The following is a 112622-nucleotide window of genomic DNA, read 5'->3' on the forward strand; positions in this document are numbered from 1 at the left end:
GCGCCCCCGGCGATCGGCAGAGATATCCGGACCTTTGTTCGCTCACCTGCCAAGACGAAACGTGAATGTGTCAGCGTGGTCCCGCTGGTGTACGCGATCGTCTGATAAATGTAGTGCAGTCCACTCGTCGCGCTTTCAACGATCTTGTCCATGGTGGTGTTTCCGTCCGGCGCATCTTCGCCATCGACTGAAACTGTCGCATTCGTCTTCGACCAGCTATTCGCATCCTCGGAATAGGTGAACTGGTTGGTCGCCGCTGGTTCGACCACCAGACCCTCAGCGTTGCCGCTCGCATCGTGCGACGTGCGCAGGGTCGTGCCGGGGACCAGAAGTCCGGAGGCATTGCGCACATATTTGGTGCTTGGGCTGGTGTAGGTTACGAGATCGTTCGGATCGCCGCTGAAATTCGTGGTATGGCCCTTGACCACCGCCCTTGGCGTCGTGTCCTCGAACGAGATCCCAAGGCCCGCATATTTGTTGACCAGAATTCCGCCGGCAATCAGGTGCTCGATGCCGCCCCAGCGATCGGCGTCCGGCTGGAAGCCCGGACTACGGTAGACCCTCCGCCTGACCTCATTGCGAACTACCATGTGAACCTCGTCTAAGTTCGGCAGGGGCCGGGCGTGTGGGGTCAGGATGGGAGGTCGGTCGGCTTGAGAGGCCGATGCACCCAGGTTCGCCGCATCGCTAGCTTAGCGGCTCACTCCCTCGCCTCCATCTCGATAACAGTAGCGTTTGCCATCCTGATTAGTCTCAAGGCGCTCCGACCAATGGTCGTGCTACGGCCGGCAGAATGTCACCGTGTCGCACCCGATCTGAATGGATTGCCCGATACCCTCGGCGCCGGGGAGTGCGGAGAGCGGCCTGTTCGACGCCCGGGGAATTAAGCGGTTGTTCGCCTGGTCTCACGCAATAGGGTCGATTTGATCAACCCGACGACCTTTTTTGACGTTATCTGTGACATTGCTCAAGCCGCGCCTTCGCGCAACAATATTGCGCTGTTGCGCAGCTTACCACTAATTTCTTGCAATGATTGATCATTCCAGCGATAGGATTTTCTTCTAGCGACGCAATATTCTTTCGGTTTGCGCCGATTTCGGGCTTGAAGCCACCTCGCCCACTGCCCGTTTTTTGCCTTGCAGGCCACATACAGCATCAGGATCTCACGCTTGACGGGGTTCTCGACGAGGCTCGGCCAGATCATCGCTTCCTCGGCTTCCGATATCTGCCGGGCCGACCAGTGAGAGCGGGCCGTTCGCACGAAATCGCGAAGGCGGTCATCCTGCATCTGCCGAAAGCTGGCGCCATGATCGTCCTTCAAGCTCTCCATATGGGTTCGCCAGACATCAGAACCTGACGGGAATCGGATGATATCCGGCATGGCCGAGCCATAGGCCTTGGGCCGGGGGCTGTTGACGGTGCTCTCGATGACCTGATGTGCTTCCACCAGGCGTGCAAGAATAATATCAGGCGACATCGGCATCCCCTTCCAGATGGTCAATTCGATCGGCAATAAGGATAAGGGCGGCGTCCCGGCGCTTCACTCTGCCAGACGAGAGCGCCAGAGCGCGTGCGCGTATCGCGGCAAGGTCTATGCCCCGAAAAACCTTTATCGCGTCTGTGCGGTCTGCTGTGGGCATATGAGCGCCAATATAATCGTAGACCGCGAGCACCATGTCTGCGTGGAGCATCCGGCTATTGCTCGCCTGAATGCAGCGCAGGGCCGTTGTCAGCCGTTCCTGATCCTCGCTCATCAACCGTCCGACCATCCGGGCCCGACCATAGAGCGTGTTCGGCGGGCGAATGAGCGTTCTTGATGCTGGGCATGGCAAAACCCGAATGCCCAAACCCTCGAGATAGACCCGGACATTATGGCCCCTTGGGCTGCGCTTCGCCCTTCCGCGTGTCTTTCTGATCTTCATCCCGCCCTCCGAAACAGTTGCTCGGCTGCATCTCGCGTTGCCGATAGTGTTTCCCCGTCGCGAACAAGATGCCCGTTGAAATAGGCCAGAACAGCCTGTGTGGCCGCTCGCATGGCGGAATAGGCATCATGGAACCGAACCGGGCGTCCGCCCTTGCCCAGGATCGGCATTGCCTTGGCGTGCCTTGGAAGGCGGACCATGGCGTAATAGGCCCCGCCCGGTGTCTCATGGACATAGGCATCGGTCTTGTTCATGCGCCTGCCGCCTTGTTCCGATCCTCTTGCCGGCACCACGCAACCAGGTAGCGGGCTTCTTCCACGCTGATATGTCCGGCAAAGGACGATGCCGCTGGCGAGCCGTCCGGTGCCTTGTGAGACACAGAGGTGTAGGCGGCCCCGTCGAGGGTTTCACGGTGCCAGACCTTCATGCAAAGCCCCTCCCATGGATATAAGCCAGCCGATCAGGGGGCGGGTCTCCGAACATGGCCGCGGTCAGAGTTGAGGGATAATCCTTGAACACGATCGGGTTCTTCTCCCCTCCAGTTTCCCTCTCGGTATTCCTGTAGGGACGGCGGTTTTGATCGCGATAGTGCGGGTCGCATGCTCTGCGCACCGTCATGTGATGAACGCCGAATTTCTCGGCGATCTTCGAATAGGTGAAACCCTGCGCGAGCAGCTGCTTGATTTCCTGAACCTGAGATTCGCTCAGCCGGGGTTGTCTCGGGTCAGCCATGGTTGGGTCTCCTTTCAGAACAGGTTGCGTTGAACATCGGACTGGAAAGCGAAGTGATGGCGGACCCCTGACCAGTGGACGGTTCGCCGTGCCGGCCATTGGGCTGACCGGGATAGGGAAAGAAGGATCTCGGCCCTGTCCTTGACACTGGACAGAACGTCCTCCCAGAACACGTATTCGTCGGTCCCCTCGGCAGGCTCCATGTCCTTGAGCACCACTTCCGGGTTGAAGACGATGACCACATGATCGGCGTGCTTTTCGACCGACCCGTAAAGATCAGAGGCACGCGGGCGGCGTGAGATCGCCTGCTTGAAATAGGCCACGTCCCGCTTGATCGCGTAGCGCCGGTCTTTCTCGATGGTGTTCTTCTTCAACTGCGCCAGGACGATCACCGGAAGGTTCAGGCTCCGCGCCGTCGCCTTGAACTTGTCCATCACGTAATCGGCGAACTCGTACTCGTTCATCCGGCGCTCGAAGCGGTTGCGATCGAGCAGCAGCATGGAATCGACCACCACCACCGGCATGACCCCGCGCGACGCCTTCTTGAGCGCCCGCACCTGAGCGATCAGCTGGTCAACGGTGCAGCGCCGGTCCTGAACCGTGATCGGCAGTTTCCCGACCTTCTGGCTTGCATGGAACAGGGTCTCTGCTTCCGTATCGGTCAAGGCCCCCTCTGACTGGCGCTTGACGCTGATTCCGGTGTCCCTTGCCTTCTCCCGCATGGCCAGTTCTTCGGCGCTCATCTCCCCGGAATAGTAGAAAACAGGATGCCCCTCGTCGGCTGCGCCGCGGGAAATCTGCTGGGCAAGGGCTGATTTGCCGTGCTTGGTCAGACCGCCGACCACGATGGCGGTGCCGCCCATCAGAGGGCCGATCAACTGCTTCAAAGGTGGAATATGGTAGTCGATGCCAAATGCCTTCTCCCCGGACTTGGCCTTGAGAGTGGCGTCGAGGCTGGAAGGTGCGACCTTGGCAAAGCTCTTGCCGTCTGCATCCTCTCCCGCAAGACGGGCTCGAGCCGCTTGCAGGCGGGCGTCGATCTCCTCGATCTGGTCGGCAAGCTCGAGATCATCGCGCATCTGTGCAGCCTGCGCATACAATTGGCTGCACTGTGAGAACTCATTCCGAACCCATTCCTTGATGATGGCATCGGCATAATCAGGGACATTCACAATGGAGACGGCCTCGACCGCAAGCCTGGCGAGATATTGCGAAATGCTCAGGTTTGGGGCGATGTCGACATCTGGGAGCGCTGTCTTGAGCGTGACCGGGTTAACCACCCGTTCGCCCTCGATCAGCCGGCCCGCGGCCCGGAATATCTCGGCATGGGCCATCTCGGTGAAATCATCCTCGCGAAGCCCTGCCTTGATGGCGATGTCATACGCCTCGTTGTTGAGCATGATGGCCCCGAGAAGGGCCTGCTCGGCGTCGAGATTGGAACTGCGCTGGGGGATGGGGACGACGTTCATGCGCGCCTCGCCTGGCGCCGGGCCATTTGCCTTGCCACCATTCGCGGGGGGATTGTTCCTCTCGACTTCGGCTCCGGTGCCGGGGGCGCCTTCTCTATGCTTGCCATGAGGTCGAGTGCGGCATTCAGGTCGGCGCGCAGTTGCTCGATCTCGTCGGCGGGGGGCTGAGATTGGAGCGCAGCGGCCATCCGGTCGAAGGCGGATATATAGGCCACCTTCCAGCGCATGGCCGCCTTGCCGGTAAAGCCCATCACCACAAGCGAGAAACCATCCCGGCTCATCTCATAGGCCCGATAGGTCCGGCCCTTCCCGTCCCGGTATTCAATCGGCGCAAAATTGCGCTGGTCAAATTCCTCGCCGCAGTTCTCCCGGCAGCCATCGATCGCGCGCAGCACGTCCTTGTGCGCCTTGTCGAAGTTCTTTGCCACGTCGATGGAGGTGCAGCGCGCCTCATGGTCACGAACGATGATCAGCGGTTCGTCGATGATCGCCGGTTCGTCGCTTTGCAGATACCCCTGCCGCTTGAGATCGCGCCGGATTGCCGCCCGCTCGTTCTTGTGGGCGCGGCAGTCGCTTGGCGTCTTGGCTACGACATGCAGATGCTCCCTGTTCTCTCCGTAGCGGATGTGAACGTGCTTTGAGGTCCAGTCGATATCATAGGGCACCCCGAGGGCGTCCAGTTCGGTTGTGGCTGCGTCGAGGCAATCGTTTTTCACAGAACCACCCCCCTTGAGACGACTGGCCCGGCGCTCGGATTCGGTGCCGATACCCACGCCAAGATCGGCATGGAACGGGCAGTAGGGAGAAAGCGGATCGTCTGCCTCTGCCCCGCAAAAGAGGAAGGGAGAGCCGTCATTGACCGGCCAGCGGCATGTGCGGGCTGTCAGATCCATCAGCGTGAGATTGAGCGGCTCCGGCGCTTCGGTCGGAACGGGCCTTTTCTTGCGTCGCTTGCGCTGGGCCGGCGCGCTGGTCGCCTTGCCTGTTCGACCATTTGCCGGGCGCAACGACACCTCGCCCATCTTGTCGCGATGGCGGGTGAACATGCCGACGACAGCGCCCTTGGACACATAGCCATGCCGGTTCAGCAGGGCCTTGGATATCTGGTCGGCGCTCATGCCTTCTTGCCAGATGTCCTTGATAGCCTTGATGCGCTGACTGGTGGAAAGGAAACTCCAGTGGATCATTCTGCCGCCTCCCCGAATAGTTCGCTCTGCCGAGAGTCCACGCGGTCAAGCATCCGAAGGACCGTTTCGCCTTCGTGCGCCCGGTCCCAAACGAACCAGCCATTCAGCATTGGCGGCGCGCCCTGCCCGGTGAAATCAATTTTCCAGCGCATGAGGTAGACGCGGGCCGGCGGGTATTGCGCCCATAGGGTCCCGAGGCCCCCGGCACCGGGAAAGCTCCAACTCAGCAACAGGGCCATGTACTCGACGCCAAGCACTTCAAGAGCATGTCGAATCCAGCGCCCGCGACCGTCGCGCCAGTTGCATTCCTGAAAGGGCGGATTGGTCAGAATGGCCTTTGCAGGGGCTTCCGGAAAATCATAGAAGCTGCGGATCTCGGCACCGCATCCCCGATCGATCAGATCCGACGCATGGGCTGAAAACCCCAGAGCGGCCATTTCCCGCACCATCGCGCCATCCCCGGCAGCAGGTTCCCATATCAGCGGAAAGTCTCGCAGGCGCGGCCCTTCGGCTGAAAGAATGGCCCGCGTCGGCTCGGGCGGCGTCGGGTAGAAGTCGTCCCGCTCACGCGGAAGCGCGTCGGCTGCGACAATCCCATCTTCGGTCTGGATTTTGACAGGACGAGCCTTGTTCCCGGTTGCTCGGAAAAGACCGCGTGCGGATGTGGCTTTGCTCATCACGCCGCCTCCCGTTCGTTTCGCTTCTGCAACAATCGCATCAGCGGCTCGTGGTAGCGCCCCGCATGCACCTTGGCCTCACGCCAGCAGACAGCCACAGCACAGGCCTCGGCGGCATTGTGCTTGCTCGCCCCGGTCGGAAGGGTGATTCCCTCCATCTCGCATTGGGCGATGGCAGCTGCCTTCCAAGCATTCTTGCCATTGCAGTCCTTGGGAGGCTTGAACCCCTTGCCGAAAAACATCGTCCGCCAGGTGCCCGACGGAAGGGTGCCATATGGTATCTGAAACGCCGCCAGCTGACCCACGACAGCCGTTGTCGACACCCATGGATAGATGATGCCCGCAGCATTCGATCGACCAATCTGGGCCAACGCCTGTTCTTCAAGAACGGCAAAGTCGATGCGCTTGAACCCGACCTGCCGGAGCAGTTCGGTGGTGCGCAGGGCGATCTGCTCTCCGGCAAAGTACGGGTCGGCCTTCTTGGGAATGTCGAGAATGCCGCATTCCATCGCCGAGAGATGCCGGTCAGTGTCGTAGACCGCCCATCCGGTATACTTCGATGGGTCGAAGCCGAGGATGATCAAGGCTTGACCTCCCCGATCTTGTCGAGCATTTCCCGACGGCCCGGCGGCGGGTCTCCCATAAGGTCCGACGTGACGGACCGGCGCGCCCTCTCCACTGGCTTGGCCGGGGCCGGCGGCGGAACGGGACGGGAGCGCCCGGGACCAGTCTCGTCAGCCCACTTGGGCAGCACGATCTCGAACCAGCCATCCTCGACCTTCTCCCACTGGCACCACTGCGCGGGCTCGGAGCGGTCGACGAATGCCGGCTGATGCCCAAGGGCAATGGTCTGGTATTTGCCGCCATGAGGCGATCCGCGTTCCACCACGGTTGCCTGTCCGGTGCTGTTATTCTTGCGCAGGCGGATCAGGCCATGGTGTGCCCCTTCGCCGATCATCACCTCAATCTTGTCGCCGGCCGAGAACTCGGTACGCTTCTTCGCTTCCCCGGTGATCGTCACCGCCATCTTCGCCGAGGCGCTGCGCACTCTTTTCAGTGACACCTTGATACCGGTGCCAATGTGCGCAGGGCGGATTTCGATTGTCGCTTTTGCCCAGCCCATCAGGATTCCTCCGTGTCCACGTCTGCATAGGGATCATCGGAATCCGTCGCCGGCTGCGGGGTCGCTTCCGAAGAATTCATCTGCTCGATGCGCTTCCAGATGTCGGGCAGCTTGGTGTCGTATTCCTCGCGTCCTCGATCATAGGCCTCGAGCCATGTGCGATCATCGACGCTGCCGGCGTCATATCCCGATACCCGATCCATGGCCGTGAGCCCGGCATGAAAGCCCTTGGCGTCGACCATCTGCTCGTCGGTCGCCCGGTCTGCGAGAAGGTCGCCCTTCGGATCATCGGGGATCAGCCCAAGCCAGGCGAGGTTTTCCCGGTCGCTTTTCAGCTTGTCGACGGGGGCCTGCTTGTCTTCGGCAAGGAAGGCCTTGAGATAGTGATCCAGCTTGGCCGATGAGAACCCGGACGCTTTGGCGTTCTGCCGGTTGGATTTCTTTTTCTCGTTCAAGGAACGGATTTCCGCCGCGATCTGGCGATCCTTGCGGTGGTAATAGGCGAACAGGATGCGCCGTTCTGCTTCGTCGATCTGATTGTGTCCGATGGTCATGCATTTCCCTCCGTGTGTGCATCTGCAAGGTCGAGTTGGCGGCTGATCGCATCGAGGGCCCGCTCTGCCTTCATGAAGACTTCCGGCGGGTGACCGTTGCGGGTTTGGCGTTCAATCTCAGCGATGTTCTCAACCTCGTCCGCAACCAGTCGGACAAACGAAGCGAGATCGCGATTTTCGATCGACAGGCGATTCATGCGGGTGCAGGCGATCACGATGATCATCCGCAACGTCGATGGATCGTCTTGTTCCAAGCAGACATTGATCGCATCGAGGGCCCCCGAGATGGTGATCCACGCACGATCTGCCATCTCCTTAGCTTCAGCTGTCATTTCCATCGCCCGGCCCCCGCATTGTCATCCGGTCGCGCCGTCGCATCAGATGCCGGATCGCCGCGTCGAGAAGGCCGATAACAAAGACAAGCGCCGCGACCCCCAGCAGGGACGCCACGGCCATCAGAAGCGTGACAGCCGCGCTCATCATGCCCCTGCCCTCGCCTTGCGAATGCGTTCGCGAAGCGCTTCAAGCTCACCTGCCAGATCCTCAACAGCAGCATCCCCGAACCTCTCCCTGTCGATTTCAATTTCGTGAGAGAGCCGGCGGATTTCGCTTTCGCAAAGGTCGTAGTAGGCCGCCCTCACCCTGCCGAAAACCGTGATCCCCGGCTCCTTGGTCTTGCCCCGCATCAGCCGCTTGTACGCGACCTCCGACATGCCGCAGCGCCGTGCCAGGTCAGAGATGGTCCGGGCTTCATCGCCCCAACCCCGGACCTTCATCCGAAACATCTTCGCGGCATATTCCGCCGCCATCGCTGGGCTGAACGCTGTTACTGTCATCGTCGTTTTCCCCGGTTCTTTCCTGAACTCCGAATGTCGAGTTTCTGAACACTTCATGTCCGCGCCTCCTGCTACGTTGACCGTGCTGGAGGTGGGGACCGTTACCCGCCCGAAAGCGAGACGAGAGAGTAGCGATCGTTCGGGGTTCCGCCGGTTCGCGTGACCTGCCAGCCATAGGCCGGCAGAACCCGGTTGATCGTGGAGAAGCTTCGACACAGCGAAGCAAACGAAATGATGGGATGGCGGCGATGATCGAAACCCATATGGGTCATCAGGGACACCGCACCGATGTCGTCCGCGCCTGTCTCAAGGAAGAATTGCGGAATGCGCCATGCGGGATAAAACCGCGCCCGCATCCGGCAACGATCTGCCAGCCTCTCGCGCGACATGAGAAATTCGATCTCAGGCGCCTCGCGTCGGCGAAGGATGGCATCGACCAGCGCAGGATCTTCTCGCGCCATGTCGGAGGCGATCGTTTCAAGATCAGCCATTCAAGCCGCCTCCAACAGATGATCGGGAAACTCCGGCTCGCGGCCGTTGGGGTAGACGACCGTGCCGTCTTCCAATTCCACCTCGGGGAACTCTCCCTCGATGAAGGGGCGCCAGGCGATCGGCCGTTCATGGGTGGCGAACATGCACCAGCGCGGGACCGAGGAGCAGGTGCCAAAGCGCCCGCGGCGGATCGGCCAGACCCAATAGGACTTGGTGACGATGCCGCACTTGGACGCCAGCCAGACAAATTCCCGCTCGATGTGGCGGCGGCCCTTCTTGGCGCCATTCACGATCTTGACGATGCGCACCTCGCGGCCTCGCGGGGCGTTTTCGATGTCCGTGCGCCATTGCCTCATTCCGCCGCCTCCGGCAAACACGAAACGCCATGAAGTTCGAACCAGAACTTGTGATGCGGGAGATCCGGAAGGGTAATGCCGACGCTGACCAGCCAATCCAACACGTCGCGAGGAATGTGCGGCCGGCCGGAAAGCTTCCGGGCCTGCTGATGACGATAAGCCTCAAGGCACTTTCGCCCTTTGCTCGCATTGCAGGATGAGCAGGAAGGGAGAAGATTGGACATCTCTTCCCCGCCGCCATCCTTCGGGGAGGTGATGTGGTCGATCTCCATCCACGATTGAGCGCCCCCCGATATGCTCTCCACATTGTCTGGGCAGAGGGCCAGCCCGCAGTAGGCGCAATGGCCGGCTGTCATCTTCCAAACAGAAAGCCTGCGGAGCGAAGTCATCATCATTCCGCTGCCTCGGTCGGGGCAGCAAGGAAGTCCTGCAGATCGATGTCGATACCCACTTCCCGGCTCGCATCGATCAGCGGAAGCCAGTATTCCTGCGGGATCTTCCCCCGCACCTTCCAGCCCTGCACCGTCGTGATCGGAAACGGCTTCTCGTCAGTCGAGAGCATCCGCGCCGTTTTGGTCAGACCGCCAAGCTTGTCGATGATCATTTCAGAGGGTGTCTTCATTTCCACGGGGGTCATCCATGCAGTGATTTACGCACTTATACGCGCTATGCGTAACTAATGTCAACGTGGAAAACGTAAAAGATTTACGCGCAGGGTGATCGAATGAAAACATCTCAGATCCCGATGCGGCTCAAATCGCTGATGCAGCGCGCCGAAATGACCATGGACCAACTGGCGAAATCCATGGGCTACAAGGGTGCGTCGAGTATTCAGAGGTATCTCACAGAAGGCGAGTACAAGAAGGACACGATCAACCCCGACTTCGCTAAGCGGCTTGAGAAGGCGCTTTCCGGCAAAGGCGCACCGGTCATTTCAAAATCGGAAATTTGGGAATTGACCGGAATCAGCGGCGGCCTAATTGATAGTTTCGATCCGGATGACGCCGACACCAGTTCGCCAGATGACTGGAACGAGACCGGCGTCGGTGTGATTGACGGCCGCTTGTCGTACAAACCGGAAGTGTCCGGCGGCATGCCCGAAATATCCGCGTCGGCGGGAATGGGGCTAGGCCGGATTGAGGATGACCGCCCTGCCCGCCTGGTAACCAACGGCATCGCTTCGGGCCATGTGGTGATGGGTGAATGGCTCATACCACCTGACTACATTCGAAACGCTCTGGGGGCCGCTCCGTCTCAGGTTGTGGTCATGCCGGTGATTGGCGCATCCATGGCGCCTATGCTCGAATCAAACGATCGAGTCCTCGTCGATATAAGCCAGAATGTTTGGGTTGGCGATGCCGTCTACATCATCGATGACGGCGATTCTGTCCTGCGCGCTAAAACGGTTCGGAAGGTAACTGCATCAGATCCGCCGGCCTTCAAGATCATCTCTGAGGCCGCGCCACATGATATCGAGACACTGACCGCCGACAGGTTTCGGATAGTCGGGCGCGTGGTCGGGCGATTCTCAAAGTTGTAGGGGGATCAAATGATCGGATTTTTCTGGGGGATACTGGCTTCGTTGACGCTCGCAGTTGTCGGTCTGGCTTTCAAGAATGCATACGGATACGCGAAAGTTTCCAACGCCATCACCTTCATCCTGGGTGTGCTTTTTATGATGTTCTGCGCTGGGATTGTGGGATTTGGGTATGGTGCGGCTGCCGCTTTCCGAACCAGATTGGGTGATCCCCGAATCGATGAGCTCCTGCCCTTGCCAAGCGGCACTCTAATTCTCGCGGCCACCGGAATCGTATGCGGTGCGACTTTCATCCTCTGGGTGATTGGAAGACTGCCGCATTTCCTTCGCGACCCTAATAAAAAAGATCATTGAGCCACCCATTGAGGGCCGCGGCGGCGAGCATGGCCGTCAGTGAATAGACCAGCAATAAACTTACCGCAGGACGATTCCACAAGGGACGCTGCGCCCGATTATCATTTGAACGGTGATGCTCCATTCTCACACTCCTTTGATCAGGGCATAGCCCGTCTAAATGATGGTCCTGAGGAGGAGCATCATCCTTGCCGCAATCTTGTCGCGGCCAAGCATCCGTGAAGCCGATATTCCCTGACAGCTAGTTTTGTTTTCCCGGACCCTACCGGGCTGTGGTTGGCATCCTCCCGCTGGTCAGGCGGTAAATCGGAACTCTGCCGAAACTGTCTGAATCCGCTTTCGCGGACCTCCTCGTGAGTGCTGTCAGTTATCCCGTGGATTGCAAATCCGTTCTCGGGCGGGCCATCAACCCCGTCTGGCTTCGTCCGGTGAGCCTGGCGCCGGAACCGCTTGGGATATTCATGCACCGGATTGGTCGGCGCGGCGGGTCAATACCCAGAAAAGACCGTCGCTTTTGCGCGTTTCACGAGGGAAAATCGCCGGGAGCCTCCGAGCAGACACGATTTTCTTCACGATTCGCGCCGCAAAGCGATCATTCCGGTTGCGAAATCATCCTCGATCCGCTAGGTTTCCGGTCTTCATTGTGATTGCTTTGCGCCCCGGCCGGACCATCCCGCCGGGGCTTCTTTTTGCCACCTCACATACGCATTATCAAGAATTTTTACGCAGTCAGCGTATTTTCTGCTTGCATTTACGCGTCATGCGTATAATGATCCTCCCATCAAGTGGCCGTCTACGGCTCACAAAATGAGAGAGGCCCGCAATGAAAACCCTCGACACAGCCGCATGGACTGATTTCCACGTTCAGCCCGTCACGCTCGGCTATCACGCACGAGCCATCGCCGCACAGCAGCGCACCACGGACAAGCTTTGTGTCCCGTTTCCGGCCTTCAACGTGATTGACGAAAGGGCGTCCTACGACGCTCACAAGGCGCAGGCCGAGAAGGTCATTGAAGCGGCCATGGATCTGATCATCGATCAAATCGAAATCGTCCGCGACATGGCCGAGCAGAAGACCGATCGCAAGGAGCTTCGCGAGCAGATCGAGGAAACCGTGAGCGAAGCGCTTTTCGACGCTGACGACTATTACGAGCAGGAGGACTCCTGATGACCGAGAGCAAGCACACGCCGGGGCCATGGGCCTTCGAAGTGAATGTATGGGGTTCTATCCTTAGCACCGATTACGGCGAAGCCGAGAACTTGAAAGCGGGGCGCGCTTGGGACGAGGACATCAGCATTGCGGCAAACGTCGATTGGGATGTCATCGGGGAGGAGGAGATTGCAGCCAACGCTCGCCTGATCGCCGCCGCTCCTGAACTGCTGGAAGCGCTGGAGGAAACGCTGATTGTCGCCACCCGCAACGAGGACGGTGACTTTGCAGACCGCGCCCGCGCCGCCATTGCCAAAGCCAAGGGAGACGCCTGATGGACAACATCGACCCCCGCACCACCCACCTGATCGGCCAGCGTCTTTCAGAGGAGACCGCACAGCCCAGCCGCAAGCCCAACATCGTGGGCGCGGTGCTGATTATCGCAATCCTGACGCTTGGTTTTCTCGCATGCGTGCAGGTCGGGCTCTCCCGAGCCGAAGCCGCCTATCAGACAGACAGGAGAGTGTAGCCATGAACCGCATCGACTTTCACCGCGTCACCAAGATCGAACTGGCCCGCGAATCCCTGCACGTATCCGGGTGTCGCGCAGTGCTGGTCACATGGACTGACTGGCGGGGCAATGAGCAAACAGCCGAACTCACCTTTTTCGGCAACACCGAGGCGCTTGCTCCACTGCCGAGATCCGAGGACTTCCGCGAGACCTTCCCACGGACAGCGGAGGCCGCAGAATGACCATTGCCCCCGGAACGATCAGGACGCTCAAGCAGAAGTACGTTCGCCGCGGATGCGACTGCGGGAACCCTGCCACCAAGTGCCACACCTATCTTCTGCCGAATGCGCGGAGAAACCCGGCATCAAAAGGATACGGCAAGGACAACATCAGCTGGTGCTCTGATGAGAAGGCCTTCACCTGCTCCGACTGCCCCCTCCCGACCATTGACGGCCACGAGTGGTGCGCGACGTTCGACGGGGACAGGTTCCCTCACATGGTCCACACCTTCATCACGATTTCGCAAGAAGACCGGGTGCCGGCGGAGGCCGCAGAATGAACACCGTCATTGAACGCGGCAAGAAGCAAAAGCTCTCTCTCCGTGACGCGGATCACATCGCAGCCCGCGATGACATCGGGGCCTGCGCCACATGCACAGACCTCGCGCTGGATGGAGAACGGTTCTGCCGAGCCTGCAAGGACTATTGGGAGGAAGACGCCCCCGCCTTTGCAAATTTCGATGATTGGGGATTTTAGCCATGAACACCCCCGATCAGGAATACCGCGCCGCCCTCAAGGCGCTCAACGAAGCGGCCTATCGAGCCCTGCGCGCCTGTCCATCCCGTGAATTGGCGAACGCGAGGAAGAAGGATCTGCTCGCGATGGCCCTCGAGACCGACAAGATGGTCGACGAGACCGCCCCCACCATCCAGATGGAAAGGATGCACCCATGAACATCGACATCGACAAGGATCATTTCCAATCGGTCGGCGCCATCGCAGAAGGCATTGTCGATCGCTTCCGCACTGAGCGGGCATGGGATGGCAATCCGATCACAGAGCCGGGGATATATTCGGGCATCAGCCTGGACGAGTACCATCATAACCGGAGCCTGCTGGACGCGCCCTCTGTCTCCAAGTCATCTCTGAAATGGATATTTCCGCATCGCGGCGGCTCGCCCAAGGCGTTCTGGGGAAGGTGGTCGTACAATCCCGACTGCATCCCTCAGAAGACGACTGGAGCGCTTGATTTCGGTCGGGCTGCTCACTCGCTGATGCTTGGGGATGAAGACTTCTCACAGGCGTTCGAGATCCGGCCCGCTCAGTACAAAGATTACAAGAGCGGGGCAGCGCGTGAGTGGCGCGATAAGGTCTATGCCGAGGGGAAGTCACCGCTCACCGCAGAGGAATACAGCCTTATCGAAAAAATGGCGCTGGACGCCTCCAAGAATCCGGTTGTGAAGGCTGGCCTGCTGAACGGTCGCATCGAGCGGTCGATGTTCGCCAAAGACGAAGCATCTGGCATCTGGCTGCGGTCAAGGCCAGACGCTATTGCGGCCGACGGCATCTTCGCGGACCTCAAGACGACAGCAAGCCTCAGTGAGGATTTTCTCGAGCGGGAGGCGTACCGGAACGGCTATTTCCTCCAAGCCGCGATCACGCGAATGGTGTGCCGGATGACCGGGCATCCGTTCGACACCTTCGCGCTTGTCTACACTCTCAAGGATGAAGTCCCTGATACGGCGCATGTGGAAATCGATCCATTCGAGATCGACAGGGCCGAAAAGGAAGTGTCCTGGGCTCTTGCGAAAATCAGGGAATGCCTCGATTCCGGCGAGTGGCCCGGCTCCCAGCCCTTCAATGATGGCACCCGCCGGATGCAGGCAAAGCCGTGGGAAAAAGAGCAAGTCGACGACTTCCTGAGACGTGAGGAAGCGGCATGAGATTTAACCCCGCCATCCAATTCGACAGCACTTCGCCGCCGACTGCCCACAACTTCATTGATCGTACCGGTGAAAAATACGGCAAGCTCGAGTTCATTAGCTTTGCCGGGAGAAAGTGCGGGCAAATTTATTGGAACATGAAATGCGATTGCGGGACAGAGTTCGCAGCATACGGCCAGAACGTCATCCGCGGGCTGACGACATCATGTGGATGTGTGCACTCGGTCAAGTCGAGTGCCACTGCCACCTGCCACGGTGAAACCAGGGGACTGTCCAAGTCACCGGAATACTCTTGCTGGGTCCAGATCAAAACCCGCTGTCACAACCCGAATTATCGAGAGTTTCACTACTACGGCGACCGCGGGATCACGGTCTGCGATCGGTGGCGCAACAGCTTTGAAGCATTTCTCGAAGACATGGGGCGGAAACCGAGCCCCCATCACTCAATTGATCGGATCGACCCAGACGGGAACTACGAGCCCGGGAACTGTCGATGGGTCACGGCAAAGCAGCAACGCAAGAATCAGAGAAAGAGAGCGTCATGAACGACATCGTTGAACAGCAGAACCGCAAGCCGGCCCTTTCGATGGGTGGAACGGTGTCGGCCATCGTGCCGCAGGACATCAATCAGGCGTTCCGGCTCGCCGATGCGATCCATCAGGGCGGTATGTCTCCTTATGGCATGGAGACGCCGCAGAAGATCATGATCGCCATGCTGGCTGGCATGGAAGTTGGTCTCCCGCCGATGGCAGCGGTGCAGTCCGTGGCGGTTATCAATAACCGTCCTTGCATGTGGGGAGATGCGCTGATCGGCGTCGTTCGCAGCAGCAATGTCTGTGAGTACGTCCGAGAGTGGATCGATGGCGAAGGCGACGAGATGATCGCCTACTGCGAAACCAAACGGAAAAGCGAGACAGAGCCGGTCAAGCGATCCTTCTCGGTCGACGACGCAAAGCGTGCCGGGCTGTGGCAGACCGAAGCGCGGGTGCAAAAGCGCGCAAGGGGCGGCGGCACCTACGAGGCGGCCAATGACAGCCCTTGGTACAAGTACCCGAAGCGGATGCTGGGAATGCGTGCCCGAGCGTGGTGCCTGCGCGATACATATGCGGACATCCTGAAGGGCATGCAGGTCCGCGAGGAAGTCGAAGATTACCCGGAGCGCCACCGCGGCCCCGACAATGCCCGAGACATCACCCCGACCATCGCCGATCGCCTGCAAGCGGCCTCCAGCGGGCCACAGCAGAGCGGAGACGCGCAAGAAGGGTTTTCGGCAGGGTTTGCCTTGGAACAGACGGAATCGCTCTCTGTGGACAGCGTAAATGTCGAGACGGGGGAAATCGAGACGGTTGAAGTTGAGGCCAAGGACGAGCCCCCCGAATCCGAACCCACCGATGATCAGGCAGAGACCAAGGATTCCGAACCAGACGAGCCTCAGGGCATCAACAAGGATCTCCTGAAAGAGGTGTTTCGGCGCCTTTATGCCTCGGTCGGGGAAGACCCGCAGGTAGTGGTCGATACCGCGAACGGGATGCGGGACCAGATCATGGGCGAGAACGAGATCACCCGGAAGAAAGCCAACACGATCAAGACGCAGTGCAAGCTGCTGTGCCTCGGCGACGTGAGTGACTACGACATGATCGAGTATCTGGCCGGGGTGATTGGAGTGGAGCCGCAGGATCTCGATACGTCCGGCCGCGTTGGGGCGGGCCAATGACCCCCCGCCGGATTATCGCCCGGGCGATCAATGCCTGGTGTGCGCACAGGCTGGCCGTGCGGTGCAGGCGCAACCGGGACCGGCTGGTGAGGATGTGCCCTGAGATCGGCGCCGGGCTGGAGAAGCATGGCAGGGCACGCAAGGGGCATCGCCCGGTGCGGCCCATCGAGAAGCGGCAGCAAGCGGCGATGAATGCCCTGCTGCAAGCAGAAAATAGGGTGGTGTGATGCCGAAACGCATCCAGCGGAAACGCACGAAGGGCTGGAAGATGCCCGAAGGCGCGGTCTATGTCGGGCGTCCGACAAAATGGGGCAACCCTTTTGAGGGGGCCAGGGATTACCCGAGCCGCGAACTCGCGGTGGCGCGGTTCCGCGCTGGCCTCGATGGCTGCGCACACCCCGATAGTTTCATGGGAACGATACTATCCGACGTGAAGGACTTACGCGGCAAAGACCTCGCCTGCTGGTGCCCGCTCGACCAGCCATGCCATGCGGACGTGCTGCTAGAACTTGCGAACCGGGAGGATTGACCCATGGCCTTCCGCATCGCCCCCGCCGAGCCCGTCGCCTATTCCAAGGCAACAAGGGCTGTTAAGGCAAAGCCCTATCTCGAATGGCTGCACGGTCTGCCCTGTGTCGTTACGGGGAGAATGGGTGTTGAGGCGGCGCATGTGAGCTTTGCCAATCCCGCTCTGGGGGCGCCGGGCCGCGGCAAGGGCCAAAAAGTCTCGGATCGTTGGGCAGTGCCGCTGCACCCCGATGAGCACAGGCGCCAGCACGGCATGAACGAACAGGAATACTGGCGATCGGTCGGCATCAACCCGCACATGGTCGGGCTGGTCCTGTGGGGGCTTTACAGCGAGCGCAAGTCCGACGGGACAGATGCAGCGAAAATGCTGATTGCGTCCGGGCTTGGTCGGGTTGAACCGCTTTTCGAGGAAAGGAAGAACGCATGAGCAATGCACCCGAGTTGCGCGTCTGCCCGAGTTTTGGCGGACACTGCACCTGCAACACCGATCTTTGCCCGGCTCAACAAAGGTTCGTAGCGCGGGAGGGATGGGGCGATGCACGAACGAAGGCACGCCGCTGGCTGAAAGAGAACGGCTTGGAGAACCCCAATGACAGATCGAGATGAAGTTTGGGACGCGCTCAAAGCTCACTGCAAAGCAAAATTTGACGCTGACCGCAGTCGCTTTATGCAGGCCGCAATCTCAGGTGATGACGGAGAATGGATTAAACACTCTGAGTATCATTGGTCGCGAGACCTTGCGGGCCATCGGCTTGACTACTGGCCCTCTCGGAAGAGATTTCAATATCGCGGCAAGGTGAGGCGCGGGGACGTTTACGCATTCATGCGCAGGACACACAATGAAGGATGGGGCGGCGGCAACGCACGAGGAGATTCCCAATGACAGAGCATGAAGGAAAGAAGGCGCTGGACCGGCTGTCCTCCTACATCGCTGCGACGGACCCAGGCACTTTCTTCGAAGAAAGAGTTGGAGCTTTCGCCGCCTTGGCCGAAGTTGAAGCCATCGCCGCCTATGTAGCGGAACTGGAAGCCGAAGTAGCGCGGTGCCATACCCGGTTGGAAGTCGACCATCACTACGTCCTAGGAGATGGCGAGGAACTGCAACGGGTCGAAATTCCACCGAGCGAGCGCAAGGGCGAGGTCGACGGGATTGAGGCGCGAGACGCGACCATCCACGAGCAGGATAGGCAGATCGACAAACTGCGGGCTTTAATAGCCGGGCTGGGAACTGCCCAACCCCCGGAGGACAATGGATGAGCGCTCTCAATCACGATGAGCCGATGCCGCTCCGCGAAGCCTGCCGCCGGTTCTTCAACAATGCAATCACCCCATCGGCATTGCGCACCGAGGCCCGTAAGGGCAATCTCGAAATCATCCAGATCGCCCGGAAGGATTTTGTGACGGGCAGAGCCATCAAGGAGATGTTGGAGAGATGTCGAACCCGCGCAAGCCGCCCCGCCTCTGGCAAAGACCGGGCAGAGAACAACTCTATATCAAGGACGGAGGCAAGCGTATCGCCACAGGATGCGCTCCGGGCGATCCTCAAGCAGAAATCATCCTTGCCGAATACATCGCCAGAAAATACGAGGCACCGCGCGGAGGTCGTGCGCATCAGGTGACGATTGCCGATGTGCTCTTAGTCTACACCAGCGAGCGCGTTGATAGCCTGTCGCGGCCCGGCGAGGCCCGCGCGATGATCATCCGTCTCAACGAATTCATGGGCGACAAGCCCGTCTCAGAAATCAAGGGGCGGCTGTGCCGCGCCTATGCCAAACACCGAATCTCTGCATCTGGCGCGCGCCGCGATCTGGAAACCCTGCGCGCCGCCCTGCGCTACTACCACCGCGAATATGGACTGGACGTGCTGCCGGTCGTCACCCTCCCTGACAAATCACTGCCTCGCGAGCGATGGCTGACCCGAAAAGAAGTTGCCGCTTTGATCCGCGCGGCCCGTCGCCAGGACAAATGCGAGCATATGGTACGCTTGATCCTGATCGGGCTTTATACCGGAACCCGCCTTACAGCCATGCTGAACCTGCAATGGATGGCGAACACGGAAGGCGGATGGATCGACCTCGATGCCGGCATTCTCTACCGCAAGGCCACAGGCGAGCGTGTCGCACACAACAAGCGCAAGACCCCGGTGCGAATACCGCCGCGCCTGATGCGGTTTCTGAAATCTTGGAAGGCCAGCGACAAAGGCCTGCGCCACGTCATCCACTTCCGAGGGGCACCCATCGCCAAACCGCACAAAGCGTTTCGCACGGTGCGCAGATCAGCCGGGCTGGGAGAAGATGTTACGCCGCATATTCTGAGACATACGCGCGGAACGTGGCTGGCGCAGAAGGGAGTCCCAGCCGGGGAGGCGGCCGCATCGTTGGGCCTGACCGTTGCTGAGTATGAACGCACCTACCTGCACAATGACCCTGCCTATCAGGAGGGTGCCGCCAATGCGTTTTGAACCCCAACCCGTCCCCAACCCGTACCAGACAGGGAAGAGGGTGAAGGGAAAAAGGGTTTAAGTCTTTGAAAAGGCTGGTCGGAGCGAGAGGATTTGAACCTCCGACCCCCTCGTCCCGAACGAGGTGCGCTACCAGGCTGCGCTACGCTCCGATCCAGCGGCGGCTATATAGCCCCGCTGGCGCCCGGCAGCAAGCCCCGTTCGCGCATTTGTCGCCGACGCTCCGGCGGATCGGAGAGGGCATTTTTTCCCGCGCCGGATAAAGCGGCGCCGGCGGGAGGTCCGATCTGATCACGCAACTGTGCTCTGGCGATCAAGCCGGCGTGTACGAAACGGCCGGTTTCGTGATCGGCGGCGCTGCTTCTCACGCCGCCTCACGTGGCATGTGATCGGACAAGCCATTGAAATTGCTCGCGTTCCAGAACCCTATTTGTCGGCACCCGCATTTTCAATGCCACAAAAACGTTAGCCGGCCACACATTATCGTGGTTTGAAACGCGCCTTTTTCGGGCGCATCTCTTCGTCATCGAACACGGGCCAAGCGGCTCGGACGATCAGGGAACGAAAGAAGTTTTCCTGCATCTGAAACTTAAAGAACCGACGGCCCGTAACACCACAAGAGGCCAAAACGGTTTCGAACAAAGGAGAGAAAAAATGAACAAGCTGATTATCGCCCTGGGCGTTGCCGCCCTCACCTCCACCGCCGCCTTCGCCGATGGCTCGACGGCACTCGATGCAAATTTCCTGCCGCAGGAGACCGCCGCCTTCACCACCGCAGCGCCGATGGCTCAGAACAACGAGCAGTCCAACCTGCAGCGTGGCGTGTCGCCGCGGGCCAGCGGTCCGAGCTTCGACGGCACGATCGATTACACGGCCACCGCCTCGATCGGTGACGACGCTTCGGTCTCCGGCAATGGCTATGTGCAGCTCTGGACGCAGCCGCGCCTCGGCGATGGTGTGCGCGCCTACTAAGGGTGCATGCCAAATCGTCCGGCGCAGCGCGCCCCCGACCCCTCAACATCTGAATCATCAAAGAAGGATAAGACCATGAAAACTCTCGCAATCGCACTCGGCCTGACCCTGGCCGCCTCGACCGCCGCCCTTGCCGACGGCTCGACCGCCCGTGACGCCGTGTTGCTGCCGCAGGATACTGCAGCTGTCACCGCGCAGGCGCCGATCGCCGAAACCGGCGTGCCGTCCAACCTGCAGCTCGGCATCTCGCCGCGCGCTTCCGGCCCGAGCTTCGACGGCGGCATCGACTACACGGCAACCGCCTCGATCGGCGCAACGGCGGATGTATCCAGCAACGGATATGTCAACCTGTCGCAGCAGCCGCGCCTCGGAGACGGTGTGCGCGCCTACTAACCCAGCCGAACTCCTCATGGGCCGTCCGGCCCATCTGCAAGGCCACCATCAGCGGGATGAATGCACAAGGCATCATTCTCTGGTGGTGGCCGCATCTGTTTTTGGGAGCGGCCATGCGAGGCCGCGTCAGCGCGGCGGCGGCAGCGATCCCGCCCCCGGTCATATTCTCGACATCTACGGCGGCTTTGATGCTGGAGGCTGCAGGATCCACTTGAACGGGTGCGGCCTTTCGTTAAGATCACACCCTGTCCCGCCATAACAAGCACAACAGCGGGGGGAACATCGGCAGCACTATCGTCAGCCCCGCCTGGTTTTCGTCGCGGCTGCGACCTTGAGGAGCGAACCGCATGAAGCCAGGCCGTATTCTTATCTCCGCGACACTCGCTGCCGCGGCTTTTCTCGTTGCGCCGATGGCACAGGCCTCGGTGTGGCTGAAGACCGGGGGGCAAACCTCCCGCCCCTACGGACATGTGCAGTATTGCAGCAAGAACAGAAGCGATTGCCGCGCCAGCGCGCGCGCCAAGGATCTGCCGGCGGCGCGGCTGTCGACGCTGCGTTCGGTCAATACGGCCGTCAACCGCGCCATCAAGCCGGTCTCGGACATCCGCCAGTTCGGCAAGCGCGAGCACTGGACGGCCAATACCAAGGCCGGGGACTGCGAAGATTATGCCCTGGCCAAGCGGCGGGCGCTGCTGCGCCGCGGTTTTTCCGCCTCGCAGCTGTTGCTGACCATGGCACGGCGGCGCGGCGAACCGCATACGGTGCTGGTGGTGCGCACGCGCGAGGGGGATTTCGTCCTCGACAATATGCGCCAGGACGTGCTGCCGGTGAACCGCACCGGACTGGCCTATCTGAAAATGCAGTCGCAGGACAATGCGGCCCGCTGGGTGCGCGTCACCGGCAAGACTTCGCAGGCTGCCGCGGCGCGCTAAGCCAATTGCCACCGCGAATGCAACACAGAAAAAGCCGGGCCTTACGAGACCCGGCTTTTTGATGCAATGTTGTCTTTACGCGGTTCTGGCGGCTCAGGCGGCCTGTGGCGCAAAGCGCAGGGCAACACCATTCAGGCAATGGCGCAGGCCGGTGGGCGCCGGGCCATCGTCAAAGATATGGCCGAAATGGCCGCCGCAGCGACGGCAGTGCACCTCGGTGCGCAGCGCGAACAGGGAGCGGTCGTCCTTGGTGCCGATGGCATCGGGCAGCGACTGGTAAAAGCTCGGCCAGCCGGTGCCGCTGTCATATTTCGCTTCCGAGGAATAGACCGGCAGATCGCAGCCGGCGCAATGATAGATGCCCGGCTTGTAATTCTTGTCGAGCGGGCTGGAAAAGGCGCGCTCGGTGCCTTCCTCACGCAGGATGCGAAACTCTTCCGCGGTCAGTCGCTGGCGCCATTCGGCCTCGCTGAGCGAGATTTCGAAGTCGCCGGCGGTTTCGGCGCGGGCGCGGTGGCCGTCCGGCCGCAGCATGGCGGCAATGCCGACCGTGGCGACACCGGCCATGGTGGCGGCCCCGGCGAGAAGCAGTTTTCTGCGGTTGAATGAGGGGTTCGTCATGAGAATTCTCCTCTTTCTTTCCTGGTAATACCACAGCGGCGGCATGACAAAACGAAATTGCTCAAATGGGCGTGATGACAGCGTGAGTGCAATCGGCCCCCGCGCATTGGCGCACGGGAGCCGACCGTTGCAGCGGATTCTCCGGCGGAGCCGGTTCTCCGTCGGTGCCGATTACATCTTCGGCAGCAGCACCGTGTCGATCACGTGGATCACACCGTTCGACTGGTCGACATCGGCGATGGTGACGTTGGCAACATTGCCGTTCTCGTCTTCGATCATCACCTTGTCGCCTTCATAGGTGACCTGCAGCTCGCAGCCGCCAACCGTCGTCACAGGGTGCGTGCCGCCATCATCATCAACCATCTTCATGATGGCCGAGGAATCCGCATCGGCGCCGACCACGTGGCAGGTCAGGACCTTGGTGAGCATGTCCTTGTTTTCCGGCTTCAGCAGATCTTCGACCGTGCCAGCCGGCAGGGCTTCAAATGCAGCGTTGGTCGGCGCGAAGACGGTGAAGGGGCCTTCGCCGCTCAGCGTTTCAACCAGACCGGCAGCCTTGACGGCGGCAACCAGGGTGGTGTGGTCCTTCGAGTTGACGGCGTTTTCGACGATGGTCTTGTCGGCGAACATTTCAGCACCGCCGACCATCGGGTTCTTGGCGTGGTCGTCGGCCTGGGCGGCAGTCAGGCCAGCGGCGATCACGGCACCGGCGGCGAGTGTGCGAAGCAAAGTCTTCATGTCTGATCCTCCTGGATTGTTGTTCTCGATGGTCGGGCGGGGCCAAACTCATCTCGGCCGCCAGATGGTTCCGGCGGTTGCAGGGAGGTAGACGAGGGCGCGTGCAAAATAGTTTCAGCTTTTTTCACCGAGGGCTGAAAGCCCGGAGCGGCGGGGTTGCGGGCGCCCTGCCCTTTCAGGCCAGCATGTCTCCTGTTGCGGCCATCAGGCGGCGCACCATCGAGGCGAATTTCTCCACCTCCTCGTCGTCCCACCGGTCATCGAACAGGTCGCCTGCCCGCTTCGAGAAGGTCGCAAGCGCCTGAAACAATTTTTCCCGCCCGGCATCCGTGGTCACCACGAAAACCAGCCGCGCATCCCGCGCATCGATCTCCCGATCCACAAGGCCGATCTTCTCCATCGGTGCGGCCATGCGCGTGATGGTGGACGCACTGACGTGCATCCGCTTTGCCAGATCGACGCGGGACAGCCGCTTTGCCGCAGAGCGTTCAAGATGAAGCATCAGCAGGAACTCGTTGACAGAGATTCCGTGAACGGCTGCGAACTCGCCGCTCAGCCCGGCGCGGAAATCGTCAGCGGCCTGGAGCAGGCGCAGCGCATTGGTGGTGTGCAAATCGGTCATGCGACATATCTATTGCAAATTAATTGCGTTTGCAAGCATATTGCAATAGACCGGGTACTTCCGCAACCGGAAGGTCCCTCCCGCCATGAACTTTGAAACTCTGTTCTCGACCGCCAGTATCATTGCCATGACAGGCTGGCTGTTCCTGTTGGCCTCACCGCTCATTCCGGTATGGTCAGACCGGATCGCCGGGACGCTACTGCCAGCCGTGCTATCGCTGGGCTACCTTGCGCTGCTGATCGTGCCCTCCTCTGCCAGCGGTGGCGGCTTCGGCACGCTGGCGGAGGTAATGGCGCTGTTTTCCTACCGTCAAGCCGCGCTTGCGGGCTGGATTCACTTTCTGGCTTTTGATCTTTTCCTCGGCGCCTGGGTCTGTCGCAAGGCCCGCTCAGAAGATGTTCGCTTCTGGCTGGTTGCACCATGCCTGCCGTTGATCTTTCTGTTCGGACCTGCGGGGCTGCTCGCCTTCCAGGCAATCCGTGCCATCCGCAACCGAATGTCACAGACACGCGCCCCAGTGGCCGGCGTTCAGGGGCCGGCGATCAAGGAGGACTGATCACTGTTTGGCGAGCGGGCCGGCGACGAGCACGGGACCAGTGGCAACACCGGTCGGCGAGCCGCCCGCCGGCTCGAGCGACACGGCGAGGGTAACGCCCTCGCCCAATTGTTCGGCTTGCTGCTCGGTCAGCGTCAGAGTTCCACCATCGGCCGGGATGAGGCCGAGGGAGCGGGGCACGCCGTCGCCCGGCACGGCCCACAATTCCAGGGATTTCTCCGCCCCGCCGAGCGCGGCCGGCACGATGTTGAGCGTGGCACTCTCCGGATCGTAGCGGGCGACCATCGCCATCGGCGCATCATCACCGGCCAGATCGGCGATCAGCGGCGCCGTGGGGAGGCCGTCAGGCGCGCCGTCCGGGCCGGGCAGAAGGCCGGTGTTCACGGCGGCAAAAGCAACGGCGACGGCAAGCGAGGCGACGGCAAGGCCGCGCCAGAAATTGAGAGATCCCCAGATCCGCGCCGAGGCGCCGGCCTCGCTGCCGAACAGGCGCTTGTCGAGGCGCTGGCGGACGATTGGCGGAATGTTGGCCGGTTCATAGGCCTTGTCGAGTTCGGACAGGTCCGTCTGCCAGCCCGCGACAAGTCCGGCAAACCGGGGATCGGTGGCAATGCGCCGCTCGGCTTCCCGGCGCTCGGCATCGGGCAGCACGCCGACGACATATTCGCCGGCAAGAGCGATATCGTCCTGCGGTCCGTGTCCGGATGGTCCTTGGTGACCTGTGCTCATCGCTCCATACACTCCTTCAGGCTGATCAGGCTGCGGCGAAGCCAGGTGCGCATGGTGTTCAGCGGCACGCTGTATTGGCCGGCCAGCTCCTGATAGCTGTAGCCTTCGACATAGGCACTGACCACGGCCTGCGCCCGGTCGGCATCCAGTTGACCAAGGCAATTGTCGATGCGGCGGCCCTCGCTGGTGTTGACAGCAACGGCTTCCGGATCGGGCGCCTCGTCGGCCACAAACGGCGCATCGTCCAGTTCGACCGGATCGGGGCGGCGGGCGCGCAGCATGTCGATGCAATGATTGCGCGCGATCGTCACCAGCCACGCCATGGGCGCAGCCTGTCCGGCCGAAAAGCTTTGCGATCGCTGCCAGATCTTGACGTAAATCTCCTGCAGCGCGTCTTCCGCCTGGGCCTGTTGCCTGAGTATACGCAGGCAGACGCCGAAAAGTTTCGGCCCGGTCCTGCCATAGAGATCGGAAAAGGCCTTTCTGTCGCCCAGCGCAACGCGCGAGATCAACTGGCCAACGGCATCGTCATTTCGCTGATCGGTCATGTTCGCCTTTGCGTGTCACCTTGCAAGCGGCGTCCCCGACAGCCACTCCTCGTCATTATAGGGCGAAGTGGCAGCGGTGTCAGGCGCAAGCGCGGTTATATTCGGCCCTGCTCATCGGGAACGGAAGCGCGCGTGACCGCGCACCGGGCGTTGTCAAAGCATTTACCACTTAACCAGTGTTACCAGCCGGCTGGCCCGCAAGCGGCAGCATCGAGCCGCATCCATGCTCTGCTTTCCGTTTTGAAAACAGAGGCTTGAGGAAGGCGCAGCGGTGCAAATGCGCTCGCGCACCAACTCCGGCGAAACTGTCGCCTGATTGCTTCGGATTCAATCTTTCTTGGCAATTGTTCATTAAGCTTGGCGACTTGATCAGCTTCATCCCCTCCTGTTCCGCTTAGGGATTTTTTATGCGCACGCCGCTCATTTCACTGTCCGTCCTGACCCTTCTGGTGCCGATCGTGGCCGGCTGCAATTCGTCCGGCGTCGATGCGCTCAAGATCAGCAAGTCAGCGGCGATCGACAAGACGACGACAGCCTCCGTGCGGCCGATCGTGCCGCCCGGAACGCTGAACGAAACTGCCAAGGAAGGCGGTCGCGACGAGGCACGCGGTCTCGGATATGCCAACACGGCGCGTCCGGTCGAAATGGCAGTGCTGCGCGCCAACAAGCCTGCCTTGCAAGGCCGTTCGGATGCGCCGACCATCTACAAGGCGCGGTTCAGCGATGCCAAGCCGATCGATTTCGGCCAGTTGTCGCCTGCAGGGTTTGCCGTGCACGGTGTCGATGTGTCGCGCTGGCAGGGAAAGATCGACTGGACGGCATTGCGTCAGCGCGGCGCCAATTTCGCGTTCATCAAGGCGACCGATGGCGGCGATCATCTCGATCCGAATTTTCACCGCAACTGGACCGCCGCCCGCGAGGCCGGCGTGGCGCGCGGCGCCTACCACTTCTTCTACTGGTGCCGCACCGCCAGTTCGCAAGCCGACTGGTTCATCCGCAACGTGCCGAAGGAAAAGGGCGCGCTGCCGCCGGTGATCGATGTCGAATGGAATCACACCTCGAAGACCTGCCGGAAATACCCCTCGCCGGAAATGGTGCGCAAGAAGATGCAGGTGTTCATGGACCGGCTGGAAGCGCATTACGGGCAGCGGCCGATCATCTACACGGCGCCGGACTTTTATGACGACAATCTGAAAGGCGCCTTTCCGAACCATCCGTTCTGGCTGCGGGCGGTTGCCGAGCATCCGTCCAAGGTCTATCCGGGCCGCGACTTCCTGTTCTGGCAATATTCCGGCACGGGCCTTGCGGCAGACCATCCGACGCAGATCGATCTGAACGTCTTCAATGGCAGTGCCGCCGGCTGGCACAAATGGCTGCAAGCAAACCGCCTCTGAGTGCGACAGCGCCTCTGAATCGCGAGAAAAGGCTGGATGGCGCCGCAGAGGCGCCGATTCTCACCGCTTTTTCTTTGCAACGCCGGCATCCGGCGATTATGCAAGCGCAAAGGAGGTCGCGGCGATGCTTGGAAATTCAAAACAAGGAAGCGCGCAGGCACCGGCAGCGAATACCGCAGGCGCAGGCACCGAGCCAACGCCCGAGGCGGCCGTTGCCGAGGAGATCCTGTCGCATGGCCGCGATGTGGTGGCGATGGAAGCGGCCGGCGTGGCCGCCCTGGCGCAGGCGCTGGACGAGCATTTCGTTGCCGCGGTGAAGGCCTTGCTGGCGGTCAAGGGACGGGTGGTGATTTCCGGTCTTGGTAAATCCGGCCATGTCGCCAAGAAGATCGCGGCGACCCTGGCTTCGACCGGCACGCCGTCCAATTTCGTGCATTCGGCGGAAGCGGCGCATGGCGACATGGGCATGATTTCCGGCGAGGACGTGCTGATCCTGTTGTCCAATTCCGGCGAGACCGCCGAACTGGTGCCGGTGCTCAACCACGCCACGGCGCTTGGCATTCCCGTCATCGGCATCACCTCGGGCAGCGAATCGACGCTGGTGCGCGCGGCAACGATCCCGCTCGTCTTGCCGGTGGCGCAGGAAGCCTGCCCGATCCGCATGGCGCCGACGACGTCGACCACGATGATGCTGGCGCTGGGCGACGCCATGGCGATGGCAGCGATGCGCCTGCGCGGGTTCTCGCGCCATGATTTCCAGCGGCTGCATCCGGGCGGCAGTCTCGGCCTGAAGCTGATGCGGGTCGAGCAGTTCATGCACCAGGGCGAGCGGCTGCCGCTGATTTCTCCCGACATGCCGATGGCGGAAGCCGTGATGGTGATGACATCGAAAAGCTTCGGCCTGGCCGGCGTGATCGATGAAGACGGCAACCTGATCGGTATCGTCTCGGACGGCGATCTGCGGCGCCACATGCATGAATTGACCACGGCCCGCGCCGGCGACGTGATGAGCACACGGCCGCGGGTGATCAACGGAGCGATGTTCGCCGAAGATGCGCTGCGCTATCTCAACGAGGAAAAGATCACCGCCTTGTTCGTCATCGATGGCACGGCCGGCGCGGAACGGGTCGGCAAGCCGATCGGCCTCGTGCATGTTCACGACTTCATCCATCTCGGGCTGGCGTGATCGCGGCGCAACCCTGATCGCACGCTGGCGCCCGAGGTCCTGCTGAAGCCGATGGACGGCACCGGCGGGGATGTGAAAAAGGACGATCCGCGTGGGCGACGCGACAAACCGTTTGCTTGCACCGATCCCGTTTGCCGAGGATCCGCAGCTCGTTGCTCTGCTTGGCCTCGGTATCGTGACGACGGCAATTGTCTGCGCGGCGCTGCTTGCCGTGTTGCGGGCCGTGCTGCCGGCGCGATTCCTGCAGGCGGGCGTTTCGGCGCGCTCGGCGCACGCGTCGCCCACACGTCAGCTGGGCGGACTGGCGGTCATACCGCTCGGTGTCCTTGCCAGCCTGGGTTTGATGCAGCCGGCCGGAATCATTGCGCATCTGCCGCTGTTCATCGGCCTGGCGCTGGTGTTCGGCCTCGGGCTGATCGACGATCTGCGCGGGCTCGGGGCGCCCACCAAACTCCTTGTCCAGCTCATCGCCGCGGCCATTGCCGCGCAGGGGCTCGGTCTGGAAGCCGGCATCCTTTCGGTCCTGCCGCCGCTTGTCGCGCTGGCAATCGCAACGGTGATCCTCACCGCGTTCATCAACCTCGTCAATTTCATGGACGGCATCGACCTGATGAGCGTCGCGGGCGTCGGCACGGGGCTGTTTTTCCTTGCCCTCCTGGCCGCGTTGAGCAGCGCCGGCGGCTCCCAGGTGCTTGTCTTGGGCCTTGGTCTGGTCGGCGCGCTGATCGGCTTTGGCTGGCACAATCGCCCGAAGGCGCGCATCTTTCTCGGTGATAGCGGCAGCCTTCCGCTCGGGCTTGCCGCCGGCTACCTGGCGCTGACCGCCAGTGAAGCCGTTCATCCGGCCATCGCCCTGTTGCCTTTCTCCTATTATCTCGTCGACGCAAGCCTGACCGTCGCAAAGCGCCTGCGCGCCGGCGAGAACATCTTTCGCGCCCACGCCGCGCACGCCTATCAGCACGCGCATCGCAACGGCGTTGGCACCTGGCGGCTGGTGACGGAGGTGGCGCTTATCGGTGCGGCAACGGGTATGGCGGCGCTTTATGGCTCCACGCTTTCCGGGCCATCGACATTTTTTGTCGCCGCGGGTGCTTGGCTTGCCGCGCTGGTGTTCTATCTGCGCTTACGGGCCGTCTGACGGCAACGTCCGGTTCGGCTCGGCCGCGGCTTGACATGCTGCGCTTCGTTTCCGGTGGCCATGGCCACAAACGACCGAGGGCGAAACATTGGCTATATCGCGACGATATTTTCTCACCGGCGCCTCCGTTCTGGCTCTGACCGGCGGCGCCTTGGCGCGCTCGTATCGCGGCAGCGTGCCATGGTCCAGCAAGACAGCGCGCCCACCCTCCCCGGCCGGTTTGCACCAGACCTTTTTCAGCGCCGAGGAACGCTCGGTCATCGTGGCGATGGTCGACAGGCTGATCCCGAAGGACGAGTTCCCCTCGGCTTCCGAAGCGGGCGTGGTGACTTTCCTTGAAGATCAGCTGGCCGGCCCTTACGGGCGCGGCGACATCTACTATCTGCAGGGTCCGTTCCAGCAGGGCACCGAAAGCCAGGGCTATCAGGCGGAAGCGCCGGCGATTCTCTACCGGCAGGCGATCGCAGACCTCGAGACGGCCATCCGCAAGGAGGGGACCGACGGTTTCACGGCCCTCGATGCAGAGGCGCAGGACGATTTTCTGACCGCCCTGTCCGAGGGCGAGCAGGAGCTGGAGCATGTCGACGCGAAAACCTTCTTCGACCGGCTGTGGGAAGACACCCAGCTCGGCTATTTCGGCGATCCGGTACATGGCGGCAACCGGGACATGGTCGGCTGGAAGATGATCGGCTTCCCGGGCGCCCGCTATGACTACCGGCCATATATCGATCACAATGGCAAGGCGCTCGACCTGCCGCCGGTGTCGGTTGCCGGCAACTACCAGCGGGAGGCCAACTGATGGCGCGCAAACTTCCCAAGCGCGAGGTGGTGATTGTCGGGTTCGGATGGACCGGCGCGATCATGGCCGAGCAACTGACTGCCGAGGGCCTCGATGTGTTGGCTCTCGAGCGCGGCGTGTGGCGCAACACCTCGACCGATTACGCGGTCACCAACGCCCAGGACGAGGTGCGCTACCGCTTTCGCCACGACCTTTTCGAGCAATTGTCGCGCGAGACAATGACCTTTCGCAATTCCTCCGACCAGACCGCCCTGCCGATGCGCATGCTCGGCTCGTTTCTGCCGGGCACCAATGTCGGCGGATCGGGGGTGCACTGGAACGGCATTACCTGGCGTTTCCTGCCCTCCGACTTCGTGGCACGCAGCCACAATGAAGAGCGTTACGGGCCGCTGCCCGAGGATATGACCATCCAGGACTGGGGCGTGAGCTACGAGGAGCTGGAACCGCATTACACCACCTTCGAGGAGCTTTGCGGGATCTCGGGCAAGGCCGGCAATCTCAACGGTCGCTTGCAGCAGGGCGGCAACCCGTTCGAGGGCCCGCGCTCGAAAGAGTATCCGAACCCGCCGATGGATATGGTGCTGGCACCGAAACTGTTCGCCGAGGCCGCGAGCGGATTGGGCTATAAACCGTTCCCCTTCCCTTCCGCCAATATGAGCCGCGCCTACACCAACCCGCTTGGCGTGTCGCTGGCGCCCTGCACCTATTGCGGTTTCTGCGAGAAATTCGCCTGCGGGAACTATTCCAAGGCCAGTGCTCCGACGACCATTTTGCCGGTCTTGATGCGGCGGCAGAATTTCGAATTGCAAACGCAGGCCATGGTGCTGCGGGTGTTGAAGGCGGCCGATGGCAAGAGCGTCACCGGGGTGGAATACATCACGCCGGAGGGCGAGATCATCGAGCAGCCGGCCGACATGGTCATCCTGTCCACCTACATCAACCACAATGTGCATCTCTTGATGGTCTCGGGGATCGGGCAGATTTACGATCCGCGCTCGCAGCAAGGTCTGGTGGGCAAGAACTACGCCTATCAGATCACCTCAGGCGTGACCGTGTTCTACGATGAGGAGACCCATATCAATCCATTCATCGGCGCGGGCGCGCTGGGCATGGTAATCGACGAGTTCAACGGCGACAATTTCGACCATTCGGGCCTTGGCTTCATCGGCGGCGGCTTTATCGGCCAGACGCAGACCAACGGGCGCCCGGTGGAAAGCCTTGCGGTGCCGGATGGCACGCCGAAATTCGGCGCCGGCTGGAAGAAAGCGATGCGCGAGAATTACGGACATTCGGTCGGAATCGGCACGCATGGCGCGGTGATGAGCTATCGCGGCAACTATCTCGATCTCGATCCGACCTACAAGGATGCCTATGGACGGCCCCTGATGCGCATGACCTTCGACTTCACCGAGAACGAGTTGCGCATGAGCGATTATCTGACCGACCGCGCTGTCGAGATCGCCGAAGCGATGGGCGGGCGCGAGATGACCGTGAGCCGCCGCAAGGGACCCTATTCCATCGTGCCCTACCAGACGACACACAATACCGGCGGCCACATCATGGGCGCCAGCCCCGCCGACAGCGTCACCAACAAATATCTGCAGCACTGGCAAATGCCGAACCTGTTCCTCACCGGCGCCGGGGCTTTTCCGCAAAATCCCGGCTACAACCCGACCGGCACGGTGGCCGCGCTGGCCTATCACAGCGCAGCGGCGATCCGGCGTTCCTATCTGAGAGCGCCGGGCCAGCCCATGGTGCAGGCATAGGAGGGCATCATGCGCTATCTTTCTCTCGCGCAATCGCTGACCCGCTCCTCCCGGCGCATCCGGATCGCAGGGCTGGTGGCACTCAGCGCCTGCCTGTTCGCAGCGGCGACACATCCCGCCCTGGCCCAGGGCACCAACGACTGGTCGGAGCTGCAGCGCGGCCTCTATCTCAGCCGTGTCGGCGACTGCGCCGCCTGTCATACGGCGGATCCGGAAAAACCGATGGCCGGCAAATACGCGCTGGATACGCCGTTCGGCACCATCTGGACAGCCAATCTGACGCCGGACGAGGAGACCGGGCTGGGCGAATGGAGCGCCGATGATTTCTGGCGGGCGATGAATGAGGGCATACGGCGCGATGGCGCGCATCTCTATCCGGCCTTCCCCTATACGCATTTCACGCTGATCAGCCGCGCCGATTCCGATGCGATCTACGCCTATCTGCAATCGCTCGAACCGATATCACAAGACGTCATGGAGCCCGACTTCCCCTTTCCGCTGAATATCCGCTTCGTGCTCAATGGCTGGAACCTCATCAATTTCGAGGATCGCAGCTTTACCCCCGATCCGGAAAGGAGCGCGGCCTGGAACCGCGGCTATTACATTGCCGAGGGACTGGGGCACTGCTCGATGTGCCATTCGCCGAAAAATTTCACCGGCGCGGTGAAAGATGGCGATGCGGCCTATTCCGGCGGCATGGCAGAGGGCTGGCTGGCGCCGGCTCTCCGGCCGGGCAGCGGCGGGCCGGGCCTGTCGGACTGGTCGAAAGACGATCTGATGGCGTTTCTGCGCCATGGCCGCAATTCACGGACGGCGGCGTTCGGGCCGATGGCGGAAGTGATCGACAAGTCGACACGGCATCTCACCGACAGCGATCTCGATGCGCTGGCCACCTATATTCTCGATCTTCCGGAGTCTGGCGAGGCGCCGGCTGACAGCGAGGCGATCGACACTGACGATCCGGCGATGCAGACCGGCGCGCTGGTCTATGCGACGCAATGCAGCGCCTGCCACGGGCCGGACGGCGAAGGAATCCCAGGTCAGTTCGCCCGCCTCAAGGGATCATCCCTGACCCAGAGCAGCGATCCGACAACCGTGGTGCGGCTGGTGCTTGAAGGCGTGCGCTCGGTGCCGACCGAGAAATATCCGACGCCGCACGCCATGCCGGCTTTCGACTGGAAGCTGAATGATGCGGAAGTCGCGGCGGTGGCCACTTATGTGCGCAACGCCTTCGGCAACAGCGCCCCGGCCGTGACCGCCGATGCGGTTGCCGAGATCAGGGAGGCGCAGTGAGGGTGCGGCGCGCGGCACGCCGCTCCTGACGGTTGCCGGACGGGCGATGAGGCTTTCAATGGCGCCGTGTTTGTGATTTGAGACCTTTCGACATTGCAGCGCCGGCCTCGGCGCCCGTGACGAAGGATTGTTTCAATGACCGAAAAAAAGGCTTTCATCACCGGCATTACCGGGCAGGATGGCGCTTATCTTTCCCAGCTTCTGTTGAATGAGGGTTACGAGGTACACGGCCTGATGCGGCGCAGCGCCTCGGCGCATGTGGCCACCAACCGGCTCGACTGGCTGGGCATCACCAGGGACGTTCATCTGCATGACGGCAACCTGACCGATCTTTCGGCGCTGATCCGGACGCTGCAGGAGCTCCAACCCACCGAGATCTACAATCTGGCCGCCCAGTCCTTCGTCAAATCCTCGTGGCAGCAGCCGCTGCTGACCGGGTCGGTGACCGGTATGGGCGCGGCGAATGTGCTCGAAGCGGTGCGCATCGTCTGCCCCGAAGCGCGCTACTACCAGGCCTCATCCTCGGAAATGTACGGGCTGATCCAGGAACCGGTGCAATCGGAGACGACGCCCTTCTATCCCCGGTCGCCCTATGCGGCAGCGAAGCTTTATGCGCACTGGATGACGGTGAATTACCGCGAAAGTTTTGGCATGCACGCCTCCAGCGGCATCCTGTTCAATCATGAATCGCCGCTGCGCGGACCGGAATTTGTCACCCGCAAGGTGACCGATGGCGTGGCGCGCATCAAACTCGGCCTGGAAAGCGAGTTGCGGCTGGGCAATATCGACGCCAAGCGCGACTGGGGGCATGCACGCGACTATGTGCGCGCCATGTGGCTGATGCTGCAACAGGACGAGCCTGACGACTATGTGGTGGCGACCGGCCGCACGACGACCGTGCGCGACATGTGCCGCATCGCCTTCGAGCATGTGGGTCTGACCCCGGACGCGCATCTGGTGATTGATCCGGAGCTGTTCCGGCCGGCGGAAGTCGATGTGCTGCTTGGCGACGCGAGCAAGGCCAAGGACCGGCTCGGCTGGCAGGCGGAGATCACACTGGAAGACATGATCGCCGAGATGGTCGATGCGGATCTGGCGCGCCTGCGCCAATAACCGTCCGTCGTAACCGGGAGCGCCGCCCATGAAGCGGAAAATTCTGATCACCGGTGCAAGTGGCTTTGTCGGCCGGCATGTTCGCACGGCCCTTGAGACCATGCCGGGAGATGCTGAGATCCTGGATCTTAACGCGGCGGAAGCCGGCGATGGCCCGGACATTGCCGATCAGGCCGCCGTGGAAGCGGCGATCGCGCGGCTGCAGCCCGACGCGGTTATCCACCTGGCGGCTGTCGCCCTGCCGGCTGAGGCGCGTGACGCCCCGGCGCGTGCCTGGGCGGTGAATTTCCAGGGCACGCTGAACATCGCCGCCGCCCTGCGCGCGCATTGCCCCCAGGCGCGGCTGATCTTTGCCGGCAGTTCGGAAAGTTATGGCGCGGCCTTCGCGCTCAACGAGGGGCCGACCGACGAATTGACGCCGCTGATGCCGCAATCGGTTTACGCGGCCACCAAGGCCTGCGCCGATATTGCGCTCGGCCAGTTGGCGGCCGAAGGGTTCGACTGTATCCGCTTTCGCCCTTTCAACCACAGTGGGCCCGGCCAGGCGCCGCTTTACGTGGTGGCCGATTTCGCACGCCAGATCGCCGAAATCGAGGCGGAGCGGCGCGCCCCGGTCATACGTGTCGGCAATCTCGATGCGGAACGGGACTTTCTCGATGTGCGCGATGTGGCGCGCGCCTATGCGCTGGCCGCCATGGCTGGCGCTCCGCAGCCTTCGAAGCCCCCAGCGCAGCCCCTGCCCCACTCAACCGCCTACAATCTGGCATCCGGGCGCGCGGTGCGGATCGGCGCCATTCTGGACGCGCTGATCGGCATGAGCCGCGTCAGTATCTCGATCGAGACGGATCCCGACCGCTTGCGTCCCGCCGACATCCCCCGCACCATCGGCGATGCCGGGCGCGCCGCAGCCGCGTTTGGCTGGCGGGCCGAGATTGCGCTTAACACCACTCTTGCGGACGTTCTGGACGACCAGCGGCGCCAGGTGGCGGGCCGTTCCGACTGATAGGGTGCGACGGGCGGCATCCGGCGCGGCTAAGGGCTTCTTTACCCGGCACTGCTAGATTGTCGGTGGGGCGGAAACAGGCCGAGGGAGGCCGATCGATCCATGGCGCAACGCATCCTGGTCACCGGAGGAGCCGGCTATATCGGGTCGCACACCTGCGTGGCCCTGCGGCAAGCCGGCTACGAGCCGGTCATTTACGACAATTTCAGCAATGCAAGCCGCCAGGTGCTGAAGCGTCTCGCCGCCATCTGCGGCAGCGCACCGGAGGTTATCGAGGGCGATGTGCGCGACCGCGCCGCGATCGAGACGGCATTGCGCAGCCATGACATCCGCGCGGTCATCCATTTTGCGGCCCTGAAATCAGCGAGCGAATCCATCGAGATGCCGCTGGCCTATTACGACAACAATGTGCACGGCACGGTGCAATTGCTCAGCGCGATGCGCGCCTGCAATGTCGCATCGCTGGTGTTTTCCTCCTCGGCGGCGGTATATGGCGACGCAGAAAGGATGCCGGTGCGCGAGGACTCCCAGCGTGCCGCGCAGTCGCCCTATGGGCGAACGAAGATCATCTGCGAAGACCTGTTGAGCGATATAAGCCGCGCCGAGCCGGGCTGGTCGATTGCCCGGTTGCGCTATTTCAACCCGTTCGGAGCGCATGAAAGCGGACTGATCGGCGAGGATACACGCGGCGTACCCCCCAATCTCGGGCCGTATCTGACGCAGGTGGCGGCCGGGCAGCGGGTGCAGCTTTCAGTCTTCGGGGGCGATTATGACACCCGCGACGGCACCGGGGTGCGCGATTTCATTCATGTCGTGGACCTTGCCGAGGGGCACATCGCGGCGCTGCGAAAGCTCGAAGGCGATGCCGGGCTGCTGACCGTCAATCTCGGCACCGGCACCGGCTATACGGTGCTGGAGATGATCGCTGCCTTCGCCAAGGCGAGCGGACGGCCGGTGCCCTATGTGATCGCCCCGCGCCGCAAGGGCGATATCGCCGAATGCTACGCCGATGTCAGCCGGGCGCGCGAAATGCTCGACTGGCGGGCGCGGCGCGGCCTGGCCGAGATGTGTGCGGATGCCTGGCGCTGGCAGATACGCAACCCGGAGGGCTATGCTTCGGACCCGCATCGCGAAAAAGCGATGCTGTGATCCCGAGCGGCGGTGTGCGCTGAGCTTCGGCGCCCGCGTATCTTTCGGACTGCTATATTTTTCGCTTTCCGCTGTGATTTATGCATCTTCGGCACTGGCCTAAACTTGGCACAGAGGCCATAAGTAGCCTGAATTCGATGGGGGGCCAGATGATCAAAGACTTGCCGGGACGGATCGCGGTGATCATCCCGTGCTACAAGGTCATCCCGCACATCCTTGCGGTGCTGGAGGCGATTCCGCCGACGGTGGAAGCCATCTACATTGTCGATGATGCCTGCCCGGATGGATCGGCCGCGCACGTCGAAGCTCAAAGTCCAGACACACGGATCAAGATCATTCGCCACGAGGTCAACCTCGGCGTGGGCGGCGCAATGATAACCGGCTATCGCGCCGCGATCGCCGATGGCATGGACATTCTCGTCAAGATTGACGGGGACGGGCAGATGGACCCGGAACTGATCGAACAGTTTGTCGCACCGATCCTGAAAGGTGATGCGGACTATACCAAGGGAAACCGGTTCTTCGAATTCGAGCGGGTCAGCGCGATGCCGAAGGTTCGCCTCTTTGGCAATGCCGCCCTGTCCTTCATGACAAAATTTTCATCGGGCTATTGGGATATATTCGACCCGACCAATGGCTTTACCGCCATTCACGCAAAGGTTGCCAAGGAGCTGCCGCTCGACAAGCTCAACCGCCGCTTCTTCTTTGAAAGCGATATGCTTTTCAGGTTGAACACGCTGCGTGCGGTGGTGGTCGATATCCCGATGACAGCACTCTACGAGGACGAAGTCAGCAATCTGAAAATCTCGAGGATCGCCGGCAGTTTTCTCTATAAGCATATCGGCAACACGCTCAAACGGATTTTCTACAGCTACTATCTCCGTGATTTCTCGGTCGCCTCTCTCGAATTGCCGCTGGGGTTTTTCATGTTGGTGTTCGGCGCCTTGTACGGAACACTGCAGTGGGCGCATTATGCCGGACTGGGGTTACCGGCGCCCGGCGGGACGATCATGCTTACGGCCGTGACCATGATCATGGGCTTGCAACTGCTGCTGGCCTTTCTCGCCTATGATGCGGGTTCGGTGCCGAAACGTCCACTTCACCCGCGACTGCACTCCCCTTCGCAACGCGGCAGCTCCTAGCCGGGCCGCATGCTCTGGCGTCGTGACACACCGAAAACCAACCTTAGAAAGCCCGTCGATGTCACACTATCCGCGCCATGACGCAAGCACTTTCCGGGGCGCCGCACTGTTGTCCGCGCTGGCGGCACTGATCACGATCTCTTTCATCTCGATCGGCTTTTATGCGCTCTTTCAGAAGCTGGATCTCCGGGAATATTTTTACGTCAAGGACGTCTACATCTATGGATCGCTGATCTCCTTAGCGACAACTTTTCTGTATCTGATCTTTCCCCGCTTGATATTTTTCCTTCTGCTTCTGGCGATGATCCTGCCGCTGTCCCTGATGGGTCATCTGGGAGAGATCATCATCATTCTGGCGCAGTGGGCCGCGATATTTGCCATCGGCGTCTGCGTTGATCGAAGGCCCATCCATTGCGGTATGGAGTTCGTACGCACCCTCGCTCTGGGCTATGCGCTTTATTCCCTGCTGCTCATTGCCGCCGTGCATTCGGGCTGGTTTTCACCATCCGTCATTGCCGGGATTATCGCCCTTCCCATTCTGGCGGCCGCCGCCATTTTTCACGCCGGCAAACTGACGATCTCGCTGCCCGCTGCGCCCTCCGTCGAACGGTCATGGCTCTCTGCCATCACCGTCCTCCTCGCCACCATGGTGATCGTCACCCTGTCCTTCTTTGCCGCCGTGCCGGAAAATGGGAGTGACGCCATTGCGGCCTACCGACCCATGATCGCAGAACTGATGAGGACCGGCAGTCTGACCACCGATCCCGAATGGATCTCGATCGGTTTCATCTCTCTGCCGCAGATCTGGGCGCAGGCCGCAACGGCCATGCTGACCGGCAGCGAGATGGCCGCCAAGCTGTGGAACTATTCGCTGTTGTGCGTCTCGCTCATCGTCCTGGCGGTCCTTTCGAAGTCGGCTCTCGAGCGCTATGGCGCGCGCGGCAGCGGGAGGGGGGCCTGGCTGCTGCCCGGCGCCGTGATCGCCTCGATGCCTATCGTCGAACGGGTAAGCCTGAGCGCGTTTCCCGATCTCGGAGCTTTGCTCAGCAGCGTCATTCTAATCTTCTGGGTGTTTTATCTCTATGAGCAAGTCCGGCTGAATAGGTTGCTCCAACCGATCGATGGTGTGATTTCGGGCCTTCTTGTCGCCCTGGCGGTGCTGACCAAGCTGTCGCTCCTGCCGATGCTCGCTCTCTGCGCAGTTCCCCTTGGCATCTATCTGCTGATCAGGTGTTCCCCCCGCAACTTTCTCGTCTTCGCAACGATTGCTTCCGTGGTCTTTGCCGGGACGGCGCTTGCCTATTTCGGATATGTCTACAGCCAGACGGGAAATCCGCTCTTTCCCTATTACAACGAGATTTTTGGCAGTCCCTATTTCGGCGTCTTCCGCTCGCCGCATACGGGGTTCTTCAGCTACCTGCTTCCCTGGGACATGAGCGTCAGCACGACCGCATACAACCAGGGTGGAGGAAGCAAAGACGGCGACCTCGGGCTGAGCTTCCTGTTGCTGTTCGGCGCCGCTTTGACCGTGCTGGCGCTGCAGTTCGCGCGAAAAGGGCATCATTCGCCATCGGCATGGATCACCGCGGCCGGCTTCATCAGCGCCGTCTACCTGCTGTCGTACCTGCAAAACAATTCCCGTTACGTGTTCGTGCTGGCTGTCATCGCGACGCCGGCCTTTTGCGTGCTGGTCAGCGCGCGTTACGGCCGGCTCTGGGAAATGGCGGCAGTGCTCACCGTGACCCTTAACCTCGCATTGATGCCGCGGTTCGGACATGGCGGCGGGATGTTCCTGTTCGCCGAGACGCAAAAATCGATGCACGCAGAGGCCTACAGGTCGCGTCTGGACCGGCAGCGTATCGCCGACAACCTGTCGTCGCGCTATGGTCCGCAGGGGCGGTATGTGGCTCTCGGGAATCCGATTCGACCCATCGGACGCTTGTGGGCAACCAGCTGGTATTACGACCAACCTGCCAAGGCACTGAACGAGGCACTCAAGGGGGGGGCGGACGGGCTGGAAAATTTCCTTCGAAGCAAGAACATCGATACCGTGATCTTCGGCAGCAATTCGCAACAAAAAATGCGTCGCTTCTCCGATCAGAATTTCCTGAACAAGCTTAGTGAGCTATCCGCGGAGATCGAACATGAGGGCATGTTTATTCTCTTTCACTTGAATAACGACGTGCGGTTCGAAGAATTTCTCCCTCTTGGAGAGGGAGTTCCAGTGGCTAACCGACTTGAATGGATGAAACGGGTTGAGGCCGGCGCATTCCAATGGCATTTCGAATATATCTGTCGAACGCCCGGCGCGTTTTTCCTGGAACGGCCTCTTGATCATGACCCCCGGCCTAGCGCGCGGTCCTATACGACGCTTTGCACAGGAACGCCTGAGATTCTCACCACACCGCTAACCTCCGTCAACCAGCCTCGCCGCGTGCTGATGGATATGCGAAAATCTAACGCGGATCTACGGATCATCAACGCTGGGATATGGCATCGCCAACCCAATGAGTGAGGCATATTGTTGATTTGAGTTGTATAAAACATCCTGTACAGAATGAGAATTTTGGAAAGTAAGCACATTAAAATTGGAGGATTTTGAAGACAATGGAATTTCAGGAAACGCGGCTCAATCCTCATCTGATCGACGATCATCTACATCTTTTGCAGACATGCTTTCCCCATTCATCAATCTTTAGCAAGGCCTATCTCACATGGCTTTATCTCGACAATCCAGCCGGCGAAGTTGTCGGTTATGACGCCTTTCACGAAGGTCAGTTGGCGGCGACGTACGTCTGTATTCCAACTCGTGCCGTGCTGCGGGGACGCCCCGTGCGGGCGCTGTTGTCACTGAATACCGCAACGGCTCCGAACCATCGTGGAAAGGGCCTGTTCACGAAACTCGCCGAACGATGTTATGCGCATGCTGAGAATACAGGATATGAGGTGGTGTTCGGGGTGGCGAACGCCAGCAGCATCGGCGGCTTTTCAAGAAAGTTGGGTTTTCAGGATGTTATCAGCCTGGAGGCAAGGGTCGGTATCGGTCCCTTTCCACGGATCGATTTCGATCAAGCCTACAGCCAAGCAGAGTTTCGGTGTGACTGGGACCTGGAGCGACTGACCTGGCGCGCTGGAAATCCGGCTGGCAAGTTGTCGCTCTCCCGGCAGTCTGAGCGCATTCAAATCTGCGGCGCAACCGACTTCCGCCTCGTGAATGTTCAGGGCGAACTACCGCTTTCCTCCACGGTTGCCTCGACCGCGTCATTGCGCCCGGCCCCATTCCGATTGCACCTTGGCCTGGCACCTCGCGGGACATCTAGAGGCGGACTGTCGATCGCTATCCCTGACAAAATGAAGCCCTCGCCGCTCCGACTCATCTATCGCAACCTCTCGGCGTCGGACGACCGCATCAATTCCGATTCTGTCTTCTTCCAATTTATCGACTTCGATGCCTACTGATCAGCGCTCCCCCGTTATTGCGGTCCTGCTCGCCCACCAGGACGACGAACTGGGAATATGCGAGACGCTCTTTCAGGCCACCCGATCCGGAAAGCGCTGTCTGATATTCTACCTGACAAGCGGGGTTGCCCAATCTGAAACCGCGGAGCGACGCAACAGGGAGTCTCAGGCTGTTCTCGAACAACTTGGCGTGCCTCAAGATCAGGTGTTCTTCTGTGGCGATCAATTGGGGATTTCCGATGGCACCCTGCCCGCTCATATGGACATCGCTTACCAAGCGGTGCATCGCCGCTTGTCCGAGGAAGATGGGCCGTTGGAACAAATCGTCTGCCACGCATGGGAAGGTGGACACCAGGATCACGACGCCGTTCACGTGATCTCGGTGCTGCTGGCAGAGCGGTTCAACATCGTCGAGACGAGCCGCCAGTTCTCCCTTTATCGAGCGGCGCGGTCGCCGCTCATTCCTTATCTTGCGCTCAGCCCCCTTCGGATGAACGGTCCCGCTCTAAGCCTGACCGTTCCCCGGCGACGGGGTTTGTCCCACCTCGCGAAAATGTTCACCTATCGGTCGCAGATCAAGGTGATGCTTCTCCTTTTTCCCTCTTTTGCACACAGATATTTGTGGCAGGGGCGAGAACAATTGCAGCCGCTTCAGCGACAGAGAATTAACGAGCCGCCCACCCCATGGCCGGCACTCTATGAGAGGCGCAGGAGCTGTCGGTATGAAGAGCTCGCTGCATTTACGCGCCAGCTCGTGATGAAGCAGCGAATTTGAAGCTCGGAATGGCAAGCCAGAAGGCATTTTCTCAATCCTAGGAACAGAAATAGTTTCTATTTCTTAGAAGAAGTTGCGCCGTCCCTGCCGACCTGTTGCGTCCAACTGAGCATAAGTCAGAAAAAAACTGATTTCAGCTTCCTGTCGACTTCGAGCTCTAACAAAGCGTCTAACTGCGACTTGTTTTTTCAGAAGTTAATTCTGCTACCAGATTACGCCCGATGCGGTCTGCGTTAGCCATGATGGTAAGAGTATGCGATTTCTCAGTCAGAATTGGCAGACATGCACCATCGGCAATGCGTATTTTCTCTGCTCCATATAGCTCCCCGTGAGGGCCCGTGTTGCCGACTGTTTTCTTTAATTTCATGGGCAATGTGCCGCAATAATGTATATCGCTTCCTGGAGCGCCTATTGTAAAACTCTGCGGAACGACCACGGAGCCAAGACGACGAAAACTCTTGTTCAACATGCGCCGTGCCTTATCCATCAAAGGAATGACGGTATCAGAATATCTCCCAGATACCTCCAGATGATGATCTGCGGTTAAACGAACCGACGATTTTGTCAGATTGCCTGGAAGAAACAAATTTCCCACAGCGCAGGATGAAAGAAGCACCGCCATTGTATCTATCGCATAGCGCGGGGCTATCGGGATATTGCGTACGAACTCCGGAACTGGGATATTGCTCGCATCGGTAAGTGAGCCGAATCCGCTAATACTGGCTGTTATTGGAAAAGTGTAAGATAGTTGACTGAGGCCAAAAGCTGGGGAGCGGTTTCTCCCGAAAATACCAGGCACAAAAAGCAGAAAAGCTGCCGTTGGACTCGATAGCATCGGTCGAACGGATTTGTGTTCAAGCCTCTGCAGTGCCAAGCGCGATGTTGCCAGCGTTCCCGCAGCAAGTACCACTCGTCTGGCTTTTAGGGTCGAGGGGCCCGCGGCTGAGGTGGTGGACGCAACCGGAAGTCCGTTCGCCTGTCCCAGTTGCTCCACCCGTCGACCGGGTTCATAGGAGAAGTTTCGAAACGATCGGAGCGTCCTCAGATCTTCAAGCGCTGAATACATTGCGCGGCGGTTGCATCCCCACATGCATGTACCCAAAGAGTCACAAGCGTGACGCTGGCCTTTCTGTTCAGTAAGGACGGCAAGGCGAGATCTTCCTAATGCAATTCCGATCTCTGCTCCCCGCTCCTTCCTGGCATCGTAACGCCTCTTTAATTGCTCCTGCAGTGGGTCAAGAGCCACCGGATTGGTAGCAAAGGCATCGACCCTGAAATAGTCGGCCAGATCGTCATCTTCCGCTCCGCTGAGACCGATCCTAGCGCTAACGGCGTCATAGGACCTCTCCATATCCATGGGATCACAAGGGAAAGCGGAAAGCTCCCGCAAACTGAGACGAGAGACACCGCAACCCCACGCATTCGACAAGCCGCCGGGGGCCAAAGAACCGATAGCCACAAAATCCTTCGAAATGATCCTATTGCAGCTGGAGAAGTCTTCAAAAACTCCTGCGTGGGTCGGGATGCGAAGTTTAGGCGAACGATTGTCGGCGTCAGAGAGCGAGGTTTCATCAATACCAGTTTTCCAGCGCCACTGCTCTCTATCCTGAAGACAAAGCTCTTCGTAGTTTCCGCCTGGCAGGGGCTGGGTAGTCGGCTTTCCACCATCGACCATCAACACCTTGAGACCGGCCTCGACGAGCGGAAAAGCAACTGAAACGCCTGCTGGGCCACTCCCCACTACAAGGACGTCCGCAATCTCGCTCATTTGCGGGAAGTTCCCGAGGGGTTGGTGATCTGCAACAGTGGCGAAAGAAAAGGTCGACAAATGCGGGCGACAAGCTCACCGCTAGCAGCATTCAACAGGATTAACAAACGTCGGGCAAAGGAGATGTCCCGTTCCAGAAGCATGAACCTTCTGGCCCCAGCGGGACTTGCATCTGCAATCGAAATAGCAGCTTTTAATCGCAATCTGATCTGATGTGGAATGCTATGAGGGACGGGTTGTACGTTGCGGAGAAAGGAAACCAGAAAAGGGAACTGCAAGCATAGTTTCGGTAAACCGATAGCCTCGGTTGCGGTCTTGAATTGCTGGACGTAGCGAACGTAGCGTCTCGTCAAGCTAACTGGAGGCGGAGATCGCATGATATAGGTGAGGAGACAGTGCCCTTCTTCAAGAAGATTTCTGAGTGACGCATTGCCGGAGCGGCTCATTCCGTCCTCAAGCCGCCGGAGATTGACTCCCAACCGCCGTAAGTCATCTGCAGTTTGCATCGCAGGCAAACTCGTCAAGGATAGCAACCTGTCAAGGCCAAAGCGGATAGACAGTCTTTCTCCAAGTACTGCTCTCGACATTCTAAGCACCACAATGGGGCAAGGAACAACTACAGCACGCCGTCTCACCCATTTTACAGCGATGACCGACAAATAGCGTGAGAAATCAACTAGCTCTGGCTCCGCGACCTCATAGATCGCGAAATTATCGCGGACCCGGCAGGCTGCCAGGATAGCATCGGCAAGATCGTCCACATGAATTGGCTGAATAGGCAATCGGGGGTAGAACGCCGGAAGAAGCGGCGAAACACGCACCAAGCTAACGATGCGACCGAAAAGCCCCCGTTCCTCCCCGCCATAAACTTGGCCGGGGCGGATAATCGTGCCTCCGCTAATCCGAACCTGTTGTTCGATTCTCCATTTCTGACGACCGTATGCCGTGGGCGCCACGTCGGCCGCAGTTTGGCTGGATACGAAAACAAAATGAGCTCCGATCTTTCGACTGCAGGCCATAAGGCTTGCAGCTGCCGCCTGTTCATCGACGCCCGAATTTTGGTTTCTGTTTCCAGTGATTGCCGCCAGATGCACAACGACGTCGACGTCCGAAGGGATATCAGGTTCGACGAAATCAGCTAGATCAAAGGCGAGCCACGGGTGCCCCTTCAAGGGTTTTCGTGTCATCGCCAATATCTGGTGCCCCTCCGCATGAGCTCTGCAGACCAGTCTGCGACCAATGTATCCGGTTGCACCCGTTACGGCGATCCTCACTAAAAGTCCCCCCGCTCCGCAATTGTGTTCGCGGCTTTAGGGCGCGAAGATTGAAACACGAACCTCTTGCTCAGCCAAAAACTTAAAGCGACACTTGCAACATCGGAAAGAAATTTTGCGAACAAAACCGGTAGACCCGCATACAACAACAGAGCGAGAATTGCTGTCGCGATAGGTATATGCAACAAGAGAAGGGCGGTGAATCGTACAGCCTGCTGCAAAAAACCACCCTGATTAGCTTTGAATGTAAATAGACGGTGAGAAAAAAATGCGAATGTGCCCGCAGCTGACTTCCCAATTAAATTTGATATGAGAGGAGATGTATTTTCTATATTGTTAATTAGATAAAAACCGCCAATATCTATAATGTACGCACAAACTTGAACACTTATATATTTAATTAACTCCATCATTCTTTTACTTTTATCACAATTATATGGTGTATTGATAAATATTTTCCAAAAGGACGCAATACGTATTCAACTCCCGTCAACAGCGGTATACCGAATTTCGGCCAGAGCGTTCTGAAATTGAGACCTCCCGACAGGAGATACTTAATATAATTTCCGCAGACCTGCCGATGAACGATTTCTAGCTCTGGATATTTTCGCTCGAACTCTTCCCGATCTCGTTCAAATACGATGTAGCTCAACGCCTGATTTGCACCATTCATTGGCCCCACGACAGGCGTCTCCCATGAGGGAAAGTGTTTGTCGAAGCCTTCCGTCGGAAACAGGCGGGGATAGAGAAATGAAGCAAAAGGGCCATAATAGGGCTCGAGGAGAACGACCCCCCCGCCCGGACTTACGACGCGCAACACTTCGGCAAAAAACCGGTCAGGATTTGGGAAATGATGAAAGCAATTTTGGCCAAAGAAGACACGAACTGACTTGTCGGGCAAACACGTGCTCTGAGCGTCGATGACCTGATCTATTCCCGGTGAAGGGACAATGTCGCTTGCAATCACATCGGCATATCGCTCGCGCATTGGCGCTACTCCCGCGCCTAATTCGATGCGGGAACCTTCGCCGGTGAAATACTGGCGATCCAAGGCATGAAAAAGCCTATGAAAATCGGCAAATACACCTTGCAGCATTGGCTTAGAAGCAAGAATCTTTTTGTGAATATAAAACCGTCGATCGCTATCGACATCGAGCTGTTCAATCTCTCTTCTGCGCAATAATCCGAAAATGCGCTTCAAATCAGCCCCCTCGCAAGCCAGCTTCCGTTATTGTGGCGAAATAGAAATGGAAAACAATTTGTATTCCAATGGACAACCTTGTCCACAAGGAACCATTGGAAACGCAACCCGGCTGCTGGCTGGGGCGCCTGGATTCGAACCAGGGATGGCGATACCAAAAACCGCTGCCTTACCGCTTGGCTACGCCCCAAAACCAGTGGGGAAGCATCTAGCGAATTCGCTGCACCAATGCAACGGCGAAGCGTCGGGAAATCCCGCTCAGGATGCGGCGTCTTGGCGGCCAGCCGAAAAAGCTTCGCTCAGCGCCTGGTGGGTTGAAAGCGGCGGCGACCACCCCGTGACAGTGCAAAACCGTGTGTCGTCGAGCACGCAGGGCGCGCACAGATGCCGCCAGGCCGGACCGAGGATCGGCAGCCTTTCCATCAGAATGCGTGGCACCGGTGCTTGGCGAATACTTCGTCCGGCTTCACCTGCGCTCCGTTCGGCGATGGCGCGCAGAGCGATCGGTGCGCCATCGGTCAGATTGAACGTGCCTTCAACGGGCGGGCGGGCAAGCAGATGGACGAGCGCGGCGTTGAGATTGTCGACGTGCAAGACCGATTTTTTGGGCGTCAGCCAATCGGCCGGCAGCGGCCATCCGCGCCGCGCAAAGTCATTGACAAGGCCCAGCGCGCCGCCGCGTCCGCGTCCGTAGACGACAGGCAGGCGCAGTGTCGTCAGTGCCATCGGCGTATCCGCTGCGGCACTGAGAAGCTGCCTCTCGGCCGCGCGCTTCGAGCGGGCATAGGGATCGTCGCCGCAGAGCGCTGCGTCCTCGCGGAACGGCTGTGATCCGCCAAGGCCATAGACGCGGGCCGAACTGAAAAAGATGAGATGGCCGATGCCGCTTTGCGCGGCGAGCCTGGCCAGCGCGCCGGAGGCCTCGGCATTGATCTGCCGGAAGCGCGCGAGGTGGAAGGAGGATGGCGCCAGACGCGGCGGATTGAAGGCGGCCAGATGAATCATCGTCTCGGCACGCTGCAAAAAGGGCCGGTAGCTTTCCGGCTGTTCGAGATCCGCCTCCTGGCGGCTTGGCGCAAGCACGTCGTGGCCGGCAGCGCGCAGATGCGGCACGAGGCGGCGACCAATGAAGCCGCCCGCCCCGGTTACGAGAATGCGCATCGGCTCGTCCTTGCGGGTGGCGCGTCAGGCCGGTGGCGCGCCCCTGCCCGGCTCATGCGGCGAAATCGCACCGGGCCAGCGCCGCCGCGCTTCCGGCGATGAAGAACGGATTTGCAAAATCGGCATCGGCCGCTTGCTGCCGCTTGCCGTAGCGCAGCGGCTCGCCATCCGGCGTTAGCGTCTTGCCGCCGGCGGTACGCAGCACGGCGTCACCGGCGGCCGTGTCCCATTCCATGGTGCGGCCGAAGCGCGGATAAAGATCCGCGCTGCCCTCGGCCAGCAGGCAGAATTTCAGGGACGAGCCGATCGAGGCGGTTTCGGCCTGCGGGAAACGGGCAATGAAGGCATTGGTTTCAGCGGTGCGGTGCGATTTGCTGGCCACGATGCAGGGCGGCGTTGCCAGGGGCCGGCAGGCAATCGGGCGCGGCGCCGACAGGCTCAGATCGGCGGCGGCGGTCTGTTTGAAGGCCCGGCCACTCTCGGCGGCGAACACCTGCCGGCGCACCGGTGCATAGACAACGCCGGCCACCGGCACGCCGTCTTCGATCAGTGCGATGTTGACGGTGAAATCGGCCCGGCCTTCGATGAACTCGCGCGTGCCGTCAAGCGGATCGACCAGCAGGAATCGGCGGCCGAGCTCCGCCGGGCAACGGCCGGCGGACATCGCCTCCTCGGCGACCAGCGGAATGTCGCTCAACGCTTCCGCCAAGCCGCTGGTGATCAGCGCTTCGGCGCGACGGTCGGCCTCGGTGACGGGGGAGCAGTCGGATTTGTGCGCCACCTCGATTCCCTGCGAGCGCACGTCGAGAATGGATTCACCCGCTGCAACGGCAAGGCGGCAAAACAGTTCAATCATCGCGTCGGTCGAGCTCTTTCAAGGGTTGCAGACGGCGCCCTGCTGCCACCGCTCCGGCAGCATCCATCTGTCAGGCAATATAGCCCTTTTGCCGCAGCCAGGCATGAATATCGTCGACAAGGGCCGAGACCTGCTTGTCCATGGTGCGCAGGTGCAGATCCGGAGATTCAGGTGCTTCATAGGGGGAATCGACACCGGTGAAGTTGCGAATCTCGCCCTTGAGCGCCTTGGCGTAAAGCCCCTTGGGGTCGCGCCGGGCACATTCCTCGAAGGGCGTGTCGACGAACAGCTCGACAAATTCGCCCTCGTTCAGCAGATCCCGGGCCATGCGGCGCTCGGCGCGGAAGGGCGAGATGAAGGAGACCAGCACGATCAGGCCGGCATCGACCATCAGGCGCGCAACCTCACCGATGCGGCGAATGTTCTCAACCCGGTCCTCCTCGGTGAAACCGAGATCGCGGTTGAGACCGTGACGGACATTGTCGCCGTCAAGAATGTAGGTGTGCCGGCCCTCGGCATGCAGCCGCTTTTCGAGAAGATTGGCGATGGTCGACTTGCCGGAACCCGACAGGCCGGTGAACCAGATGACCGCCGGCTTCTGATGCTTCATTTCGGCGCGCGCCGTCTTGCTGACATCGAGCGCCTGCCAATGCACATTGGCGGCGCGCCAGAGCGCGTGGGTGATCATGCCGGCGCCCACCGTTGCATTGGTCAGCCGGTCGATGAGAATGAAGCCGCCTGTGCTGCGGTTGGTGCCATAGGGATCGAAGGGAATAGCCGTCTGCAGCGACAGGTTGACGACACCAACCTCGTTGAGATCCAGCGATCGGGCCGCTTCGTGGGTGAAGGAATTGACGTCGACCTTGTGCTTCAGGGTCGTCACGGTGGCCGGCAACTGATCGGCCTCGGTGCGCAGGATATACTGTCGCCCGGGCAGCAGCGCGTGCTCATCGAACCAGACGAGATTGGCTTCGAACTGATCAGCCAGTTCCGGCGGTGCATCGGGGGCGACCAGCATGTCGCCGCGGGAAATGTCGAGTTCATCGGCCAGCGTCAAGGTCACCGACTGGCCGGCGCGGGCGGCAGTCAGATCGTCATCGCCGAGGATGATGCGGTCGATGCTCGTCGTCTTGCCGGAGCGGGCCACCCGGACCCTATCGCCGGGGCTGAGATTGCCGGCCGCCAGCGTGCCGCAATAGCCGCGGAAATCGAGATTCGGGCGATTGACATATTGGACGGGGAAGCGCAGCGGCATGGCCTCGAGCCGGTCGCCGACGGGTACGGTCTCGAGCCGTTCGAGAACCGTCGGACCGTCATACCACGGCGTGTTGCCGGAGCGGGCGATGACATTGTCGCCGAAACGGGCGGAAATCGGCACCGGCGAGATGCTGTCAAAGCCCAAAGTGCCGGCGAAAGAAAGGTAGTCTGCGACGATACGGTCGAACACCGTGCGGTCGAAATCGACGAGATCGAACTTGTTGATGGCGAGAATGACATGGCGCACGCCGAGCAGCGAGGCGATGAAGCTGTGGCGGCGGGTCTGGGTGAGCACCCCCTTGCGCGCATCGACGAGGACGATGGCCAATTCCGCGGTAGAGGCGCCGGTTGCCATGTTGCGGGTGTACTGTTCATGACCCGGCGTATCGGCAACAATGAATTTGCGCGTTCCGGTGGCGAAGAACCGATAGGCGACATCAATGGTGATGCCCTGTTCCCGCTCGGCTTCCAGCCCATCGACGAGAAGCGCCAGATCCATGTCCTCGCCGGTGGTACCATGGCGGCTGGAATCGCTGGCCAGCGCAGCCATCTGGTCCTCGAGGATCAATTGGGTGTCGAGCAGCAGGCGGCCGATCAGCGTCGACTTGCCGTCATCGACCGAACCGCAGGTGATGAAACGCAGCAGCGATTTCTGCTCCTGTTCGGCAATGAAGGCGCCGACACCCTGCGCGGCGGCGGAATCGCTCTGCGCGTGGCGCGCTTTTTCGGGGCTCTGCGCGTGGGGCGCGTTTTTGGGGCTATTGTCTCCCATCAGAAATAGCCCTCGCGCTTTTTCTTCTCCATCGATCCGGACTCGTCGTGGTCGATCATCCGGCCGTGGCGCTCGGAGGTGCGTGCAACCAGCATTTCGGCAACGATGGCCTCGAGTGTGTCAGCCTCGCTCTCGACCGCGGCGGTGAGCGGGTAGCAGCCGAGCGTGCGAAAGCGCACCATGCGCTGTTCCAGCTGTTCGCCGTCGCGCAGTTGCATGCGCTCGTCATCTTTCATCAGCAGCATTCCGTCGCGGGCAACGACCGGGCGGCGGCGCGCGAAATACAGCGGCACGATCGGAATGTCTTCCTGCAGGATATATTGCCAGATATCGAGTTCGGTCCAGTTGGACAGCGGGAAGACGCGGATGGTCTCGCCGGACGCAACCCGGGTATTGTAGATCTTCCACATCTCCGGGCGCTGGTTTTTCGGATCCCAGCTATGGCCGGCCTTGCGGAAGGAGAAAATCCGCTCCTTGGCACGGGATTTTTCCTCGTCCCGCCGGGCGCCGCCAAAAGCTGCGTCAAAACCATGCTGGTCCAGCGCTTCGCGCAATGCCACGGTTTTCATCAGGTGGGTATGGGTGGATGATCCGTGCGTGAAGGGGCCAACGCCCTGGCGTACGCCTTCGGCATTCTTGTGCACGATGAGATCGAAACCCAGCTCGCGCGCCATGCGGTCGCGGAAGGCGATCATCTCGGCAAATTTCCAGTTGGAATCGATGTGCAGAAACGGAAATGGCGGCCTGGCAGGCGCAAAGGCCTTCAGCGCCAGATGCAGCATCACCGACGAATCCTTGCCGATCGAATACAGCATCACCGGCTTTGCGAAATTGGCGGCGACCTCGCGCAGAATGTGGATGGATTCAGCTTCAAGACGCTGAAGATGTGTCAGTGGACGCGTCATGCTGTCCCCGCTATTTGTGCCCCTCTGGCCAATATCGAGACCGGCCAGTGGCGTGCTTTTGCCATTGTGCACGGACTACTTCAAGGATTTTCCGCTGAGATAAACCGGGTGTTGCAAGGCAAGAGGCGGGCAGACCTGAGCGCATCGAAGTTTATCTTCCATTGTGTTGCCCAAACCGGGCCACAAAGGCGGCAGCCGCAGCTTTGGCTGAGCCGGAAGGAACGGTGCATTTGCCGCGATGCCGCCGCGGCCACAGAATGTTTGAGCAATTCGTTTTCTCCACCTCCTGCGCCGCCGCGTTAGGCTTTGTCTGTGTGACGATCCGGAGCCGTCATGGCCCTTGTCCTATCCGCAGCGGAGTTTGCAATGAGCGCGATGTCGACATCCCATCTTGGCCTGCCGTATCTGCAAGCGGCGCAGGCGCAAAAGCATGTCACCCACAACGAGGCGCTGAGCGGGCTGGACGCGCTGGTGCAACTGGCCGTCCTTTCGGCTGATCTGAGCGGACCCCCGGGAACCGTGAGCGAGGGAGACCGCTATCTCGTCAGCGCAGGCGGCAGCGGCGCCTGGCAGGGGCAGGATGGAGATATCGCGGCATTTCAGGATGGCGGCTGGAGCTTTTTCAAACCGCAGGAGGGCTGGCGCGCCTGGGTCGCCGACACGCAGCAATTGCTGGTGTACAGCACCGGCAGCTGGGCGGCAGTCGTCCCGGACTTTCCCACGCAATTGCCACTCTTCGGTGTCAATGCGGCGGCCGATGAAACGAACCGCATGGTGGTCAAGGCCGACGCCGTGCTGCACAGCCATGATGACGTCACGCCGGGCACCGGCTCGGCGCGGCATATCGTCAACAAGGCGGGAGAGATGGATACTGCCTCGGTGGTGTTTCAGACCGGCTGGTCAGGACGCGCCGAATTCGGCCTGACCGGCGATGATGACTGGCGCGTCAAGGTCAGCGCCGACGGCAGCACCTGGTCAGAGGCCTTGCACATCGACCGACAGGATGGACGCGTGCAGTTCCCGAACGGCCTTTTGCATGGCGACAGCGGCCAGCGTCCGCAGGGGTTTCTGGCGGTGCCCGGAACGGTCATATACCGAATCAATGCCGCGCACGCCGCCAATCCGCGCACGGCGCAACTGACCGGCGTGGCCGGCGATCTGCTCAGTCTGGCGACCGGTGATGCGGCGCTGTTCTTTTCCGGGCAGATGAACGAGCGCGTCATGGTGCGCATCTGGAACATCTCGAAATCGCCGGAAGAGAGCGCCTGGGTGATCTGGAGCGACGAGGCCACGCAATTGCAGGTCCTCGATGCTGCTAGCGTTGCGGGCTGGTCGCCTGGCGACAGCGTGCAAATCGGCGATCCGACGTCCATCACGCCTGGCGGAGTCATTGCCTGCGACATCAGCCCGATGATGCAAACGCAGTTCGGCCGGGTGTTTCGTCAGGTCGGACTGTTCGCCAAATATTACGCGTCCGGAGATACGGCGGTGCTGAGCGAAACGCAATTCACGCAGATACGGATCACCCCGACGGGCGTCAGCGGCACCTTCGCGAATGGATCTTCGCTGAACAAGGGTGTTGCGGGTGAAGGGCTGCTGATGATCGCCTGCAGCCAGGCCTCACCGGTGTCCGACAGCAATCTGGTGTTCGTGCGCGAATACAGCCCGGCTGGAGATCTCGGCATCCAGCTGGTGGCCACGATGGGACTGACGGTGGAGTTGTAGAGCCTGAGCTAGATCGCAATCTGCAGACGATACTGATCCGCGAGAGCGGTATTGGTCAGGGCGTATCTGTCGCGGATCATCTGGCGAAGCTCATCCTTGCGACTGGCATAGGCTCCAGTGAGAAAGGCGCGGTCCAGCAGCTCTTCTAAGACCGGGTCAGAGGGATGCAGGTCAGCGATTGCCGCTGCGGCGGGTTCAAGCGGCATGTTGCAAGCCCGGCGCCGATCGATGATCTTACGCAGAACCAATTCGGGGCGGACAGACGTGAAGCCGACATTGTCTGTTGCATCCGGCAATTGCAACGGCCGCGCCGGGTTCAGCGCTTGGATAAAGCCATTGATCACGCCAGCGTTTTTGCGGTCCTCATCATAGCTGCGCAGAATTAGCCGGTCGGCCCCCACCCACTTTTCGTAGCGCCTCGCCTTTCTGAGAAAATTGCCGTCAAACCGTTCGCTGTTGGGCAATTTCGACGAATCTCGCAGAAACTCGTCGAGAAACAACGGCGTATTGCCGGCTCGCCCCGCCTGACGATGCCAACTGACGAGCCAGTCGAACTGATTGCGCAGGCTGATCAGCACATAGGCGTCGCGATCGGCGAGCCAGCGCACAAGTATATCTTCACTGTCGCGGCAGGGTGAAAAATTGCTGAACAATTCCGAACTGAAGAGAAAGAGCTCGGCCTCTGTCCTCTCGATCTCAGAGGCCGCGTCGTCCAGCAGGCGTCGGAGTTCACATAGGTCAGGGGGTATGGCCTGCTGATCGAGCAATCTCCTGCCACTGCCGAAAACGGTGGCCAGTTCATGGTGGTTCTTTGACGTGCCCCTGTGGCGCCCGGCTGCGAGATAACAGACGCCGGCATTTTCAAGCCGCGGGGCGTTGGCGCGAAGCGTATTCTGGATGCTGGTGGTCGCGGTTCTCGACAGGCCGATATGCAGAATGATGCGCTTTCCCGCTGATTTGGGAGTGGCGCTGCGCCGGACGCCCAATTGCATTTCCGGTGGCGCGCCATATTGCGAGGCTGTTAAGGGGCACTTATCTGCATACACCAACCCGCGCGAGGACTTCCCGTCCCACGCATCCGCCACCGCACCGATATCCAATGCGATGCCGCCGCGTTCCTTGATGAGGCGGCAATAGTGTTTGCCGACCAGTCCTGCGGCCACCAAGAAGACCTTACCCTGCAGCCTTGCAGCGATCTTTGCGTCTATATTCGGCACACAATCTGTATGGTACATCACACTCTGCACGCCCGCCTTGCCGCTAAGCTCGATTGCCATTTTTGGCACGGCGATAAAGTCTACCTTCACACCGAAGCGATGCGCCAGGCGCTCGGCAAGTGACGCCGAATTGTGAATCAGCCCAATGGTGGAAAGCCGCGAGAGCAGTCCTTCCCAATAGTCGAGCAATTGCAGGTCGGCATGTATCCAGGCGGAGCAGACATCCGGCAACTCGCCGCGCGATTGATCCGCAAGCCATTGACGGAGAAAGAAAATGCGCCGCGCGCCGTGTTCCGGCAGCCGGTCTCGTTCGACAGGGCGCAGCGGGAAGATCCGCTTGAACTCGGAGAAAAAACCATCGCTTTCGGGATCGAGCCGGTCGGCCTCGGGTGCTGCATTCCACACATCGTCGCGTATGCCGAGAATGTCGGCCGCCGCGATGCTGGCTCGCAAGCGCCCTTGCGCCTGCAAAATCTGGGTAACCGTTGCATGCGGACCAAAATGCTGGCGCAGATAGTCAAGGTCCGGCTTCGGCGAGGACGCCGTGAAAGCGAGAAGTGCACCCTCACCATCGCCAAGGCGCAGCAGGCTGAACGCATTGCCTTCGTCGACCGCATTATTGATGCGGGTGAGCACCTCTATAGAACCAAGCAGTTTCTGCCCCATTGGTAATACTATTCTTTCAAATCGTGCCTGCAAGAGTTGCGCCGCGAAAGATGTCGAAACGCTTCTTGCTGCGTTGCCGTCCGATCAAGTCAGCAGCCTCAATTCATCCTCTTCCGAGACGACATCCGCTCATTTTTGATATAGCTACGCGACTCACGCTGAAAACGCGGCAGCGAAGACAATGATTACCTTTTACGACAGGCCGAGACGCATATGCATCGACCATCGCCGTTTCTGTTCGCCTTGCACGACCTGAAGCAAGGGTTCTCCAAATCGTCGCTCTCTTTTGAATTGGCTGTCGAAGACTTGAGAGATCGGTACCGGCGCAGCTATATCGGCGTCGCCTGGATCATGATTTCGTTCCTGGCCTTCATCGTCATCAAGCAGGTCGTGTTTTCCGGCCTGGCGCTGGTGGAAGGCTACGATTTCTTTTCGCACCTCGTGATTGGCTTCACCTTGTTCACCTTCATGAGCGCCATCATCCCGGGAGCGGCAAATCTATATTTCGCCAACAGGACCTGGATCCTGAGCTCCAACCTGCCCTACGTTCTCTACATCAACAAGCTCATCTTTCACTCGTTCATCGAACTGCTGCTGGTCTCCACAGTCGCCACTCTGCTGATTGTCATTTTCGGTGATGCGCGCCCAGCCAATATCTGGACAATCCTCCCGTCCCTCCTCGTCTATTATCTTTCCGCGTTCGCGCTCTGCCTGACGCTCGGACCGATTGGCGCCCGATGGCGCGACAGCGTCTATGCGATACAGGCCATCATGCGGATGCTTTTCTTCGCAACGCCGATCATCTGGGTGGCGTCGCCCGGCACGGTGCGGGAAACGATCGCCAAATGGAATCCCCTGACCTACTACCTGGACATCATACGCGTGCCGCTGATCACGGGTGAAATTCCGGTCGAGGCATGGCTTGTGACCACCAGCTGCACCACATTGCTGCTTGCTCTCGGCATCATAGTCTTCACCGCGACGCGGAAAAGGATCGCGCATTGGCTATAGGCAAAGAACACAGCTTCCTTGAAGCGCAGTCGGTGCGGCTGGAATACCGGCTGAACCCCGGCGGCCAGCGGATCGCCAGCCCGATCGGCGGCGAGATCGTCAGACAGGGCAGCTCCTCGCGCCTGATCGCTGTCAAGGATGTTTCCTTCAAGCTTGCGGCGGGCGAGTCCCTCGGTCTGATCGGGCACAACGGTTGCGGCAAGACAACCCTGTTGCGACTTTTGGCCGGAATCTTTCTGCCGACCAGCGGCAGCATACGCTCTCGTGGTGTCGTGGGGAACGCCTTGAACCCCAGTCTCGGATTCCGACCGGAAGCCACCGGGCGGCGCAACATTGCGCTCAAGGGCCTGATTTCCGGTATGCGGCGCTCGGAGATCGACCAGTTGGTGGCGGATGTCGAGGACTTTGCCGAGCTCGGTCCCTTCCTCGATCAGCCCCTCTACACCTATTCTGCCGGAATGCGGGCGCGCCTGACGTTCGGAGTGGCCACTGCCATTCCATTTGATGTCTTGATACTCGACGAGTGGCTTGGCGCCGGAGACAAGTCGATGCAGGAGAAGGTGGCGGCAAGAATGGCGGCATTCGTGAGCAAGGCAGCCATCGTGGTTCTGGCCAGCCATTCAGCCGCGATGCTTCGCGACACCTGCACCAAGGGCCTTGTCATGAACCACGGCAGCGCGGTGTTCTTCGGCGACATCGACGCGGCAATCGACTATTACGCCCAGGCTGAAAAGGCCTGAGCGGACAAACGGCAGGTACAGATCTCAGGCCGAAAGCGCATTCTTCAAGATACTTGCGATCCTATTGGCAGCCTCGCCGTCGCCATACGGAGAGATGCCGCGCGCAAGGGCGCTCCATGCCCTCTCATCGTCCAGCAGCAATTGCGCCTCGCGCACGATGGTCGCGGTCTGCGTGCCGACCAATTTGACCACTCCCTCCTCCACTGCTTCCGGCCGTTCGGTTTCATCACGCAGCACCAGCACCGGCTTGCCAAGCGCCGGCGCTTCCTCCTGCACACCGCCGGAATCCGTGAGGATCAGATGGGATCGGTCCATCGCCGCGATGAACTCCGCATATTCGAGCGGCTCGCAGAGGATGAAATTCGAGCACCCGGAAAGTTGTTGGTGAGCGACGTCGCGGACGTTCGGATTGGGGTGAACGGGAAATAGAAAGCGCGTTTCCGGATTGGCCTGCGAGAGGGCGCGCAGGGCCTTGCAGATACGCAGAAACGGCGCTCCGAAATTCTCGCGACGGTGCGCCGTCACCAGGATCAGGCGTTGCTGATCCGCCAGTTCGACGGGCAAAGGCAGTTTTCCGGCGCGCGCCGCAAACAACGCGTCGATCACCGTATTGCCGACCACATGAACAGCGTCCTTTCGGACACCGCTGGCAAGCAGATGGCTTCCCGCGCCCTTTGTCGGCGCAAAGTGCCATTTTGCGAACAGGCCGGCGATCACACGGTTGGCTTCCTCGGGAAACGGATTATCAATGTTGCCGGTGCGCAATCCCGCCTCGACATGACCGAATGCAATATGGCGGTAAAAGCAGGCGAGCGCGGCGACCATCACCGTTGTGGTGTCGCCCTGGGCAAGAACCGCAGCCGGTTTTTCTGCGGCGAGGACGTCGTCAAGCCCGGTCAGCAGACGAGCCGTGAGTTCGGACAGTGTCTGATTCGGCCGCATGACATCCAGATCGATGTCGGCGGCAATGTCGAAGAACTCGAAGACCTGGTCGAGCAGATGGCGATGCTGGGCGGTCGCCGCGACGCGCAGATCTGCCCAGGGCTGTTGCCGCAGCGCCAGGATGACCGGGGCCATCTTGATGGCCTCCGGGCGGGTTCCGACGATGCAGAGAATGCGACGTCGGGATTCATGCATTGCCGATGGCCTCAACGATGGCGCCGATGGCATCCGGCTCCAGGAGGAGGTCGCGTTCGGCTGGTCGAACATCGTCGCCGTTTCCGGTCCAGTTGGCGCGCGGCACCGGCCGACTGGATTTGGGAACGCACGAGCGGCGATGCGAGATCGCCGCGATCTCATCCTTGTGCGCAATCTCCAGTGGCCCCTTTGCGGTTGAGAACGTCGCGCAAATCGCATCGGCAATGGTTTGCGCGTTTTCCGGGTCGGCTAGCAGATCGGCACCCTCCGCTTCTGCCAGCTTCATCAAGTCGACAGTTGGCGCGAATTCCTTGCCAAGCAGGGTATCGGCCTTGCGGGGAGCGCTTTCGCGGCGCTGCGGCGCTCGGTCCGCCGCTTGGTCCCTGGGCCTCAGCGCCGTGACGAGTCGAGACGGCTTGCCCCAGACGATGCCGTGCTCGGGCATATTGCGATCATGAAACGTGATGTCCACGAACCCAGCTTCTCGCAGGGCGGATTGCAGGCTGTCACGGGAAAAGAGCCGCATCTTTAATATCTTGCCTAGCCCTCCATGAAAGCGCGGTTGATGATCAACAGATTTGGTGCCATCCGCATATTCAATTTCTGCCAGCCATCTTCCTTTGTCGTCCTGAAAACTGCTGTAGCCAGTGCAATTCTCATAGTGCTCGCGATGCTCACCGACATTCTGATAGGGCACCGTCAGGATGAGCTTCGCGCCCGGCTTGAGAATCTTATGCGCACCGCGAAAGGCAGCGGAATAATCGCCGATCACATGCTCGAAGACCTCGGAGGAAATCAGGATATCCGCAATGCCGTCATACACTTCCGCCGGCTCCATGATGTCGAGAAACGGTTCCTGGTGGTAGAAGGTGTTGGTGTAGTCAAAACGCGAGGCGAGAAGGTCCCGATACACCGGCCCGTCGGATAACCCGATGATCCTTATGTCCTTGCGGGCGGGCTGAAGCTTGATCGGCCGGTCCTCTCCATAGACCGTGCGCGCAATGGCCCAAAGCAGCGCAGACGCCCTTCCGGACGCCTTGCAATTGGGGCATTGCGGTCCTTCCCTGCGTGCCGCCTCACCGTCGAGCTCATAACAAATGGCGCATACGGGGCAGGTGGTTGGCACTGTTGGCTCGCTTTCAACGCGTGGGGTTTTCTCCCCCTGCCCAGGCATGGCAACGCCAAGTGAAGTTCGCGGTACGACATCATTGCCGATCGCCACGAGCTGAACAAAGGCATCCTTCGACAGATGCTGCTCCGCGCTCTCGATTATCTGCTCGATCCCAACCTCGAGAACATCTTGCGGATCCGAATTGTTCGGGGCCCGTGAAAAAAAGCAGTCTTCAAGCTGAGGGAATTTTGCGACGAGGCTTTCGTTCGTGGCTTGAAACCGGCGCAGAAAGGATAGCGCATCGGTTTCCTTCAGCCGAAACGAGCGGGAGGGGAAATCCGTTATGAGCCGATCGATGAGGCCGCGCCATTCCGATCGCAGCTGGGAACCGGCTTGTTCGGCGACCTCTTGCCCCAGACGCCACAGCGGCGGCATGAGACCAGCCGGCACCGAGCGATTGGCGGAGACGAGGTTGGAAGGAGGGGTTCTAAGGTTGATATCGACACTCTGGGCAAAGACCTGCGTTACATCGACGTCCGAAGGGGCCTTGTATCCGCGCACGATCAGATTGCTGACCCCGAAAGCTTCCTCAAGATTGTTGATGATGGCCGCATAGTCGAAGCGGTAGCGGGTAACTTTCAATGCAGCGACCGGATCATCCAGACTGTAGTGACGGATCGAGAGTGATTTGACCGATTCGCTCATCATCGCGGCGAGCAGGCTGTCCTGCGACCTCAAGAAAATGACCGGATGGACGCGACCGGGATCCACGCCAAGAAATTTCGCGGTGTTGCGCAACATTGGCGCAGAGTTCAAATGGACATTGATATGTTCATCACTGATTATCGCCGTGTCAGCAGCACTCGCGGACACTTCGACCGAGATGTCCTTTTGCAGCTCACGCTGAAACTGCCTGTGCTGATCGGCATCTTCGAAACCAAAGGACGCAATCAGCGGGGCGCGCGGATTGAATTGCAGACACGCTACCGTCAAGCGCAGATGCGGTCCGCCGTAATCCAGACAAGTGGGCACAAGGACGCCTTGCGCGGCCAACTCGGCGCGCTGGTCCGACAGGGCAGATTGCAGCGCGGTGGTGCCAGTCTTTTCAGTCCCGGTGTGGAGGATAACGCGTTCAAGCATTGAACTCGTCGTTCCAGCTGCCTTCCACCCCCACTACCCTGAAGCCCTTGCGCAAGTAGAAATCGGTGTCGTTGCCTTCGCTCATTCCCACATCGACGATGGTTTTCATGATGACTTGTTCCTTGCGGCCTTCCTGCGTCGGGAGACATTATCGAATGTTGAGGGCGGCCGCGCCTTCCGGTAGCGGTGCGGCGTCCAGGGACCCCAGCGCCGCTCAAAAATCGCCTTGTTCTCCTCGAACATGGCTCTGCGCTCATCACTCTCGATGGTGTTGAATGTCGCGGAAAGGTGGTGATGCACAAACGCATCTTCCGCCAGGGCGCAGATCATGTCCTGCGAGCGGATGACCGCACAATGATCGTCATCCTCGAACATACCGCGCCCGTAGTCCTCCGAGAGAAGGCCGAACCGATCAAGATCGGCACGTCGGAACATCACGGCGAAATAAGCGACGACGCGCAAGGACGAGAAGAGGCCGCGGTAGCCGGTGGTGGAAGCGCGCGCGACCCGCTTCATTTCGGAGATATCCGCGTATTCGACATCAAGCTTGGCCTCGTTGCCGATATTGTTGGTCAGGGGACCGACCGCACCGATTGAGGGATTGCGTTGCAGATGACGAACCATCGCGTGCACGGCTCCAGCGGCGACGTAGGTGTCATTGTTCAACAGCATGACGAATTCGCCGGATGCTTCGCGCAACCCCACATTATTGCCGGCGGCAAATCCGAGATTGGTACCATTAGCGATGACGCGCGCATCGGTGTAGCGCGCGCATTCTGATCGCAACTCCTCAAGCGCCTCCTCTGACGAGCCATTGTCGACGACCAGAACCTCCATGTCCGGATAGGTCGGCCCGCCATCAAAAAGTGAAAAAAGCGCCCCTTTGGTCCAGGCCGTATCTCCATAGGACAATATGATGACGGAAACCTTCGGATAGGTCTCCAAGACCGTCTCGAATTGCTCGCCACGACTGTCCCAGGTGTTCTGCGCCGCAAATTCGCGCAGCTTTTCCTGAATGTCCGGATCGCGCCCGGCAGCCGCGGCGTTCGAGATCTGCTGACCAAATTCGGCCGCGTCACTTGCAAAGTAAACGAGATGTTCGGCCCGCTCGAGTTCCGGCATGCGGGTTGCAACTGTCGGCTTGCCCATGGCGGAATACTCATAGAACTTCACCGGATCGCAAGCCTGGATGATCGGAAGCAGTTTGAACGGGATGATCATGACGTCCATCTGCCGGATGAAGGCGGGCACTTGCGCGTAGGGTATCTCGCCGTGCAGCGTCACATTGCTCAGTTCGCCAAGCTTGAGCGCGCTTGAGGCAGTGACAGAGCCGCAAAGATGAAAAAGGAATTCCGGATGGTCTGTGGCCACGCGGAGCAGCAGCTCGGTATCGTACCATTCGGCAATCGCCCCCACATATCCGATATGGATTTTGCCCGGATGCCGCTCGAACCCCGCTTGCTCAAGGAATAAGGGCAATGCTTCGTTCGCCTCGTCGTGTGTGAAATGATCGATCTCGCCCGCGTTGCGGATCATGGTCGGCGCCTTTACGGCGCTGTATTTCTCCAGGAGATATTGCGAACTGACGACCATCCGGTCGCATTGTTCGATGAGGTCCCTTTCAAGCTGCAGAAGGAAGGGCTTGGTGTTGGAAAATCCGGCTATGTCATCCATGCAATCGAACAGGACTGAAAACTCTGGTGGCAGATGGCGGGCAAGCTGCCACCAGAACGGATGCTGGATGATCACATGCTTGAAGGCCGTCGGGTACAAGCGATCGCAGACATTCAGGAATTCCTCTACCCACCTCTGCGCCTGCAGTGTTGCGGGGCGCCCCGTATAGGGATGAATATGCCCTGCCTTGCGGGCTCCCAGACGGATTCGGTACAGATTCTCGGAAATTTCCACGAGGGACGCCTCGTCCTGCTCCATGGTCATTTCAACGTAGAAGACCCGATGTGTTTTCGCCAATGCCCGCGCGATGTGCTGCGGCCTTTGCGTCCGGAAATCCCAGTTGATGATCGAGAAGACAAAGATGTCGGGCGCCGCCAATGCGGGGCTGGCATGGAAATTCCTCTGCGGGGCCGTTGTCACCGGCAGACCGGGCGTGACGTCAGTCAGATGGCGCGGGATGCCTTCCGGATTTGGCACGCGTCTGCGCAGGCGGCTCACCGCATCATCGCTCAGGAAGAAGCGCAGCAGCCGTCCGACGCCGCTGTAGATCCGGCGGTAAGCCGGCTTCAGAATGGTTCGCCTTTCGCGATTGAGTTCCTGCACTACGGCCGCAAGCTCGGAAGTTAACAGCGTAACCTTGTCGTTCAGCTTTTGAAGGGACTCATCCTTCTCTTCCATTTCTCGGGTCAGAGCGAAAACCTCGTTTCGGCTTTCCTCGTAGCCATCAAGGTCTGCGTGCTCTGCGAGCAACTCAGATTGCAGAATTTCCAATTTTTCCTGCGAATCCTTGACCTGCTCTTCGATGACACGGTTCTTTTTCCGCTCCTCCTCAAAGCACGTCTCGATCCTTTCGGCTTCTTCCTTTTCCTTCGTGAGGCGCTCCTCCAGCTCGACAATCAATTGCTCACGATCATTCAACTCCTCCTCTACGGTTCGGAGCTGCGCCTTGAGTTCGGCCTCGCGCTCTGCAACCATACTGTGCAGTTTCACGAGAGAATTGAATTCCCGCCCCTTTTCTTCAAGCGCGCCTTCCGTCGCGGTAAGGCGAAGGACGACCTCGTCAAGCCTCGGACGCAATTCGGTCAGCATTTGCGCGATGTCAGCCTGATGCTTCGCTTCATTCTGTGCGTTGCTAAGTTCAAGCCTAACCTTGGCCAAGCGCTGATTTGCAGCCTTCAATGCCATCTCATTGTCCGCCTCTTTGGTCTGCCATTGCTGATTTTTCGATGTGATGATCTCGGACAGGGCCCGCTCGTCGGACTTGTCTACGCCGAGAGCCAGTCGCGCGCCGTCCAGTTGCTGTCGACGAGACTGAAGCTCCTCCTGCATTTTCGCAGTCTGAAGTGCCATGCGCCGGCGCTGGTCGCGCTGTTCATGACTCCCCGCTTCGTCCCGCGCCGCCTGCGAGAGTGGCCGGTTTTCCGCATCGCCTTCCGCTTCGCCGGGGACCGGCGCTGTCGCGATGAAGCGGTAGCGGTCGCGACGAAGAGCCGACAGGATCGGCAAAGTCCGCGACAACTGATCCCGAACATCATCGAATGTCGCCAGCGCACCCGGATCGGCTGAGTCGCCGGACAGCGCACGCAGCGCGTCGTAAACCTCCCCGACCCATCCCTGATAGTGGTGACTGGTCGCAATTTCCTCGTCTTCGCGCCAGTGATGGCGAAGTTTCTTCGAGACGAAAGCATCGAGCAATGGTGCCGCAGCGTCCATGTCGACATCGATTGGCAATTCGCCCCGGCTATCCATCCTCGACACGGTCGAACGCCAGTCCTCAAGCAAACCGGAGTAGGGAACAAAGGTCCGCTGCCGCCCCCTTGTGGAATGCTCGGCGTCGAGAACGTGAGTCAGCCATAGGAGAATGGCATCCGCCTCGCCGTATGTTTCCGGCCAGTTCTGCGACCGCGCCCGAAGCGAATCGGCGACTTCCAGCGGATTTCTAAACGGTATGATCGGCATGGACTTGATGCCGAGATCATTGCAGGCGTCCAGGTACAGATCGGCAAAACGGCAAATGCGGGGATCCTTCAGAACGAAGACGGGATGACCCCCATATTCGTCGGTGATCAGACCCTGGATCTGGGTTACCAATTGCGAGCGATATTCATCGGTCAGGAGCGGAAGCGGCTGCCAGTCGTGCCATGCTGACCCAATTTCGGCGAGCAGCTCATCGTTAAATTCAACGATCCGCTGCGGCTCCCAGTGGCCGGTCTCATTGCCCGGACCATCTCCGGACAGCGTGCGCGGGAGGGCGGCACCGAGTGCCCCGATGGTTCGCGTCAGCAGACTGGTCCCCGAGCGGTGCATTCCAAGCACAAGCACGCAGGTGCGGGGCTGATCTCCACCCGGCCCCTCGTCCGCCCCGCAATCACCGGCGGGTATGTGGGTTCCGCCGCTGTCCAAGTCTACGGCCTTTCTGCTGCAATAATATTGTGGTTCCAAATTCTTGCGTGCTGCCACCGCTGCATTGCAGCAACCTTAGAAAATCAAAAAATCAATAGGGCGACAGAATCATTTGTCCTTTTTATATCCTAAGTGGGCGGCCCGTTTTAGTGGACCACCCCGTTTTATCGGTTGCTTGCCACTTACTTCGGCCTTTTTCGAGGGCAGGATTGGCCCATCATGCTTCCAGTCGCGTCATTGGTGCCATCAGGCGCTGCAGAACTCGCTGCAGAGATACTCCCCAGGCTGGCGCCTGCCAGGAGAAATCGGCAGCGAAGCGGTGACAGTCGAGGCGGGAATTGCCGGGCCGGCGTGCTTTCGTCACATAAGCCTCGCTGGGAATGCCGACCACGCTGGCGGACGGGCCGCCGAGCCGCGCGCTTTGCGCGAAGATGGCCCGCGCGAAATCGCACCAGCTTGCCTCGCCCGTCCCGGCCACATGGTAGGTGCGGCCCAGTCCGGTCGAGGCATGGTCGGCGCCCTGGCTCCAACAATCGATGATCGCCAGGATGGCATCGGCAATGTCGTAGGCCGAGGTCGGGTTGCCAATCTGATCGGCGACGACGCGCAGTTCATCGCGGTCGGCTGCCAGACGCAGCATGGTCTTGAGAAAGTTGCTGCCAAATGGGCTGTACACCCAGGCGGTGCGCAGGATGAGATGATGCGCCGGGGCGTGGCGCCGCACCGCATCCTCGCCCTCCAGCTTGGTGGTGCCATAGACATTGAGCGGGGCAACCGGATCGTCTTCGCGCCAGGGCCGGTCGCCGCTGCCATCGAACACGTAATCGGTGGACAGATGAATGATCGGCGCGCCGCGCCGCGCCGCCTCGGCCGCAAGAACACCGGGGGCAACCGCATTGACCGTGCGGGCCAGTTCTTCCTGCTCCTCGGCGGCATCAACAGCGGTGAAGGCGGCCGCGTTGACAAGAATGTCGAACGTCTGCCCGGCCAGGGCGCCGGGGATCGCTTCCGGCGCGGCGAGATCAAGCTGCGGGCGCGCGATGAACGCGAATTGATGGGCAGAGGCGTGTGTCCCGGCCCGCTCAGCCAGCGCGCGGACGACCTGGCCGTTGCGGCCGATGACCAGAACCCTCACGCCGTCGCCTCGCGCGGGGTGCCGGCACCAAGCCGCCGTCCCGCCTGGCGATCGTGCAGCGGGCGCCACCACCATTCGTTCTCCAGATACCACTCGATCGTCGCGGCGATCCCGGTTTCGAAACTGTGGGCCGGGCGCCAGCCGAGTTCATCTTCAATGCGGGCCGGGTCGATGGCATAGCGGCGATCATGGCCGGGCCGGTCAGGCACCATGGTGATCAGATCTGCATGGGAGGCACCGCAGGGGCGCGGGCGACGCTGATCGAGAAGCGTGCAGATGGTGCGCACCACATCGATGTTGCGCCGCTCGGCACGCGCTCCGATATTGTAGCTTGCACCGAGCCGGCCACGGGCCGCGACACATTCCAGCGCCGCAGCGTGATCATCGACATGCAGCCAGTCGCGCACGTTGTCGCCGGCGCCATAGACCGGCAGGGGGCGCTGATCGAGCGCCGTGAGGATGATCAGCGGGACCAGTTTTTCGGGATAGTGGAAGGGGCCGTAATTGTTCGAGCAGTTGGTCATGACGACCGGCAGGCCGTAGGTGCGGTTCCAGGCGCGCACCAGATGATCGGCCGCAGCCTTCGACGCGGAATAGGGTGAGGACGGATCATAGGGCGTGTCCTCCGTGAAGATGCCGCTGTCAAAAGGCAGATCGCCGAACACCTCGTCGGTGGAGACGTGATGGAAGCGAAAGCGCTGGCGCGCGTCACCCTTCAGCTCCTGCCAGTAGGCGCGCGCCGCCTTCAGCAGGCGAAAGGTGCCGACGATATTGGTCTCGACAAAGGCATCCGGGCCGTCGATCGAGCGGTCAACATGACTTTCGGCAGCCAGATGCATCAGAACGGTGATCTTTTCCTCGCGCAGAAGCCGGAGAACGAGCGCCTCATCGCCGATATCGCCCTGCACGAAACGATAATTCGGCTGCGCCTCGATGCTCTTGAGCGAAGCCAGATTGCCGGCATAGGTCAGCAGATCGAGATTGACCACGCGATTAGCCGGGTCTGCCGCGAGCCGCCGGCACACGGCCGACCCGATAAATCCAGCACCGCCGGTCACGAGGTAGTTCATCGCACGGCCTCCCCTGCTTCGACCGAGAAACCCGTGCCGATTTCGGCAAGCAGCGGGCCCCGCCTGTCCTTGTCGGATACGGTGATCTGCGCAGCGCTGATCGGCCAGTCAATGCCGATTGCAGGATCATCAAAGCGGATCGAACGGTCGTGCTCGGGAGAATAAGGCGCTGACACCTTGTAGAGGAACTCGGTGTCGGGTTCGAGGGTCATGAATCCGTGGGCGTAGCCGGCCGGGATGAACAGCTGATTCCATTTTTCGGCGGACAGCTCCCGCCCGACCCATTGGCCGAAGGTCGGTGAGCCGGTGCGGATGTCGACGGCGACGTCGAACACCGCGCCTTTGACCACGCGGACCAGTTTGTCCTGTGCAAAGGGAGGCAGTTGAAAATGGAGCCCGCGCAGCACGCCGCGCGCCTGCGAATAGGAGTGGTTGTCCTGCACGAAGTCCGGGCGAATCCCGTTCGCCTTGAACCGGGCGGCATTATACACCTCGGAAAAGAAACCGCGGTCGTCGCCGTGCCGGGCGGGCACGATTTCGATGACGCCCTCTAGATCAAGCTTTCGAAACTGGTGCATCGGTCCCCGTCCACATCCCCGCCCGGCCGCTTGTAATCGGCAGGGCTGCACCTGACACACCACCCTTTGCGCCGCAATTCAAGGTCGCGTTGTTCGACGGCAGTCTAAAAATACCTCTACTAATTCTTGTGGTCTTGCATGAAACGCACCGACACGCAACAGCGGCGCAAAACAACGGGACGCAGATCGGCGAAGCTCTTTCGCCGGCGCGCAAGGAGAGCTAAAGAAATGCGGCGGGCGTGGATCAAAACTTAGGCGGGATGTGATGAAGATCGCAGTTGCGGGGACAGGATATGTTGGTCTGTCCAACAGCGTGCTTCTTGCACAACACAATGATGTGGTGGCGCTCGATATCGATGCAGAGCGGGTCGATCTGCTGAACCGGAAATTGTCGCCGATCGATGATCCCCTGATCTGCGAGTTTCTGCAGCACAAGCCGCTTTCTCTGACGGCCACACTCGAACCGGAACAGGCCTATCGCGATGCGGACTTCGTCATCATTGCCACACCGACGAGTTATGATCCGCAAAGTGGAGAATTCGATACGGCCTCGATCGAACAGGTCATCGCCAATGTCACCCGGATCAATCCGCAGGCGGTGATGGTGATCAAATCGACTATCCCGGTCGGCTTTACCAAGGCTGTCAGCGCGAAATTCGAAAGTCGGCAGATCCTGTTCTCACCGGAGTTCCTGCGCGAAGGATCGGCGCTGTACGACAATCTGTATCCAACGCGGATCGTGGTCGGCGAGCGCTCCGAACGCGCGCAGCGGTTCGCGGATCTGTTGACGCAGGCCGCGCTGAAGGATGATGTGCCGGTGTTGTTGACCGAAGCGACCGAGGCCGAGGCGATCAAGCTGTTTGCCAACACCTACCTCGCCATGCGGGTCGCTTTTTTCAACGAACTTGACACCTATGCCGCCATGCACGGGCTGAATACGCAGCAAATCGTCGATGGCGTCTGCCTCGACCCGCGCATCGGCAATTTCTACAACAATCCGTCCTTCGGCTATGGCGGCTATTGCCTGCCAAAGGACACCAAGCAGCTGCTGTCGAACTATCTCGACGTGCCGCAGAACCTGATCAAGGCGATCATCGATTCAAACACCACGCGCAAGGATTTCGTGGCCGAGCAGGTGATCGCCAGATCGCCGCAGCGCGTCGGCATCTACCGCCTGGTGATGAAAAAGAGCTCCGACAATTTTCGCAGCTCAAGCGTGCAGGGCGTGATGAAGCGCATCAAGGCCAAGGGCATCGAGGTCGTCGTCTACGAACCCCTGCTCGATGCGGAGAGCTTCTTCAACTCGCGCGTGGAAAAGGACCTGACGCAGTTCAAGGCGGACTGTGACATCATCGTTGCCAACCGTTTCAGCGAGGACCTCGCCGATGTCGCCGACAAGGTTTACAGCCGTGATCTTTACGGCAATGGCTAGGGCCAGGACCTCTCGACGCAGCACCTGGCCGGCCGCCTGACGGTGGCGGCAGCCGCGTCATCCCTCCTGCAAGGCACAGCGCATCAGATAGCGGGCATAGTCGGACTTGCCGAGTTTTCTGGCGCGGGCGAGAAGCTCATCGGCGGTGATCCAGCCATTGTCAAACCCGACTTCTTCCGGGCAGGCAATCTTGAACCCCTGCCGGTGCTCAATGGTGCGCACGAAGGATGAGGCCTCGTGCAGACTGTCGGGGGTGCCGGTGTCGAGCCAGGCGTAGCCGCGCCCCATGCGCGCAACCGTCAGGTCGCCGCGCTCGAGATAGGCCCGATTGACATCGGTGATTTCCAGCTCGCCACGGGCCGACGGCTCGATATTGGCGGCAATATCGACGATATCATTGTCGTAAAAGTAAAGTCCGGTCACCGCCCAGTTGGACTTCGGGCGCGCCGGCTTTTCCTCGATGCTGAGCGCCTGGCCTGATTCGGCATCAAATTCGACAACGCCGTAGCGACCGGGATCCTGAACATAATAGGCGAACACCGTGGCACCGGTCTGGAGTGCATGGGCCTGCCGGCACTTGGCCGACAAACCGGCGCCAAAGAAGATATTGTCGCCGAGGATCAGCGCACAGCGGTCATTGCCGATAAATTCGCGACCGATCACGAATGCCTGCGCGATCCCCTCCGGCCGCTCTTGTTCCGCATAGGAAAGCGCGATGCCGAATTGCGACCCATCGCCGAGCAATTCGCGAAAAGCCGGAAGATCGCGCGGCGTGGAAATAATAAGGATTTCCGAAATCTGCGCCAGCATCAGGACGCTCAACGGATAGTATATCATCGGCTTGTCGTAGATGGGGATCAGCTGCTTGGAGAGCGAAATCGTCATCGGAGACAGCCGAGAGCCGGAGCCGCCCGCAAGAATGATGCCTTTCATGACGAACGACCTTCCCAGTCAATTACAAGGCAATGCACTCCGCAGTCTCCGGTCCGGCAGATCTCAGCTTCGACGCCTGGTCGGATCAGGTTCAGAGGTTTCAAATTAGCCTGAATACGCTGGCAATGAAAAGGCTGACCTGGCCGGCGCGCGTCTGTCGGTAGACCCCGGATTTGCGCAGATGGGCCAGACGGCGCCAGACCGGGCCGCGGCGCGCGGCGACGAAATGGCGAAACTTTTGCCGATGCGATGGATCGAGCAGATCTTCGCACTGTCTCAGCGCGGCGATATGAATATCAGACCATCGGCGGAAGCGTCCGCCCAGCAGAAGGCGCAGCCGCGCCAGGCGGGCCGGCAAACTGTTGTTCGCCCCGACGAGGTTGTGCGCATGCTGGCGGTAGAACACGTCTGCCTGGGGAGAATAATGGACGACACCGCCATGACCGGTCACCATCAGATAGCACCACCAGTCATGGCTGACGAAATCCGTGCGGCGGGCGCTTTCGCGCACAAGTTCGAAGGCGGCGCGGTTCATCACCATGGTGTTGCCGCCGGCGATCGACTGTACCATGGCATTCTCAAAGGAGGGCGGGCGCGAAAACAGCGGCGAGAGAGCGCGGTGCCCGGTTTCCGAAAAGGCCTCGGTGCGGGCGCAGTACAAGGCTGGTAGCGTGGCCGGCTCCTTTTCCAAATGCGCGATGGCATTGGCAAGCTTGTCCGGTCGCCAGAGGTCGTCCTGATCACAGAAGGCGACGTATTCTCCGCGTATGTCGGCAGTGGTGATGAGATGACGGAAATTTTCCGCGAACCCCTTTTTGGGCCCCGCCTGCCAGTGCACGCGCCCTCTCGTCCAGCTCTTTGCAAATGCCTGAATGATCTGCGGCGTGCGATCCTCGGACCCATCGTCACCGGCGATCACGTCAATCGACGGCCAGGATTGCGCCTGCAGTGACGCCAGCTGGTCCGGCAAAAAGCGCTCACCATTGCGAACGGCCAGCAGAACAGTGACGGTCTGCAGCTCGCTTGATGATGCCGGGTGTGGGCGAGAGGTTTCGATCCCGTATCCGTTCCAGGCGTGACACTCCTGCGGTCCCCAAGTGCCTGAACTTATCCCCAACTCAGAATCTGCCAAATATTTATAATTTAGCATTTGAGTATAAACAGCCTTCGTTACTAATGCTTTTCAACCAGATACCCCTTTTTGTCGTGGGGGTCCAGCCCGCGTTGCCTTATGGACTGCGAGAGCCAGATCGGCTAGTTTGGCCGAAATGCGACGAAGGGGACATCGAGGGGCGATGGCATCGAAAGCAAAAGTACTGCGCCTGCTGGCGTTGGTGCACGACATCGCCGCATCTCTGGCAGCTTTTGCCCTGGCTCACCTCCTGGCGTTTGGGGCCGCATGGCTCCTGGCATGGCCGGCAGTCGCCTGGCAACTGGGCCTCTTCGCAGTTCTCTCGGTTCTGAGCATCTGGACGATGCGTCTCAATCGCGGTCTGTGGCGGTATGCTTCCCTGCCCGACATGGCAGCGATTATCCGCGCTGTGACCATGACCGTCGTTCTCTACACGCTGATCAATTTCCTCGTCGCGGGCGTCGAACATCTGTCGCGCATGGCGATGGTTCTGAGCTGGGTGTTCGGGATTGTCGGACTGGGGGCCGGACGGCTGGGCTATCGCCTGCTCAAGGAACGGCTGGTGCTGCCGGCATTGCCGCATAAGGCGACAAGCATCGGCGCGCTGGTCTATCCGTTTTCCGACACCACCGCCTCCTATCTCAGGGCGCTGCGCTCGCGCAGCAAGGCGGGCCGATCGATCGTCGGCATCATCGACAACCGGCGGGCGACTACGCGCGACACGCTGCATGGCCTGAAAGTGCTGGGCAAGCCGGACGCCATTGCCGATATCGTGGCCCGGCAGGCGGCGCGCGGGCAGAGGATCACCGAACTGATCGTCACCGATCCAGCGATCACCGGCAGAGAGATGGCACAATTGCTCGACCATTGCATTGATGCGGGGATTGCCATCAAGCGCCTGCCGGCTCTGGTCGAGCCGGGGGGTGGCGGCTCGTTGCCGGTGCTGACGCCCAATCCGGTGCGACTCGTCGATCTTCTCGGACGCGCGGAGGTGCGGGTCGATCTCGCGGCGGTGCGGCAGTTCCTGGCGGGAAAGACCATTCTGGTGACCGGGGCCGGCGGGTCGATCGGCTCCGAATTGTGCCTGCAGATTGCCGCCTATGACCCGGCGCGACTCGTTCTGCTCGATGCGTCTGAAAGCCACCTTTACGACATCAGCAGCAAGTTGCACGACGCCTTCCCCGCTATTCCGGTTGCGCAGATGATTTGCGATGTGCGTGACGCGCGACGGGTGCACTATCTAATGCGTCACGAGGCTCCGGACGTGGTTTTTCACGCCGCGGCCATCAAGCATGTGCCGATTGCCGAGCGCAATCCGGTCGAGACCGTCAAGACCAATGCACTCGGGACCAGCGTCGTGGTCGAGGCCGCGGTGCAGGCCAAGGTCAAGACCTTCGTGCTGATTTCGACCGACAAGGCCGTCAATCCGGCCGGCGTTATGGGCGCCGCCAAACGCGCCGCGGAGCTTTACTGCCAGGCACGCGATCTCTCGGCGACGGAAACGGATTTCCGGGTGGTCCGGTTCGGCAATGTGCTCGGCTCGGCGGGATCGGTGGTGCCGCTGTTCAATCGACAGATCGCCGAGGGCGGGCCGGTCACCGTTACCGATCCGGACGTGACGCGATATTTCATGACCATCCGCGAGGCGGTCAGCCTGATCCTGCAGGGCGCATCGCATGGCACGCCCGGCAGCAAGGGGAAAGGCGCGGTGCTGGTGCTCGACATGGGCGAACCGGTGTCTATCGTCGATCTGGCCAAGCGGCTGATTCAGCTGGCCGGCTTCATCCCCGGCCGCGACATCGAGATCAGCTTCACCGGGCTTCGACCCGGCGAAAAGCTACAGGAAGAGCTGTTCCACGGTCCCGACGACCGGATCCTGCATCGAGGCGAAGGTTACTTCGTTGTCCAGACGCGGACTGTCGATGCCGAGACCGTCACCGGCTGGTTCACTGCGCTGCGCGAGGCCTGCGACGGGGAGAACATCGCCGAAGTCATGCACATGCTGCACATGATCGTTCCCAGCCTGAGGCGGCCGGAGAATCGTCGGCACCCGCTGGACCGGACGTTCGATCCCGCCGGTCATGAGCTTATCAATGCGCCGGCGTCCAGCAACCGGCTGCACTGACCGGCTCATCCTCGCCATTTCGATCTAGGAACACGGGGCATGGCTGGTGTACAGCATGGCAGCGCCTGATCGTATGGCCTGTCCTGTGCCGATCCTAAACCGTGGAGACATCGATTTGAACGATCCGCAATTTGACCGCAGTTTTGACGCCGGGGACGGTCGGCCGGTCGCTCTTGCCGTAAATATCATGCGCCTGACCGCTCCCAATTCCGGGCCGCTGACATTCGCCGGCACCAACAGCTACATCGTGGGAACCGACACGCTTGCGGTCATCGATCCGGGTCCGGCGGATGAAGCGCACTGGCAGGCGCTTCTGGCGGCGATCGGCGGGCGTCCGGTCAGCCACATTTTCGTCTCGCACACGCACCGGGACCATTCGCCGCTCGCGACCCGCCTGCAACAGGAGACCGGTGCATTGACGGTGGCGGAAGGGCCGCACCGGGCATCACGTCCCCTGCACCACGGCGAGACCAATCCTCTGGCGGAAAGCTCGGACCTGGATTTCCGGCCGGACATCAACGCCGAACACGGGGCCCGGATTGCCGGTGACGGCTGGGAGATCGAGGTTCTGCACACGCCGGGTCACACCGCCAATCACGCGGCATTCGCCCTGCGCGGCCCCGGCGATGACGGCATCGTGTTTTCAGCCGATCATGTCATGGCGTGGGCGACGACGATCATTGCCCCACCCGACGGCTCCATGCAGGAATTCATGGCCTCACTCGACATGCTGCTGGAGCGCGATGACCGCATCTACTATCCCGGTCACGGTGGTCCGGTTCGCCGGCCGCGCCAGTTCGTGCGCGCCTTGCGTTCGCACCGGCGGATGCGCGAAAGCGCGGTGCTGGCCCGGATCAGCAAGGGTGACCGGACAATCGCCGAGATGGTGGCGACGATCTATCGCGACACGGACAAGAGGCTGCATGGCGCAGCGGCGCTATCGGTGCTCGCACATATCGAGGATCTGGTGGAACGCGGGCTTGTCACAACGGACGGACCGCCCGGGCTGCGCAATCATTATGAGCCGGCATCATAGGCCGACCTGATCAGCCCGGCCTTGCGCTCAGCGGCTGCCGGCGATGCCGAGCAGCGCCACATCGAGCTGTCCGAGAAAATCCTGAATAAGTCGTGCGTTGAGACCGAGATCATGACGCCCGATGCGGGTGGCGGCGCGCATGTCGACAAAGGTCGTCTCGGCCTCTTCTTCGAGGCGTATCAGGATGTCATGCGTGACCCCCAGAAGCGGTGAGCGCCAGACAAATTGCAGGCGCACAACCGGCTGGGAAATGCGTGGCACGCCGTCTTCAAGCACCGGATCTGTCAGTGGTCCCGGACCTGCGGCGCCGGCAGCTCCCGGCGCAAGCGGGGAAAGTGCCTCGCCTCCCCGCGCTTCCTCCGGTTCGGGTGCGGCATCAGGTGAGAGCCCTTCATCTGCCGGCCCCTCGTCGGCGGAAATTGCGCTGGCATCTTCAGGCGGCGGCTCCTGGCCGGGTGCGAGAAATTTCGCGCCGGACGTCTCGATAAGCTGCCATTGCCGATCCTCGGCCATGGCCGTCACCGCCTCGAGAACACGGTCGATGGCCCCATCATAGCGGCGGCCCGACAACCGGCCGTAGAACTGGGTTTGCAAGGCGCGTTGTTCGGTCGGATGAAGGACCGGCGATGGCAACCAGGAGCGGTCAGCCAGCGGCTCGACCAGCCATGCCGGCGGCGCTGCGAGATCGGTCGTCACATCGCGGATCGGGGGCAGGAGAACCAGGCGACTGGCGGCGTAGCCCACCGGGGCGAGCACCAAGGCGGCGAGCAGGAGCCCGAGAAAGGCCGCCTTGCCGCCCTTGGCGCCGTTCAGCCACAACATCCCGAAACCGATCATCGACCAGATGACGGCAATGAGGGAGAGCACCGCCGCCAGCAGGATGACAGCGATGGCGTTGGCTTCGGTGAGGATTTCAGCGCGATGGAACAGGAAGGCGGTGATCGCCAGAGTGAAGGCAAAGATGCCGAACCGCCGGGACCAGGAGGCGGTTTTAGAGACGGGACGGACGGGATGATAAGGCATGAATGCGCCGCCAGAGGAAAGAACTGCCCGGCTGGCATATCGCAGCGCCGGCAGACCCGCAAGGAGCCGGGCATTTCAGCGCGCCCGGTGCAACGGGCACGGCTCCGCTTGAGACTTGCCAATCCACAGCTTGAAGCCGGCCGACTTGCGAGTTGACTTGCAGCTTGACTTGCGGGCGGGGACTTGTCCTGTTGCCGGGATGGCGAAGCAACGGTCACGCATATGCTCCGATTGAGCCCGGAAGAGCAGGACATGCTGGCCGGCGGCCGGGGCGCGGCGGCGGCCGATGCGCTGGAACTGATGCTCGGCTTTGCGCAGGCAGTTGGCGCCGACCGGCTTTTACGCTGTGACCGCGCGCATATTGACGGCTGCCTGTATCACGGTCAGGCCAGCCTCGACTTCGTCGAGCGCTATGTGGCGCTTGGCGGACGGGTGTGCGTGCCCACCAGCCTGAATGTCGGCTCGGTCGATCTGATCCACCCCGACTTGTTTCGCGGCGACCCGGCGCTGGGCACAGCCGGCAAACGACTGATGCAGGCACATGTCGAACTGGGCTGCGCGCCGAACTTCACCTGTGCGCCCTACCAGACGCTGATGCGCCCGCGTTACGGCGAGCAGCTGGCCTATGCGGAATCGAACGCCATTGTCTTCGTCAACTCGGTGATCGGCGCGCGCACCGCCCGCTACGGGGATTTCATCGACCTTGCCGGGGCTCTGTGCGGGCGTGTTCCGCATTTTGACCTGCACGTTGCTGAGAACCGACTGGCGCGGACGCGGCTGGTGCTCGAGGGCGTCAGCGGCGCAGATGTCGAGGAGGCCGGTTTGATCGCGGTCGCTGCCGGGCTGTTCATCGGGCGCGAATGCGGCGCCGAGATCTGCGCGATCGAGGGCCTGCCGCAGGTCACCAGCGAGGACGATCTGAAAGCGCTGGGCGCGGCGGCGGCCTCCTCGGGCGCGGTCGCCATGTTCCACGCGGTCGGTCTGACCCCGGAAGCGGAAACGCTTGCGGCTGCGACGGGTGGCGCCGAGGTGTCGGTGATTGCGCGGCTCGACCGCGAGATGCTGGGTCAGATCGTGGCATCGCTGGCAACGGTGAGCGACGGGGCGCGGCTGAGCGCCGTGGCGCTCGGCACGCCGCATTTCTCGCTGCAGGAATTCGAGCGCCTGCTGCAGCTGTGCGAGGGCAGCTTCGCAGTTCCGGTCTACATCAACACGGGACGCGACATCCTGACCGAGCTGACGCAGCGCGGCTGGGACAAGCGGCTGTCAGATGCCGGTGTCGCGCTCGTCGTCGACACCTGCACCTATGTGACCACGATCATCGAGGAACTTGACGGGGCGATCATGACCAATTCGGGCAAATGGGCCTATTACGCCCCCGGCAATCTCGGTGTCGATGTGGCGTTCGGGACGCTGGCGGACTGCGTCGCATCGGCGAAAGCCGGCCGCGTGGTGCGCAGATGACTCCGAGCGATGTGCGCACGACCGGCGTCGACGTGCTGGTGCCCGGCCAGTGCTGCGGTAAGCCGATGCAGATCGAGCCCCTGAGCTTCTGGGGTGGTTTTGACAGTTCGGACGGCCGCGTCATCGACCGCTTTCACCCGGCGCACACGATCAGCCTGACCGGGCATATCCTGTTCATGGCGCATGCACGCGGCTCATCATCGGGCGCGTCGGTGCTGGCCGAGGCGATCCGCCTGAGAACGGCGCCGGCGGCGTTTTGTCTGCTGCAACGCGATGCCATCATCGCCATCGGCGCCATGGTGGCGCAGCGCCTGTACGCCCTGCCCTGCCCCGTGCTGGTGTTTCGCGATGCGGATCGATGGTCGGACCTGGCAACGCAGAACCGGCTCCGGATCGATGCCACCCCAGACGGCGTGGATATCGAGGCCTGACTTCAGGGCGTGCTATTCGGCAGGGGTCAGTGCGCCTGAGGGCTTGCCGATGACATCGGGCGCGCGGCCCTGGCGTTCCGAGCGGCGGTCGATGAACAGATCCGTGACCGCCGCGCCGGCGACCATTGAAGCCAGTCCGAGCAGCGAGGACAAGGCGAGCACCGAACCGCCGGTAAAGCCAGCGCCGATGGTGCAGCCCACCGCGAGAATGCCGCCAAATCCCATCAGCGCGGCGCCGCCGACATAGCGAAAGACCGAGGGGGTGCCAGTTTCACCGAACTTGGCCAGGCGCAGATCGCGAAACAGCAGCGCGGCGAGAAAGGCGCCGGCGAAAATGCCCAGCAGGATGCCCTGATCGAACCCGGCGGCAGATACGCTGCCGAGCGCATATTGAATGGTGGTCGCGAGCGGACGGATGAAGGACAGGCTCTCGGCCTGCACCGGTTCAAAGGCCTGGATCGACAGCTGGTAGGTGAAGTACCACCCGCCGACAATGGTGGCGCCAACGAGGGCGCCAGCGCCATAGCGCCAGAGCGGCAGGCGGCTTTTCCAGGCGACGAACAGCGAGCCGAGGAGAAGCGCCGCACCAAGGATGACACCGGAGATCTGGCGGATGCCGAATTGGGCGAGAATATCGTTGCCGCCAACGGCCTGGGTGCTCAGCAGCCCGCCGGTAAGATCGCGCAGGGGAACGAGGATGCCGGTATAGGTGGCGTAGCCCACAAGAGCGACAATGAGGATCGAGGTGATGGCACGCAGGTTGCCGGAGGCGCCCAGCACCATCAGGCGCGAGACGCAGCCACGGGTCAGAACCATGCCGATCCCGAACACCAAGCCGCCGATCAGGGCGCCCGAAAGGCTTTGTGCCGTCGAGAAGAAACGCGTTTCCCGCACTTCCACATGGCCACTCCAGATCAGCAGCTGAACGCCGAATATGGCAATGGCGAAACCGGCAAGCCAGGTGGCAAGCGCCTTGAGATCGCGGCGGCGCGTCAGGTCAAGCACCGCCGATCGCGTGCAGAACGCCGAACGCTGCGCGAAAAATCCGAAAAGCAGGCCAAGCACAGCGCCGCCGACGAGAGCGGCGCCCGCTTCACCGACGGTGTCAAACAGGGGCACGAGATCCATGGTTCAATCTCCGAGTAACAAACCATGAAAATACACGGGATGAATGCCGCTTACGTGGGCGGTCCATGCGGTAATTCCGGCGCTCGAGAGAATAAATTGCTCGCTGGACCGCCGGCTTGAGGGTTTTCATGCTCGCCGCCGGCGAGAAGCTCAGCCGAAGCGGGCACCGCCAAACCGTCCGCGCACCAGATCATGAATGAAGCCAAGTTTCTCGATCACCTTCGGGGACAGGACGAATGGATAGAGATCACCGTGGCCCATGCTGCGGTTGAAGGAGTTGAGGGCCGCCGACAGCGCCAGCCAGGCATCGGCGATCTGGGTTACCGTCGTGTCGTGTCCATAGGCGTCGAAACCGATGTCGGTGGCCAGCAGGCCGTCCGGTGCGACACCGGGTGCGGTGCGCACGCCCCAGGCGCGCCCGGTATCGAGACTGTCGATGATGTGCAGATAGTGCGCCCATGTCTCGGCAAAATCCTCCCAGGCATGGGCGCCGGCATAGGACGAGACGAATTCCTGCTGCCAGTCGGGCCGCGGGCCGTTCTCGTAATGTCGCTTCAGCGCCGCCGCGTAGTCTTCGGTGTCATCGCCGAACAGGGCGCGGCAGGCGGCGAGCGCATTGCCGGAACTGTCGCGGACGAGGCGGTCCCAATACCAGTGCCCGACCTCGTGCCGAAAATGCCCCAGCAGTGTGCGGTAAGGTTCGCCGAGCGCCTGACGGCGCCGGACCCGCTCGGCCTCATCGGCCTCGGCCAGGGCGATGGTGATCAGCCCTTCGTCGTGGCCGGTCATCACCTTCTTGCTGGAACTGGCACCCTCGGCGAGAAAATCGAAGCCAAGACCTTCGTTTGGATCCTGGCGCCGGTCGGTGAGCGGCAATTGCAGCTGCAGCAGCGTGTAAAACAGCCGGCGCTTGGCGATTTCCATCGCCTGCCAGTGGGCGAGATTGTCGCCCTGGTCGGGATCGGGAACCGTCTCGTTGTGGCGGCAGGCGAGACAATAGGTTTCGGGATTGTCGGCGCGCACCAGCCAGTTGCAGACGCCAAAGCGGTAGTTGTCGCAATAGCGGCAGTCCGGGCCGCCGGCATGAGGGCCATGGCTGCCGGCCGGTTTCCAGACGTCGCCGGCCCGTTCAAGGGCGATCATGGTGTTGGAGCCCGGCTCATAGCCGGTTGCGGCGCCGCAGCGCTCGCAGGTCACATTCTCAAAGAACACCACCTGCTGGCAGTGGGTACAGGTAAAAAGCTTCATGACGGAGGTTTCCTCGGGGAACACCGTCCCCTTTGCGGTTACCGACACAATGCGGCCAGCGCTGGCTTGTTCCGGAACTTGTACCCTTTGTCGCGGGAATATTCGCTGCCGCGCCGGGCGCCCCGGATATTCCAGGGGCCAGGCTGCGCCGGCGCCACCCGCCCGTCAACTCTCCGTCGCGGAGATCGCGGCCTGGGCGGCCGCCAGCCGGGCAATCGGCACGCGGAAGGGCGAGCAGGAGACATAGTCGAGGCCGACCTGCTGGCAAAACCGGATCGAGGCGGGATCGCCGCCATGCTCGCCGCAAATGCCGAGCTTGATGTCGGGCCGGGTCTGACGTCCCTTCTCAGTGGCCATGCGCACCAGTTCGCCGACGCCCTCGACATCGATCGAGACAAACGGGTCGTGATCGATGATGCCCTTCTGCCGGTAGGTCTGCAGGAACGAGGCGGCATCGTCGCGGGAGATACCGAATGTGGTCTGGGTCAGGTCGTTGGTGCCGAAGGAGAAGAATTCGGCAGCCTCGGCGATGCGCGCGGCACGGATCGCGGCGCGCGGCAATTCGATCATCGTGCCGACAAGATAGGTGATCGACTGGCCGGATTCCTCGATCACCTGTCGGGCCACCGCGTCGATGCGCGCCTTGACGTAATCCAGTTCCTCGCGCAGGCTGACCAGCGGCACCATGATCTCCGGTTCGACCGGCGCGCCGGTGCTCTTGGCGGCTTCGACAGCCGCCTCGAAGATGGCGCGGGTCTGCATCTCGGCGATTTCCGGATAGGAGATGGCGAGGCGGCAACCGCGATGACCAAGCATCGGGTTGAATTCGTGCAGTTCCTCGACGCGCGAGGCCAGCAGGTCCGGATCCACGCCGAGCAGACCGGCGACTTCGGCGATTTCCTCGGGCGATTTCGGCAGAAACTCGTGCAGCGGCGGGTCGAGCAGACGGATGGTCACCGGCAGCCCGTTCATGATCTCGAACAGTTCGGTAAAATCGGAGCGCTGCATCGGCAGCAATTTGGCGAGGGCGGCGCGGCGGCCATCCTCGTTGTCGGCGAGAATCATCTCGCGCATCGAGATGATCCGGTCCTCCTCGAAAAACATGTGCTCGGTGCGGCACAGGCCGATGCCTTCAGCGCCGAAGGAACGGGCGGCGCGGGCGTCCGCCGGCGTCTCGGCGTTGGTGCGCACCTTCATCTGGCGGGCCGCATCGGCCCATTCCATGATGCGGCCGAAATCGCCCGACAATTCGGGCTGCAGCATGGCAACGGATCCCTTCAGCACCTGGCCGGATGACCCATCCAGCGTGATGGTGTCGCCCTCTCCCAATTCGCCGGCCAGGGTCAGGAGACGCTTTCGCCGGCTGTCGATGCGCAGGCCGCCGGCACCGGACACGCAAGGCGTGCCCATGCCGCGGGCGACAACCGCCGCATGGCTGGTCATGCCGCCACGGATCGTCAGAATGCCCTCGGCGGCATGCATGCCGTGGATGTCCTCGGGGCTGGTCTCGACCCGCACGAGAATGACCTTGCGGCCGGTGCGGCTGGCTTCGACCGCATCTTCGGAGGTGAAGACGATCTCGCCGGTAGCCGCGCCCGGCGAGGCCGGCAGGCCGGAGCCGATGATATTCCGCTCGGCCTTCGGATCGATGGTCGGGTGCAGAAGCTGGTCGAGGGAGCCGGGCTCGATGCGGCCCACTGCTTCCTGCGGGCTGATCAGTCCGGCATCGGCCATCTCGACGGCGATCTTGAGTGCGGCGCGGGCGGTGCGCTTGCCATTGCGCGTCTGCAGCATCCACAGTTTGCCGCGCTCGATGGTGAATTCGAGATCCTGCATGTCGCGATAATGGTTCTCGAGCCGCTTGGTGATCTCGACGAATTCGGCGAAGGCCTCGGGCATCGATTTTTCCAGGGACGGCTTGTCCGAGCCGGACTCGATACGGCCGGCCTCGGTCAGCGACTGCGGCGTCCTGATGCCGGCGACGACATCCTCGCCCTGGGCATTGATCAGGAATTCGCCATACAGGCGGTTCTCGCCGGTCGACGGGTTGCGCGTAAAGGCGACACCGGTGGCCGAGGTGTTGCCGAAATTGCCGAACACCATGGCCTGCACATTGACGGCGGTGCCCCAGGAGGCCGGCACGTCATGCAGCTGGCGGTAGGTGATGGCGCGCGCATTCATCCAGCTCGAGAAGACGGCGCCGATGGCGCCCCAAAGCTGTTCATGCGGATCCTGCGGGAACGGCGTTCCCAGTTCTTCCTCGATCATCTGTTTGTAGCGGGCAATGATGGTCTGCCACTCCTCGGCCGAAACATCGGTATCGAGTTCATGCCCGAGGCGGGCTTTCTCGTCCTCGAGAATTTCCTCGAACGCCTCGTGATCAGCGCCCATGACGACGTTGGCGTACATCTGGATGAAGCGGCGGTAGCTGTCATAGGCGAAGCCCTCATCCCCGCTCTCACGCGCCATGGCGCGCACCGTCTCGTCGTTGAGCCCGAGATTGAGCACGGTGTCCATCATGCCGGGCATGGAGGCGCGGGCGCCGGAGCGCACCGAGAGAAGCAACGGATGCTCGGCATCGCCGAACTGCCGCCCGGCCATCTCCCCCACCTTTGAAAGCGCGGCCGAAACCTCGTCGCGAAGACCCTCGGGGAACTGCCGGCCGGCCTCGTAGTATGCGTTGCAGGTGTCGGTGGTGATCGTCAGACCGGGCGGCACCGGCAGGCCGAGATTGCACATTTCGGCGAGATTGGCGCCCTTGCCGCCGAGCAGGTTGCGGTCGCGCGCCGAACCTTCGGCCTTGCCGTCACCGAACAGATACACCCGTTTTGTCATGCTCATTCCTTCCGCCCGATCGCCAGCAGCGCCGACACCCTGTCGCATCGGCAAGGGTTATGAGAGGCTGGCGCGAAAGGTCAAGCCCGGAACGGCGTGCAAGGCGTGGCTATACCGGCGAAATCGTCTTCGGGGCCGGTACCGGACCGGTCAGGCGGCCGCGCTCCAGGGGGGACATGGAACGCGGCCTGCCCGGTCGGCGTCACTGTACAAGTGTGGGGGCACCGCAGTGAACGCCGGTAACGCTGACATCGGCGGCGCCGACGCGCACCCCGAGGGTCAAAAGCGTGTTGTAAAGCACAACATCAAGAGGGGCCGCGGCGCTGTCGAGCTTGCCGCCAACCAGGGCCAGAAGCGCTTGCGGGGTCATGACGGAAATGCCGAGCACATCGGCTTCGAGGTCGAGACTGGAGAGAAGACTGCCTGTCAGGGACGAGGCAATCGTACTGGTTGACACTGTCTTGATGCGCCGGTCGCGAATATCGGCCGGGCTGAAACTGACCTTTGTACTGTGCGTGTTGGCGATTTCTACATCGGCAATGGCGTTGATGCGGGCTACCGGGGTCGTGACGATCTCGGCTTTGGAGACCACCAAGGGGGCGGTGAAATCATCGAGTTTCGACCTGTCGATGCTACCAATCGCAATCTCGGCCAGGCCCGGGGTGACGGAGAGATCGACATGCGCATTGTCGCCGACACCGGCGCAGCGGATCGCCGCCAATTGCGCTTTCGCCTGGGCCGCCTCGACATAGATCGGCACATGCAAGGAGGTGCCGAGCACCGACAAGACACCGCTGGTCCGGGCCTCGATGAGCAGGCGAAGTTGCGATGTGCGCACCGGCGCGCTGCCGGCAGCGACGACGGGGGAATTGTTGGCCGGCTCGCCGATCGCCAGGCTGACATCGACTTCGGCAAGGCCCGGCAAGGTTGTCGGCAGGGTCAGTTCGACCTGCCGCGCCCCGCCTGACAGGGCGGCCGCAGCAGAGATCAGCCGCATGGCGTCGGCGTAGATTGCCAGCGACTGTTCGGTATCGATATCCTGCGATCCAATCGCTTCCAGATTGAGCAGGTCGCCGAGGCAGATCTCGGTGTCGAGATCGCCGAGCGCCGTTTCGAGGACATACAGGGCATTGGCGGTGCGGATGGGAACGCCGCGCGTCTGCCGCATGGCCGAAAGCAGCTGTGGCAGCGTGACGTCGCTGGCGAGGAGATCATCGAATGTGGCCGCCGTCAGGCCGATATCGCTAGCCATGAGCCGGGAGAAGGAAAGAAGATCGATATCGGTGTCGATCAAGGCTTCGTAATCGGCGAGGCTGAGCGAGACCTCGGTGCCGAGCAGACCGCTTAGAACCGCGTTCAGCACACCGCCATTCAACGAGGCCAGCCGGGAGCCGATCCAGTAGGACGCCTCCTTGCTTGCCGCCGCCGTGCCGCTCACCTCGAAGGCGAAGGGCTGCATGAACATACGGCCGAAATAAAGGTCGGCGTCCTGCCGGGCGGTGATGCGTACCGCGTCGGGCGTGTCGCTGTCGGGCGTGAAGCGATCGCCGATGGCGAGACGCTCGTCGGCGCGATAGCGGCCCTCCTCGATGGTCAGGATCGTCCCGATCTCGGCCGCATCGGCCGGCGCGATCGGGGCGCCATCGGGCATGACGTAGCCGTCGGAGGTGGCGATTGCGTAATTCGTGCCGTTCAGCTGCTGATAGTGCTGCAGCGCGGCAACGGCGTCGTCGATCTGGCCGGCGGACTGGATGGCGGCGGTGTCGACCATGGCCTGCAACTCACGGTTTTGCAGCGTGATGGCGCCGTAATCGACACCGAGCGCCATGGCCCCGATGACGAACACCAAAGATACGGCCGAGGAGATGGCGATATTGCCGGCGTCATCGCGAAGAAAGCGCTTGCGGATCTGTTTGCTGGTCATCACACACCACCGATCCGAATGGTCGAGAAGCGCGAGATCGTCGGGTCGGGCAGAGCGAAGGAATAAAGCGACCAGATCGGCAACTGCGAGGAATCATAGGACAGATGCACGGTAAACTGGTTGGCGTTGTCGGGATCAGCCGTCACGGTGACCTGCAGCCGCTCCGGATCGATAAAACTGTTGTTGATCGTCGATGTCTCGATGAAATCGGTCGCCAGCGTCTGTCGCTCGGTGGTATTCAAACCGGCCACAGCGGCGCGTGATGCATCGGCCGCCAGTTATTGCACCGAATGGGCCGCGGCGAGATAAATGCCGTAGCCGGCTATTGTCAGCAAGATCAGAATAAAGATCGGAGCTACAATCGCAAATTCAACGGCTGCGGCTCCATTTTCTTCTCGGCGCAATAATCTGACTGTTTTCATCACCACGATCACTCCCTCTACTGCGCCCTCTCAAGCAAGATTTTCGGGAGTGAAAGTTATCAATTCTATTCATGCACCATGCAAATTTTCACAGGGCCAGAATCTAGGGGGCTTAATCTGTTAAAAGCAGATTAATATTTTATTCAATTTTAACGGGCAGGTGACGCGCCACGTCTGTCTTGGCTTGCAATTGAAGATCAAGCTTTTGTAATAATGAAGTGTTTCAGCTCGCTTCGCGCAGCTGCTCGGCCTTTTGCAGGTCGACGGAGACCAGTTGGCTGATGCCCTGCTCGGCCATGGTCACACCGAACAGCCGATTCATGCGCGCCATGGTGATCGGGTTGTGGGTGATGATGACGAAGCGCGTCTCGGTGGCGCGCGCCATTTCATCCATCAGGTTGCAGAAGCGTTCGACATTGTGGTCGTCGAGCGGCGCATCAACCTCATCGAGAACACAGATCGGCGCCGGGTTGGTGAGAAAGACCGCAAAGATCAGCGCCATGGCCGTGAGCGCCTGCTCGCCGCCCGACAAGAGGGTCATGGTCTGCGGCTTCTTGCCGGGCGGGCGAGCCAGGATCTCAAGACCCGCCTCCAGCGGGTCATCACTCTCGATCAGCTGCAGTTCCGCGGTGCCACCGCCGAAAAGATGGGTAAAGAGGCGCTGGAACTGATCGTTGACGATATCAAATGCGGCGAGCAGCCGTTCGCGCCCCTCCCGATTGAGGCTCTGGATCCCGCCGCGCAGCTTGCGGATGGCCTCGACCACATCCTCCCGCTCGGTGATGATCGTCTCCAGCCGCCCGGACAGTTCCGCCTGTTCTTCCTCGGCGCGCAGATTGACGGCACCGAGCCGTTCGCGGTCGACTTTAAGGCGATCGAGCGTGCGCTCGAGCGCGGCGGGCTCGGGCAAATCATCGTCACTCTTCAGCCCGGTATGGCGGATGGCGTGATGCGGGGCGCAATCCAGCGCCTCGCGGATGCGCGCCTCGGTGTCCTCACGCCGCTCGCGGGCGGCCAGCAGACGCTCTTCGGCCCGGCCACGCGCCTCGCGGGACTGCGACAGGGCGGCGATCGCTTCCGTCGCGGACTTGTCGGCGGCGCGGGAGGTGGTTTCCGCCTCGGCAAGACGGTCGGCGGCCTGTTTGCGCAGCGTATCGGCCTTGTCGAGCTCCTGCAGCAATTGCCGGCGGCGCAGATCGATCTCGCCAGGACTTTCCGCCATCGCCTCGAATTCGGCACGCGCCGCCTCGGCGCGGCTGGCGAGGGTTGCAAGCTGTTCTTCGGCGCCGCGCGCCCGTTCGATCCACGAGTTGCGCTCTTCTGCGATGGCTTCGAGGCGCTGATGCCGGGCGGCATTCTCCCGCTCCAGCCCCTCATGCGCGGCACGGGTTTCAGCCAGGCTGGCGCGATGGTCGGCGACCAGCGCCCGGCTGTCATCAAGGGCGCCTTGCAATCGGGAAAGATCGGGCACCAGTGATAATTGCTGCTTAGCGGCGGCCAGCGCCTCGCGCGCCTCGGCAGCCTGTTCGCTCAGTTGCGCGCGCGTCTGGGCGAGCACGTCCCGGCGGCCAGACAGTTCGCCGGCAGCCTTTTCCGCGGCGGCCAGCGCCTCGCGCGCCGTGCCGATCTCAGCGGTCGCAAGGCGGATCGCCTCGCGCCCCTGCTGGTGCTCGAGACGCCGCTCGGCAAGGTTTGCCGATGCCGAAGCGAGCGCGGTTTCGACCTCTTCGACGGCCTTTCCTGCCGTGGCGATCTCGGCATCGAGTTCGCTCAGCCGGTTCTTCTGCTCAAGGCGCATGGCGGCGGCGGTCGGCGCCTCGGGCGTGGCAACAAAGCCATCCCAGCGCACGACGGCGCCATCGCGCGTGACAAGCCGTTGCCCCGGCCGCAGGTCCGGTTGCAGGCGGCGCGCCGCAGCCAGGTCGGCGACAATGCCGATCTGGGCCAAGCGGCGGCCAAGTTCGGGCGGCGCCTGCACATGCCCGGCAAGCGGCAAAGCCTCTGCAGGCAGATCAGGGTCGCCGGCACGCGCCAGCAAAGTCCAGTGCGCCGGGGCGGAGGCATCGAGCGGCAGGTCGAGATCATCGCCGAGCGCGGCACCGAGCGCCGTTTCAAAGCCGCGGTCGACGCTGATTTTTTCAAGCACCGGCGGAAACAGGTCCGAACTCGCTCCGGTGTTGAGCATGCGTTCGATGGTGCGCGCCTCGGTCTCCGCGGCGTTCAGCCTGGCCCTGGCCTCGGCGACCGGCGGGCGGGCGGCGTCTTCCGCCTGGCGCGCCGCCTCGAGAGCCGCCTCCCGCCGTGCCAGATCCTGTTCGGCGTCGGCCAGATGGGCCTCGGCGCGCTGCAGCGCGCGCCGCTTTTCAGCCGGGTCCGGCAAGCTTTCGATGCGTGCGCTCAGCTCGGCGAGTTCTGCGTCATAGCGCTCGGCCTGGGCGTTCAGCCGCTTCTGCCGCTCTCCGATGTCGGCAATGGTCTTTTCCAGCTGAGTGCGTTCCGCCGCCGCATCGGCGCGGGTCGCGGTGCGGGCGGCAAGGTCCGCTTCGCTGGCGGCCAGTTGCGCGGCAGCAGCCTCGAATGCCGCCTTGCGCTCGGCGGCAACACCGCCAGCGGCAGAAAGGGCCTCCCGCAACCCGGCCTCCTCGGCGCTCAGCCGCTCGAGAATGCCGGCATTGTCCGCCATCAACTGTTTTTCTCGCGCCATGTCGGCGTCAAGCTGGGCGCGGCGCTGCTCAAGCTCCTCGCGGCGGCGCGCCATGCGCCCGGCTTCCTCTTCCAACTGGGTGCGGGCGATCTGCAAGCGCTGCAGGGCGGCGGCGGCAGAGGCCTCGCTGTCGCGCAGTTCCGGCAGGCGGTGAGCGGCGATAGCCTGCGCCTTGGCGGCCTGCATCTGATCCTGCGCCTTTTCCGCGACAATGCTGGTGGCCTGCGCCAGGGTCGATTCCGCCTCGCCTTCCTGCGTTTTCGCGGCCTGCCAGCGCAGATGCAAGAGCGTCGCCTCGGACTGGCGAATTTCAGCGGAAAGTGCACGGAAGCGGCCGGCCTGACGCGCCTGGCGCTTCAGGCTGTCGATCTGGCTTTCCAGTTCGGAGGTGACATCATCAAGTCGTTCGAGATTGGTTTCGGCAGCGCGAAGCCGCAGTTCCGCCTCATGGCGGCGCGAATGCAGGCCGGAAATACCGGCGGCTTCCTCTAGCAACTGACGGCGCGCCTGCGGCTTGGCCTGGATCAGTTCGCCGATGCGGCCCTGGCCGACCATCGAGGGCGAGCGGGCGCCGGTCGAGGCGTCGGCAAAGAGCAGTTGCACATCCTTGGCCCGCGCTTCCTTGCCGTTGATGCGATAGACCGAACCGGCTTCGCGCTCGATGCGGCGGGTGACCTGGATCTCGTCGGAATCGTTGAAGGCGGCGGGTGCGGTGCGATCGGAATTGTCGAGATAAAGACCGACCTCGGCGGTGTTGCGCGCCGGACGGTTGCCCGAGCCGGAAAAAATCACGTCATCCATGCCGGAGGCGCGCATGTTCTTGTAGGAATTCTCGCCCATCACCCAACGCATCGCTTCAACGAGGTTGGATTTGCCACAGCCATTGGGACCGACGATGCCGGTCAGGCCGCGCTCGATGACGAATTCAGTCGGTTCGACGAAGGATTTGAACCCGAGAAGGCGGAGGCGATTGAACTTCATGATCGCCGCCCCCCTGCCCGCCCCTCGACAAGGACGGCGAAACGAGCAAGGGCGTCAAAACGAACAAGGGCGGCGGGCCGGAGGGCCCGCGCACCTTGGCCGAACGCTCGATCAGAGCAGCGGATCGATGATCGCTGACATTTGTTCAATCGACAGATCCCCGGGATACCGCTTGCCGTTGATGAGGAAAGTCGGCGTCGAGTCCACCCCGTATTCGTTGGCAGCCACGTTTCTCACGGTATTCACATCATCGAGAAGTTGCTGGTTCGTCAAGCACGCCTCGAAGCTGTCCTGTGTAAAACCGGCCAGACGCGAGATTTCGAGCAATGCGGTGCGCGCATCCTGGGCGGTCGCCCATTTCGTCTGCTGGTTGAACAGGACATCGACCATCGGAAAAAACTGGTCATTGGGCGCGCAGCGGGCCAGCATGATGGCGGCTGCGGCGCGGGGATCGAGCGGGAATTCGCGCAAAATGAAGCGCACCTTGCCGGTGTCGATGTATTTCTCCTTCAAGGCGTCGAAGGTGTTGACGTGGAAGGCCTGGCAATGGGGACAGGTCATCGACATGTATTCGACGACGGTCACCGGGGCATCCGCATCGCCAAGCGCCTTTTCCTCGAGCGGGCCGGCCGCGAGCACCTTGTCCATGTCGACATCGCCGGCTGGCGTGGGCGCTTCGACCGCCGGCGTGCTCATCTTGGCGGAAGTGTCGGAGCTGCTGTCCTGCGCGCCCGAAGCGACGGTCAGCGCAAAGAGGGAAGCGGCGATCGCGGCGATCAGTCTGGTCGTCAGATATGCCATGGATTATCCTTTTCTGGCCTCTTGGGCGGGCACTACAGGGGCGGGCAACAAGGGCCCGATCGAGCCCGCGAAAACGGGCGGAAGTGAGACCTTGTCCTATAGGGGCAATTGTGGCCAAACGAAAGCGGGGCCGCTCAAACAACCGTGAGGCGTTTAGGGTCCGGACCCTAATTGCCGAGCGCCATATGGGCGGAATCGACGACTCGATCGAGAAATTGCGGCTCCAGACCGGCCAGCCGGCTTTCCTCGGCATGCAGGTAATCGCGGGTGATGGGCACCGCGTCACGCTGGCGGCCGAGCTGCAATTGAAACACATTCGATGAGAGGTCCATGAACGAGACCTCGCACATCGACAGGTAGAATTCCCACATGCGGCAGAACCGCTCGCCCATGATCTGCCGGGCCGTGTCGCGGCTGGCAGCAAAGCGGCGGCTCCATTCGGCCAGCGTGTAGCCGTAATGGACACGCAGGATTTCGCAATCCAGCAGCCAGAGCCGCGAGTCTTCCACCGCGGTCATGGTTTCCGACAGAGCGGGCGTGTAGCCGCCGGGGAAGATGTATTTGTGCAGGAAGGGGGTCGAGCCGCCCGGCGGCGCCATTGACGAGATGGCATGGATGAGCGCCACGCCATTGACCTTCAGACGTTGCTGCACCGTCGTGAAATACTCCTGCAGATATCCGGCGCCGACATGTTCGAGCATGCCGACGGAAACGATGCGGTCAAAGTCCTCGTTCACCTCTCGGTAGTCGCGCAGCTCAAAGTGAACGCGGTCGGAAACGCCAAGAATTTCGGCGCGGCGGCGAGCCACCTTGAGCTGGTTTTCCGACAGGGTGACGCCCACGACCTCGACGTCGGCAAGATGAGCGAGATACAGGCCCATGCCGCCCCATCCGCAGCCGATATCCAGGATGCGCTGCCCGTCCCTGATCTGCAGCTTGGCGGCAATGTGGCGCTTCTTCAGCGTCTGGGCGTCCTCGAGACTTTCCTCACCGGTGGGAAAATAGGCGCAGGAATATTGCATGTCGCGGTCGAGGAAGAGCCGGTAGATGTCCTCGCCAATATCGTAATGGTGGCTGACATTGCGCTTGGCGCGGCCGATCGGATTGTATTGCTGTATGAAGCGCAGGCGGCGCGCCACTTCCTGCCAGAAGCGCTGCGTCGGCGTGCGGTTGAGATGGGCGCGGTTGAGCGCGAAGATGCGGATGAGGTCGTGCAGGCTGCCCTGCTCGATGGTGATCCCGCCATCCATGTAGGCTTCGGGACCGCCCAGTTCGGGGTTGAGCAGAATGTGCCGCTCGACACCCGGTTCGGTAAAGCGGATCGCGACTTCCGGACCCGGTTCCTGGCCGCCGAAATTGGCGATGCTGCCGTCATATTTGGTGATTGTCAGGCGTCCGGCGCGGATCGCTCGCGAGAAAATCGGATCGAGAAGGCTCACGCGGCCACCCCGCAGCCGGCTTGCTGCCGACCGTTGCGCCAGACCATGCTGTGCGTTCGCACCATCTGCCCACCCCCTTGCGTGGACCGGCTTGCGCCGGAAACACCAGGAAACAACAGGACATCCAGAAGGATGTCTGACTTGCGCAGCTATAAAACCGCCCCGCGCCAGTGAAATCAAGGGGTGCGCTTGTTGCGCCCCAATACGCCGGTACCCAGCTTCTCCAGTGCCTGACGCAGCGCCGGATCTTCGACCTCGGCAAGCATGTCGCCGAGGCGCTTTTGTTCAAGGCGATCGAGAGGCGGCAGCGGCTTGCGCTTCTGCTCCGGCGCCACAGCCTTCTGGACGAAGCGAATGCGATCGACGGCGGGAAACCCGAAAAAGGCATTGACCCGCGAGACCAGCTGTCGCTCCTCATGCATCAGGAAGACAGCGCTGGCACCCTCGCAGGCGATGACCAGCTGGCCGGGGCTGAAGCCGGCACCGCTCTCCGGCTCGCCGGCCTGGCGGGGCCAGCGAATGCGCTCGGGACGCGATGTCTGCGCAAACCGCTCACCGACAATGGCATCCCACGAGGCGAGCAGCATGGTGTTGATGCCGGCACGGCGCGACAGCAGCGGATCGACCAGCCGGTTGGCGACGTCGGCGAGCGAGACGACCTTGCGGGACCGGGACCGTTTCATGGTCAGGCGTCCTTCCTGTTGCCGATGTCTGCCCGGCGGCCTTGATGCGGCGCACTGCGCCGTAGCGGCGGGGACAGACCGGATCGCATCAGCTATAAGGGGCGCGTGTTGATGATTCCAGCCTTACCCCGATGAATTTTGCAAAGCTCCTGCCCGCCGACGTGCTGCTTGCATGGTACGATCGTCACCAGCGTGCCCTGCCCTGGCGGCTTACTCCGGAGGCGCACGCCGCCGGTGACAGGGCCGACCCCTATCGGGTCTGGCTGTCGGAAATCATGCTGCAACAGACGACCGTGAAGGCCGTGAAACCGTATTTCGAGCGGTTCGTCACGCTCTGGCCCACGGTCGAATCTCTGGCGGCGGCCGGCGAGGAGCCGGTGCTGCGCGAATGGGCCGGGCTCGGCTATTATTCACGGGCCCGCAATCTGATCGCCTGTGCCCGCCGCGTCGCAACTGATCTTGGCGGCCGCTTTCCGCAGACATCGCTGGAGCTCCAGGACCTGCCGGGCATCGGCCCCTATACGGCGGCGGCGATCGCGGCGATTGCGTTCAACGAGCGGGCGGCGGTGGTCGATGGCAATATCGAGCGGGTGTTCAGCCGCTATTTCGCCATTTCGGCGCCATTGCCGCAAGCCAAGGCAGACATTCGCGAGCATGTGCTGGCCGCGACGCCGTCGCTCCGGCCCGGCGATTTCGCGCAGGCGCTGATGGATCTCGGTGCAACGCTGTGCACGCCGCGCAGTCCGGCCTGTGCCCTGTGTCCGCTCGAAGAGGGGTGTGTGGCCCGGCGCGGCGGCAATCCGACCGCCTTTCCGGTCAAGGCGCCGCGCAAGGTCAAGCCGGTGCGGCGCGGCGCGGCCTTCATTGCCGAGCGCGCCGGTGACGGGGCGGTGCTGCTCGTCAAACGCCCCGTCAAGGGGCTGCTCGGCGGCATGTCCGGCGTGCCGACCACCCATTGGACGGCGCGGCAGGACGGAGAGACCGGCATTTCGGCGGCGCCGCTGGCCGGTGAATGGCAGCGGGCCGGCACGATCGGCCACGTGTTCACGCATTTCGAATTGCGGCTCGATGTCTTCCATGCCGTCATCTGTTCACAAACGGCCGCATCCGCGACGCTGGACGGGTGGTGGAGCGCGCCGCGACACTTGCCCGAAGAAGCGCTGCCAAGCGTCATGAAAAAAGCGATCAGCGCCGCTCTGCCGCAGGCTTTCGCCCCGGCTCCGCAGCGCGGCAACCTGGCTTGAGCCCGTCTCCGGCGTCCGCAGGACACGCAAAATTCTTCAATTTTTTCATGAACCTATTCGTTTCTCGCGCGTTCTTGCAGAAGACGGAGGTACACGAATGTCACAAAAAGCCGAGTTATGGGATCTGGAGCGGGAGTTCTGGAGCCGCGATGCCGATTTCTTCGCCGAGCACATGGCCGAACATGCAGTGATGGTCATTCCGGTGCAGCAAGGCATCCTGAGCGGCGAAGAGATCCTTGAAACGCTTGGCGACGCCCCTCGCTGGCAGGAGGTCGATTTTGCCGATCAACAGCTGATCGAAGCGGACCATTTTGCGCTGCTGAGCTACCGGGCTCACGGGGCGCGCGAGGATGGCAGCGACTACCGCGCGCGCTGCGCCACGGGCTACATCCGCGATGGCGACGGCTGGCGCCTTATCAGCCATCAGCAAACGCCGGAGCGCGACGCCGCCTGATTGCAGGGTTGACTGCGCGTTCGAGAAATTTCCCGAGGAATATGCGAGAAACGCCCGACCTGAGGGCCGGGCGTTTCGACGTTCACCGGTGACTGGAGATACTTACGCCCGGTGAATGGGTTGTTACGGCGTGTTGCCGATCCTCATCTTTTGCGGCGCGGGGCAGATGCTATCCGGCAGCGGCCATCTCGGCCCGCATAATGGCCCGCAGATCGTCAATCGGCTTGAGGCCGTCTTCCGTTTCATGATGCCAGAATGTCCAGCCGTTGCAGGCATCGAATCCCTGCACCAGGGCCCCGACCTTGTGGATCGAGCCGGCTTTGCCGTCGGACACCAGTGTGCCGTCGGCGCGGACGATGGCGGAGAAGCGGCGTCTGGCATCGTGCAGCACCTGTCCGGGCCGGATCAGTCCGGCTTCCAGCAGCACATTGAAGGCAACGCGCGGCTCGGCGCGCTTGCCGGTCATCACCGTCAGCTCGACCTGGCCAAGCGGTTCGACCGCATCGATACGGGCGCGCGCGGCGTCGATATAGTTCTGCTCGCGCTCGACACCGACGAAATGCCGGCCGAGCCGGCGGGCGACGGCGCCGGTTGTGCCGGTCCCGAAAAACGGATCGAGAATGACATCACCGGGTTTCGAGGATGCCATCAGGACGCGGGCAAGCAGCGCCTCGGGCTTCTGCGTGGGATGCACCTTGCGGCCGGCCTCGTCCTTCAGGCGCTCGCCGCCCGTGCAGATCGGAAACAGCCAGTCGGAGCGCATCTGGACGTCGTCATTGGCGGCTTTCATGGCCTCGTAATTGAATGTGTAGCCCTTGGCGTTTTCATCGCGCGAGGCCCAAATCATGGTCTCGTGGGCGTTCTGAAAGCGGCGGCCGCGAAAATTCGGCATCGGATTGGTCTTGCGCCAGATCACATCGTTGAGCAGCCAGAAACCGAGATCCTGCAACGAGGCGCCGACGCGAAAGATGTTGTGGTAGGAGCCGATGACCCAGATCGTGCCGTTCGGCTTGAGGACGCGGCGACAGGCGAGAAGCCAGGCGCGGGTGAAGGCGTCATAGGCCTCGAAACTGGCAAACTGGTCCCAGTGATCATTGACCGCATCAACCGTCGACTGATCGGGGCGGGTCAGATCGCCGCCCAGTTGCAGGTTGTAGGGCGGATCTGCAAAGATGACATCGACGGAAGCGGCCGGCAGGGCCTCGAGTGCGGCAACGCAATCGCCCTTGATGATGGTGTCGAGCCAGGCCTGCGGCTTGCTGGCGGCAAAGGGACGGATCTCGGAAAGCGAAACGGAAGACGGCATTCGGGATTACTCACACACTGAAACGCATTACTCACAGCCGTCATGGTTGTCGAACAGGGTAAACATCTGATGAATGGTCGCGGCGAAGATCGATGCGATGTCACAATGCGTGACAGCTCTCGCTGCCCGAGGCGCAAGCAAACCGGTTGCGTCGACCCGGTCGGTGCGCTAGGTCCGCCGCCTGCCTGAAAGGAAGTGCCATGCCCGGTTTTGACCTCATCATCTTCGACTGCGACGGCGTTCTGGTCGACAGCGAGATCATTTCCGCGCAGGTGGGAAGCGGTCTTCTGGCGGAAGTCGGATACGAGATCACGCCCGAGGAGATTGCCGCCCGCTTTGCCGGACTGACGTGGAAGGACATTCTGCTCGAGATCGAACGGGAGTCGGACATTCCCTTCCAGGCGACGCTGCTCGAGAAATCGGAACGGATGACCGACAGGCGCCTGGCGCGCGACCTTCTCGGCATTGACGGTGTGTTGCGCGCCGTGGCGCAGCTTCCGGGCAAGCGCTGCATCTGCTCCAACTCCAGTTCGCGGCGGCTGGAGATGATGCTGAAGAAGACCGGCCTGGCACCCCTGTTCGGCGAGCACGTGTTCTCGGCGGCGGACACTCAGGACGTGGCGCCGAAGCCGGCGCCGGATATTTTTCGGCATGCGGCAAAGATGATGCAGACGGCACCGGGAAGCACACTGGTGATCGAGGATTCAGTGCACGGGGTCACCGGCGCCCGGGCGGCGGGGATGCGCGTGCTCGGTTTCACCGGCGCGTCGCACAGCTATGCCGGGCATGCCGATCAACTGACCGAGGCGGGCGCGGAAACAGTGATCAGCCGGATGGCCGACCTGCCGGCAACGGTTGCCGCCCTTTGCGAATGGTCAGACGGCATCTGAACGCGCCTATCCGATCCCGGCATGCGGCACCGGTTCACGGCAATGCATATCGGGGCGGATCAGGGCGGATCAGGGCGTATCATGGCGTATCATGGCGTATCAGGGCGTATCGTAGGGTCCCGGATCAAAACCGATCCAGACCCGCGAGGCGCCGGCGGCGCTGGCCGGCAGTGTCACCTCTGAATCGGTGACAAGAAACTGCGTGGTGGCGGCGCCCTGCGGCAGGGTGACCTCAATTTTCTGCAATTGGGAATATTGCACGACATCGTCCTGAACGACGGCGACGCGCACCGGCAAGGTCACGGTGCCCGGACCGCCGGCGGGACCGGCGACGACGCGCCCGGAGGCCTGAACGGTCATGCGCAGATCGCTGCCGCTCAGGCGGCACTGGCGGGTGGTGTCGGCGATCATCGCCTGGTGAATGATCTGCTCCGGGTCGCCCTCGCCATTTTTCGTATAGGTGCGGAAATAGGCGGTCCCCTCGCGCAGATAGACTTTCGGGCATTTGCCCTGAACGACGGGTGCGGCGGTGGTCGGGTCAATGCCCGCCTGCTCTCCGCCGGGAGAGAGAATCCTGGCCGGGTCGGCCGACTGGCAGGCGGAAAGGAAGGCGGCGAGCACAAGGGCTGCACCGGTACGCGAGAAGGATTTGAACACGACTGACTTCACCCTCAAGATCACCCCGATACGCCGCTCACGGGGCCTTTGCATGTCAATATGGGTTGGTCTATACCACCCGCGCGGCGGAACTAAGACCGGCGTTATGTCATCTCAAACCCGCCGCGTCCACCTGCCAGGACGTTCGGCGCGACGTTGAGCACGAGGACCTTCAGTGGAATATATCTCGACCCGGGGCGAAGCTCCGTCTCTCGGTTTCAGCGATGCACTGCTTGCCGGGCTGGCCCGCGATGGCGGCTTGTACGTGCCGCGCGAGTGGCCGCAGTTTTCCAGCCGCGACATCCGCGCCATGCGCGGCGAGAGCTACGCGGAGATCGCCTTCCGCGTCATCTCGCCGTTTGTCGGCGACGAGATCGCGCCTGACGCATTGCGGGCGATGATCGACGAGGCCTATGCCACCTTCCGGCATCCGGCGGTGGCCCCGCTGGTGCAGACCGGCGCCAACAGTTTCGTGCTGGAACTGTTCCACGGCCCGACGCTGGCCTTCAAGGATGTCGCCATGCAGTTGCTGGCACGGCTGATGGATCATGTTCTGAGCGAACGTGACGAGCGGGCGACGATCGTCGGCGCCACCTCGGGCGATACGGGCGGTGCCGCGATCGACGCCTTCGCCGGTCGCGAGCGAGCCGATATCTTCATCCTGTTTCCCGAAGGCCGGGTGTCGCAGGTGCAGCAGCGGCAGATGACCACCTCGCAGAGCGCCAATGTCCACGCCCTGGCGGTGAAGGGCAATTTCGACGACTGCCAGGACCTGATCAAGGCGATGTTCGGGCACGGCGCCTTTCGCGACCGGGTTCGCCTGTCGGGGGTCAACTCGATCAACTGGGCGCGCATCATGGCCCAGATCGTCTATTATTTTTCGGCCGCGGTGTCACTGGGAGCGCCGAGCCGCAAGATCTCCTTCACGGTGCCGACCGGCAATTTCGGCGATATTTTTGCCGGCTATGGCGCCAAGCGCATGGGCCTGCCGGTGTCGCGCCTGGTGATCGCCACCAACGAGAACGACATTCTGGCGCGCACATTGCGCAGCGGCCGCTATGAGACGCGCGGTGTTTCCGCCACCACCTCGCCGTCGATGGACATCCAGATCTCGTCGAATTTCGAGCGGCTGCTGTTCGAGGCCTCGGATCGGGATTCGGCAGCGGTGCGCGCCGCGATGGGCCAATTGCGGCAGTCCGGGGGTTTTGATCTGGCGCCGGCAACGCTGAAAAGCATCAAGCGCGAATTTTCCGCCGGACGCGCCAGTGAAAAACAGGTCAAGGCGAAGATTGCCGAGGTCCATGCCGATCTCGACTATGTGGTCGACCCGCATACGGCGGTGGCGCTGTGCGTTGCGGCAAAATCGGTCAGGAAATCGGCGCCGATGGTGGCTCTTTCGACGGCGCATCCGGCCAAATTCCCGGATGCCGTAAAATCTGCCTGTGCTATTGACCCGGCGCTGCCGGCATGTCTCACTGACCTGATGCAAAGGGAGGAACGGTTCGACGTCCTGCCCGCAGATCAGGGGCGGGTCGAGGCCCATATCCTGGCACGTGCGCGGGCGGCCCAGTGACCGGAAATGCAGGAATGAAAGTACGTATCACCAGGCTCGCCAACGGCCTGACAGTTGCAACCGAAACGATGGCACATCTGGAAAGCGTGGTCATGGGCGTGTGGGTGCGCGCCGGATCGCGCGACGAGACCGCCAGCGAACACGGCATCGCTCATTTGCTCGAACACATGGCTTTCAAGGGCACGAAGCGGCGCACGGCGCGGCAGATTGCCGAGGAAATCGAGAATGTCGGCGGCGATCTGAACGCTGCCACCTCGGCCGAGACCACCTCCTTTTATGCGCGTGTTCTGAAGGACGACGTGGCGCTCGGGATCGACATCCTTGCCGATATCCTGACGCATTCGGTGTTCGACGAGGCCGAACTGGAACGCGAAAAGCATGTGATCCTGCAGGAAATCGGCGCTGCCAACGATACGCCGGATGACGTGGTCTATGACCGCTTCACCGAGGCCGCCTTTCGCGACCAGACGATCGGGCGGCCGATACTGGGCACGGCGAAAACCGTTCAGTCGTTCCGCTCGGACCAGATCCGCGCCTATCTCAACAAGCATTACACCGGCGACCGGATGCTGGTGGTGGCGGCCGGCGCGGTCGATCATGATGCCTTCGTGCGGCTCGTCGAGGAACGCTTCGGCGACGTTGTCGATGCCAGCAATCCGGCTGTGGCAAGCGTGCCGGAGGCGCGCTACAGCGGTGGCGAATACCGCGAGAAGCGCGATTTGATGGATGCGCAGGTGATGATCGGCTTTGAAGGCCGCGCCTACCAGGCCCGTGATTTCTACGCCTCGCAGGTGCTGGCCAATATTCTCGGCGGCGGCATGTCCTCGCGGCTGTTTCAGGAGGTGCGGGAGAAACGCGGGCTGTGCTATTCGGTCTACGCCTTTCACTGGGGCTTTTCGGATGCCGGGCTGTTCGGGGTGCATGCGGCCACCGGCGCCGAGGATCTCGGCGAGTTGCTGCCCGTGATCTTCGAGGAATTGGCGCGGGTGGCTGACCATATCGATGTCAGCGAAATCGACCGCTCGAGGGCACAGACGCGCGCCGCCCTGTTGATGGCGCAGGAAAGCCCGGCGGCCCGGGCGAGCCAGATCGCGCGGCAGATGCTGCTGTTCGGGCGCCCGGTCGACAACAGCGAATTGATGGACCGCCTGGATGCGATCACGCCGCAGCGGCTGACGGATCTCGCCGGACGGCTGTTCTTCGACACACCGCTGACCGTCTCCGCCGTCGGTCCGATCGATCCGCTGTTGATGGCCGACGACATGCACAAGGCGCTGTCGGGCGTGCGCCCGGCGCGCGCAGCCGCCGAGTAAAGCACCTGCGTGCTCCGTTGCCCCGCCTGCCTTTCCGCCTTCGCTCTGCTCGGCGCCGCACGCCCGAACTGACGGGCGCGCGTGTCGTGTTGCGCCCGCCGCAGCAAAGCGATTTTTCGGCCTGGCGGGCGCTCCGCGCCCATAGCCGCGCATTTCTCGAGCCGTGGGAGCCGAAATGGCCCTCCGATGATCTGAGCGCGACGGCATTTCGCCACAGGATCCGGCGGTATGACCGAGACCGGGCCGAGGGCCGGGCGGCGCCGTTCTTCATCTTCCTGAAAAGCAGCGGCGCTCTGGCCGGCGGCATCACGGTGGGCAGCATCCGCCGGGGGGCCTCGGAGAGCTGCATGCTTGGCTACTGGATGGGCGAGCCGCATGCCGGCCAGGGATTGATGCAGGACGCACTGGCGGTGCTCGTTCCCCACATCTTTGGCGCGTTGCGGTTGCACCGTATCGAGGCGGCCTGTATTCCGGAGAACGGACGCAGTTCGCGACTCCTTGAAAAAGCCGGCTTTCGCCGAGAAGGCTACCTGCACGGCTATCTGCGAATTAACGGTACCTGGCGGGACCATCTGCTCTATGCGCTGATCGCAGAGGATTGGCAGGCGGCGCGCGGGGCGGCAAAGGCGAGTGAATGAGGCGGGACTGCAGTGACGATTGCGACCAGGCGCGAGGGGAGCGGACGCATCTGTCGGGACCCCGGCGGCACTCCCCCTTCATCAGCCGCGGGGCGGGTGCAATGAGGCAGTCATGGCGCGTCCTGATGGCGCTTGTGATCTCCGTGATCGCACTGATCGGCGCCTCGCTGATGCTGGCCGGGGCGGCGCAGGCGCTCGAGCCGGTGCGGATCAGCCGCGAGGCGACGGCGCTCGACCTGACGGCGACCACCGAAATCTACCGCGGCCGCGGCGAGGCCTTCCAGGTGTCGACGGCACCGGGCGCTGACGGAATCGTGCGGCGCATCGAGGTGCGGTCCAGCACGCCGGAACACAGCGGAGACTGGGCGGTGTTCGCGCTTGCCAATGTGTCCGAGGAACAGCTGGACCGGCTGATCGTGGCGCCGCATTTCCGGCTGGTCAATTCGGGCCTCGCATGGCCGGATCTCGGCTCGAAGCGCATTCTCAGCATCACGCCGAGCGAAGGATTTGCGCTCGATCAGGTGCCGAGCGACGAAGACGATGTGTACCGCATCACCCTCAATCCCGGCAGTGTGGTGACCTTCGTTGCCGAGCTGGCGACGCCCGAATTGCCGCAGATCTATCTGTGGGAGCCGGACGCCTACAAGGATACCGTGAACGCCTTCACGCTGTATCGCGGTGTGGTGCTCGGAATTGCCGGATTGCTTGCGGTGTTCCTGACCATCCTGTTCGTGGTGAAGGGCACATCGATGCTGCCGGCGACCGCCGCCCTCGCCTGGGCGGTGCTGGCCTATGTCAGTGTCGATTTCGGATTCCTCTCAAAGCTGATCTCGATCACCCCGGGGGACGAGCAGATCTGGCGCGCCGGCACCGAGGTGTTTCTTGCCACAGGGCTGGTCCTGTTCCTGTTTGCCTATCTCAACCTCAATCGCTGGCACATCAATCTGGCCTTCGCGATGGCGGCATGGCTGTTTGGCCTCGCCGGTCTTTTCGCCGTGGCGATCTACGATCCGCAGGTTGCCGCCGGCATCGCGCGCCTGTCGCTGGGGGCGACGGCCGCTGCAGGGCTGGGACTGATCGTCTATCTCGGCGTCAATCGCTACGACCGGGCCATCATGCTGGTGCCGACATGGGTGCTGGTGCTGTTCTGGGTGGTGGCGGCCTGGATGACCATCTCCGGGCGGCTGTCGAACGACATCGCGCAGCCGGCGCTTGGCGGCGCCCTGGTGCTGATCGTGCTTCTGCTCGGCTTCACGGTCGTGCAGCACAGCTTTGCCGGCGGAGCCTTCCATCAGGGGCTGTTTTCCGACATGGAGCGGCAGGCGCTGGCGCTGAGCGGATCGGGCGACACGGTCTGGGACTGGGACGTGCTGCGCAACAAGCTGGTGACGATCCCCGACATTTCGCCGAACTTCGGCTACTCACCGCATCATCTGAGCGGGCCGGTGCGCAACTGGCTGCCGCATGTTCACCCCGATGATCGCGACCGCTTCCGTACCACGCTCGACGCGCTGATCGAGCATCGGCGGGGGCGCCTGTGTCACGAGTTCCGCATCCGCGCCGAGGACGGGCATTATCACTGGCTGGCCCTGAGGATCCGCCCGGTGCTGGGCAGCACGGGCGAGGTCATTCGCTGTGTCGGGACGATCGTCGATGTCACCGAACAGAAGGTCGCCGAGACCCGCCTTTTGCACGATGCGGTGCATGACAATCTGACCGGCCTGCCCAACCGGCAGATCTTCATCGACCGGCTGGAAATGGCGATCGCGACGGCGGAAGCGCATCCGGAGGTGCGTCCGACGGTGTTCATGATCGACCTCGACGGGTTCCGCAAGGTCAATGACAAGCATGGCATGTCGGTCGGGGACACGGTTCTCCTGGCGCTGACACGGCGCTTGAAGCGGTTGCTCAAGCCGCAGGATTCACTGGCGCGGATCAGCGGCGACCAGTTCGGGCTGATCCTTTTGTCGGAACAGGATGCGGGCCGGGTGGCGGCGCTGGCGGAAGCGGTGACCAAGGTGATCTCGGCGCCGATCGATTTCGCGCAGCAGGAGATCCGCCTCACCGCCTCGGTCGGCCTGGTGACCTGGGTCGGCAACGAGGCGGTGGCCGAAGAGCTGATGAAGGATGCCGAGCTCGCCATGGCGCAGGCCAAGCGCTTTGGCGGCAACCGCATCGAACCGTTCCGTCCGGCGTTCCGCACCGTGGGCAGCAACCGGCAGCGGCTCGAACAGGATCTGCGCAAGGCGATCGACCGGCGCGAACTTACACTCGTCTACCAGCCGATCGTGCGCATGAAGGATGCCGAGATTGCCGGGTTCGAAGCGCTGCTGCGGTGGGAAGACGCAAAGCGCGGCACCGTGTCCCCGTCGGAGTTCATTCCGGTGGCGGAGAGTTCCGACCTTATCCTGCAACTCGGAATGTACGCGCTGCGGCACGCGGCCGAGGATCTTGCCGAATGGATGCGCGCCGCCGGCGACCTGCCGATCTTCATGTCGGTCAATCTGTCGACGGCGCAGCTGTTGAATATCGATCTGTGCGCCGACGTGATCGCCACGATCGAGGACACGCGCTGTGACCGCCGCCGCTTCAAGCTCGAGGTCACCGAATCCCTCGTCATGCACAACCCGCAGCAGGCGATGGTGACGCTGCAGAAATTGCGCGAGGCCGGCATCGGGCTGTCGCTCGACGATTTCGGCACCGGCCACTCGTCCCTCTCCTATCTGACACGCTTTCCCTTCACGACGATCAAGATCGACAAGGCGCTGGTCAGCAATCCGGACGAGCGGCAGGCGATCTTGCTCAATTCGATCGTCACGCTGGCCAAGAACCTGGATATGGAGATTGTTGCCGAGGGCGTGGCCAATGAGAGCGACGCGGCCGTGCTGGCGGAGATGGGCTGTGATTATGCACAAAGCTTCATCTACGGGCCGCCGATCGGTGCCGATGCAGCGCTGCGGCTGCTCAAGGAGCGGTTTCCGGACGCACGCTGAGCCGGTTCAGGCGTGCCCCGCCTGGCTGGACAGCATTTCGGGCGCCACCCCCATCATGCGCAGAACGCGCTCATATTTATCGCTGATTTCGAGGTCGAGAACCAGATCCTCGCTGGCGGGGCAGCTGAGCCAGCTGTTGGCGGCCACTTCCTCTTCCAGTTGCCCGGGTCCCCACCCGGCGTAGCCAAGCAGCATGATGCCACGATCCGGCCCGACGCCCTGATGGATCGCCTGCAGGATGTCGATGGTCGCTGTCAGGCAGAGATCGTCATTGACCGGCATCGTCGACTGGCTGTGGTAGTCGTGAGAATGCAGGACAAAGCCGCGACCGGTATCCACCGGACCCCCGGCGAGCACCGGAAAATCCACGCCGGCACCTTCGGCCAGCGCCGCCGATAGTTTCGTGCCTGACTTTTCGAGCTCCAGCTTGCGCATCAAATCCGGGAAACGCATGCCTTGCATCCGGTTGACGACAAAGCCCATGGCGCCGTCGGAGGAATGGGCGCAGATGAAGATCACGGTGCGGTGGAAGCGCTCATCCTCAAGGCCCGGCATGGCGACCAGGAAATGCCCGTCGAGTGCGCCGCGCTCTCGCGGCTGAAGATGATGTTCCGGTCTCGTCATCGCCACAGCGTAACAGACTTTCCAAGCTTGCAAAGGATTAAGAGGTGTAACGCCCGAGAAGGGATGCCGTTGCATTGCCTTCACAATGAAATGATTTCGGGACGGCGTTTCGGCCTTTATTTCGATGCGGCGGCGGGCTAGGCAGCAGGAATGATGAAGACCAGACAGTTTCTTTCGGGCATGGATCGACCGATCCGATCGGCGGGCTCGGTTCCGGCATTTGCCGCCGCGATCCTGTTCCTGTTGAGCAGCGAAGCAGCCCTGGCGCTCGCCACTGATTGGGCCACGACCAAGGGCGGTCGCATGCGCCTGGTGATCGACCCTGCCGCCAATGCGCAAGGGATCACGCGCGGGGTGCTCGAGATCGATCTCGAGCCTGGCTGGAAGACCTACTGGATCGATCCCGGCGGCAGCGGCGTTCCGCCGCAGATCACGCTGGACCACAGCACCGGCATCGAACTTGAGGCTCTGCGCCTGCCGGCGCCACGCCAGGTCGATGACGGTTACTCGGTGTGGGCCGGTTACACGCAGCCGGTGGCATTCGGCCTGGAATTTTCGCGCCAGGGTGCGGCGCAGCTCGAAGCCGACATATTCGTCGGAATCTGCGAGAAGATCTGCATCCCCTTCCAGACCCATTTTTCGCTCGCGATCCCCGCGGCGGCGAACAGCGCGGCCAGCGCCGGGGACAGCGCGCTGGTGGCCGCAACGTTTCGCGCCCTGCCGTCCGCCCCGCAGGCGGATTTCAAGGTGCAGTCGCTGCGCTATCAGGCGGGAGCGGGCGAAAAGGGCGCCGGCCAATTGCATGTCGTGGCCCGCCTGCCCGAGTTCCGGCCCGGCGCCGCGGCGCCAGACCTGTTCATTGCCAGTGGCGAGGGCTGGATATTCGGCGCCGCCCAATTGCTCGGCGACGATGGCGAGGAGGCGAGGTTTTCGGTGCCTGTGATCCGCCAGCCGGACAATCCCGAAACGGCTAAAAACGGCTTTTACACGGTGCTGTCAATCGGGCGACGCGCGGTTGAGACGACGGTCTCACTGACCCCGGGCGGCTGATGTCGATTTGCGGCCGGAAAGAGTCTAGAGAAGATTCAGCGCCGCACTTTTACGGCGGACAAGCAGAAGAAAGGAACGCAGAATGAGCATATCGGTTGGAGATCGCCTGCCCGAAGTTTCCCTCAAGGAAGCCACGGCCGACGGCACGCAGGAGGTCAGCATCCAGAGCCTGACGTCGGGCCGCAAAGTGGTCCTGTTCGCCGTGCCGGGCGCCTTCACACCCACCTGCCACCGCAATCACCTGCCCGGCTATCTGGAAAATCGTGACGCGATCCTGGCGAAGGGTGTCGATGACATCGCAGTCGTGGCGGTCAATGATGCCTTTGTCATGGGCGCTTGGGCCAAATCGACCGACGGCCTGGGCAAGATCCGGTTCCTGTCGGATTGGGACGGCGCCTTCACCCGGGCCCTCGGGATGCAAACGGATCTGTCGGCCGGCACGCTTGGCGAGCGCTCGAAACGCTACTCAATGATCATCGAGGATGGCAAGGTCACTGCCCTGAACGTTGAAGACAGCCCGGGCGAGGCCGTGGCCTCCGGAGCCGCCGCCCTGCTCGATCAACTCTGAGAAAATCAGCCCCTCGCCCGCCCAGGGGCAGGACCCTACCGCTTGTAGGGCGCCATGCCGGCACGGGCCAGGGCGTCGGCGCGTTCATTCTCAGGATGACCGGCATGACCCTTGACCCAGTGCCAGGTGACGGCGTGACGCTGTCGCGCCGTCTCCAGGGCCTGCCAGAGCTCGGCATTCTTCACCGGCTTTTTCGCGGCCGTCTTCCAGCCATTGCGCTTCCAGCCCTCGATCCAGCTGGAAATGCCGTCCTTGACGTAGTTGCTGTCGGTGTAGAGATCGATCTGGCATGGCCTTTTCAAGGCGTTCAGCGCCTCGATGGCGGCGGTCAGTTCCATGCGGTTGTTGGTGGTCTGGGCCGCGCCTCCCGACAATTCCTTCTCGGTGGTGCCGTGCCGCAGCACCGCGCCCCAGCCGCCGGGACCGGGATTGCCGGAGCAGGCGCCATCGGTGTAGATCTCGACCCGCGTCACGATGATGAGGTTCCCTGTGCCTGCCGCGACTTGGCAGCCGGGCGCAGACCGTAACCGCTGGCATTCTGCACGCCCTGATGAAAACGCAGCTTCCTGAGATATTCGAGCGGGTCTTTCTTGACGACCAGAGCCCCGGGCGGGGTGGCCAGCCAGTCGTAAAGCCGGGTGAGCAGGAAGCGCAGAGCCGCGCCGCGCGCCAGCAGCGGCAGGACGTCGCTTTCGGCCGGCGTCAGGGGGCGGCGGCTCTGGTAACCATCGAGCAGCGCCATGCCCTTGGTCAGGTTGAAGGCACCATCGGCCTCAAAGCACCAGGCATTCAGGGCGATGCCGAGATCGTAGGCGAGCAGGTCGTTGCAGGCGAAATAAAAGTCGATCAGGCCGGACAATCGCTCGCCGATAAAGAAGACATTGTCGGGGAACAGATCGGCGTGGATGATGCCGGCGGGTAGCGCATCGGCCGAGGCATCGCCGGACGGCGGAGCGGGCCATGCCGCCTCGAGCCGCGTCAGTTCCGCCTCGATTTCGGCGCCGAGGCCCGGCTCGACTTCATCGGCACGGTCGCTTGCCTGGTTCCACAGCGGCCGCCAGCCCTCGACGGAAAGCGCATTCTCACGGTGCAGCGCAAAGCCCTCGCCGGCCAGATGCATGCGGGCCAGTGCCCGGCCGACCTCCCGGCAATGGGCGGCGGTCGGCTTGCGCGGCCAGGCGCCGTCGAGAAACGAGATCAACGCCGCAGGGCGGCCGGCCAGCGTACTCAGCGCGGCGCCGTCGCGGCGGCGGATGGGCTGCGGGCAGGTCAGGCCGTTGGCCGCAAGATGATCCATCAAGCCGAGGAAAAACGGCAGATCATCCGGGTTCACGCGCTTTTCATAGAGCGTCAGGATGAATGTGTCGGCCGATGTGCGCAGCAGATAATTGGAATTTTCGACGCCTTCGGCAATGCCCTTGTAGGACAGCAGCGTGCCGACATCATAGGCGGCGAGCAAGGCGCACAGATCCTCTTCCGTGACGTCGGTATAGACGGCCATCTCACCCTGCCCCGTTGACGAACGCCATGTCGGCGGCGGTCAGATCGACATCGCGCAGCTCGCGGTTGACGAGAAAATTCTCGTTCTCCTGCACCGTCTCGGCGAGTTCGATGGTGACGTCGAAGCGCCGCTGAAAGGCCTCGATGATTTCTGCAACGACCACTTCCGGCGCCGAGGCGCCGGCAGACAGGCCGAGCGTGGTGATCTCGCCAATGTCGTCCCAATCGATCTCGGCGGCCCGCTGCAACAGCATCGATCGTCGGGCGCCGGCCTTCAATGCCACTTCGACGAGACGGCGGGAATTCGAGGAGTTGGGGGCGCCGACAACGACGAACAGGTCGCAGCCGGGCGCGGCCTGCTTGACCGCTTCCTGGCGGTTGGTGGTGGCATAGCAGATCGATTCCGCAGCCGGTGGCGTGATGGCCGGGAACCGCCGCTTCAGCCCGGTGATCACGTCAGCCGTGTCATCGACGGACAGCGTCGTCTGCGTGACATAGCCGAGCGCCTCGGCATCGGCGGGCACAAAGGCATCCACGTCGGCGAGAGTCTCGACCAGTGTCACGGCGCCCGGCGGCAGTTGGCCCATGGTGCCGATCACCTCGGGGTGGCCGCGATGGCCGATCAACACGACATGGCGCCCGAGGCGCGCGTGGCGCATGGCCTGTTTGTGCACCTTGGAGACGAGCGGGCAGGTGGCATCAAGATAAAACAGAGAACGCTGCTCGGCGTCTTCGGGCACCGATTTCGGCACTCCGTGCGCGGAAAAGATCACCGGCTGTCCAAGATGCTCGGGCGGGATCTCATCAAGTTCCTCGACAAAGACGGCGCCCTGCGCCTCGAGCCCTTCGACAACGAAGCGGTTGTGCACGATCTCATGCCGGACATAGACCGGTGCGCCGTATTTCTTGAGGGCGAGGACGACCATCTGGATGGCGCGATCGACGCCGGCGCAGAATCCGCGCGGGCCGCAAAGCCGCAAAGTAAGGGGGGATTTGCTGTCAGCCATGATGTCCTTCAGTTCAGGCGCCGGGCAGCCTTGCGCCGCATTTTCTGCGGCCCTTAGACAGACTGGCCCGGGCTCCTGTCAAGATGGAGAACAAACGCACGCGCGCAAAAGCTGCCGGCGGTCACTGCCGCTCCGCCGTCACCGACGCCGGGGGAAAAAGCGGATGGCGAAGACCACGGCCAGCGTCAGCGCCAGCCCGTACCAGGTCACGGCGTATTGCAGATGACTGTTGGGCAGATCGATTATGGTCACGCCGCCCTGCGGCCAGCGCGGCGGCGCGTCCGGATCCGGCGCTTCGACATCGACAAACAGGTCGAGGACGCGATCCGGTTCAATCCCCGCCCTTGCGGTGAAGGCGGCGATGTCCTTCCAATAGAAGATGTTCTGGTCGAGATCGTTGTCCGGCACCAGCCAGGACGGTTTGTCGGACAATGTCTCGCGGGCCAGGCCGGTGACGGTGACCACTTCGTTTGTGCCGGCGCCGGCACCCGGTCGGTCTTCGCGGTTCTTGAGCGCCATCGGCACGAACCCGCGATTGACAAACAGCACCGAGCCGTCGGCCCGCTCGAGCGGCGTGTAGACGTAATAGCCGCTGGCGCCCTTGTGCGTGGCGAAGAAATGCTGCTCGCGATCATGCAGGAAGCGGCCTTGCGCTTGCGTGCGGCGATAGGCGATCGGTTCGCCAGCCGCTTGCAGGGCCAGCACCGCGTCAACGGTGATGGGCGCGGCCTGGCTGCGCTGGGCTATGGCGGCAAGAAGATCTTCCTTCCAGGCCAGACGCTGGACCTGCCAGGTGCCAAGCGCGATCAGCACCGCGAAAACGCCAAGCGCCGGCAGCGAGACGAGCCAGCCGGGACCACGCCGTTCGCCGGGCCGGTCGCCGGGCCGGTCGCCGGGCCGGTCGCCGTGCCGGTCGCCGGGCCGGTTGCCGCGCTTGGCGCGGAGCGGTGCACTCTCTTCAGGCATTGCGATCCCACCGGCCCTCGGCGGCCTTGTTGCGGTATTGCAAGGCGATCAGGACCCCCTTGAACAGGCGCAGCAAAGTCAGACAGATGATGGTGGTCAGAGGAAGCCACAAGAGCGCCTGCAGCCACAAGGGCGGGTCGTAGGTGATCTGCAGCCACAGTGCGAGGCCAAGGATCAGAAAACCGGCAATCAGCATGACGAAGACGGCCGGGCCGTCGCCGCTGTCGGCAAAAGCGAAATCGAGCCCGCAGGCGGCGCAGCGCGGCCGCAGCTTCAGCAAACCGTCAAACAGGGCCCCCTGCCCGCAGCGCGGGCAACGGCCGCGCAGGCCGACGCGGACCGGATCCACGGGTGGATAGTGCGCTTGATCTTCGCTCATGAGAACTCGGCCCTTTTGCACGAGAAGCCTGCTTCCCGGTCGAAGCGTCTTCAGCCCTGGATCACGTCGCGCCAGTCGGGGTTGCGCTCGACCTGCGCCTTGAAGAAGGGACAGAGAGGAATGATCTTCCAGCCGCCGTCGCGCGCCGCCTGAACGGCGTGCTGTGCCAGCCCCTGACCGACACCGCGACCGCGCAGGGCGTCGGGAACGCCGGTATGGTCGATGATTACCAGACCCGGGGAAGCGCGGGAATAGGTCATCTCCGCCTCAAAGCCGTCCTGGGTTGCGACATAGCGTCCGCCGGACGGATTGGTTTGTTCGCGAATCTCCACACTTCATCTCCTGCCAGGGTGCGCGCCGGGGTTCATCAGACCAAGATGAGCACGCGCGCGGCAAAAGCAAGTCAGGCGCAAATGCAAGAGGGCGGCTGTGCCTGACAACCGCCCTCGCATTTCAAGTCTCGGTGCCGACCGATCAGTGGATCGGTGCGCCCCAGCCCCCCCAGACATAGATGGAGAAGAAGAGGAACAGCCAGACAACATCGACGAAGTGCCAGTACCAGGCAGCCGCCTCGAAGCCGAAATGCTTTTGCGGCGTGAAATCGCCCTTCATCGCGCGCAGCAGGCAGACGAGCAGGAAGATGGTGCCGACCAGCACGTGGAAGCCATGGAACCCGGTGGCCATGAAGAAGGTGGCGCCGTAGATGGAGTCCTTGAAGCCGAACGGTGCGTAGATGTACTCGTAGGCCTGAACGCAGGAGAACAGCACGCCAAGTACCACGGTCAGGGTGAGGCCGGAGATCAACCCCTTGCGATCATTGTGCAACAGCGCGTGATGCGCCCAGGTGACCGTGGTGCCCGAAAGAAGCAGGATGACGGTGTTGTAGAGCGGCAGGTGCAGCGGATCGAGAACCTCGATACCCTCCGGCGGCCACTGCCCGCCGGTGAATGTGGCGCGCGCCACCTGCTGGACTTCGCCCGGGAACAGGCTGGCGTCGAAAAACGCCCAGAACCAGGCAACGAAGAACATCACCTCCGAGGCGATGAACATGATCATCCCATAGCGCAGATGCAGCGAAACGACGCGCGTGTGATGGCCTTCGTGGCTTTCCTTGATGGTGTCCGACCACCAACAGAACATCGTGTAGAAAATGATCAGCAGTCCGATGAAGAACAGCCACGGGCTGGCCCAGTCGATGCCGAACAGTTCGAGCGAGCCGCCGGAGAGATAGCGCATGTAGCCGATGCCGCCAAACGCCATGATCAGCGCGCCGACCGAACCGGTGAACGGCCAGGGGCTTGGATCGATAATGTGGTAGTCGTGGTGTTTGGTCTGTGCGTCGGCCATGTCAGTCACCCCCGATGGCGGTCATAGAGCCGGGCGTTGCCACCCGGCACAGGTGTTTACAGTTGCGTGTTGTCTTGCACCGGCACGGGCGCCGCTGCAACGGGTTTTTCTTTTTCATACGGATAGAACGTGTAGGACAGCGTGATGGTCGTCACGTGTGCGATGTTCTCGTCATTGACAATGTCGGGATCGACAAAGAAGGTCACCGGCATTTCCAGCTTCTCGCCGGGTGCCAGCGTCGTCTCGGTGAAACAGAAGCATTCGACCTTGTTGAAATAGGCGCCGGCAGCCTGCGGCGTAACATTGTAGGTCGCCTGCCCGGTGAGCGGCCTTGACGAGCGGTTGACGGCGACATAGTCGGCCCGCACCGTCTCGCCGATGCGGATCTCGATCTCGCGGGTTTTCGGGCCGAACTCCCAGTTCAGGCCGTTGCCGGTATTGGCATCGAAATGCACCTTGACCGTGCGGTCGAGCACCCGGTCGGATTCCTGCGTCACCCTCTGCGTGGTGCCACCATAACCGGTGACCTGGCAGAACAGGGAGTAGAGCGGCACCGCGGCGTAGCTCATGCCGACCATGCCGGCAACAAAGGCGGCGCAGATGACGACAATGCGGCCATTGCCGGACGGCATGTCCTTCTTCGTCTTGCCTGTCTCTTCGCTGCGCATGACCTTCTCCTTACAGCGACCTGTCGAACAAGCCCGGGCCGAGCTTGACGATGGTGACGATGTAAAACAGCACGACCAGTCCGACGAGCGCCAAAGCCAGCGCGATGGAGCGGCTGCGCCGTGCCTTGCGCTGCTTCTCCGTCAGTCCGGTCCGCTCCGCCTGCGGCGCGGGGGCTTCGTCGATCTTGTCCCGCTCCGCCATCAGGCCCCCCACACGGTGAAGCGGGCGATCAGGCTGTCAGCCAGCAGCGCGGCAAAGATCAGCGCCAGATACAAAAGCGAATAGGCGAACAGCTTCTTGGCCGGGCGCATCTGCTCGTCGCCGGACGGCATGGCCAGCACCGTAAGCGCATACCAGACAAAGCCGATGCCGAGCGCAGCAGCAACCGCGCCATAGGCGAGGCTGGCGAAACCGGCGAGGGTCGGCAGCACGCCGGCGACAGCCGTCAGCACGGCATAGACGACAATCTGCCGCTTGGTCGAGGCATCGCCGGCGACGTTCGGCATCATCGGAATGCCGGCCTTGCCGTAATCCCCCGACTTGAACAGCGCCAGGGCCCAGAAATGCGCCGGGGTCCAGAGGAAGATGATCGCAAACAGGATGAGGCTTTCGAGCGACAGGGTGCCGGTCACCGCGGCCCAGCCGATCATCGGCGGAAAGGCGCCGGCAGCGCCGCCGATGACGATGTTCTGCGGCGTCGAGCGCTTCAGCCAGATGGTGTAGACGACGGCGTAGAAGAAGATTGTGAAGGCAAGCAGGCCGGCGGCCAGCCAGTTGGTGACCAGACCGAGCAAGGCCACCGAAAAAGCGGCGAGAACAATGCCGAAGCCGAGCGCCGCCGAAGGCGCGATGCGACCGGCCGGGATCGGGCGGTTGCGGGTGCGCTGCATGACGGCATCGATGTCGGCTTCATACCACATGTTCAGGGCGCCGGACGCCCCGCCGCCGAGCGCAATGCACAGGACCGCGATGAAGCCGAGGACCGGATGGATGCCGCCCGGTGCCACCAGCATGCCGACCAGCGCCGTGAAGACGACCAGAGACATGACGCGCGGCTTGAGCAGGGCGAAGAAGTCGCCGGCATCGCCTTCGCTAAGCAGGCTAGCTCCGTCTATCGGCAGCGCCTTGTCGGATGCAGCACCGGTCATCGTGCCTGAGATCGTGGCAGCCATGGTTTCATTCCGGTTTCAACAAGCGGGACCCTGTCCCGGTACAATAACGACCCCGGACACTCGGTCCGGGCGAACGAGAGCGGCATCAGGCCGCGCGGGGCGCGGCCTGACGATTTGAAGGTGCTTACCTGATATGCGGCAGCTTTTCCCACTGGTGGTAAGGCGGCGGCGATGACAGCTGCCATTCCAGCGTCGTTGCCCCCTCGCCCCAGGGATTGTCGCCGGCGACGCGCTTGCCCCGGAACGCTTCCCAGACGCCGTACAGGAAGATCAGGACGCCGACGCCGGAAATGTAGGAGCCGTAGGAGGAGATTGCATTCCAACCCGCAAAGGCATCCGGATAGTCGATATAGCGGCGCGGCATGCCGGCAAGGCCGAGGAAATGCTGCGGGAAGAACACCAGGTTGACGCCGATGAAGGTGACCCAGAAATGGGTGCGGGCGATGAACGGGCTGTACATGTAGCCGAACATCTTCGGGAACCAGTAGTACCAGCCGGCGAAGATGCCGAACACGGCGCCGAGCGAGAGCACGTAGTGGAAGTGGGCCACGACGTAATAGGTGTCGTGAAAGGCGCGGTCGAGGCCGGCATTGGCCAGCTGCACGCCGGTCACGCCGCCGACGGTGAACAGGAAGATGAAGCCGATCGCCCAGAGCATCGGCGTGCGCATGCTCAGCGAGCCGCCCCACATCGTGGCGATCCAGGAGAAGATCTTGATCCCGGTCGGCACCGCGATGACCATCGTTGCGAAGACGAAGTAGCGCTGCGTGTTGAGCGACAGGCCAACCGTATACATGTGGTGGGCCCAGACGATGAAGCCGACCGCGCCGATCGCCACCATCGCATAGGCCATGCCGAGATAGCCGAAGATCGGCTTGCGCGAGAAGGTCGAGACGATGTGGCTGACAATGCCGAAGGCCGGCAGGATCAGGATGTAGACTTCCGGGTGACCGAAAAACCAGAACAGGTGCTGGAACAGGATCGGATCGCCGCCACCCTCGGGCGCGAAGAAGGTCGTACCGAAGTTGCGGTCGGTCAGGAGCATGGTGATGCCACCCGCCAGCACCGGCAGCGAGAGAAGCAGCAGGAAGGCGGTGACGAGCACCGACCAGGCAAACAGCGGCATCTTGTGCAGCGTCATGCCCGGGGCGCGCATGTTGAGAATGGTGGTGATGAAGTTGATGGCGCCGAGGATCGAGGACGCGCCGGCGATATGCAGCGACAGGATGGCGAAATCCATCGCCGGCCCGGGCTGCCCCGAGGTCGAGAGCGGCGGATAGATCGTCCAGCCACCACCCGTGCCGTAGCTGCCGGCCGGACCTTCGACAAACATCGACAGAAGCAGCAGCAGGAATGCCGGCGGCAGAAGCCAGAACGAGATGTTGTTCATGCGCGGGAAGGCCATGTCCGGGGCGCCGATCATGATCGGCACCATCCAGTTGGCAAAGCCGCCGATCAGCGCCGGCATCACCATGAAGAAGATCATGATCAGGCCGTGGGCGGTGGTGAACACATTGTACATGTGCTTGCCGCCATCGATGGCGGAGTCGCCTTCAAACCCATAGACCATGGAGGCCAGGCCGTGGAAGATCTGGATGCCCGGCTCCTGCAGTTCGGCGCGCATGGCCACCGAAAGAAGGCCGCCAATGACACCGGCAATGATCGCGAAGATCAGATAGAGCGTGCCGATATCCTTGTGGTTGGTCGAATACATCCAGCGACGGACGAAGCCCTGCGGCTTGTGGTCGTGGTGGTCGTGAGCTGCAGCCGTGCCTGCCATGATAACCGTCCTTTTTCTATTCTGCGCTGTTGGCGGCCACGTCGACGCTCTTGGCGTCGGCGGCGATGGCGGCCATC

116 protein-coding genes, 2 tRNA genes and 1 pseudogene (1 of these 119 running past the window's edge) are annotated in these 112622 nt (G+C 61.8%); 50 read left to right on the forward strand and 69 right to left on the reverse strand.

Annotated features, from left to right (window positions below; genetic code table 11):
• From KY465_RS05990 to KY465_RS06080, 19 genes are all read right to left on the reverse strand, one after another.
• On the reverse strand, positions 1-590 hold a 590-nt coding region (locus KY465_RS05990), incomplete at its 3' end, for a phage head spike fiber domain-containing protein (protein ID WP_219200792.1).
• A gap of 377 nt (positions 591-967) precedes the next feature.
• On the reverse strand, positions 968-1477 hold the full coding sequence (locus tag KY465_RS05995) for a hypothetical protein (RefSeq protein ID WP_219200793.1): 510 nt from the start codon (positions 1475-1477) through the stop codon (positions 968-970).
• A complete protein-coding gene (locus tag KY465_RS06000) occupies positions 1467-1754 on the reverse strand; it encodes a hypothetical protein (protein ID WP_219200794.1) in 288 nt (95 codons plus the stop codon). Before KY465_RS06000 ends, KY465_RS05995 begins: the two co-directional genes overlap by 11 nt.
• Before the next feature lie 164 nt (positions 1755-1918).
• Complete coding sequence (locus tag KY465_RS06005; RefSeq protein ID WP_219200795.1) at positions 1919-2176, reverse strand: hypothetical protein; 258 nt, start codon at positions 2174-2176, stop codon at positions 1919-1921.
• Entirely contained in the window at positions 2173-2349 is a 177-nt protein-coding gene (locus tag KY465_RS06010) for a hypothetical protein (RefSeq protein WP_219200796.1), read from the reverse strand. Before KY465_RS06010 ends, KY465_RS06005 begins: the two co-directional genes overlap by 4 nt.
• Positions 2346-2654 (reverse strand): helix-turn-helix domain-containing protein, encoded by a 309-nt coding sequence (locus tag KY465_RS06015; RefSeq protein ID WP_219200797.1) that lies wholly within the window; start codon positions 2652-2654, stop codon positions 2346-2348. Before KY465_RS06015 ends, KY465_RS06010 begins: the two co-directional genes overlap by 4 nt.
• A 14-nt stretch (positions 2655-2668) precedes the next feature.
• Complete coding sequence (locus KY465_RS06020) at positions 2669-4123, reverse strand: replicative DNA helicase (RefSeq protein WP_219200798.1); 1455 nt, start codon at positions 4121-4123, stop codon at positions 2669-2671.
• The gene (locus KY465_RS06025; RefSeq protein WP_219200799.1) at positions 4120-5310 is read right to left on the reverse strand and encodes a Rha family transcriptional regulator; all 1191 of its coding nucleotides are present in this window, start codon (positions 5308-5310) and stop codon (positions 4120-4122) included. Before KY465_RS06025 ends, KY465_RS06020 begins: the two co-directional genes overlap by 4 nt.
• Positions 5307-5987 carry a hypothetical protein gene (locus tag KY465_RS06030; RefSeq protein ID WP_219200800.1) on the reverse strand — a complete coding sequence of 227 codons (681 nt, stop codon included), beginning with the start codon at positions 5985-5987 and terminating at the stop codon, positions 5307-5309. Before KY465_RS06030 ends, KY465_RS06025 begins: the two co-directional genes overlap by 4 nt.
• Complete coding sequence (locus KY465_RS06035) at positions 5987-6571, reverse strand: RuvC family protein (RefSeq protein WP_219200801.1); 585 nt, start codon at positions 6569-6571, stop codon at positions 5987-5989. Before KY465_RS06035 ends, KY465_RS06030 begins: the two co-directional genes overlap by 1 nt.
• Positions 6568-7110, reverse strand: a complete 543-nt coding sequence (locus KY465_RS06040; RefSeq protein ID WP_219200802.1) for a hypothetical protein — start codon at positions 7108-7110, stop codon at positions 6568-6570. The genes KY465_RS06035 and KY465_RS06040 overlap by 4 nt, the downstream gene beginning before the upstream one ends.
• Entirely contained in the window at positions 7110-7664 is a 555-nt protein-coding gene (locus KY465_RS06045) for a hypothetical protein (RefSeq protein WP_219200803.1), read from the reverse strand. Before KY465_RS06045 ends, KY465_RS06040 begins: the two co-directional genes overlap by 1 nt.
• Complete coding sequence (locus tag KY465_RS06050) at positions 7661-8002, reverse strand: hypothetical protein (protein WP_219200804.1); 342 nt, start codon at positions 8000-8002, stop codon at positions 7661-7663. The genes KY465_RS06045 and KY465_RS06050 overlap by 4 nt, the downstream gene beginning before the upstream one ends.
• A complete protein-coding gene (locus tag KY465_RS06055; RefSeq protein ID WP_219200805.1) occupies positions 7986-8147 on the reverse strand; it encodes a hypothetical protein in 162 nt (53 codons plus the stop codon). The genes KY465_RS06050 and KY465_RS06055 overlap by 17 nt, the downstream gene beginning before the upstream one ends.
• Positions 8144-8557 carry a hypothetical protein gene (locus KY465_RS06060; protein WP_219200806.1) on the reverse strand — a complete coding sequence of 138 codons (414 nt, stop codon included), beginning with the start codon at positions 8555-8557 and terminating at the stop codon, positions 8144-8146. Before KY465_RS06060 ends, KY465_RS06055 begins: the two co-directional genes overlap by 4 nt.
• A gap of 44 nt (positions 8558-8601) precedes the next feature.
• Positions 8602-8991: a hypothetical protein gene (locus KY465_RS06065; RefSeq protein WP_219200807.1), complete on the reverse strand. Its 390-nt coding sequence runs from the start codon at positions 8989-8991 to the stop codon at positions 8602-8604.
• The gene (locus tag KY465_RS06070) at positions 8992-9348 is read right to left on the reverse strand and encodes a hypothetical protein (RefSeq protein WP_219200808.1); all 357 of its coding nucleotides are present in this window, start codon (positions 9346-9348) and stop codon (positions 8992-8994) included.
• Positions 9345-9743, reverse strand: coding sequence for an HNH endonuclease (locus tag KY465_RS06075; RefSeq protein WP_219200809.1), 399 nt, complete (start codon positions 9741-9743; stop codon positions 9345-9347). The genes KY465_RS06070 and KY465_RS06075 overlap by 4 nt, the downstream gene beginning before the upstream one ends.
• Positions 9740-9970: a carph-isopro domain-containing protein gene (locus KY465_RS06080; RefSeq protein WP_255561564.1), complete on the reverse strand. Its 231-nt coding sequence runs from the start codon at positions 9968-9970 to the stop codon at positions 9740-9742. The genes KY465_RS06075 and KY465_RS06080 overlap by 4 nt, the downstream gene beginning before the upstream one ends.
• Before the next feature lie 102 nt (positions 9971-10072).
• Here KY465_RS06080 and KY465_RS06085 point away from each other — a divergent pair, with 102 nt between their 5' ends.
• From KY465_RS06085 to KY465_RS06160, 16 genes are all read left to right on the forward strand, one after another.
• Positions 10073-10888 (forward strand): LexA family transcriptional regulator, encoded by an 816-nt coding sequence (locus KY465_RS06085; protein ID WP_219200811.1) that lies wholly within the window; start codon positions 10073-10075, stop codon positions 10886-10888.
• Positions 10889-10897: 9 nt separating this feature from the next.
• The gene (locus tag KY465_RS06090) at positions 10898-11239 is read left to right on the forward strand and encodes a hypothetical protein (protein WP_219200812.1); all 342 of its coding nucleotides are present in this window, start codon (positions 10898-10900) and stop codon (positions 11237-11239) included.
• Positions 11240-12062: 823 nt separating this feature from the next.
• Positions 12063-12407, forward strand: coding sequence for a hypothetical protein (locus KY465_RS06095; RefSeq protein ID WP_219200813.1), 345 nt, complete (start codon positions 12063-12065; stop codon positions 12405-12407).
• The gene (locus KY465_RS06100; RefSeq protein WP_219200814.1) at positions 12407-12724 is read left to right on the forward strand and encodes a hypothetical protein; all 318 of its coding nucleotides are present in this window, start codon (positions 12407-12409) and stop codon (positions 12722-12724) included. The genes KY465_RS06095 and KY465_RS06100 overlap by 1 nt, the downstream gene beginning before the upstream one ends.
• Positions 12724-12918, forward strand: coding sequence for a hypothetical protein (locus KY465_RS06105; protein ID WP_219200815.1), 195 nt, complete (start codon positions 12724-12726; stop codon positions 12916-12918). The genes KY465_RS06100 and KY465_RS06105 overlap by 1 nt, the downstream gene beginning before the upstream one ends.
• Before the next feature lie 2 nt (positions 12919-12920).
• Positions 12921-13142 carry a hypothetical protein gene (locus KY465_RS06110; protein ID WP_219200816.1) on the forward strand — a complete coding sequence of 74 codons (222 nt, stop codon included), beginning with the start codon at positions 12921-12923 and terminating at the stop codon, positions 13140-13142.
• Positions 13139-13459: a hypothetical protein gene (locus KY465_RS06115; protein WP_219200817.1), complete on the forward strand. Its 321-nt coding sequence runs from the start codon at positions 13139-13141 to the stop codon at positions 13457-13459. The genes KY465_RS06110 and KY465_RS06115 overlap by 4 nt, the downstream gene beginning before the upstream one ends.
• Positions 13456-13656, forward strand: coding sequence for a hypothetical protein (locus tag KY465_RS06120; protein WP_219200818.1), 201 nt, complete (start codon positions 13456-13458; stop codon positions 13654-13656). Before KY465_RS06115 ends, KY465_RS06120 begins: the two co-directional genes overlap by 4 nt.
• Positions 13657-13658: 2 nt before the next feature.
• Positions 13659-13853 carry a hypothetical protein gene (locus KY465_RS06125; RefSeq protein ID WP_219200819.1) on the forward strand — a complete coding sequence of 65 codons (195 nt, stop codon included), beginning with the start codon at positions 13659-13661 and terminating at the stop codon, positions 13851-13853.
• On the forward strand, positions 13850-14842 hold the full coding sequence (locus KY465_RS06130; protein ID WP_219200820.1) for a PD-(D/E)XK nuclease-like domain-containing protein: 993 nt from the start codon (positions 13850-13852) through the stop codon (positions 14840-14842). The genes KY465_RS06125 and KY465_RS06130 overlap by 4 nt, the downstream gene beginning before the upstream one ends.
• A gap of 541 nt (positions 14843-15383) precedes the next feature.
• Positions 15384-16556 carry a hypothetical protein gene (locus KY465_RS06135; protein WP_219200821.1) on the forward strand — a complete coding sequence of 391 codons (1173 nt, stop codon included), beginning with the start codon at positions 15384-15386 and terminating at the stop codon, positions 16554-16556.
• Between the two features lie 86 nt (positions 16557-16642).
• On the forward strand, positions 16643-16783 hold the full coding sequence (locus tag KY465_RS06140; protein ID WP_219200822.1) for a hypothetical protein: 141 nt from the start codon (positions 16643-16645) through the stop codon (positions 16781-16783).
• Positions 16783-17085, forward strand: coding sequence for a DUF4326 domain-containing protein (locus tag KY465_RS06145; protein ID WP_219200823.1), 303 nt, complete (start codon positions 16783-16785; stop codon positions 17083-17085). The genes KY465_RS06140 and KY465_RS06145 overlap by 1 nt, the downstream gene beginning before the upstream one ends.
• A gap of 3 nt (positions 17086-17088) precedes the next feature.
• Complete coding sequence (locus tag KY465_RS06150; protein ID WP_219200824.1) at positions 17089-17511, forward strand: DUF968 domain-containing protein; 423 nt, start codon at positions 17089-17091, stop codon at positions 17509-17511.
• A gap of 452 nt (positions 17512-17963) precedes the next feature.
• Positions 17964-18341: a hypothetical protein gene (locus KY465_RS06155; RefSeq protein WP_219200825.1), complete on the forward strand. Its 378-nt coding sequence runs from the start codon at positions 17964-17966 to the stop codon at positions 18339-18341.
• A 175-nt stretch (positions 18342-18516) separates the two neighbouring features.
• Positions 18517-19545 (forward strand): tyrosine-type recombinase/integrase, encoded by a 1029-nt coding sequence (locus KY465_RS06160; RefSeq protein WP_219200826.1) that lies wholly within the window; start codon positions 18517-18519, stop codon positions 19543-19545.
• Between the two features lie 75 nt (positions 19546-19620).
• Here the strand turns inward: KY465_RS06160 and KY465_RS06165 are convergent.
• Positions 19621-19697: transfer RNA gene (locus tag KY465_RS06165), tRNA-Pro, on the reverse strand.
• A gap of 502 nt (positions 19698-20199) precedes the next feature.
• Here KY465_RS06165 and KY465_RS06170 point away from each other — a divergent pair.
• The 3 genes from KY465_RS06170 (at position 20200) to KY465_RS06180 (ending at position 21842) form a co-directional block, all read left to right on the forward strand.
• Positions 20200-20517, forward strand: coding sequence for a hypothetical protein (locus KY465_RS06170; RefSeq protein ID WP_219200827.1), 318 nt, complete (start codon positions 20200-20202; stop codon positions 20515-20517).
• A gap of 75 nt (positions 20518-20592) precedes the next feature.
• Entirely contained in the window at positions 20593-20910 is a 318-nt protein-coding gene (locus tag KY465_RS06175) for a hypothetical protein (protein ID WP_219200828.1), read from the forward strand.
• A 347-nt stretch (positions 20911-21257) separates the two neighbouring features.
• The gene (locus tag KY465_RS06180) at positions 21258-21842 is read left to right on the forward strand and encodes a transglutaminase-like cysteine peptidase (RefSeq protein WP_219200829.1); all 585 of its coding nucleotides are present in this window, start codon (positions 21258-21260) and stop codon (positions 21840-21842) included.
• 93 nt (positions 21843-21935) lie between these two features.
• Here the strand turns inward: KY465_RS06180 and msrB are convergent, their stop codons facing one another.
• The 3 genes from msrB to KY465_RS06195 form a co-directional block, all read right to left on the reverse strand.
• A complete protein-coding gene (msrB, locus tag KY465_RS06185; protein ID WP_219200830.1) occupies positions 21936-22463 on the reverse strand; it encodes a peptide-methionine (R)-S-oxide reductase MsrB in 528 nt (175 codons plus the stop codon).
• Positions 22464-22634: 171 nt separating this feature from the next.
• Positions 22635-23201: a fasciclin domain-containing protein gene (locus KY465_RS06190; protein WP_219200831.1), complete on the reverse strand. Its 567-nt coding sequence runs from the start codon at positions 23199-23201 to the stop codon at positions 22635-22637.
• Positions 23202-23376: 175 nt separating this feature from the next.
• The gene (locus tag KY465_RS06195) at positions 23377-23823 is read right to left on the reverse strand and encodes a MarR family winged helix-turn-helix transcriptional regulator (RefSeq protein ID WP_219200832.1); all 447 of its coding nucleotides are present in this window, start codon (positions 23821-23823) and stop codon (positions 23377-23379) included.
• A gap of 85 nt (positions 23824-23908) precedes the next feature.
• Here KY465_RS06195 and KY465_RS06200 point away from each other — a divergent pair, with 85 nt between their 5' ends.
• Complete coding sequence (locus tag KY465_RS06200) at positions 23909-24379, forward strand: ABA4-like family protein (RefSeq protein WP_219200833.1); 471 nt, start codon at positions 23909-23911, stop codon at positions 24377-24379.
• On the opposite strand, the gene KY465_RS06205 is transcribed toward KY465_RS06200, so the two are convergent.
• The 3 genes from KY465_RS06205 to KY465_RS06215 form a co-directional block, all read right to left on the reverse strand.
• Positions 24380-25108 carry an anti-sigma factor gene (locus KY465_RS06205; RefSeq protein WP_219200834.1) on the reverse strand — a complete coding sequence of 243 codons (729 nt, stop codon included), beginning with the start codon at positions 25106-25108 and terminating at the stop codon, positions 24380-24382. It abuts the gene before it with no gap.
• Positions 25105-25656 (reverse strand): sigma-70 family RNA polymerase sigma factor, encoded by a 552-nt coding sequence (locus tag KY465_RS06210; RefSeq protein ID WP_219200835.1) that lies wholly within the window; start codon positions 25654-25656, stop codon positions 25105-25107. The genes KY465_RS06205 and KY465_RS06210 overlap by 4 nt, the downstream gene beginning before the upstream one ends.
• Positions 25657-25825: 169 nt before the next feature.
• Positions 25826-26035 (reverse strand): hypothetical protein, encoded by a 210-nt coding sequence (locus tag KY465_RS06215; RefSeq protein ID WP_219200836.1) that lies wholly within the window; start codon positions 26033-26035, stop codon positions 25826-25828.
• A gap of 28 nt (positions 26036-26063) precedes the next feature.
• On the opposite strand from KY465_RS06215, the gene KY465_RS06220 reads away from it, so the two are divergent.
• From KY465_RS06220 to KY465_RS06280, 13 genes are all read left to right on the forward strand, one after another.
• Complete coding sequence (locus tag KY465_RS06220) at positions 26064-27050, forward strand: glycoside hydrolase family 25 protein (protein ID WP_219200837.1); 987 nt, start codon at positions 26064-26066, stop codon at positions 27048-27050.
• A 124-nt stretch (positions 27051-27174) separates the two neighbouring features.
• Complete coding sequence (locus KY465_RS06225; RefSeq protein WP_219200838.1) at positions 27175-28236, forward strand: KpsF/GutQ family sugar-phosphate isomerase; 1062 nt, start codon at positions 27175-27177, stop codon at positions 28234-28236.
• A gap of 91 nt (positions 28237-28327) precedes the next feature.
• Complete coding sequence (locus KY465_RS06230; protein ID WP_219200839.1) at positions 28328-29374, forward strand: MraY family glycosyltransferase; 1047 nt, start codon at positions 28328-28330, stop codon at positions 29372-29374.
• Positions 29375-29462: 88 nt separating this feature from the next.
• Complete coding sequence (locus KY465_RS06235) at positions 29463-30173, forward strand: gluconate 2-dehydrogenase subunit 3 family protein (RefSeq protein ID WP_219200840.1); 711 nt, start codon at positions 29463-29465, stop codon at positions 30171-30173.
• On the forward strand, positions 30173-31939 hold the full coding sequence (locus KY465_RS06240; RefSeq protein WP_219200841.1) for a GMC family oxidoreductase: 1767 nt from the start codon (positions 30173-30175) through the stop codon (positions 31937-31939). Before KY465_RS06235 ends, KY465_RS06240 begins: the two co-directional genes overlap by 1 nt.
• 9 nt (positions 31940-31948) lie before the next feature.
• Positions 31949-33232: a c-type cytochrome gene (locus tag KY465_RS06245; RefSeq protein ID WP_219200842.1), complete on the forward strand. Its 1284-nt coding sequence runs from the start codon at positions 31949-31951 to the stop codon at positions 33230-33232.
• A gap of 135 nt (positions 33233-33367) precedes the next feature.
• Positions 33368-34345, forward strand: coding sequence for a GDP-mannose 4,6-dehydratase (gmd, locus tag KY465_RS06250; RefSeq protein ID WP_219200843.1), 978 nt, complete (start codon positions 33368-33370; stop codon positions 34343-34345).
• 28 nt (positions 34346-34373) lie between these two features.
• Positions 34374-35348 carry an NAD-dependent epimerase/dehydratase family protein gene (locus KY465_RS06255; protein WP_219200844.1) on the forward strand — a complete coding sequence of 325 codons (975 nt, stop codon included), beginning with the start codon at positions 34374-34376 and terminating at the stop codon, positions 35346-35348.
• 102 nt (positions 35349-35450) lie between these two features.
• The gene (galE, locus tag KY465_RS06260; RefSeq protein ID WP_219200845.1) at positions 35451-36497 is read left to right on the forward strand and encodes a UDP-glucose 4-epimerase GalE; all 1047 of its coding nucleotides are present in this window, start codon (positions 35451-35453) and stop codon (positions 36495-36497) included.
• 149 nt (positions 36498-36646) lie between these two features.
• The gene (locus tag KY465_RS06265) at positions 36647-37639 is read left to right on the forward strand and encodes a glycosyltransferase (RefSeq protein ID WP_219200846.1); all 993 of its coding nucleotides are present in this window, start codon (positions 36647-36649) and stop codon (positions 37637-37639) included.
• Positions 37640-37697: 58 nt separating this feature from the next.
• Entirely contained in the window at positions 37698-40154 is a 2457-nt protein-coding gene (locus tag KY465_RS06270; RefSeq protein ID WP_219200847.1) for an ArnT family glycosyltransferase, read from the forward strand.
• Positions 40155-40246: 92 nt separating this feature from the next.
• Positions 40247-41098 carry a GNAT family N-acetyltransferase gene (locus KY465_RS06275; RefSeq protein WP_219200848.1) on the forward strand — a complete coding sequence of 284 codons (852 nt, stop codon included), beginning with the start codon at positions 40247-40249 and terminating at the stop codon, positions 41096-41098.
• The gene (locus KY465_RS06280) at positions 41088-41873 is read left to right on the forward strand and encodes a PIG-L deacetylase family protein (protein WP_219200849.1); all 786 of its coding nucleotides are present in this window, start codon (positions 41088-41090) and stop codon (positions 41871-41873) included. The genes KY465_RS06275 and KY465_RS06280 overlap by 11 nt, the downstream gene beginning before the upstream one ends.
• A gap of 169 nt (positions 41874-42042) precedes the next feature.
• On the opposite strand, the gene KY465_RS06285 is transcribed toward KY465_RS06280, so the two are convergent.
• From KY465_RS06285 to cysD, 9 genes are all read right to left on the reverse strand, one after another.
• On the reverse strand, positions 42043-43641 hold the full coding sequence (locus KY465_RS06285; protein WP_219200850.1) for an FAD-binding protein: 1599 nt from the start codon (positions 43639-43641) through the stop codon (positions 42043-42045).
• Entirely contained in the window at positions 43638-44915 is a 1278-nt protein-coding gene (locus KY465_RS06290; protein ID WP_219200851.1) for an NAD-dependent epimerase/dehydratase family protein, read from the reverse strand. Before KY465_RS06290 ends, KY465_RS06285 begins: the two co-directional genes overlap by 4 nt.
• Positions 44915-45328: a GtrA family protein gene (locus KY465_RS06295; protein WP_219200852.1), complete on the reverse strand. Its 414-nt coding sequence runs from the start codon at positions 45326-45328 to the stop codon at positions 44915-44917. The genes KY465_RS06290 and KY465_RS06295 overlap by 1 nt, the downstream gene beginning before the upstream one ends.
• Positions 45325-46116, reverse strand: coding sequence for a class I SAM-dependent methyltransferase (locus tag KY465_RS06300; RefSeq protein WP_219200853.1), 792 nt, complete (start codon positions 46114-46116; stop codon positions 45325-45327). The genes KY465_RS06295 and KY465_RS06300 overlap by 4 nt, the downstream gene beginning before the upstream one ends.
• A gap of 116 nt (positions 46117-46232) precedes the next feature.
• Positions 46233-46306: transfer RNA gene (locus KY465_RS06305), tRNA-Gln, on the reverse strand.
• A 68-nt stretch (positions 46307-46374) separates the two neighbouring features.
• A complete protein-coding gene (locus tag KY465_RS06310) occupies positions 46375-47277 on the reverse strand; it encodes an NAD-dependent epimerase/dehydratase family protein (RefSeq protein WP_219200854.1) in 903 nt (300 codons plus the stop codon).
• Positions 47278-47329: 52 nt separating this feature from the next.
• A complete protein-coding gene (cysQ, locus tag KY465_RS06315) occupies positions 47330-48133 on the reverse strand; it encodes a 3'(2'),5'-bisphosphate nucleotidase CysQ (RefSeq protein ID WP_219200855.1) in 804 nt (267 codons plus the stop codon).
• Between the two features lie 70 nt (positions 48134-48203).
• Entirely contained in the window at positions 48204-50162 is a 1959-nt protein-coding gene (cysN, locus tag KY465_RS06320) for a sulfate adenylyltransferase subunit CysN (protein ID WP_219200856.1), read from the reverse strand.
• Positions 50162-51067 (reverse strand): sulfate adenylyltransferase subunit CysD, encoded by a 906-nt coding sequence (cysD, locus tag KY465_RS06325; RefSeq protein WP_219200857.1) that lies wholly within the window; start codon positions 51065-51067, stop codon positions 50162-50164. The genes cysN and cysD overlap by 1 nt, the downstream gene beginning before the upstream one ends.
• A gap of 366 nt (positions 51068-51433) precedes the next feature.
• On the opposite strand from cysD, the gene KY465_RS06330 reads away from it, so the two are divergent.
• The gene (locus KY465_RS06330; RefSeq protein WP_219200858.1) at positions 51434-52792 is read left to right on the forward strand and encodes a DUF2793 domain-containing protein; all 1359 of its coding nucleotides are present in this window, start codon (positions 51434-51436) and stop codon (positions 52790-52792) included.
• A gap of 8 nt (positions 52793-52800) precedes the next feature.
• Here the strand turns inward: KY465_RS06330 and KY465_RS06335 are convergent, their stop codons facing one another.
• Positions 52801-54675: a GT-D fold domain-containing protein gene (locus KY465_RS06335; protein WP_219200859.1), complete on the reverse strand. Its 1875-nt coding sequence runs from the start codon at positions 54673-54675 to the stop codon at positions 52801-52803.
• Between the two features lie 213 nt (positions 54676-54888).
• Here KY465_RS06335 and KY465_RS06340 point away from each other — a divergent pair, with 213 nt between their 5' ends.
• Positions 54889-55686 (forward strand): ABC transporter permease, encoded by a 798-nt coding sequence (locus tag KY465_RS06340; RefSeq protein ID WP_219200860.1) that lies wholly within the window; start codon positions 54889-54891, stop codon positions 55684-55686.
• Positions 55677-56426 carry an ABC transporter ATP-binding protein gene (locus KY465_RS06345; RefSeq protein ID WP_219200861.1) on the forward strand — a complete coding sequence of 250 codons (750 nt, stop codon included), beginning with the start codon at positions 55677-55679 and terminating at the stop codon, positions 56424-56426. Before KY465_RS06340 ends, KY465_RS06345 begins: the two co-directional genes overlap by 10 nt.
• 24 nt (positions 56427-56450) lie before the next feature.
• Here the strand turns inward: KY465_RS06345 and wecB are convergent, their stop codons facing one another.
• The 6 genes from wecB to rfbC form a co-directional block, all read right to left on the reverse strand.
• The gene (wecB, locus tag KY465_RS06350; RefSeq protein ID WP_219200862.1) at positions 56451-57563 is read right to left on the reverse strand and encodes a non-hydrolyzing UDP-N-acetylglucosamine 2-epimerase; all 1113 of its coding nucleotides are present in this window, start codon (positions 57561-57563) and stop codon (positions 56451-56453) included.
• Positions 57556-59814 carry a methyltransferase domain-containing protein gene (locus KY465_RS06355; RefSeq protein ID WP_219200863.1) on the reverse strand — a complete coding sequence of 753 codons (2259 nt, stop codon included), beginning with the start codon at positions 59812-59814 and terminating at the stop codon, positions 57556-57558. Before KY465_RS06355 ends, wecB begins: the two co-directional genes overlap by 8 nt.
• 105 nt (positions 59815-59919) lie before the next feature.
• On the reverse strand, positions 59920-63891 hold the full coding sequence (locus KY465_RS06360; protein WP_219200864.1) for a glycosyltransferase: 3972 nt from the start codon (positions 63889-63891) through the stop codon (positions 59920-59922).
• A gap of 217 nt (positions 63892-64108) precedes the next feature.
• Positions 64109-65026, reverse strand: coding sequence for a dTDP-4-dehydrorhamnose reductase (gene rfbD / locus KY465_RS06365; RefSeq protein ID WP_219200865.1), 918 nt, complete (start codon positions 65024-65026; stop codon positions 64109-64111).
• Positions 65023-66096 carry a dTDP-glucose 4,6-dehydratase gene (gene rfbB, locus KY465_RS06370; protein WP_219200866.1) on the reverse strand — a complete coding sequence of 358 codons (1074 nt, stop codon included), beginning with the start codon at positions 66094-66096 and terminating at the stop codon, positions 65023-65025. The genes rfbD and rfbB overlap by 4 nt, the downstream gene beginning before the upstream one ends.
• Positions 66093-66674, reverse strand: coding sequence for a dTDP-4-dehydrorhamnose 3,5-epimerase (gene rfbC / locus KY465_RS06375; RefSeq protein WP_219201692.1), 582 nt, complete (start codon positions 66672-66674; stop codon positions 66093-66095). Before rfbC ends, rfbB begins: the two co-directional genes overlap by 4 nt.
• 265 nt (positions 66675-66939) lie before the next feature.
• On the opposite strand from rfbC, the gene KY465_RS06380 reads away from it, so the two are divergent.
• A complete protein-coding gene (locus KY465_RS06380) occupies positions 66940-68106 on the forward strand; it encodes a nucleotide sugar dehydrogenase (RefSeq protein ID WP_219200867.1) in 1167 nt (388 codons plus the stop codon).
• Positions 68107-68163: 57 nt separating this feature from the next.
• Here the strand turns inward: KY465_RS06380 and rfbA are convergent, their stop codons facing one another.
• Together rfbA and KY465_RS06390 are read right to left on the reverse strand one after the other, a co-directional pair.
• Positions 68164-69039 (reverse strand): glucose-1-phosphate thymidylyltransferase RfbA, encoded by an 876-nt coding sequence (gene rfbA, locus KY465_RS06385; protein ID WP_219200868.1) that lies wholly within the window; start codon positions 69037-69039, stop codon positions 68164-68166.
• Between the two features lie 100 nt (positions 69040-69139).
• On the reverse strand, positions 69140-70096 hold the full coding sequence (locus KY465_RS06390) for a glycosyltransferase family 2 protein (RefSeq protein WP_428982980.1): 957 nt from the start codon (positions 70094-70096) through the stop codon (positions 69140-69142).
• A gap of 238 nt (positions 70097-70334) precedes the next feature.
• Here KY465_RS06390 and KY465_RS06395 point away from each other — a divergent pair, with 238 nt between their 5' ends.
• Both KY465_RS06395 and KY465_RS06400 read left to right on the forward strand, forming a co-directional pair.
• Entirely contained in the window at positions 70335-72296 is a 1962-nt protein-coding gene (locus KY465_RS06395) for a polysaccharide biosynthesis protein (RefSeq protein ID WP_219200870.1), read from the forward strand.
• Positions 72297-72369: 73 nt separating this feature from the next.
• A complete protein-coding gene (locus KY465_RS06400) occupies positions 72370-73332 on the forward strand; it encodes an MBL fold metallo-hydrolase (RefSeq protein ID WP_219201693.1) in 963 nt (320 codons plus the stop codon).
• 27 nt (positions 73333-73359) lie between these two features.
• Here KY465_RS06400 and KY465_RS06405 read toward each other — a convergent pair whose 3' ends face one another.
• Positions 73360-74355 carry a DUF1499 domain-containing protein gene (locus KY465_RS06405; protein WP_219200871.1) on the reverse strand — a complete coding sequence of 332 codons (996 nt, stop codon included), beginning with the start codon at positions 74353-74355 and terminating at the stop codon, positions 73360-73362.
• Between the two features lie 222 nt (positions 74356-74577).
• Between KY465_RS06405 and KY465_RS06410 the strand changes: the two genes are divergently transcribed.
• Both KY465_RS06410 and KY465_RS06415 read left to right on the forward strand, forming a co-directional pair.
• Positions 74578-75819: an aconitase X gene (locus KY465_RS06410; RefSeq protein WP_219200872.1), complete on the forward strand. Its 1242-nt coding sequence runs from the start codon at positions 74578-74580 to the stop codon at positions 75817-75819.
• A complete protein-coding gene (locus KY465_RS06415; RefSeq protein ID WP_219200873.1) occupies positions 75816-76250 on the forward strand; it encodes an aconitase X swivel domain-containing protein in 435 nt (144 codons plus the stop codon). Before KY465_RS06410 ends, KY465_RS06415 begins: the two co-directional genes overlap by 4 nt.
• Before the next feature lie 12 nt (positions 76251-76262).
• Here the strand turns inward: KY465_RS06415 and KY465_RS06420 are convergent, their stop codons facing one another.
• The 9 genes and pseudogenes from KY465_RS06420 to KY465_RS06460 all read right to left on the reverse strand — a co-directional run bounded on the left by KY465_RS06420 (position 76263) and on the right by KY465_RS06460 (position 90415).
• Complete coding sequence (locus KY465_RS06420; protein ID WP_219200874.1) at positions 76263-77378, reverse strand: YeeE/YedE family protein; 1116 nt, start codon at positions 77376-77378, stop codon at positions 76263-76265.
• Positions 77379-77528: 150 nt separating this feature from the next.
• Positions 77529-78626, reverse strand: a complete 1098-nt coding sequence (locus KY465_RS06425; protein ID WP_219200875.1) for a zinc-binding metallopeptidase family protein — start codon at positions 78624-78626, stop codon at positions 77529-77531.
• Between the two features lie 165 nt (positions 78627-78791).
• On the reverse strand, positions 78792-81461 hold the full coding sequence (gene ppdK, locus KY465_RS06430; RefSeq protein ID WP_219201694.1) for a pyruvate, phosphate dikinase: 2670 nt from the start codon (positions 81459-81461) through the stop codon (positions 78792-78794).
• 202 nt (positions 81462-81663) lie between these two features.
• A complete protein-coding gene (locus KY465_RS06435; RefSeq protein ID WP_219200876.1) occupies positions 81664-83385 on the reverse strand; it encodes a TadG family pilus assembly protein in 1722 nt (573 codons plus the stop codon).
• Positions 83385-83807: pseudogene (locus tag KY465_RS06440) on the reverse strand (TadE family protein). Before KY465_RS06440 ends, KY465_RS06435 begins: the two are co-directional and overlap by 1 nt.
• A 223-nt stretch (positions 83808-84030) precedes the next feature.
• Entirely contained in the window at positions 84031-87492 is a 3462-nt protein-coding gene (locus KY465_RS06445) for a chromosome segregation SMC family protein (protein WP_219200877.1), read from the reverse strand.
• Between the two features lie 111 nt (positions 87493-87603).
• The gene (locus tag KY465_RS06450) at positions 87604-88293 is read right to left on the reverse strand and encodes a DsbA family protein (RefSeq protein WP_219200878.1); all 690 of its coding nucleotides are present in this window, start codon (positions 88291-88293) and stop codon (positions 87604-87606) included.
• 167 nt (positions 88294-88460) lie between these two features.
• Complete coding sequence (locus tag KY465_RS06455; RefSeq protein ID WP_219200879.1) at positions 88461-89732, reverse strand: class I SAM-dependent methyltransferase; 1272 nt, start codon at positions 89730-89732, stop codon at positions 88461-88463.
• A gap of 176 nt (positions 89733-89908) precedes the next feature.
• Positions 89909-90415, reverse strand: a complete 507-nt coding sequence (locus KY465_RS06460) for a DUF721 domain-containing protein (RefSeq protein ID WP_219200880.1) — start codon at positions 90413-90415, stop codon at positions 89909-89911.
• A gap of 131 nt (positions 90416-90546) precedes the next feature.
• On the opposite strand from KY465_RS06460, the gene mutY reads away from it, so the two are divergent.
• On the forward strand, positions 90547-91659 hold the full coding sequence (mutY, locus tag KY465_RS06465; RefSeq protein WP_219200881.1) for an A/G-specific adenine glycosylase: 1113 nt from the start codon (positions 90547-90549) through the stop codon (positions 91657-91659).
• Positions 91660-91756: 97 nt separating this feature from the next.
• On the forward strand, positions 91757-92113 hold the full coding sequence (locus tag KY465_RS06470; protein ID WP_219200882.1) for a nuclear transport factor 2 family protein: 357 nt from the start codon (positions 91757-91759) through the stop codon (positions 92111-92113).
• 169 nt (positions 92114-92282) lie between these two features.
• Here the strand turns inward: KY465_RS06470 and KY465_RS06475 are convergent, their stop codons facing one another.
• Positions 92283-93419 (reverse strand): site-specific DNA-methyltransferase, encoded by a 1137-nt coding sequence (locus tag KY465_RS06475; RefSeq protein ID WP_219200883.1) that lies wholly within the window; start codon positions 93417-93419, stop codon positions 92283-92285.
• A gap of 200 nt (positions 93420-93619) precedes the next feature.
• Here KY465_RS06475 and KY465_RS06480 point away from each other — a divergent pair, with 200 nt between their 5' ends.
• The gene (locus KY465_RS06480) at positions 93620-94309 is read left to right on the forward strand and encodes an HAD family hydrolase (protein ID WP_219200884.1); all 690 of its coding nucleotides are present in this window, start codon (positions 93620-93622) and stop codon (positions 94307-94309) included.
• 99 nt (positions 94310-94408) lie between these two features.
• Here the strand turns inward: KY465_RS06480 and KY465_RS06485 are convergent, their stop codons facing one another.
• The gene (locus KY465_RS06485; protein ID WP_219200885.1) at positions 94409-94966 is read right to left on the reverse strand and encodes a hypothetical protein; all 558 of its coding nucleotides are present in this window, start codon (positions 94964-94966) and stop codon (positions 94409-94411) included.
• A gap of 175 nt (positions 94967-95141) precedes the next feature.
• On the opposite strand from KY465_RS06485, the gene thrC reads away from it, so the two are divergent.
• From thrC to KY465_RS06505, 4 genes are all read left to right on the forward strand, one after another.
• Positions 95142-96539 carry a threonine synthase gene (thrC, locus tag KY465_RS06490; protein ID WP_219200886.1) on the forward strand — a complete coding sequence of 466 codons (1398 nt, stop codon included), beginning with the start codon at positions 95142-95144 and terminating at the stop codon, positions 96537-96539.
• Between the two features lie 14 nt (positions 96540-96553).
• The gene (locus tag KY465_RS06495) at positions 96554-97852 is read left to right on the forward strand and encodes a M16 family metallopeptidase (protein ID WP_219200887.1); all 1299 of its coding nucleotides are present in this window, start codon (positions 96554-96556) and stop codon (positions 97850-97852) included.
• Positions 97853-97869: 17 nt separating this feature from the next.
• Entirely contained in the window at positions 97870-98490 is a 621-nt protein-coding gene (locus KY465_RS06500; RefSeq protein ID WP_219200888.1) for a GNAT family N-acetyltransferase, read from the forward strand.
• Positions 98491-98591: 101 nt separating this feature from the next.
• Positions 98592-101483: a putative bifunctional diguanylate cyclase/phosphodiesterase gene (locus KY465_RS06505; RefSeq protein WP_219200889.1), complete on the forward strand. Its 2892-nt coding sequence runs from the start codon at positions 98592-98594 to the stop codon at positions 101481-101483.
• A gap of 6 nt (positions 101484-101489) precedes the next feature.
• Here KY465_RS06505 and KY465_RS06510 read toward each other — a convergent pair whose 3' ends face one another.
• A complete protein-coding gene (locus KY465_RS06510) occupies positions 101490-102107 on the reverse strand; it encodes a YqgE/AlgH family protein (RefSeq protein ID WP_219200890.1) in 618 nt (205 codons plus the stop codon).
• Positions 102108-102257: 150 nt separating this feature from the next.
• Between KY465_RS06510 and KY465_RS06515 the strand changes: the two genes are divergently transcribed.
• Positions 102258-103157: a protein-disulfide reductase DsbD domain-containing protein gene (locus KY465_RS06515; protein WP_219200891.1), complete on the forward strand. Its 900-nt coding sequence runs from the start codon at positions 102258-102260 to the stop codon at positions 103155-103157.
• Between the two features lie 82 nt (positions 103158-103239).
• Positions 103240-103725, forward strand: a complete 486-nt coding sequence (locus KY465_RS06520; RefSeq protein WP_219200892.1) for a peroxiredoxin — start codon at positions 103240-103242, stop codon at positions 103723-103725.
• Positions 103726-103760: 35 nt separating this feature from the next.
• Here KY465_RS06520 and rnhA read toward each other — a convergent pair whose 3' ends face one another.
• From rnhA to coxB, 12 genes are all read right to left on the reverse strand, one after another.
• Complete coding sequence (gene rnhA, locus KY465_RS06525) at positions 103761-104198, reverse strand: ribonuclease HI (protein WP_219200893.1); 438 nt, start codon at positions 104196-104198, stop codon at positions 103761-103763.
• The gene (locus tag KY465_RS06530) at positions 104195-105226 is read right to left on the reverse strand and encodes a homoserine kinase (RefSeq protein ID WP_219200894.1); all 1032 of its coding nucleotides are present in this window, start codon (positions 105224-105226) and stop codon (positions 104195-104197) included. Before KY465_RS06530 ends, rnhA begins: the two co-directional genes overlap by 4 nt.
• Position 105227: 1 nt before the next feature.
• Positions 105228-106232: a 4-hydroxy-3-methylbut-2-enyl diphosphate reductase gene (ispH, locus tag KY465_RS06535; protein ID WP_255561508.1), complete on the reverse strand. Its 1005-nt coding sequence runs from the start codon at positions 106230-106232 to the stop codon at positions 105228-105230.
• 138 nt (positions 106233-106370) lie between these two features.
• Positions 106371-107198: an SURF1 family protein gene (locus KY465_RS06540; RefSeq protein ID WP_219200895.1), complete on the reverse strand. Its 828-nt coding sequence runs from the start codon at positions 107196-107198 to the stop codon at positions 106371-106373.
• The gene (locus KY465_RS06545; protein ID WP_219200896.1) at positions 107191-107577 is read right to left on the reverse strand and encodes a DUF983 domain-containing protein; all 387 of its coding nucleotides are present in this window, start codon (positions 107575-107577) and stop codon (positions 107191-107193) included. Before KY465_RS06545 ends, KY465_RS06540 begins: the two co-directional genes overlap by 8 nt.
• 50 nt (positions 107578-107627) lie before the next feature.
• Complete coding sequence (locus KY465_RS06550; RefSeq protein ID WP_219200897.1) at positions 107628-107909, reverse strand: GNAT family N-acetyltransferase; 282 nt, start codon at positions 107907-107909, stop codon at positions 107628-107630.
• 142 nt (positions 107910-108051) lie between these two features.
• On the reverse strand, positions 108052-108924 hold the full coding sequence (locus KY465_RS06555) for a cytochrome c oxidase subunit 3 (protein WP_219200898.1): 873 nt from the start codon (positions 108922-108924) through the stop codon (positions 108052-108054).
• A gap of 56 nt (positions 108925-108980) precedes the next feature.
• The gene (locus KY465_RS06560) at positions 108981-109592 is read right to left on the reverse strand and encodes a cytochrome c oxidase assembly protein (protein WP_255561509.1); all 612 of its coding nucleotides are present in this window, start codon (positions 109590-109592) and stop codon (positions 108981-108983) included.
• Positions 109593-109602: 10 nt separating this feature from the next.
• Positions 109603-109794, reverse strand: coding sequence for a hypothetical protein (locus KY465_RS06565; RefSeq protein ID WP_219200899.1), 192 nt, complete (start codon positions 109792-109794; stop codon positions 109603-109605).
• Positions 109794-110741 carry a heme o synthase gene (locus KY465_RS06570; protein WP_219201697.1) on the reverse strand — a complete coding sequence of 316 codons (948 nt, stop codon included), beginning with the start codon at positions 110739-110741 and terminating at the stop codon, positions 109794-109796. The genes KY465_RS06565 and KY465_RS06570 overlap by 1 nt, the downstream gene beginning before the upstream one ends.
• Positions 110742-110889: 148 nt before the next feature.
• Complete coding sequence (ctaD, locus tag KY465_RS06575) at positions 110890-112545, reverse strand: cytochrome c oxidase subunit I (protein ID WP_219200900.1); 1656 nt, start codon at positions 112543-112545, stop codon at positions 110890-110892.
• A 16-nt stretch (positions 112546-112561) separates the two neighbouring features.
• On the reverse strand, positions 112562-112622 hold the end of the coding sequence (gene coxB, locus KY465_RS06580) for a cytochrome c oxidase subunit II (RefSeq protein WP_219200901.1). It continues 827 nt past the right edge of the window; the window shows 61 of its 888 coding nt (coding positions 828-888); the start codon falls outside the window, past its right edge; its stop codon occupies positions 112562-112564.

Source organism: Neohoeflea coraliihabitans (assembly GCF_019334345.1).
Taxonomy (GTDB): Bacteria; Pseudomonadota; Alphaproteobacteria; order Rhizobiales; family Rhizobiaceae; genus Pseudohoeflea; species Pseudohoeflea coraliihabitans.

What these genes read in the sequence shown, in the direction of transcription:
- KY465_RS05995 (WP_219200793.1), bottom strand. Translation starts at nt 1,477, where the DNA reads ATGTCGCCTGATATTATTCTTGCACGCCTGGTGGAAGCACATCAGGTC.
- KY465_RS06000 (WP_219200794.1), bottom strand. Translation starts at nt 1,754, where the DNA reads ATGAGCGAGGATCAGGAACGGCTGACAACGGCCCTGCGCTGCATTCAG.
- KY465_RS06005 (WP_219200795.1), bottom strand. Translation starts at nt 2,176, where the DNA reads ATGAACAAGACCGATGCCTATGTCCATGAGACACCGGGCGGGGCCTAT.
- KY465_RS06010 (WP_219200796.1), bottom strand. Translation starts at nt 2,349, where the DNA reads ATGAAGGTCTGGCACCGTGAAACCCTCGACGGGGCCGCCTACACCTCT.
- KY465_RS06015 (WP_219200797.1), bottom strand. Translation starts at nt 2,654, where the DNA reads ATGGCTGACCCGAGACAACCCCGGCTGAGCGAATCTCAGGTTCAGGAA.
- KY465_RS06020 (WP_219200798.1), bottom strand. Translation starts at nt 4,123, where the DNA reads ATGAACGTCGTCCCCATCCCCCAGCGCAGTTCCAATCTCGACGCCGAG.
- KY465_RS06025 (WP_219200799.1), bottom strand. Translation starts at nt 5,310, where the DNA reads ATGATCCACTGGAGTTTCCTTTCCACCAGTCAGCGCATCAAGGCTATC.
- KY465_RS06030 (WP_219200800.1), bottom strand. Translation starts at nt 5,987, where the DNA reads ATGAGCAAAGCCACATCCGCACGCGGTCTTTTCCGAGCAACCGGGAAC.
- KY465_RS06040 (WP_219200802.1), bottom strand. Translation starts at nt 7,110, where the DNA reads ATGGGCTGGGCAAAAGCGACAATCGAAATCCGCCCTGCGCACATTGGC.
- KY465_RS06045 (WP_219200803.1), bottom strand. Translation starts at nt 7,664, where the DNA reads ATGACCATCGGACACAATCAGATCGACGAAGCAGAACGGCGCATCCTG.
- KY465_RS06050 (WP_219200804.1), bottom strand. Translation starts at nt 8,002, where the DNA reads ATGGAAATGACAGCTGAAGCTAAGGAGATGGCAGATCGTGCGTGGATC.
- KY465_RS06055 (WP_219200805.1), bottom strand. Translation starts at nt 8,147, where the DNA reads ATGATGAGCGCGGCTGTCACGCTTCTGATGGCCGTGGCGTCCCTGCTG.
- KY465_RS06060 (WP_219200806.1), bottom strand. Translation starts at nt 8,557, where the DNA reads ATGAAGTGTTCAGAAACTCGACATTCGGAGTTCAGGAAAGAACCGGGG.
- KY465_RS06065 (WP_219200807.1), bottom strand. Translation starts at nt 8,991, where the DNA reads ATGGCTGATCTTGAAACGATCGCCTCCGACATGGCGCGAGAAGATCCT.
- KY465_RS06070 (WP_219200808.1), bottom strand. Translation starts at nt 9,348, where the DNA reads ATGAGGCAATGGCGCACGGACATCGAAAACGCCCCGCGAGGCCGCGAG.
- KY465_RS06075 (WP_219200809.1), bottom strand. Translation starts at nt 9,743, where the DNA reads ATGATGATGACTTCGCTCCGCAGGCTTTCTGTTTGGAAGATGACAGCC.
- KY465_RS06080 (WP_255561564.1), bottom strand. Translation starts at nt 9,970, where the DNA reads ATGAAGACACCCTCTGAAATGATCATCGACAAGCTTGGCGGTCTGACC.
- KY465_RS06085 (WP_219200811.1), top strand. Translation starts at nt 10,073, where the DNA reads ATGAAAACATCTCAGATCCCGATGCGGCTCAAATCGCTGATGCAGCGC.
- KY465_RS06090 (WP_219200812.1), top strand. Translation starts at nt 10,898, where the DNA reads ATGATCGGATTTTTCTGGGGGATACTGGCTTCGTTGACGCTCGCAGTT.
- KY465_RS06095 (WP_219200813.1), top strand. Translation starts at nt 12,063, where the DNA reads ATGAAAACCCTCGACACAGCCGCATGGACTGATTTCCACGTTCAGCCC.
- KY465_RS06100 (WP_219200814.1), top strand. Translation starts at nt 12,407, where the DNA reads ATGACCGAGAGCAAGCACACGCCGGGGCCATGGGCCTTCGAAGTGAAT.
- KY465_RS06105 (WP_219200815.1), top strand. Translation starts at nt 12,724, where the DNA reads ATGGACAACATCGACCCCCGCACCACCCACCTGATCGGCCAGCGTCTT.
- KY465_RS06110 (WP_219200816.1), top strand. Translation starts at nt 12,921, where the DNA reads ATGAACCGCATCGACTTTCACCGCGTCACCAAGATCGAACTGGCCCGC.
- KY465_RS06115 (WP_219200817.1), top strand. Translation starts at nt 13,139, where the DNA reads ATGACCATTGCCCCCGGAACGATCAGGACGCTCAAGCAGAAGTACGTT.
- KY465_RS06120 (WP_219200818.1), top strand. Translation starts at nt 13,456, where the DNA reads ATGAACACCGTCATTGAACGCGGCAAGAAGCAAAAGCTCTCTCTCCGT.
- KY465_RS06125 (WP_219200819.1), top strand. Translation starts at nt 13,659, where the DNA reads ATGAACACCCCCGATCAGGAATACCGCGCCGCCCTCAAGGCGCTCAAC.
- KY465_RS06130 (WP_219200820.1), top strand. Translation starts at nt 13,850, where the DNA reads ATGAACATCGACATCGACAAGGATCATTTCCAATCGGTCGGCGCCATC.
- KY465_RS06135 (WP_219200821.1), top strand. Translation starts at nt 15,384, where the DNA reads ATGAACGACATCGTTGAACAGCAGAACCGCAAGCCGGCCCTTTCGATG.
- KY465_RS06145 (WP_219200823.1), top strand. Translation starts at nt 16,783, where the DNA reads ATGCCGAAACGCATCCAGCGGAAACGCACGAAGGGCTGGAAGATGCCC.
- KY465_RS06150 (WP_219200824.1), top strand. Translation starts at nt 17,089, where the DNA reads ATGGCCTTCCGCATCGCCCCCGCCGAGCCCGTCGCCTATTCCAAGGCA.
- KY465_RS06155 (WP_219200825.1), top strand. Translation starts at nt 17,964, where the DNA reads ATGACAGAGCATGAAGGAAAGAAGGCGCTGGACCGGCTGTCCTCCTAC.
- KY465_RS06160 (WP_219200826.1), top strand. Translation starts at nt 18,517, where the DNA reads ATGTCGAACCCGCGCAAGCCGCCCCGCCTCTGGCAAAGACCGGGCAGA.
- KY465_RS06170 (WP_219200827.1), top strand. Translation starts at nt 20,200, where the DNA reads ATGAACAAGCTGATTATCGCCCTGGGCGTTGCCGCCCTCACCTCCACC.
- KY465_RS06175 (WP_219200828.1), top strand. Translation starts at nt 20,593, where the DNA reads ATGAAAACTCTCGCAATCGCACTCGGCCTGACCCTGGCCGCCTCGACC.
- KY465_RS06180 (WP_219200829.1), top strand. Translation starts at nt 21,258, where the DNA reads ATGAAGCCAGGCCGTATTCTTATCTCCGCGACACTCGCTGCCGCGGCT.
- msrB (WP_219200830.1), bottom strand. Translation starts at nt 22,463, where the DNA reads ATGACGAACCCCTCATTCAACCGCAGAAAACTGCTTCTCGCCGGGGCC.
- KY465_RS06190 (WP_219200831.1), bottom strand. Translation starts at nt 23,201, where the DNA reads ATGAAGACTTTGCTTCGCACACTCGCCGCCGGTGCCGTGATCGCCGCT.
- KY465_RS06195 (WP_219200832.1), bottom strand. Translation starts at nt 23,823, where the DNA reads ATGACCGATTTGCACACCACCAATGCGCTGCGCCTGCTCCAGGCCGCT.
- KY465_RS06200 (WP_219200833.1), top strand. Translation starts at nt 23,909, where the DNA reads ATGAACTTTGAAACTCTGTTCTCGACCGCCAGTATCATTGCCATGACA.
- KY465_RS06205 (WP_219200834.1), bottom strand. Translation starts at nt 25,108, where the DNA reads ATGAGCACAGGTCACCAAGGACCATCCGGACACGGACCGCAGGACGAT.
- KY465_RS06210 (WP_219200835.1), bottom strand. Translation starts at nt 25,656, where the DNA reads ATGACCGATCAGCGAAATGACGATGCCGTTGGCCAGTTGATCTCGCGC.
- KY465_RS06215 (WP_219200836.1), bottom strand. Translation starts at nt 26,035, where the DNA reads ATGAAGCTGATCAAGTCGCCAAGCTTAATGAACAATTGCCAAGAAAGA.
- KY465_RS06220 (WP_219200837.1), top strand. Translation starts at nt 26,064, where the DNA reads ATGCGCACGCCGCTCATTTCACTGTCCGTCCTGACCCTTCTGGTGCCG.
- KY465_RS06225 (WP_219200838.1), top strand. Translation starts at nt 27,175, where the DNA reads ATGCTTGGAAATTCAAAACAAGGAAGCGCGCAGGCACCGGCAGCGAAT.
- KY465_RS06240 (WP_219200841.1), top strand. Translation starts at nt 30,173, where the DNA reads ATGGCGCGCAAACTTCCCAAGCGCGAGGTGGTGATTGTCGGGTTCGGA.
- KY465_RS06245 (WP_219200842.1), top strand. Translation starts at nt 31,949, where the DNA reads ATGCGCTATCTTTCTCTCGCGCAATCGCTGACCCGCTCCTCCCGGCGC.
- gmd (WP_219200843.1), top strand. Translation starts at nt 33,368, where the DNA reads ATGACCGAAAAAAAGGCTTTCATCACCGGCATTACCGGGCAGGATGGC.
- KY465_RS06255 (WP_219200844.1), top strand. Translation starts at nt 34,374, where the DNA reads ATGAAGCGGAAAATTCTGATCACCGGTGCAAGTGGCTTTGTCGGCCGG.
- galE (WP_219200845.1), top strand. Translation starts at nt 35,451, where the DNA reads ATGGCGCAACGCATCCTGGTCACCGGAGGAGCCGGCTATATCGGGTCG.
- KY465_RS06265 (WP_219200846.1), top strand. Translation starts at nt 36,647, where the DNA reads ATGATCAAAGACTTGCCGGGACGGATCGCGGTGATCATCCCGTGCTAC.
- KY465_RS06270 (WP_219200847.1), top strand. Translation starts at nt 37,698, where the DNA reads ATGTCACACTATCCGCGCCATGACGCAAGCACTTTCCGGGGCGCCGCA.
- KY465_RS06275 (WP_219200848.1), top strand. Translation starts at nt 40,247, where the DNA reads ATGGAATTTCAGGAAACGCGGCTCAATCCTCATCTGATCGACGATCAT.
- KY465_RS06280 (WP_219200849.1), top strand. Translation starts at nt 41,088, where the DNA reads ATGCCTACTGATCAGCGCTCCCCCGTTATTGCGGTCCTGCTCGCCCAC.
- KY465_RS06285 (WP_219200850.1), bottom strand. Translation starts at nt 43,641, where the DNA reads ATGAGCGAGATTGCGGACGTCCTTGTAGTGGGGAGTGGCCCAGCAGGC.
- KY465_RS06295 (WP_219200852.1), bottom strand. Translation starts at nt 45,328, where the DNA reads ATGATGGAGTTAATTAAATATATAAGTGTTCAAGTTTGTGCGTACATT.
- KY465_RS06310 (WP_219200854.1), bottom strand. Translation starts at nt 47,277, where the DNA reads ATGCGCATTCTCGTAACCGGGGCGGGCGGCTTCATTGGTCGCCGCCTC.
- cysQ (WP_219200855.1), bottom strand. Translation starts at nt 48,133, where the DNA reads ATGATTGAACTGTTTTGCCGCCTTGCCGTTGCAGCGGGTGAATCCATT.
- cysN (WP_219200856.1), bottom strand. Translation starts at nt 50,162, where the DNA reads ATGGGAGACAATAGCCCCAAAAACGCGCCCCACGCGCAGAGCCCCGAA.
- cysD (WP_219200857.1), bottom strand. Translation starts at nt 51,067, where the DNA reads ATGACGCGTCCACTGACACATCTTCAGCGTCTTGAAGCTGAATCCATC.
- KY465_RS06330 (WP_219200858.1), top strand. Translation starts at nt 51,434, where the DNA reads ATGAGCGCGATGTCGACATCCCATCTTGGCCTGCCGTATCTGCAAGCG.
- KY465_RS06335 (WP_219200859.1), bottom strand. Translation starts at nt 54,675, where the DNA reads ATGGGGCAGAAACTGCTTGGTTCTATAGAGGTGCTCACCCGCATCAAT.
- KY465_RS06340 (WP_219200860.1), top strand. Translation starts at nt 54,889, where the DNA reads ATGCATCGACCATCGCCGTTTCTGTTCGCCTTGCACGACCTGAAGCAA.
- wecB (WP_219200862.1), bottom strand. Translation starts at nt 57,563, where the DNA reads ATGCATGAATCCCGACGTCGCATTCTCTGCATCGTCGGAACCCGCCCG.
- KY465_RS06355 (WP_219200863.1), bottom strand. Translation starts at nt 59,814, where the DNA reads ATGCTTGAACGCGTTATCCTCCACACCGGGACTGAAAAGACTGGCACC.
- rfbB (WP_219200866.1), bottom strand. Translation starts at nt 66,096, where the DNA reads ATGAACTACCTCGTGACCGGCGGTGCTGGATTTATCGGGTCGGCCGTG.
- rfbC (WP_219201692.1), bottom strand. Translation starts at nt 66,674, where the DNA reads ATGCACCAGTTTCGAAAGCTTGATCTAGAGGGCGTCATCGAAATCGTG.
- KY465_RS06380 (WP_219200867.1), top strand. Translation starts at nt 66,940, where the DNA reads ATGAAGATCGCAGTTGCGGGGACAGGATATGTTGGTCTGTCCAACAGC.
- rfbA (WP_219200868.1), bottom strand. Translation starts at nt 69,039, where the DNA reads ATGAAAGGCATCATTCTTGCGGGCGGCTCCGGCTCTCGGCTGTCTCCG.
- KY465_RS06395 (WP_219200870.1), top strand. Translation starts at nt 70,335, where the DNA reads ATGGCATCGAAAGCAAAAGTACTGCGCCTGCTGGCGTTGGTGCACGAC.
- KY465_RS06400 (WP_219201693.1), top strand. Translation starts at nt 72,370, where the DNA reads ATGGCCTGTCCTGTGCCGATCCTAAACCGTGGAGACATCGATTTGAAC.
- KY465_RS06405 (WP_219200871.1), bottom strand. Translation starts at nt 74,355, where the DNA reads ATGCCTTATCATCCCGTCCGTCCCGTCTCTAAAACCGCCTCCTGGTCC.
- KY465_RS06410 (WP_219200872.1), top strand. Translation starts at nt 74,578, where the DNA reads ATGCTCCGATTGAGCCCGGAAGAGCAGGACATGCTGGCCGGCGGCCGG.
- KY465_RS06415 (WP_219200873.1), top strand. Translation starts at nt 75,816, where the DNA reads ATGACTCCGAGCGATGTGCGCACGACCGGCGTCGACGTGCTGGTGCCC.
- KY465_RS06420 (WP_219200874.1), bottom strand. Translation starts at nt 77,378, where the DNA reads ATGGATCTCGTGCCCCTGTTTGACACCGTCGGTGAAGCGGGCGCCGCT.
- KY465_RS06425 (WP_219200875.1), bottom strand. Translation starts at nt 78,626, where the DNA reads ATGAAGCTTTTTACCTGTACCCACTGCCAGCAGGTGGTGTTCTTTGAG.
- ppdK (WP_219201694.1), bottom strand. Translation starts at nt 81,461, where the DNA reads ATGACAAAACGGGTGTATCTGTTCGGTGACGGCAAGGCCGAAGGTTCG.
- KY465_RS06435 (WP_219200876.1), bottom strand. Translation starts at nt 83,385, where the DNA reads ATGACCAGCAAACAGATCCGCAAGCGCTTTCTTCGCGATGACGCCGGC.
- KY465_RS06445 (WP_219200877.1), bottom strand. Translation starts at nt 87,492, where the DNA reads ATGAAGTTCAATCGCCTCCGCCTTCTCGGGTTCAAATCCTTCGTCGAA.
- KY465_RS06450 (WP_219200878.1), bottom strand. Translation starts at nt 88,293, where the DNA reads ATGGCATATCTGACGACCAGACTGATCGCCGCGATCGCCGCTTCCCTC.
- KY465_RS06460 (WP_219200880.1), bottom strand. Translation starts at nt 90,415, where the DNA reads ATGAAACGGTCCCGGTCCCGCAAGGTCGTCTCGCTCGCCGACGTCGCC.
- mutY (WP_219200881.1), top strand. Translation starts at nt 90,547, where the DNA reads ATGAATTTTGCAAAGCTCCTGCCCGCCGACGTGCTGCTTGCATGGTAC.
- KY465_RS06470 (WP_219200882.1), top strand. Translation starts at nt 91,757, where the DNA reads ATGTCACAAAAAGCCGAGTTATGGGATCTGGAGCGGGAGTTCTGGAGC.
- KY465_RS06475 (WP_219200883.1), bottom strand. Translation starts at nt 93,419, where the DNA reads ATGCCGTCTTCCGTTTCGCTTTCCGAGATCCGTCCCTTTGCCGCCAGC.
- KY465_RS06480 (WP_219200884.1), top strand. Translation starts at nt 93,620, where the DNA reads ATGCCCGGTTTTGACCTCATCATCTTCGACTGCGACGGCGTTCTGGTC.
- KY465_RS06495 (WP_219200887.1), top strand. Translation starts at nt 96,554, where the DNA reads ATGAAAGTACGTATCACCAGGCTCGCCAACGGCCTGACAGTTGCAACC.
- KY465_RS06505 (WP_219200889.1), top strand. Translation starts at nt 98,592, where the DNA reads ATGAGGCAGTCATGGCGCGTCCTGATGGCGCTTGTGATCTCCGTGATC.
- KY465_RS06510 (WP_219200890.1), bottom strand. Translation starts at nt 102,107, where the DNA reads ATGACGAGACCGGAACATCATCTTCAGCCGCGAGAGCGCGGCGCACTC.
- KY465_RS06515 (WP_219200891.1), top strand. Translation starts at nt 102,258, where the DNA reads ATGATGAAGACCAGACAGTTTCTTTCGGGCATGGATCGACCGATCCGA.
- KY465_RS06520 (WP_219200892.1), top strand. Translation starts at nt 103,240, where the DNA reads ATGAGCATATCGGTTGGAGATCGCCTGCCCGAAGTTTCCCTCAAGGAA.
- KY465_RS06530 (WP_219200894.1), bottom strand. Translation starts at nt 105,226, where the DNA reads ATGGCCGTCTATACCGACGTCACGGAAGAGGATCTGTGCGCCTTGCTC.
- ispH (WP_255561508.1), bottom strand. Translation starts at nt 106,232, where the DNA reads ATGGCTGACAGCAAATCCCCCCTTACTTTGCGGCTTTGCGGCCCGCGC.
- KY465_RS06540 (WP_219200895.1), bottom strand. Translation starts at nt 107,198, where the DNA reads ATGCCTGAAGAGAGTGCACCGCTCCGCGCCAAGCGCGGCAACCGGCCC.
- KY465_RS06545 (WP_219200896.1), bottom strand. Translation starts at nt 107,577, where the DNA reads ATGAGCGAAGATCAAGCGCACTATCCACCCGTGGATCCGGTCCGCGTC.
- KY465_RS06555 (WP_219200898.1), bottom strand. Translation starts at nt 108,924, where the DNA reads ATGGCCGACGCACAGACCAAACACCACGACTACCACATTATCGATCCA.
- KY465_RS06560 (WP_255561509.1), bottom strand. Translation starts at nt 109,592, where the DNA reads ATGCGCAGCGAAGAGACAGGCAAGACGAAGAAGGACATGCCGTCCGGC.
- KY465_RS06565 (WP_219200899.1), bottom strand. Translation starts at nt 109,794, where the DNA reads ATGGCGGAGCGGGACAAGATCGACGAAGCCCCCGCGCCGCAGGCGGAG.
- KY465_RS06570 (WP_219201697.1), bottom strand. Translation starts at nt 110,741, where the DNA reads ATGACCGGTGCTGCATCCGACAAGGCGCTGCCGATAGACGGAGCTAGC.
- ctaD (WP_219200900.1), bottom strand. Translation starts at nt 112,545, where the DNA reads ATGGCAGGCACGGCTGCAGCTCACGACCACCACGACCACAAGCCGCAG.